Source organism: Pseudomonas sp. QE6, from assembly GCF_041379005.1.
GTDB lineage: Bacteria > Pseudomonadota > Gammaproteobacteria > Pseudomonadales > Pseudomonadaceae > Pseudomonas.
In genome coordinates this window covers 3,112,443-3,226,100 of sequence record NZ_CP166873.1, presented here as the reverse complement: position 1 = coordinate 3,226,100, position 113,658 = coordinate 3,112,443, and the positions used below count along the sequence as shown (strand labels likewise).

Below are 113,658 nucleotides of genomic sequence, written 5' to 3'. Positions count from 1 at the left end.
GTGCGACTCCAGTTGCTGGATCAGCTGGGTCACGCTGGCGCGCGGCAGCTGCAGGCTGTCCGCCGCCTTGCCAAAGGCCTTGAGTTCGACGATGCGGATGAAGACCTGCATGGCCTGCAAGCGGTCCATGGCGACGCTCCGATTATTCATTCAAGCCAAATAGTTAAACCGTAATCAGCCGGTTTATCCATGCAATCCAAACAACAAGAATGAATCCACTTCCCCACCTCCCGGAGAACTGAGCATGAAAACCCGCCGCCTCGGCCCGCAGGGCCCCAGCGTTTCCGCCATCGGCCTCGGCTGCATGGGCATGTCCGACTTCTACACCACAGGCATCGACGAGAAGGAGTCCATCGCCACCCTGCACCGCGCCCTGGAACTGGGCGTCAGCCTGTTCGACACCGCCGACGTCTATGGCCCGCACACCAACGAGGAACTGCTCGGCCGCGCGCTGAAAGGCAAGCGCGAGCAGATTTTCCTCGCCACCAAGTTCGGCCTGGTGCGCAACCCCGACCAACCCGCGAGCCGGGGCGCCAATGGTCGTCCGGAGTATGTGCGGCAAGCCGTGGAAGGCAGCCTCAAGCGCCTGGGCACCGACCATATCGACCTCTACTACCAGCACCGCGTCGACCCCGAGGTGCCCATCGAAGAAACCGTCGGCGCCATGGCCGAGCTGGTGCGCGCCGGCAAGGTGCTCTATCTGGGCCTGAGCGAAGCCTCGGCCGAGACCCTGGAGCGCGCCCACAAGGTCCACCCGATCACCGCCCTGCAAAGCGAATACTCCCTGTGGACCCGCGATCCGGAGGAAAACGGCGTGCTGGAAACCTGCCGCCGCCTGGGCGTCGGCTTCGTTCCCTACAGCCCGCTGGGACGCGGCTTCCTCACCGGCGCGCTGCGAAGCCCCGACGACTTCGCCGAGGATGACTATCGCCGCTTCAGCCCGCGCTTCAGCGGGGAAAACTTCGCGAAGAACCTGCAACTGGTGGAAAAAATCGGTGAACTGGCCGCAGCCCGTGGCGTGAAACCCTCGCAACTGGCGCTGGCCTGGGTGCTGGCGCAGGGCGAACACCTGGTGCCGATCCCGGGCACCAAGCAGCGCAAGTACCTGGAAGAGAACGTCGCCGCCGTGACGCTGGAACTCAGCGCGGCGGAGCTGGCCGAGATCGACGCCATCTTCCCCGTTGGCGCCGCCGCGGGCGGACGCTACAGCGCAGAGGTGATGAGCCTGATCCAGTAAGCGGGCGCCCCGCGAGCGAACACCAGCGGTTATGCTGGCGTTCGCTTGACGGAGGCCCCATGCGACGGATTTCCACCTTGCTGTTGATGACCCTGGCCTGCACCGCCGTGGCGCAGGAAGAGTGTCGGGTCACCGCCGTTCACAGCGGTGACCGGCTCAGTTGTCAGACTCGCGATGGCACATCCCTGAGCATTCGCCTGCGAGGCATCGACGCCCCCGTGTCCGATCAACCCTTCGGCGAGCGCGCTCGGGAAGCCCTGCAACGACTCACGCTGGGCAGGACCGCCTGCCTGCGCGCCACGCAGCCCGAGGCGGACGGATCACTGCGTGCAGCGGTCTGGGTGGAGCCGGCCGACTGCCCCGACTGCGGCCAGACGCTGGACGCCGGCCGCGCGCTGTTGAGCGTCGGCCTGGCGCGCTGGCGACAGACAGATGAGCAGACGGCCGAAGAGAAAGGCCAATACGAATTCGAAGAACAGGAAGCACGGGCGCGCCGGATCGGCCTGTGGCGCACCCCTTGAGAGCCTGTTCAGTGTCTGCCTGCGCTCGGCGAGCGCCTTGAACGAACGCTGAGGGCTCAGCGCTCCGCACGGAAGCGCAGGTACTCGACCACCTCGGCCTGGGTGCCGCGGAACTCGATGCGCGACTCCTTGCTCTCGCGCTGGAAGGCGTACATCGGGTCGTAGTACTCGCTCAGCAGCCCTTCGATCCAGCCCCGGTGCAGGTCCACCGCGCCGCTGCGCTTCTGCTCGTCCAGCGCCGCGTCCATGATCGCGGCCAGGCGCTGGTAGCGCTCGCCGCCCAGGCGCTTGACGATGCCCGACAGGCTCTTGCGCAGGTAGGCCGCGAAGGCGTCGAAGCCGCCCTCCTCGCCCACCACCCGGACATGGTCGGCGCACAGGTCGGTCACGTAGTCCTTGAGGATGCGTTCCACGCGCTGCTCGAAGCTGTCGTCCAGCCACACCAGCGGAAAATGCTGCATGCCCTGGTACAGCTCCAGCGGCACCGAGCAGCTGCCGACGATGCGCCCTTCGTCTTCCAGCACGAACTGCTCCATGCCGGCGTGGCGCTTCTTCAGGATGTCGATGGCCAGGCGGTTCTCGAAGTCGATCTGCGCCGGCTGCGGCGTGGCGCGGCGACCGAAGGCGGAGCCCCGGTGGTTGGCGTGGCCTTCCAGATCCAGGCTATTGGCCAGTTGCGCGACCACTTCGGTCTTGCCGGTGCCGGTCAGGCCGCCGACCAGCACGAACTGGCACTCTTCGGCCGCCGCCTGGGTGGTGTCGAAGAGGAAGGCGCGCATCGCCTTGTAGCCACCGACCACGCGGGGGTAATCGATGCCGGCCTCGCTCTTGAGCCACTGCTGGGTGATCTGCGAGCGCAGGCCGCCACGGAAGCAGTACAGGTAGCCGTCGGGATTGGCCCTGGCGAAGGCGGCCCAGGCCTCGATGCGCTCGGCCTTGAGCTTGCCGTTGACCAACTCGTGGCCCAGGGCGATGGCCGCCTGCTGGCCGTTCTGCTTGTAGCAGGTGCCGACCTTCTGCCGCTCGATATCGTTCATCAGCGGCAGATTCACGGTGTGCGGGAAGGCGCCCTTGCTGAACTCGACCGGGGCGCGCACGTCCATCATCTTCACGTCGCCGAGGAACAGCTCGCGGTAGTGGCGGGTGTTGTCGCGCATCACACCACCTCGACCGCGTGACGCTGTCGGCCGACCAGTTCGCCGATGGGCGCCAGGTCCAGGCCGAGTTCCTTCGCCGTGGCGAGGAACTGCGCCTCGCCCTCCGGCTCCACCGCCACCAGCAGGCCGCCGCTGGTCTGCGGGTCGCACAGCAGCAGCTTGTGCAGCTCCGGCAGCGGCGCGATGCGCTCGCCGTAGCTGTCGAAGTTGCGCAGGGTGCCGCCGGGCACGCAGCCGGCTTCCAGGTAGTACTCGACGCTGGAAAGGCGCGGCACGGCGTCATAGCGGATGCGCGCGGTCAGGCCGCTGCCGTCGGCCATTTCCACCAGGTGGCCGAGCAGGCCGAAGCCGGTGACGTCGGTCATCGCCTTCACGCCGTCCAGCTTGCCGAAGCGCGCGCCGGGCTTGTTCAGGGTGCACATCCAGTCGCGGGCGACGCCGACGTCCTCGGCGCGCAGCTTGGCTTTCTTCTCGGCGGTGGTGAGGATGCCGATGCCCAGCGGCTTGGTCAGGTACAGCTTGCAGCCTTCGCTGGCGGTGTCATTGCGCTTCATGAAGCGCTTCTCGACCATGCCGGTTACCGCCAGGCCGAAGATCGGCTCCGGCGCGTCGATGGAGTGGCCGCCGGCCAGCGGGATGCCGGCGTCGTCGCAGACCTTGCGCCCGCCGGCGATCACCTCGCGGGCGACTTCCGGAGCCAGCACGTTCACCGGCCAGCCGAGGATGGCGATCGCCATCAGCGGGTCGCCGCCCATCGCATAGATGTCGCTGATGGCGTTGGTGGCGGCAATGCGGCCGAAGTCGAAGGGATCGTCGACGATCGGCATGAAGAAGTCGGTGGTGGACACCACACCACGCTCGGCGTCGATAGCATAGACAGCGGCGTCATCGCGCGAGGCGTTGCCGACCCAAAGGTTCGGGTCGAGGTTCTGCGCGCCGCTGCCGGCGAGGATGACCTCCAGGACCTTGGGGGAAATCTTGCAACCACAGCCGGCACCATGGCTGTACTGGGTCAGGCGGATCGGTTCGCTCATCGCGGACTCCGGCGAAAGAAAAACAGACGACGATTTTAGGGGCTGTTCACGTTGCGTCGCTACCGCGGCAAACCTCGTTTTGCGCGGAGGACGATGCGACAGCCACTCAACGGCATGAAATGGATACGACGAACGGCCCAATTCCGCGCAAAACAAGGTTCGCCCCTTCGGGTTACGCGGCAAATCACGCCATGCGTCGTTGCGGGACTTGCCAAGGGAATGACCATTGCCTGCGTCCCGCGCCTAGCCTGGCGCGATTTGGCGCAGCAACGCGGTCTGCGCCGCAACGCGAACAGCCCCTCGCAAAGCCGACCTTGGCGGCGCTTGCCCCCGGGCGTATCGTCGAAAGGTTTCGCAAGGGGGAATACCCGATGTCCAAACAGATTGCGCTGGTGCTCGGTTCCGGTGGCGCGCGCGGCTACGCGCATATCGGCGTGATCGAGGAGATCGAACGGCGCGGCTACGAGATCGTCTGCATCGCCGGCTGCTCCATGGGCTCGGTGATCGGCGGCATATACGCCGCCGGCAAGCTGGAAGAGTACCGCGAGTGGGTGGAAAGCCTGGATTACCTGGATGTGCTGCGCCTGCTCGACGTGAGCTTCCGCCTCGGCGCCATCCGGGGTGAGCGGGTGTTCGGCAAGATCCATGAAATGCTCGGCGAGATCGACATCGAAGACCTGCCGATCCCCTACACCGCCGTGGCCACCGACCTGACCAACCAGCAGGAAATCTGGTTCCAGGAAGGCTGCCTGCACCAGGCCATGCGCGCGTCGGCGGCGATCCCCAGCCTGTTCACCCCGGTGATGCAGGGCAGCCGCATGCTGGTGGACGGCGGCCTGCTCAACCCGCTGCCGATCGTCCCGGTGGTCTCGACCCATGCCGACCTGATCGTCGCGGTCAACCTCAACGCCACCAACCAGCGCCAGTATTCGCTGCCGGTGATCGAGCGCCCGGCCGCCATCATGGGCCGCTTCGACGCGGTGATTTCCGGCCTGTCCAACAAGCTGAGCTTCTTCCGCCGTGGCGACAGCGAGGCACCGCCGGAACTGCTGCCCGACGCCCTGCTCAACCCGATACCGGCCACCGCCGAGGAACCCGCCGAACCGGAGATGCAACAGCCCGCCGCCGCCCCACGTGGCAAGGGCTCGCCGCGCTCGGCCACCGGCAGCCGGGTGATCGAGAGCAGCAGCCCGGCGTCCCTGCTGGAACTGGTGAACCAGAGCTTCGAAGTGATGCAGACGTCGCTGGCGCAGTACAAGATCGCCGGCTACCCGCCGGACATCCTGATCAACGTGCCCAAGCGCGTGTGCCGCTTCTTCGAGTTCTACAAGGCCCCGGAACTGATCGCCCTCGGCCGGCAGATCGCCAGCGATACGCTGGATCGGTATGAGGAGGAGAATTCGTACTAGCCGCCGATTTCGGGTGCCAGAGGCTCGCAAGCAGGAGTTGGGCGTTCTGCTCGATCCTGCAGTGAGCGCAATCCACCGGAACTCCCTTCAGGATCGGATTCCGCCGCACCGGATTTCGCGGACAAGGTCCGCTCCTACGGGAGCTAGCCCGGCGCACCGCTCTCGCCCTAGCTCTTAAGAGACTTCCAGAGAAACACCCGAGCACTCCGAACGGCCCCTTTCAGGAGGCCTCGTTGGATCGGAGTTTCAGGGGTTGAGCGACATGGATGTCGCGAGAGCTGCGATGGGCCAGGGACGGCCCTTCGCAGCGTGCCCCTGAAACTCCGGTTCAACGAGGGCATTTTTCGCCCCAAGCGAAAAACCGGATGGAGGGGCAAGACCTTTGCCCACTTTGGGTCGTTTGCCAAAGTGGGTCGCCCGAGGGGGCGAAACCCAATACAGCCGAACACGCCGAAGCGGCGCAGAAATACCCAGAACAAGAAGCATCGCGGACAAAGTCCGCTCCTACAAAATCAGCTCTCGCGCAAGCGATAGCCGACCCCTGCCTCGGTGACGATAAAGCGCGGGCTGGTCGGATCGTCCGCGAGCTTCTGCCTCAGGTGGCCAACCACCACACGCAGGTAATGGGTGTCCTCGGTATGGGTCGGCCCCCAGATATCCTTGAGCAGCTGCTGCTGGGTGACCACCCGGCCGACATGTCGCGCCAAGGTCGAGAGCACGGCGTACTCCTTGCGCGTCAGCGCCACTTCGGCGCCATCGAGCAACACGCGGCGGTAGGAGAAATCCACGCTCAGCGGCCCCACCGCGACCAGCGCCTCCTGGGTCTCGCCGCTGCCGCCCTGGCGCAGCAGGACGCGGATGCGCGCCAGGAACTCCTGGATGCCGAAGGGCTTGGTCACGTAATCGTTGGCGCCGCCGTCCAGCGCCAGCACCTTTTCGCTCTCGCTGGCGCGCACCGAGAGCACCAGCACCGGCACCTGCGACCACTCGCGCAGTTCACGCAGCACGTCCTGACCGTCCTTGTCCGGCAGGCCGAGGTCGAGCACCACCAGGTCCGGGCGGCCCAGCGCGGCCTGGGCCAGACCTTCCTCGCCGGTACCGGCCTCCAGCACCTTGTAGCCACCAGCGCTGAGGCTGATGCGGAGGAACTTGCGGATCTGCGGTTCGTCGTCGACGACCAGGATGGTGGCGGCGCTGGCGTTCATCGGGGAACTGGACTGGCTGGCGGGGCCGTCCAGCTTGAGCCTTTCAGACAGCGGCATCAAGCTGCTCGAGGTCCGGCTGCTGCTGCAACGGCAGGTGCAGCACGAGGGTAGTGCCGCGCCCGTCGATGCCATCCTCGACGGTGATCCGCCCGCCGTGGGCGCCGACCATACCCTGGCAGATCGCCAGGCCCAGCCCGGTGCCCTGCCCACCCCGATCGCCACGAGCGGCGGTGTAGAACATGTCGAAAATCTTCTCCCGCTCGGCTTGCGGAATACCCGGCCCTTCGTCGCTGACCAGGAAGCGCAGCTCCTCTTCACCCTGCTCCACCGCCACGCGCAGGCGACCTTGCGGCGGCGAGAAACGTGCGGCGTTCTCCAGCACGTTGACCAGCGCCTGCTCGATCAGCGCGGCGTGTACGTAAAGCAGCGGCAGCTCAGTTGGCACGCGGGTTTCCACACGGTACGGGGCGACCACCGCGCGCAGGCGGTTGAGCGCGCTGCCGACGATGTCGCCGGGCGAGACCCAGTCACGCGACAGCTTCAGGCCGCCGTGGCCCAGGCGGGTCATGTCCAGCAGGTTCTGGATATAGCGGTCCAAGCGCTCGGCCTCGTCGCGGGTGCTTTCCAGCAGCTCGCGGCGATCGTCGGGAGGAATGGCGTCACCGAGGGCCAGCAGGCTGTCGATGGCGCCGCGCATGGAGGTCAGCGGCGTGCGCAAATCGTGGCTGACCGAGGCCAGCAGCGCACTGCGCAGTTGTTCGGTTTCGCCGTGCAGGCGCGCGGCTTCCAGGTCCTCGGCCAGACGCGCGCGAGCCAGCGCCTGGCCCAGCGGCTGGCCGAGGGCGGCGAGCAGGCGGCGACGCGAACCCGGCAATGGCTGGCCATCGCGCGGGCTGACGCCCAGCAGCGCCAGCGGGCCGTCCTCGCCGGATAGCGGCCACCACCACCAGCGCCCGCCCGGCAAGGTGCCGGTGCCCAGGCCGGCCGGCTGGTCGTGCTGCCAGGCCCAATCGGCGGCGGCGCGCTCCTGATCGTCGAAGGGACGGTTCAGGCCGCCTTCGACCTTCCACTCGCGGTTCCGCTGGCCGAGCAGGCAGATATCCAGCCCCTCCCAGCCGCCCAGCTGCTGCGCGGCGGCGGCCATCACCGCCTGGCGGTCGGTGGCGGCGGTGAGCTTGCGCGACAGGTCGAGCATCTGGCTGGTTTCCTCCTGGGTGTCGCTCAGGGCCTGCAATTGCCGGCGCTGACGCGCGGCGAGGTTACCGGTGAGGCCGGCCATGAGCAGGAAGAACAGCAGAGTCAGCACGTCCTCTTCGCGCTGGATGGCGAAGGAGAAATGCGGCGGAATGAACAGGAAGTCGTAGGCCAGGAACGACAGCACCGCGCAGGCCAGCGCCGGCCCCAGGCTGCTGCGTACCGCGACCAGCAATACGGCGGCGAGGAACACCAGGGAGATGTTGGGCAGCTCCAGCACGCTGGCGACCCCCCAGGCCACGGCGCTGGCCACTGCCGCCGCGACGGCCGACAGCAGGTAGTCGCCCCAGGGCCAGGAGGTTTGCGGACGACTCTTCGGCGGCGCCAGGTCGGCCTCGCTGTCGAGTACGCTGATCTCCAGCCCTTCGCCCAGGCGCAACAGGCGCGCCGCCAGGCCGCCGCCGAACAGCCGGCGATACCAGCGCTGCCGCGAGCGGCCCACCAGCACGAGGCTGGCGCGGCGCTCCTTGGCGTGCTCGATCAGGGTCAGCGCCACTTCACCGCCGCGCAGCTCGACCACGTCGCCGCCCAGGCGCTCGGCCAGTTGCTGGGCGCTCTGCAGTTGCATGCGCGACTCTTCGCTGCGCGGCTCCGCCGTATCGACGTGCACCAGGCTCCAGGGCAGATGACGGCGCTCGGCCACGCGGCTGGCGTGGCGCACCAGGCGTTCGGCGTTCTGCTCGCCGTCCACCCCGACCACCAGGCGCCCGCGCAGCGCCGGCGCTTCGCTGCCCTGTTGCCGGTGGCGATGGGCCAGGTCGGCGTCGACCCGCGCCGCTGCCGTCTGCATGGCCAGCTCGCGCAGGGCGGTCAGGTTGGTCTGGCTGAAGAAAGCGTCGATGGCGGCCCGCGCCTGCTCGGGCACATAGACCTTGCCTTCGCGCAGGCGCTCCAGCAGTTCGCGCGGCGGCAGGTCCACCAGCAGCAGTTCATAGGCTTCCTGCAGCACCCAGTCGGGCACGGTTTCGCGCACCTGCACGCCGGTGATGTCGCGCACCTGGTCATTGAGGCTTTCCAGATGCTGCACGTTGACCGTGGTGTAGACGTCGATGCCGGCGGAGAGCAGTTCCTCGATGTCCTGCCAGCGCTTGGCGTGGCGGCTGCCGGGGGCGTTGCTGTGGGCCAGCTCATCCACCAGGGCGAGCTTCGGCGGGTCGGCCAGCAGGCCGTCGAGATCCATTTCCACCAGCTTGATGCCGCGATATTCGGTGCGCTTGAGCGCCTGCTGCGGCAGGCCCGCGAGCAGCGCTTCGGTTTCGGCGCGGCCGTGAGTCTCGACGATGCCCACGCGCAGGTTCACGCCCTGGCGCAGCTGGCTCTGCGCGGCCAGCAGCATGGCGTAGGTCTTGCCGACCCCCGGCGCGGCACCGAGGAAGACTTTCAGTCGGCCACGGCCCATGCTCGGCAGATCGGCAAGCAGGGCGTCGGCGCGGGTGGGGTCGGTCATGGGGCTATCCTCGGGGCGCGTTGGGCGCTCGTTTCAATGAGGGAGCGAGTTCAGAGAACCCTCTCCCCAGCCCTCTCCCTGAAGGGAGAGGGAGCCGTCCTCTGCCCATGGACGGCCCTGCGTTGTTCCTCATACCGCGGCAGGTTCGGTATTGGCGCTGGAGTCTAGCGAGGCAGGCTGGCCAGGGCCATGTTCAGGGCCAGCACGTTGACCACGGCGGGGCCGATCAGCGGGCGCTCGGTGTTGGCCTCCACCAGGCGTTCCAGGCTGGCGGCCGGCACACCACGCTCCAGGGCGATGCGCGGCACCTGGTACAGCGCGGCGGCCGGCGGCAGTTGCGGGTCGAGGCCGCTGCCGGAGGTGGTGACCAGCGCCAGCGGCACCGGCTGGCCGCCAACCTGCTGGGCGGCGGCGTCCTTGGCGATGCGTTCGACCAGCGCCGGGTTGCCGGGCGCGAGGTTGCTGGCACTGCTGGAAACGGTGGCGAAGTCGCCGGCCGAAGGGCGCGACTGGAACCACTGGGCGCCATCGAATTTCTGCGCGATCAGGGCGGAGCCGCGCACGACACCCTGATCGTCGCGCACCAGGCTGCCGTTGGCCTGGTCGTGGAAAGCCACCTGGGCGACGGCGGTGACGGCCAGCGGATAGGCAACGCCGGTGACAACGCTGAGCAGGGCCAGCGAGGCGATGGCGGGACGGAGTTGGTTGAGCATGTTCGTGTTCCTCTGTTGGGTTAGGAGCGGGGCTGTCTACCCTCTCCCCCGCCCTCTCCCTGAAGGGAGAGGGAGTTGTTCGGAGCATCCGGCGAGCTCCACATTTCCCGATACCACCGGACGGTCCCCTCTCCCTTCAGGGAGAGGGTTAGGGAGAGGGCGCACGGCACCAACGCCTCCCGTCAGTCGATCAAAGAAGCCCGTCAAGCCAGGCCCACGGCGACCAAAACCATATCGATCACCTTGATTCCCACGAACGGCGCGACCAGCCCGCCCACGCCGTAGATCAGCAGGTTGCGCCGCAGCAGTTGCGAGGCGTCGCTGGCCTGCACGCGCACGCCGCGCAGGGCCAGGGGAATCAGCGCGACGATGATCAGCGCGTTGAACACGATGGCCGAGAGGATGGCGCTCTGCGGGCTGGCCAGCTTCATTACGTTGAGCACGCCCAGCTGCGGGTAGATGCCGGCGAACAGCGCGGGGAGGATGGCGAAGTACTTGGCCACGTCGTTGGCCACCGAGAAGGTGGTCAGCGCGCCGCGGGTCACCAGCAGCTCCTTGCCCACCTGCACCACGTCCAGCAGCTTGGTCGGGTCGCTGTCCAGGTCCACCAGGTTGGCGGCTTCGCGGGCGGCCTGGGTACCGTCGTTCATGGCCATGCCGACATCCGCCTGGGCCAGCGCCGGCGCGTCGTTGGCGCCATCGCCGCACATGGCGACCATCCGCCCTTCGCCCTGCTCCTGGCGGATGCGCGCCAGCTTCTTCTCCGGCGTGGCTTCGGCGATCACGTCGTCCACCCCCGCCTCGGCGGCGATGGCGGCGGCGGTCAGCGGGTTGTCGCCGGTCACCATCACGGTACGGATGCCCATGCGGCGCAGTTCGGCGAAGCGATCGCGGATGCCGGGCTTGACCACGTCCTTCAGGTGGATCGCCCCCAGCAGCTTGCCGTCGGCCACCACCAGCAGCGGCGTGCCGCCGCTCTGGGCGATGCGCTCGATTTCCTTGGCCAGGCTTTCCGGCATCTGTGTGCGTTCCAGGCCGACGAAGGCCAGCGCGGCATCCACGGCGCCCTTGCGGTAGACGTGGCCGTCGATATTGATGCCCGACAGGCGCGTCTCGGCGCTGAAGGCCACCGGGGTCAGGCGATTGCGGTCCGGCTCCGGCAGCATGATCTGCGCGCGGAGGAACTCGATGATGGATTTGCCCTCGGGCGTGTCATCGGCCAGGGAGGCGAGGAAGGCGCCCTCGGCCAGCTCCAGCGGCTGCACGCCGGGGGCGGTGTACAGGGCGCTGCAGCGACGGTTGCCGAAGGTGATGGTGCCGGTCTTGTCGAGCATCAGCACATGCACGTCCCCCGCCGCTTCCACGGCGCGGCCGGACTTGGCGATGACGTTCAGGCGCACCAGGCGGTCCATGCCGGCGATGCCGATGGCCGAGAGCAGACCGCCGATGGTGGTGGGGATCAGCGTCACCAGCAGCGCCACCAGGAACACCAGCGGCAGGTTGCCGCCGGCGAACAGGGCGAAGGGTTTCAGGGTCACGACCACCAGCAGGAAGATCAGGGTCAGGCCGATCAGCAGGATGTCCAGCGCCACTTCGTTGGGGGTCTTCTGGCGCTTGGCGCCTTCCACCAGGGCGATCATGCGGTCGAGGGTGGATTCGCCGGGGTTGGCGGTGATCTTCACCAGCAGCCAGTCGGACACCAGGCGGGTGTTGCCGGTCACCGCCGAGCGGTCGCTGCCGGATTCGCGGATCACCGGCGCGGATTCGCCGGTAATGGCAGCCTCGTTCACCGCCGCCACGCCTTCGATCACCTCGCCGTCGCCGGGGATCAGCTCGCCGGCTTCGACGCGTACCACGTCGCCCTTGCGCAGGCTGCTGGCGGCGACTTTCTCGAAGTGGCCAACGGCGGTCCGGCGCATGGCCTGCAAGCCCTGGGTGCCGGCCTTGAGGCTGTCGGCGCGGGCCTTGCCACGGCCCTCGGCGAGGGCTTCCGCGAAGTTGGCGAAGAGCACGGTGAACCACAGCCATACGGCAATCTGCACGGCCACGAAGGTCGGCACCGCCTCGCCGCCGACCACGCAGAGCACTGTGGTCAGCACGGCGGTCAACGCCACCACCAGCATCACCGGCGAGCGTTGCAGCTGGCGCGGGTCGAGCTTGAGGAAGGACTGCACCAGCGCCGGCTTCCACAGCGCGGCGAAGGTGGTGGTCGGGCGTTTGTCAGCGGCTCTCGACGAGTTCTTCAGGGCGAGATCCTGGGTTTGCGCATTCATTGCGAAAGCTCCTCAGAAACCGAGCGTCAGGTGATCGGCCACCGGGCCAAGCACCAGGGTCGGCAGGAAGTTCAGGCCGCCGACCAGCAGGATGGTCGCGGTCAGCAGGCTGACGAACAGCAGGCCGTGGGTCGGGAAGCTGTTGGGACCGACCGGGGTGGCCTTCTTCGCCGCCAGGCTGCCGGCGATCGCCAGCACCGGCAGGATGTAGCCGAAGCGGCCAATCAGCATGGCCAGGGCGATCATCAGGTTGTGGAACGGCGTATTGGCGCCGAAGCCGGCGAAGGCCGAACCGTTGTTCGCGGTGCCCGAGGTGTAGGCGTATAGCAGCTGGCTGAAACCATGCGGCCCGGGATTGGTCACTGCGGATGCCGGAACCGGCAGGCTGGCGGCGATGGCGCCGAGCACCAGCACGCCCACCGGCATCACCAGCAGGGTTGCCACCAGCAGGCGGACTTCGCGGGCTTCGAGCTTCTTGCCCAGGTATTCCGGCGTGCGGCCGACCATCAGCCCGGCAAGGAACACCGCGATCAGGACGAACAGCAGCATGCCGTAGAGTCCCGCGCCGACACCGCCGAAGATCACCTCGCCGAGCATCATGTTGATCATCGCCATCATGCCCGACAGCGGGTTGAGGCTGTCATGCATGGCGTTCACCGAGCCGTTCGAGGCCGAGGTGGTGGTGACCGCCCAGAGCACACTGGCGGTAGTGCCGAAGCGGCTTTCCTTGCCTTCCAGCGGCGCGGCCTGCTCCACCGGTAGCGTGCTGAGCGCCGGATTGGGCTGGTATTCGGCCCATAGCGACACCCCCAGGCCCAGGGTGAACAGCACCAGCATGCAGGCGAGGATGGCGCGGCTCTGACGCAGGTCCTTCACGTAGTGGCCGAAGGTGAACACCAGCGCCGCCGGGATCAGGATGATCGAGGCGACCTCGAACAGGTTGCTCCAGATGGTCGGGTTCTCGAACGGGTGCGCCGAGTTCACGCCGAAGAAGCCGCCGCCGTTGGTGCCCAGCTGCTTGATGGCGATCTGGCTGGCTGCCGGGCCCAACGGGATGGTCTGGTCGGTCCCCTGCACGGTCAGCGCGTGGGCATAGTCGAGGAAGGTCTGCGGCACGCCCTGCCAGACCAGCAGCAGCGCCAGCAGCAGGCACAGCGGAATCAGCCCGTAGAGGGTGGCGCGGGTCAGGTCGACCCAGAAGTTGCCCAGATTGTTCGTCGACTTGCGCGCGATGCCACGGGCCAGCGCCACCAGCACGGCCAGGCCGACGGCGGCGCTGACGAAGTTCTGCACGCTCAGGCCGAGCATCTGACTCAGGTAGCTGAGCGACGCCTCGCCGCTGTAGGCCTGCCAGTTGGTGTTGGTAACGAAGCTCACCGCGGTGTTGAACGCCAGGGTCCATTCCAGGCCCGGCAGGTGCTGCGGATTGAGCGGCAGCGCGCCCTGCAGCATGAGGATGGCGAACAGCAACACAAGGCCAGCGAGGTTGAATGCCAGCAGCGCGACGGTGTAGCTCTTCCAGTCCTGTTCGTCCTCGGGGTGGATGCCGCAGACGCGATAAATCACCCGCTCCACCGGAAGGAATATCGGACTGAGGAAAGTACGCTGCCCTTCCATCACCTTGTAGTAGAAACGCCCGAGGAAGGGTGCCGGCACCAGCACCAGCGCCAGGAAGGCGACAATCAGCAGAATGTCATGACTGTTCATGACGTCTCCTAGGAACGGTCGGCGCGCAGCAGCGCCACCAGCAGATAAATGAACAGTGCCGTGGCCAGGACCAGGGACACACCGTCGAGCACGCTCATGATTTCTCTCTCCTCACGCGGGCGACTCCATCGCTTTGCGCGGCTTTTGCCGCTTGATGGAAATTTTCCGTACGGAAGGCGTAAAGGAGCGATTCGCGAGGTGCCGGCGGGGCATAAAGAAAACGTAAAAAACCGCTGGAGAGGCCCTTTTGGGTGAACCTCGCCGCCTGATCCGCGCGGCAAAATCGGCCGTCGGGGCACACATCCCGGCGGCCTCCCCGGTTTGCAACCCGCCCCGGTCATGCCCTAGGCTTGCCTCTTACAAATTCATCCGATGATTGGATGTTTCCATGCCCAGCCCCATTCAGAAGCGCTCGCTGGTGGATATCGCCCTCGAGCAGATCCGCCTGCGTATCGACGACGGCACCTGGCCCCTGGGCCAGCGCCTGCCGCCGGAACCCGAACTGGCCGAATCCCTCGGCATCAGCCGCAACACCGTGCGCGAAGCGGTGCGGGTGCTGACCTTCTCCGGCGTGCTGGAAGTGCGCCAGGGCGACGGCACCTACGTGCGTGCCTGCGCCAATCCGCTGGACACCATGCTGGTGCTGGCACGCAGCTCGGTGGAACAGGCCCTGGAAGCGCGCGGCATCATCGAGGTGGAAGCCAGCCGGCTGGCCGCCGAGCGCCGCACCGAGACGGACATCCTGGCCCTGCGCGAGGCCCTGGAGGCCTCCGCCATTCGCCATGGCGGCGCCCTGGACGACTACATCGCCCATGACCTGATCTTCCACCAACGCGTGGTGGACAGCGCCCACAACCCGGTGCTCAGCGAGCTGTACCGCTACTTCTCGCAGGTGATCCGCGCCGGCCTCGAGCGCACCATCGGCGACCCCAGCCGACCGCAGCCGAGCTTCGAACTGCACCGCGAGCTGCTCGACGCCATCGAGCACGGCGATGCCGAGGCTGCCGCCCGCGCCAATCGCGCCCTGCTGATCTGACTTTTTTGTCTTTTGCCGGAATGCCCACCATGTCCCTGCCCCACGATCCACGTGACGCCGAACACAAGCGCTCTTGCCCGCCGGAGGAGCTGCTGCTCGACGCCGAAGCCAATGACGAACCGACGCCCCCGGCACACCCAGCACGCCCCTGGCTGCTGCTCCTGGGTCTGGTGCTGGTGGCGCTGAACCTGCGCCCGGCGCTGTCCAGCCTCGCCCCGCTGCTCAACACCGTCCGCGACGGCACCGGCCTGTCGGCGGCCTCCGCCGGCCTGCTGACCACCCTGCCGGTGCTCTGCCTGGGCCTGTTCGCGCCGCTGGCGCCGATGCTCGCCCGCCGCCTCGGCGCCGAGCGTACGGTGCTGCTGATCCTGCTCAGCCTGGCCGCCGGCATCGTGCTGCGCAGCCTGTTCCCGGTGGCCGGGCTGTTCCTCGGCAGCCTGGTGGCCGGCGCCAGCATCGGCATCATCGGCGTGCTGCTGCCGGGCATCGTCAAGCGCGACTTCCCGCACATCGCCGGGACCATGACCGGCGTCTACACCATGGCGCTGTGCCTGGGCGCCGCCACCGCCGCCGGCGCCACCGTGCCGCTGGCCGGGCTGATGGGCGACAGTTGGCAACTGGCGCTCGCCTTCTGGGCGTTGCCGGCGGTAGTCGCCGCGCTGGTCTGGCTGCCGCAGACCCGACAGAACCACCACGCCCACCGTGCGGTGTACAAGGTGAAAGGCCTGTGGCGCGATTCGCTGGCCTGGCAGGTCACCCTGTACATGGGGCTGCAGTCGTCACTGGCCTACATCGTCTTCGGCTGGGTGCCGTCGATCCTAATCGACCGCGGCCTGAGCCCCACCGAAGCCGGTCTGGTGCTGTCCGGCTCGGTGATGGTGCAGCTGTTCAGCGCGCTGGCCGGCCCCTGGCTGGCAACCCGCGGCAAGGACCAGCGCCTGGCGGTGGTGATCGTCATGAGCCTGACCCTGGCGGGCCTGCTCGGCCTGCTCTACGCGCCGCTGTCGGGCATCTGGGGCTGGGCGGTGGTGCTCGGCCTCGGCCAGGGCGCGACCTTCGCCATCGCCCTGGCGCTGATCGTGCTGCGCTCGCCGGACTCCCACGTCGCCTCCAGCCTCTCCGGCATGGCCCAGGGCGTGGGCTACACCCTGGCGGCCTGCGGGCCCTTCCTGGTCGGCGTGGTGCATGACATCACCGGCGGCTGGAGCGCATCCGGGGTGATCTTCGTGGTGGTCTCGGTCGGGGCGATCGGCTTCGGCCTGGGGGCCGGGCGGGACCGATTGGTGCGGGTGAAGAGCGAGCATGTCTGAGGTGGCTGGCGCTTCGCTCGTGAACCTTGGCTGATCGCGCCGGAGTCTGCTCCTGCGCACGGAGTTTCCCTGGAGGAGCGGACTTTGTCCGCTCCTACTAGGTAGCACTGCAAGACAGCGACCCGCACAGGGCGCCGCACCGCCTCTCAAACCGCCGGCGGCAATCGATTCGAACTGTCGATCCAGGCACTGATCAGGTTGTACATCACCGCCAGCAGCACCGGTCCCAGGAACAGGCCGATGAAGCCGAAGCTGAGCAACCCACCCAGCACCCCCAGCAGCACCACCACCAGCGGCAGGTTGCCGCCACGGCTGATCAGGTACGGCTTGAGGATGTTGTCCACGCCGCTGATGACGAAGAACCCCCAGATCGCCATGAACACCGCATAGCCGTAGCTCTCCTGGTAGAACAGCCAGATCGTCGCCGGCCCCCAGATCAGCGGCGGGACCATCAGCAGGCTGCAGACGAAGGTCAACAGCCCCAGCACGAAGGCCCCGGGCACGCCGGCGATAAGGAAGCCGATGGTAGCCAGCACCGCCTGCGCGGCGGCGGTGCCGATCACTCCGTTGACCACACGCTGCACGGTGCCGGCGATGATCTCCATGTACTGCGAAGCCGCATTGCCGATCAGGCGCTGCAGCATGGCGTGGGCGAAGGCCTGCAGGCGCAGGCCGTCGCGGTAGAAGAAGAAGATCAGCACCAGACTCAGCACCAGCTCGAAGATCCCCGTGCCGAGCTTGGCGCTGCGCGCCAGCACCCAGTTGCCGACCTCGCCCATGTACGGCTTGAGCGCGGAGAACATCGCCACGCCCTGCTGATCGGCCTGGTACCACCAGCCGATCAGGCGATCGCCGACCAGGGGAACGCGCGCCATCCAGGCCGGCGGTGGCGGCAGGCCGGAAACCTGCAGGTTCTTCACCAGTTCGACCCCCTCGCGCACCCGGTCAACCAGGCCGAAGCCCAGCCACACCAGCGGCAACGCCACCAGCACGATCCAGCAGAAGGTGAGCAGGCCGGCGGCGGCGGCTTCCCGGCCACGCAGCAACTGGGTGAGCAGACGCATCAGCGGCCAACTGGCGAAGGCCAGCACCGCCGCCCAGACCAGCGCCGACCAGAACGGCAGCAGCACCCATACGCTGGCGGCGAGCAGGACCAGGAGCAGCAGGCGCAGCAGCAGGCGATCATTGTCGAACATCGGGACTCCGGGATATCGGGAACGGTGAGACGCCCTTTCCAGAGCGTCAGACTTCAGCGTAGGCGAATCAGCGCAGCCAGGTCAGGTGCAGGCCGTCGCTGTCGTCCTTGCCCTGCTCCAGGCGCGCATCGAGCACGCCCTGGGCAGTCAGCGCGGTGCGCCAGTCGCCGGCGTGCCTGCCGGCCAGCTCGACGCGCACGCCGGTGTCCAGGCGCAGGGTGCGCACCAGCAGGTCGAGCCAGGCGCCGCCGGGTTGCTCGGGAACATGACTCAGGGTCAGCTCGCCGTTGGCCTTGAGCAGGCGCATCAGGGTGGACGGGCTGGGCAGCAGTTCGCCGAGGGCAGTGCCGCTGTCCAGCTGTTCGGCGTGCAGGTAGGCGCGGCGGTTGCCGCGGGTGATGGTATAGACGGCCAGCAGGCTGTTCTCGTGGGGCGCCGCGAGGCGCACCAGCAGGTAGGCCTGCTGGTCGTCCGGACCGAAGAGCTTGGAGTTGCCGAACACCGCATTGGCCAGCAGGTTGCTGGAGCCGCAGTCACGGCTTTCGCACCAGAACAGCGGCGTGGCATCGGCCTTGAGCAGGTCCTTGCGCGCGGCGGCGAAGGCGCTCTGGCTGGAATCCTCGTCGGGCAGGCGGTAGGTCACGGCAGTGAGGTTGCCGAGGGCGCGCACTTCCCCTTCCATGCGCAGGCGTCCGCTGATACGGCTGATCGAACCCTGCGGGTAGCTCCGCTCCTGGCTGGCCGCCTGGTTGAAATCGACGATTTCCGAGCGCGGGAAGCGCGGCAGGATTTCAAGGTCGTGGCTGTCAGGCAGGTCGGCGGCGAAACCGCCGGTGCTGGCGGCGAGCAGACCGCCAAACAACAGGGAGTGCAGCAGCCGTGGCATCCGGGTCCTCTGCGCGTCGGCCTGGAAAGTCCCTTTGCAGCACGGGCGCGCGGCGGTTTGGATGTCGAGCATGCACAATCTCCCTGAAGCGATCCGTGCAGACTCGCGGCAGGCCCCGGTTTAGTCAAGCCAAAGGGCGCTACCGGGTGTTTCCCTCAGCGTCTGCTCGATGTCTGCCTGCGCTGCGCTCGGCGGGACCTTGAACAGGCGCTTACCCCAGCAGGAAGGGCCGGAACAGGGCCGCCACCGCCTCGGCGCCGGCCTCGTCATCCAGGTGCAGGTGGTGCTGACCGGGCAGTGCGTGGACCTCGATGGGGCGATCCTTGAGCAACTCGTGGGTCGCCGGCTCCGCCATCAGCAGCCCCTGTTGCGCCAGCACCAGGCTGGTCGGGCACTGGATGGCCTGGACGAACTGCCGCGCGTGGGCGCGCGTCAGGCGCAGCGGTGATGGCAGGGTCAGGCGCGCATCGCTGCGCCAGGTGTAACCGCCGGGCACCGGCATCAGGCCACGGGAAGCCAGCAGTTCCGCCGCTTCGCGGCTGACCGCGCCAACCCCCTTCATGCGCGCTTCCACGGCACGGTCGATCGCCTCGTACACCGGCTTGCGCTTGTTCGACAGCGCGATTTGCGCGCGCAGTGCCTCGCCCAGTTTCTGCGGCGAGGTTTCCGCCTCGCCGGTGTAGGGCACCAGGCCGTCGATCAGCGCCAGACGCTCGATGCGCTCGGGCATGGCGCCGGCCAGCAGCACCGAGACGATGGCGCCCATGGAGTGCCCGAGCAGGGTGAAGCGCTCCCAACCCATCTGGTCGGCCACCATCAGCACGTCCAGGGCGTAGTCCCACAACAGATAGCTGGCACCCGGCGCTCGGTGCGCCGAGAGGCCGTGGCCGGCGAAGTCAAGGGCGAGGATGCGCAGGCCGGGCAGCTTCGGCGCCAGGCGGGCGAAGCTCATGGCGTTATCCAGCCAACCGTGCAGGGCGATCACCGGGCGGCCGTCTTCCGGGCCGAACAGGTGCGCCGCCAGTTCGATGTGCGGCAGGTTCAGGCGGATTTCCTGGACGTGGGCGGTCATGGCGATTCCTTATGGCTTTCGCGCTGTTGCCAGCGGGCGAATACGGTCTTGAGCAATGCGGCGGTGTCCTGCGGGCGCTCCAGCGGGAACATGTGCCCGCCCGGCAGCGACAGACTCTCCCCCTGCGGAATGTGGCTCACCAACCGCGCATGATGCGGCAGCACCACGCGGCTGTGGCGGCCGCGCACCAGGGTCAGCGGCACGGCCAGTTGCCTGGCCCGTCCCGGAGCGGTGTGCGGCACATTGCGGTAGATAGAGATTTCCGTGGCCGGGTCGAACTTGAGCCGCAGGCCCCGTGCGTCCGCCGGCGCCAGCCCGTGGCGCACGTAGGCCTCCAGGCAGTCACGGTCGAAGCGCTTGAACAGCGGCTTGCCAGCGAAGTATTCCAGCGCCTCGGCGAAGTCTTCAAAATCCTCGCGGCGACCGAGGGTACGGCCGGCGGGTGTCAGCCGATCGATGAAACCGAAACGCTTGGCGACGCGGATCACCAGTTGATCGGCGACGGTCAGCAAGGGCGAATCGAGCATCACCACGCCCCGGTACAGCTCCGGGCGGCGCAGCGCCGCATGGTAATGCAGCAGCTCCTCCACCAGGTTCTCCCAGTTGGCGTTCACCGGGAAGCGCGGGTCGTGGCCGTGCATGTCCAGCCGATGAACCCGGTAGTCCGGCTCCAGGGCGTCGAACAGTTTGCTGTAGGTGCCCGACGGAAAGCCGTTGGCGTGGGCAAAGAAGACCGATTGCGACATGTCGGCGAACTCTGGGGAATAACAGTCGGGATTTTCCGACAGCACAGAAAACGCGGCAATGACCCGCGCTGCCGGGAATGACGGCACTACGGCCAAAGTCCATGGCGCTCCGGCGGATTTGCCCTGCTCTGCGCTTCGAGCAGCACGACTTCGGCGGATAACCGTCAATGGTTATCCGCCCTACATGGAGCTTTTCGTAGGGCGCATAACGCGGAACGCATTATCCGCCGTTCCGCCTCAAACCCACTGCACCGCGTGATTGACCACGCGGAACAGAATCCCTCCCGCCACCAGCAGGAACACCAACGCGCAGGCGCCGTCGATCACCGGCACGGCGCGCAGCAGCCGTCGCTGCCACAGCGGGCGGGTCAGGATCACGCTGAGCAGGCTGAACCAGGCGAAACCGGTGCCGAACAGCATCACCGCCACCGCAACCTTGCCCGGTGCGGACATGTCCGCCGGGATCAGGCTGCTGAGCAGCGCGAGGAAGAACACCAGCGCCTTGGGGTTGAACAGGTTGGTGGCCAACCCGCGCAACCAGGGCCCGAGTTTCGAATCCGTCAGTTCACCATCGATCCGCCCTGCCCCGCCGGGCTGGCGCAAGGCGCGCAGCGCGCCGATGCCCAGCCAGCCGAGATAGGCCGCGCCCACCAGTTGCAGCGCACTGAACAGCAGTGGCGACCGGCTGAGCAGCAGCGACACGCCGGTCAACACCAGCGTGCCGTGAACCAGGATGCCGCAGGCCAGCCCCAGGGCGCTGAGCACCCCGGCGCGACGCCCCTGGTGCAGGGCGGTGCGCACCACCAGCGCGACGTCCGGCCCGGGGCTGACCAGGGCGACGGCGAACACGGCGGTGAGCATGAGCAAGACGTGAACCTCCTGCATGGCGGGATTCTCCAGTGGGAAAGGAAACGAGGTGAGGAATCGAGCGATCAGCGCTGGCGCAGTCGCGCGGGCGGCAATCCGTAGGTGCGGCGGAACAGGCGGCTGAAGTGGGCCTGGTCGTAGAAGCCGAGGCTCAGGGCGATTTCCGACAAGGGCTGGCCCTTGATCACCCGTGGCAAGGCGCGCTCAAGGCGCAGCTGGGTCAGCCACTGGTGCGGCGGTAGCCCGCACTGGTGGCGGAAGCGACGTAGCACCTGCCAGGGGCTGAGGTCGCAGAATTCGGCGATCTCCTCCAGCGTCGGCGGCGTCTCCAGGCGCGACTCCAGCCATTCGCGAATGCGCGCCCAGGTCAGGGCATCGAAGCCCTGTCCCGGCTCGCGAATGTGCAAACTGGAGGCACGCTCCAGCAGCGCGGCGAGCGCCTGCCAGAGCTGCCCTTCCTGCGCCAGCCGCTCGCCGCCCAGCATGAGGGCATGGGCGCGCAGCAATTCGGTCTGCAACGACGGGTCGCGCAACTGCGCGGCGGTCAGGCGCGGTGCGCCCTGGCGGCCGTCGCTGAAGGCGCGGCAGGCATCATCCAGCCATTGCGGGTCGATGGACAGCACGCGGATGCGGTAGCCCTCGTCACCCTCGCTGGCGCCGTCATGAATGCTCTCGGGAGTCATCAACAGGATGTCGCCGTTCCCGGCCAGCGAGCGCTCACCGCGATGGGTGTAGCGCTGGCGACCTTCCAGCATCAGCCCGACGTGATAGTCGAGATGAAAATGCCGAGGAAAGGCGAAGCGGCGGTACTCGGCGTCGATGAAGCGGACGCCGGGCAAGCCGCTGCTGTGATGTTCGATGCGTTCCATGGGCCTACTCTAGCGGCGCAGGAACGCTGGGTCTTGGACAAAATTGCGACGGGTGCCAAACGGCGCGGGACCTGTAGGAGCGAGCTTGCTCGCGAACAATGCCGGGCACCAAGGCATCAGGCGGTTCGCGAGCAAGCTCGCTCCTACAAAAAGCAAACCACTCAGCGCTCCAGCGGTACGATGGCCATGGTCAACCGCGAAATGCAGCTCGGCTTGCCGTCATCCCCATGCAGACGGATTTCCCAGACATGGGTGGAGCGACCTATGTGCACCGCCTTTGCCACCGCCGTCACCCGCCCGCTGCGCAGGCCGCGCAGATGGTTGGCGTTCACTTCCAGACCAACGCAGTAGTACTGGCTGGTATCCAGGCACTGGTAGCTGGCGGTGGAGCCGACGGTCTCCGCCAGTACCACCGAAGCACCGCCATGCAGCAGGCCATAGGGTTGATGGGTGCGCGAATCCACCACCATGCTGGCGGTGATCGAGTCGTCGTCGAAGGCCTCGAAACGGATGTCGAGCACTTCACCGATGGTGTTCTTCAGGTTCGCATTGAGCTTTTCCAGATTGGGCGTGTTACGCCAGATCATTGCTGTCCCCTTGTTCAGTCATGCCACTGCACCGCCTCGCGGCGCTCCGCCCACTCATTGAAGCGCTGGCCGTAGGTGCCTTCCACCACATTGCGCTTGATCTTCAGGGTCGGCGTGAGGAAGCCGTTGTCCACCGTCCAGACATCCTTGACCAGCACCAGCCCGGCCAGCCGCTCGTGCTTGTCCAGGGCGTCGTTCACCTCATCCAGCAGCGCCTTCAGACTCTGCTCCAGCTCGCCGCGGGCGCCGTTGGCCGCTTCCTGCCGGCCGATCTCCGACAACACGCAGAGCCCCAGCGGCGCGATCAGGCCATCGCCGACCACGCAGATCTGTTCGATGCACGAATGCACCGCCAGGCGGTTCTCGATGGGCGCCGGCGCCACGTACTTGCCCTTGGCGGTCTTGAAGATTTCCTTGATCCTCCCGGTCAGGCGCAGGTTGCCCTCCGCATCCTGCTCGCCCTTGTCGCCGGTGCGCAGGAACCCGTCGCGGGTGATCGCCTCGTCGGTGCGCTCCGGATCCTTGTAGTAACCGAGCATGGTCGCGCCGCTGCGCACCTGCACCTCGCCCTCGTCGCTGATACGGACCTCCACGCCGGGGCTTTTGCGGCCAATCCAGCCGGCTCTCTGCTCGCCGGGGCGGCAGACGTGGGAATAGCCGCAGTTCTCGGTCATGCCATAGACCTCCAGCACGTTCAGGCCAAGGCGCTTGTACCAGTCGAGCAGCGCCTCGGGCACCGGCGCGGCGCCGCACAGGGCGTAGCGCACGGCATCCAGGCCGAGGCCGGCGAGCACCTTGCGGCCGACCAGGCGCCCGACGATGGGCAGACGCAACAGGCGGTCGAGTTTCTGCGCCGGCATCTGCGCGAACACGCCCATCTGGAACTTGGTCCAGATGCGTGGCACACCGAAGAACACCGTGGGCCGTGCGCGGCGCATGTCGGCGACGAAGGTGTCCAGGCTCTCGGCGAAGAAGATCGTCTGCCCCGCATAGATCGATGCCATTTCCACGAACATGCGCTCGGCCACGTGGCACAGCGGCAGGTAGGACAGCAGGCGGTCCTCCTCCCCGACCCCGAACAGTTCGATGGCGTGGCTGGCGGCGAAGGCGAAGTTGCCGAAGGTGTGCATCACACCCTTGGGCGTGCCGGTGGTGCCGGAGGTGTAGATGAGGGTCGCCAGGGAGGCGGCATCCGGACACGAATCGTCGCGCAGCGGCGGCTGCTTCAGAAGGTCGGCCCACTGATGGTCGAAGCGCCCTTGCGGATGCAGCGGCAGCGCCACGGTCGGCACACCCGGCGGAATGCCATTGACCATCGCCGGCCAGTCGTCCAGCTTGCCGACGAAGGCCACCGCCGCCTCGGAATGAGTCATCACCTGGCGCACGGAATCGGCGGTGAGGTTGGGATACAGCGGCACGGACACGTGGCCGGCCATCCAGATGGCGATATCGGCGACGACCCAGTGCGCGCAGTTCTTGGAAATGATCGCCACCCGGCTCCCCGCGGGTAACTGCAGGCTGCGCAACCAGGCGGCGGCGCGGCGCGCCTGATCGCCCACTTCGCCCCAGGTGAGGGTTTCCACCTCGCCGCCGCCCAGCGGCTGGACGAGATAAGGCTTGTTCGGGTGACGGGTCTCGCGCTGATAGAACAGGTCGAGCGGTAATCGGACTGCTTTAACCACGTGCCCCTCCTTTGTTGTTCTTTTTCAGAGGTGTAGCTCAGAGGTATAGCGATAGATCAACCAAGCACTTGCTTGGTCGAATATTCCATGCACGAACACGTCAGACAAGACTGATCGTGTGAACTTTTGTAGGGAGCGCCCTTCAGACCGAATTCAGCCGCTCTACTACGAGGATCTTCAGCGAAACATCCGGCGACGATTTGCCCGGCGACAGTACCTGGCGAGCGAAGGCGCACTACCCTTTCGGGAACACCTCGACGGATATCCGCCATGCCGGAAGCCTTCCAGACACCGCCCGGTCAACTCGACCTGTTGCTGAACCTGCTGATCGCCACCGTCTGCGGCGGCCTGGTCGGCCTCAACCGCGAACTGCACAACCGCCCCGCCGGCCTGCGCACCCACGCCCTGACCGCCCTGGCCGCCGCGCTGGCGGTGGGCGTCATCCTGCAGCTGCACCCGACCAGCCCCGACGCCGCCAGCCGGGTGGTCCAGGGCGTGCTGACCGGCATCGGTTTCATCGGCGCCGGTGTCATCGTCCATCACGAACACCGCTACCGCGTGGAAGGCCTGACCACCGCCGCGACCATCTGGGTGTCGTCCATGATCGGCATCGCCTGCGGCAGTGGCCATGCCATCACCGCCGCGTTCGGCGTGATCCTGACGTTGCTGATCCTCAGCCTCGGCAGCTGGCTGGAACACCACATCGACGCCCGCTTCCGCAAACCGCCACCCGCGCTGACCGACGACGATGATCCGCTGAAATGAACAAGGCCCCTTCCGGGGGCCTTGTTCATGGAGCAAGCGGTGCGTTCAGTTGTGCCGTGGATGGCGCAGCGACACCAGCTCCATCAACCCCGCCACCGGGCATTCGCCCTCCAGCTCGGCCAGCGAGGCGGTGCTGAACGGCACCGCATCGTTGCGGCTGCCATGGACCAGCAGACCGGCCAGGGAACCAATCAACGGCTGGTGGCTGACCAGCAGCAGGTTGCGCTCGGCGCGGCCGTCGAGGAAACGCAGGACGTCCCTGGGGTCGTCGTCCGGGGTCAGCCAGGGCGCGGTACCGACGGAGCCGTCGAAGCCCAGGGCCTCGCGAATCAGCTCGGCGGTTTCCTGGGCCCGCGCGTAGGGGCTGGCAAGGATGCCATCGATCGGCTGGCCGGCGAGCTGCGCCGCGCTCTTGAGCACTTCCTTGCGGCCGTGGGCGGTCAGGCGTCGCTCCGAGTCGCGGCGGGCTTGCGGTTCGGCCTCACCGTGGCGCAGCAGCCAGAGCTTCACAGCTTGGGCTCTTCGTCGCGCGCCGGATGCTCGACCGGCGGCACACTATGCGGCTGCTCACCTTCGGGCGCGCGGGCGGCTGGCCAGTCGGCGAACGGCCAGGGCTTTTCCTCGGTCTGGAAGGTGCCGAAGCGGCCGATCTGCGCGAAGTACTGGCTCAGACTGTCGCCAAAAGCCATCAGGCTGCCGCTCGGGGCTCCGTAGATGATCCGGTAGATCAGCTGGACCACGACCACGACGCCGAGAAGGATCTCGGCGACGAACCAGACCAGGGCGAACACCAGCATCCAGACGACTCGCAGGATGAGGGACTCTTTTTCCATACGCTCAGCGGACATGGGGTTGCCTCTCTCAGAAACCGGTGGTGGGAATGAAGTCAACGTCGGTCTTCGGCTCGCCATTCATCAGCGCCTCGATGACCTGCGCCAGGGTGCGGCCCCCGAACAGGATGGCGTTCAGGCCGGCCACCAGCGGCATGTAGACCTGCAGCTCGTCGGCCTTGGCCTTGAGCACACGCAGCGTATTCACGCCCTCGGCGGTCTCGCCCATGCGCGCCACGGCGTCTTCCAGGCTGAGGCCTTCGCCCAGGGCGAAGCCCACCTGATAGTTACGGCTCTTGGGTGACGAACAGGTGACGATCAGGTCGCCCACCCCGGCGAGGCCGAGGAAGGTCATGGGGTTGGCGCCCAGCTTGACGGCGAAGCGGGTCATCTCTGCCAGGGCACGGGTGATCAGCATGCCCTTGGTGTTCTCGCCCATGCCCAGCGCGGCGGCCATGCCGGCGATGATGGCATAGACGTTCTTCAGCGCGCCGCCCAGTTCCACGCCGAAACGGTCGCTACTGGCGTAGACGCGGAAGGTGCGGCCATGCAGCGCTTCCTGTACGCGCTCACAGACCTCCTCGTCCTCGCTGGCGACCACGGTGGCGGTCAGCTCATGCTCGGCGATCTCGCGTGCCAGGTTCGGTCCGGAGATCACCGCGATGCGGGATTTCGGCGCAATCTCCTCGAGGATCTGGCTCATCAGCTTGAAAGTCTGCGCCTCGATGCCCTTGGTCAGGCTGACCAGCATCTTGCCCGCCAGCTCCTCGCTGCGCCCTTCCAGCACCTTGCGCAGCGCGCTGGACGGCACGGCGACGAAGATCATTTCGCACGCGGCCAGGGTCGCCGGCAGGTCGGTGGTGGGTTCGACACCCGCGTGAATCTTCACGCCCTTCAGATAACGGGGGTTCTCCCGCAGGGTGCGGATCGCTTCGGCCTGTTCCTCGTCGCGCATCCACTGGCGAACGCGCTGACCGTTCTCCGCCAGCAGATTGGCGAAGGCGGTACCGAAACTGCCACCGCCGAGGACGGCGATCGGTTGCTGCTCAGTCATGTCTTTTCCATCACGGGCCGCCTCGGGGCGGCGATTGAGGCATTATAAGGCCCTGTCGCCCTGCGGCCAGTCCGGATCGCAGGACTGGCAAACAACGGCGCCTCGTTTAACATCCGTCTATTGGACACCCTTCAAGAAGAAATCGAGAACAAGGTCGTTCCGTGCAGATTTCCCCCCGCGCTCCCCTGCCGCTGTCCCTGCTTGCCATCCTGCTGGCTGGCGAGGCAGTCGCAGGCGATCTCTTCGTCGACCGCGTGGAAGTGCCGGACGTGCTCACCGCCAGCCGGCTGAAGCAGTCGCCCGCCGAGGTGCCGGGCAGCATGACGGTGCTCGACCGCGACCTTATCCGCGCCTCCGGCGCCCGCGACATCCCCGAGCTGATGCGCCTGGTGCCGGGCATGATGGTCGGCTACCTGTCCGGCAACCAGGCCACGGTCAACTACCACGGCACCAACGTCACCGAAGCGCGCCGCCTGCAGGTGCTGGTGGATGGCCGTTCGGTGTACCGTCCGGGCCTGGCCACGGTGGACTGGAGCGACATACCGGTGGCCATCGAGGACATCGATCGCATCGAGGTCTTCCGCGGGCCGAACGCCGTGAGCTACGGCGCCAACGCGCTGATGGGCGTGATCAACATCCTCACCCGCCATCCCGCCGACAGCCAGGGCACGCGCCTGAAGTACACCGCCGGGCAGAACGGCATCCGCGACTGGTACGCCAGCCAGGGACTACGGGGCGAATCCAGCGACTATCGCCTGTCGCTCTCCGGCCAGGCGGACGATGGCTTCGACCACGACCAGTTCGGCCGCGACTACCGCGACGGCCGCCGCCTGTCCCGCTTCAACCTGGTGGCCAACCACAGCCTCGACCTGCGCAATACGCTGGATTGGCAGATCGCCGCGAAGGAAGGCAGCAACCAGCGGCCCTACAACTACCGCCCGGTGTTCGACGGCATCCCCGCCGGCGACAGCGACTCCGACCTGACCGCCCGCGACTACGCCGGGTCCATGCGCTGGACCTTCGACGCCAATCCGCAGCACAGCTTCTACGTCCAGGGCTATGCCGAACACTGGGAGCGCCTGCAGGACTTCCGCGCCTGCGAGGCGCAGATCGTGTTCAGCCCGCAGTTGGCGCAGCTGTGGGCACTCAACCCGAGGTATGTGAACAAGCTGGGCGATGCGTTGCCGCGTATCCCCGAGGGCACCGCCCAGGAACAGGCCCTGGCCAACCAGGTGCTGCAGCAGATCGTCGGCGGGGCCGGCGCACCGGCCTGCGGCTGGGTGAACCAGAACATCCGGGAGACCCGCTACGACCTGGAAATGCAGGACACCCTGAGCCTGACCGACGGCGTGCGGCTGCTCACCGGTATGAGCTACCGCCACGACCAGGCAACCTCCGAGACCTACTTCAACGGTACGGTGAACAACGAAATCTGGCGGCTGTTCAGCCAGCTGGAATGGCACCTGACACCCCACTGGCTGCTGCAGGGCGGCGCCATGCTGGAAGACGACCAGACGTCCGGCAGTTCCGTCAGCCCGCGTATCGCCCTGAACTACCTGATCACGCCACGCCACAGCCTGCGGGCGGTGTACTCCGAAGCCGTGCGTTCGCCGGACATGTACGAGAACGACGTGAACTGGAGCTATCGCGCACGCCACCTCAGCCCGGCGCCCTACGGTCAGAACACCGCCTACTATTTCGCCCGGGCCCATGGGCCCGGGGACCTGGACCAGGAGCGCATGCGCTCGCGGGAAGTAGGCTACAACGGGCAGTTCGACGAGATCGGCCTGGTGCTGGACGTGAAGGCGTACCACGACGAGATCCACGACCTGATCAGCGATCCGCTGAAGCTGACCGACTTCGAGCCCAGCAACGACAACGAAATCCGCTTCAGCGGCGCCGAGACCCAACTGGATTGGCGCGCCAGCCTCCGGGATCGCCTGCGCTTCACCTACGCCTACGTCGACTACGACGCCAGCAGCCGCTACGACCAGCGCCTCACCGCCCGCAACAGCGGCTCGGCGGGCTGGATGCGCGACTGGGGACGAGGCTGGTCGAGCGCGGTGTTCTACTACGGCGATGACGCGCTGAACGAACACCGCTTCGAACGCGTGGACCTGCGCGTGGCCAAGCGCATCCCCCTAGGCGCCGCCGCATTGGAGCTGGCGGGCGTGCTGCAGCAGCGCCTGGACGACGAGCCGCTGACCTGGCCGGAAAACCGCTACGACGACCGCCATCTGCTGTATTTCAGCGCCGAGGTGGATTTCTAGCATGGCGGCCCGCCGCTCAGGGATGAGTCTGGGACATCAGCTCAGGTCCTTGCTGCTCAGCCTGATCTGCCTGCTGGCGCTGCCAGCGCAGGCACGCGAGCTGCTGCTGGTCAGCAGTGAACAGGGCGCGGCCGTGCAGGCATTCAGCCAGGCGCTCGCCGAACGCCGTCCGGAAGACCAGGTCCGTCTGGAATCGCCCGAGCAACTGCCTCCCGCCTCGACGCTTTCCCCTGAAACCCATCTGTTGCTGCTGGGGACCGCCGCGCTGAACTGGCGCCTGGCCAGTGATCAGGGCCCTCCCGCACTGACGCTGCTGGTCAGCCGTGTCGAAGCGCAGCAGCTACTCGACGGCCGCCGTCACGAGGGCATCAGCCTGCTCTGGAGCGATCCACCGCCCGCCCGGCAACTGCAACTGGCCCTGCAACTGCGCCCCAGGCCACAACGCATCGGCGTACTCTTCAGCCCCGCGAGCCAGTTCCTGCTGAGCGAGTTGTCGGAACACGCCCAGCGGCTCGGCGTCGAGCTGGTCGCCCGGGAGCAGGACCGCAGCGACGATCCCCGCCCGCTGCGTGAATTGCTCGACAGCAGTGACCTGCTGCTCGGGCTGGACGACAAACTGCTTTACAACCCGCGTACCGTCAAAGGCATCCTGCTCAGCGCCTACGCCGAGAATCACGCCCTGATCGGCCCCACCGTGGCGTTCGTCAGGGCCGGCAGCCTGGCCAGCACTTACAGCGACCAGAGCGATTGGCTGGACACTCTCGACCCGCTGCTCGACCAACCGCCGTCGCAATGGCCGCAGAGCCTCTACCCTGAACGCTTCAAGGTGCAAAGCAACCGCCAGGTGGCGCGTTCGCTGGGCATCGATCTGCCGGACGACGCCTCGCTCGCGCATCGTCTTGCCGAAGGAGAATCCCCATGAGCGCCCGCAAGAGCTGGAATATCCAGACGCGCATGCTGGCCATCAGCCTCGGTCCGGCGTTATTGCTGACACTGCTGCTCACTGGCTATTTCACCTACTCGCGCCTGCAGGACCTGCGGCAGGAGTCCAACCACACCGGCCAGTTGATCGCCAACCAGCTGGCGCCGGCCGCCGAGTACGGCGTCATCTCCGGCAACCTGCCGGTGCTGCAAAGCCTGCTGCGAGCCACCCTGGGTACCGCCCACGTGCGCTTCATCGAAGTACGCGACCGCAGTGACAACATCCTGGTCTACGTCGAACACCCCGCCGATCCGGCACAAGCGAGCACCAAGGTGGAAATCTTCCACGCCGCGATCCAGCGCGAGAACATCCAGCTCAACGACGGCAATCTGGGCGTTGCCCTCAATAGCGCCGCAACCTCTGTCTCCAGCAACGACTACCTGGGCCGGGTGGTGGTCGGCATGGCCAGCGACGCCTTCAGCGAACGCCAGCAGGAAATCCTCTTCAAGGCCAGCCTGCTGGCGCTCTTCGCCCTGGCACTGACCTATCTTCTCGCCCGGCGCCTGGCGCAGCGACTGGCCGCACCGATCAGCACCATGGGCCGGGCAGTCCAGGCGATCCAGAGCGGCGACTACCACACCACCCTGCCGGTACCCGACGACGGCGAAGTCGGCGACCTCGCCCGGCATATCAACAACCTGGCCCGCGGCCTGCAGCAGGCCGCCCTGGAGCAGGAGCGCAGCATCGCCCAACTGGTGGCCGCGCGCGAGGAGGCCGAAGAGGCGAACCGCGCCAAATCCGACTTCCTGGCGATGATGAGCCACGAACTGCGTACGCCGATGAATGGTGTGCTGGGCATGCTCCAGCTGCTGGAAACCACCGAGTTGAATCAGGAGCAGGCGGAGTACAGCGCGCTGGCGACCGAATCCACCGAGCACCTGCTCAAGGTGATCAACGACATCCTCGACTTCTCCCGCATCGAGCGCGGCGCGCTGGAGCTGGAGCGTATCCCGTTCAACCTGCTGGAACTGATCCAGAGCTCCGTGCAGGTCTTCCAGCACAGCGCGCACCAGCGTGGCCTGACGATGGAACTGGCGGTGCAGGACGGTCTGAGTACGTTGGAAGTACAGGGAGACCCGACGCGTATCCGGCAAATCCTGGTGAATCTGCTGGGCAATGCCCTGAAGTTCACCGAAGAAGGCGGTGTGCGTCTGGAAGCCACCTGGCAGGCGCTCGACGATGAGGTCCTGTGGCTCAGCTGTTCGGTACAGGACAGCGGTATCGGCATCTCCCGCGAGCGCCTGGAGCACATGTTCGACGCCTTCCAGCAGGCCGACTCCTCCACCTCGCGCCGCTACGGCGGCACCGGCCTGGGCCTGACCATCGCCCGCACCCTGGCCGAACGCATGGGCGGCACCCTCAGTGCCAGCAGCGAGGAAGGCTGCGGCTCCACCTTCACCCTGGAAATCCCCCTGCCCTTCCGCGAGCGCCAGGCCACCTCGGAAGCAGGCGAAGCGGGTACCGATTTGCTTGCCGCTGGTCAGTCCGTCCTGCTCGTCGAGGACAACCCGGTGAATCAAACGGTCATAGAAGCTATGTTGCGCAGCCTGGGGTATCGCGTCACGCTGGTGGGTGACGGCGTCCAGGCGGTCCGCACCTCCGAGCGTGGCGAGTTCGCGGTCATCCTCATGGATTGCCGGCTCCCGGTGCTCAACGGCTACGAGGCCACCCGGCAGATCCGCTCAAGACCCGGCGGCGAACAGGTGCCGATCATCGCCCTGACCGCCAATGCCCTGCAGGGCGATCGGGAAACCTGCCTGGAGGCAGGGATGAACGACTACCTGGCCAAGCCGTTCAAGCGGGCCGAACTGCAGCGGATTCTGCAGCGCTGGGTTGCTCCAGGCCGTTGATCCGCGCGCTGGCATGCACCAAACTGCGGACCGGCCACGGGCATCTGCCCCTGACAAAAAACCGGCGCCGACGAAAAGTGAACAAGCGTTCGCCGGACGCTGTGACTTTCACCTAAAGGCAATAGTCTATGACTAGGCTGCCGCGTGAGTACCGTGACAATAACAACGGAACGCGGCGCCGCAGGCAGAAGCCAACACCGCCTGCCATCCAAGATTTTTGAGGAGCTCGCATGACCAAACAACACGCCTTCACCCGAGAAGACCTGCTGCGTTGCAGCCGCGGCGAGCTCTTCGGCCCGGGTAATGCGCAACTGCCCGCCCCCAACATGCTGATGATCGACCGCATCACTCACATCAGCGAAACCGGCGGCAAGTATGGCAAGGGCGAACTGGTCGCCGAGCTGGATATCAACCCCGACCTGTGGTTCTTCGCCTGCCACTTCGAAGGCGATCCGGTCATGCCCGGCTGCCTGGGCCTCGACGCCATGTGGCAGCTGGTCGGCTTCTACCTCGGCTGGCAGGGCAACCCCGGCCGTGGCCGTGCCCTGGGTTCGGGCGAAGTGAAGTTCTTCGGCCAGGTCCTGCCGACCGCCAAGAAAGTCACCTACAACATTCACATCAAGCGTACGATCAATCGATCGCTCGTTCTGGCCATCGCCGACGGCAGCGTCAGCGTCGATGGCCGCGAAATCTACAGCGCCGAAGGCCTCCGCGTCGGCCTGTTCACTTCCACTGACAGCTTCTAAGGGTATCCGCATGCGTCGCGTCGTGATCACCGGTCTGGGCATCGTTTCCTGCCTGGGCAATGACAAAGACACCGTCTCCGCCAACCTGCGTGCAGGCCGTGCTGGCATCCGCCACAACCCGAGCTACGCCGAGATGGGCCTGCGCAGCCACGTTTCCGGTTCGGTCAACCTGAACCTGGAAGAGCTGATCGACCGCAAGGTCTTCCGCTTCATGGGCGACGCCGCCGCCTACGCGTACCTCGCGATGGAACAGGCGATCAAGGACTCCGGCCTCACCCCCGAGCAGATCTCCAACCCGCGCACCGGCCTGATCGCCGGCTCCGGTGGCGCTTCCACCCTGAACCAGATGGAAGCCATCGACACCCTGCGCGAGAAGGGCGTCAAGCGCATCGGCCCATACCGCGTTACCCGCACCATGGGTAGCACCGTATCCGCGTGCCTGGCCACTCCCTTCCAGATCAAGGGCGTGAACTACTCCATCTCCTCGGCCTGCGCCACCAGCGCGCATTGCATCGGCCAGGCCATGGAGCAGATCCAGATGGGCAAGCAGGACGTCGTCTTCGCCGGTGGCGGTGAAGAAGAGCACTGGAGCCAGAGCTGCCTGTTCGACGCCATGGGCGCCCTCTCCACCCAGTACAACGAGACCCCGGAAAAGGCCTCCCGCGCCTACGACGCCAAGCGTGACGGTTTCGTCATCGCCGGCGGCGGCGGCATGGTCGTTGTCGAAGAGCTGGAGCACGCCCTGAAGCGCGGCGCCAAGATCTACGCCGAAATCGTCGGCTACGGCGCCACCTCCGATGGCTACGACATGGTCGCCCCGAGCGGCGAAGGCGCCATCCGCTGCATGCAGCAGGCCCTGTCGACCGTGGACACCCCGATCGACTACCTGAACACCCACGGCACCTCCACCCCGGTCGGCGACGTTGCTGAAATCCGGGGTATCCGTGAAGTGTTCGGCACCAACGCCCCGGCCATCAGCTCCACCAAGAGCCTGTCCGGCCACTCCCTGGGCGCCGCCGGCGTTCACGAGGCCATCTACTGCCTGCTGATGATGGAAGGCAACTTCATCGCCGGCTCGGCCAACATCGACGAGCTGGACCCGGAAGTCGCCGACATGCCGATCCTGCGCGAGACCCGCGAGAACGCGAAGCTCGACACCGTCATGAGCAACAGCTTCGGCTTCGGCGGCACCAACGCCACCCTGGTCCTGAAACGCCACAACGGCTGATCGGTGATCCAAACAAAAAAGGCGCCCCAGGGCGCCTTTTTTGTTGCCTGCAATTCCGCTCTACCCTTGCGCTACGATCACGTCACGATGAGCGGGTGATAACAGGGAGTGCATCGATGGGATTGACGATCAGACAAGCCTGCAGCGATGACGCCAAAGCCATCAGCCAGGTGATCGTGGCGGCAGTCAGGGAAAGCAACGGCCAGGATTACCCGGCGAGTGTCATCGAATCGGTGGTGGCGCACTTCATGCCTGAGCGGGTGATCGAGCTACTGGAGCAACGTCTGGTCTTCGTCGCCTTGCTGGACGACAAGATCGTTGGCACTGGCGCCCTGGATGGCGATGCCGTGCGCAGCCTTTTCGTAGCGCCGCAGCAACAGCGCAAGGGCATCGGCCAGGCCCTGATGGACCGAGTCGAGAAAGCCGCCCTAGAGCGCGGTATAGAGGCCCTGCTGGTCCCCTCCTCCCTCACCGCCCAAGCCTTCTACGCCCGCCTGGGCTACGGCGTCGTACGCGAACAGCTCCACGGAGAGGAACGCACGATCATCATGACCAAGTCACTCATGCTCTTGTAGGAGCGAGCTTGCTCGCGAACCGCATCGCTCCGCCATGACCGCTTACAGCTCTCGTAGGAGCGGACCTTGTCCGCGAGAGCCTTGCACACGGCGCACGCCAGGATATCCGGTTACCACCAATGCCCGTGCAGCAGCTTTTTTGCTCCCCAAAAACAAAACCCCCGACCAGCTCTCGCTGATCAGGGGCTTTGGAATTAGAAGCTTGACGATGACCTACTCTCACATGGGGAAACCCCACACTACCATCGGCGATGCATCGTTTCACTGCTGAGTTCGGGATGGGATCAGGTGGTTCCAATGCTCTATGGTCGTCAAGCAATTCGGCTGGATGCTCGCCGTGGCGCTCATCCGAAATCGGGTTGCTTACACTAATAAGCAAAGCCCCCGGCCAGCTTTCGCTAACCAGGGGCTTTGGGATAGGTGCTTGACGATGACCTACTCTCACATGGGGAAACCCCACACTACCATCGGCGATGCGTCGTTTCACTGCTGAGTTCGGGATGGGATCAGGTGGTTCCAACGCTCTATGGTCGTCAAGCAATTCTTTGGGACGCTCGTGGCACTTGCACACGCTCATCCGAATTCGGGTATGTGACAGTCATTTGCGGTTCACACGAACTTTCGGTTCGTCGACTTCACCATCGAACACACAAATTGTTTGGGTGTTATATGGTCAAGCCTCACGGGCAATTAGTATCGGTTAGCTCAACGCCTCACAGCGCTTACACACCCGACCTATCAACGTCGTAGTCTTCGACGGCCCTTCAGGGGAATCAAGTTCCCAGTGAGATCTCATCTTGAGGCTAGTTTCCCGCTTAGATGCTTTCAGCGGTTATCTATTCCGAACATAGCTACCCGGCAATGCCACTGGCGTGACAACCGGAACACCAGAGGTTCGTCCACTCCGGTCCTCTCGTACTAGGAGCAGCCCCTCTCAAATCTCAAACGTCCACGGCAGATAGGGACCGAACTGTCTCACGACGTTCTAAACCCAGCTCGCGTACCACTTTAAATGGCGAACAGCCATACCCTTGGGACCGGCTTCAGCCCCAGGATGTGATGAGCCGACATCGAGGTGCCAAACACCGCCGTCGATATGAACTCTTGGGCGGTATCAGCCTGTTATCCCCGGAGTACCTTTTATCCGTTGAGCGATGGCCCTTCCATACAGAACCACCGGATCACTAAGACCTACTTTCGTACCTGCTCGACGTGTCTGTCTCGCAGTCAAGCGCGCTTTTGCCTTTATACTCTGCGACCGATTTCCGACCGGTCTGAGCGCACCTTCGTACTCCTCCGTTACTCTTTAGGAGGAGACCGCCCCAGTCAAACTGCCCACCATACACTGTCCTCGATCCGGATGACGGACCAGAGTTAGAACCTCAAGCATGCCAGGGTGGTATTTCAAGGATGGCTCCACGCGAACTGGCGTCCACGCTTCAAAGCCTCCCACCTATCCTACACAAGCAGGCTCAAAGTCCAGTGCAAAGCTACAGTAAAGGTTCACGGGGTCTTTCCGTCTAGCCGCGGATACACTGCATCTTCACAGCGATTTCAATTTCACTGAGTCTCGGGTGGAGACAGCGCCGCCATCGTTACGCCATTCGTGCAGGTCGGAACTTACCCGACAAGGAATTTCGCTACCTTAGGACCGTTATAGTTACGGCCGCCGTTTACCGGGGCTTCGATCAAGAGCTTCGCTTTCGCTAACCCCATCAATTAACCTTCCGGCACCGGGCAGGCGTCACACCCTATACGTCCACTTTCGTGTTTGCAGAGTGCTGTGTTTTTAATAAACAGTCGCAGCGGCCTGGTATCTTCGACCGACATGGGCTTACGCAGTAAATGCTTCACCCTCATCGGCGCACCTTCTCCCGAAGTTACGGTGCCATTTTGCCTAGTTCCTTCACCCGAGTTCTCTCAAGCGCCTTGGTATTCTCTACCCGACCACCTGTGTCGGTTTGGGGTACGGTTCCTAGTTACCTGAAGCTTAGAAGCTTTTCCTGGAAGCATGGCATCAACCACTTCATCATCTAAAAGACGACTCGTCATCAGCTCTCGGCCTTGAACACCCGGATTTGCCTAAGTGTTCGGCCTACCACCTTAAACTTGGACAACCAACGCCAAGCTGGCCTAGCCTTCTCCGTCCCTCCATCGCAGTAACTAGAAGTACAGGAATATTAACCTGTTTCCCATCGACTACGCTCTTCAGCCTCGCCTTAGGGACCGACTAACCCTGCGTCGATTAACGTTGCGCAGGAACCCTTGGTCTTTCGGCGTGGATGTTTTTCACACCCATTGTCGTTACTCATGTCAGCATTCGCACTTCTGATACCTCCAGCAAGCTTCTCAACTCACCTTCACAGGCTTACAGAACGCTCCTCTACCGCGCATCTTACGATGCACCCGTAGCTTCGGTGTGTGGTTTGAGCCCCGTTACATCTTCCGCGCAGGCCGACTCGACTAGTGAGCTATTACGCTTTCTTTAAAGGGTGGCTGCTTCTAAGCCAACCTCCTAGCTGTCTAAGCCTTCCCACATCGTTTACCACTTAACCACAACTTTGGGACCTTAGCTGACGGTCTGGGTTGTTTCCCTTTTCACGACGGACGTTAGCACCCGCCGTGTGTCTCCCACGCTGACACTTCCAGGTATTCGGAGTTTGCATCGGTTTGGTAAGTCGGGATGACCCCCTAGCCGAAACAGTGCTCTACCCCCTGGAGTGATACGTGAGGCGCTACCTAAATAGCTTTCGAGGAGAACCAGCTATCTCCGAGCTTGATTAGCCTTTCACTCCGATCCACAAGTCATCCCCTACCTTTTCAACGGGAGTGGGTTCGGTCCTCCAGTCAGTGTTACCTAACCTTCAACCTGCTCATGGATAGATCGCCCGGTTTCGGGTCTATACCCAGCGACTAAATCGCCCTATTAAGACTCGCTTTCGCTACGCCTTCCCTATACGGTTAAGCTCGCCACTGAATATAAGTCGCTGACCCATTATACAAAAGGTACGCAGTCACCTAACAAGTAGGCTCCCACTGCTTGTACGCATACGGTTTCAGGTTCTATTTCACTCCCCTCTCCGGGGTTCTTTTCGCCTTTCCCTCACGGTACTGGTTCACTATCGGTCAGTCAGTAGTATTTAGCCTTGGAGGATGGTCCCCCCATATTCAGACAAAGTTTCTCGTGCTCCGTCCTACTCGATTTCACTTCAAAGAACCTTTCACATACGGGGCTATCACCCACTATGGCCGCACTTTCCAGAGCGTTCTGTTAGATTCAAAGAAGCTTAAGGGCTAGTCCCCGTTCGCTCGCCACTACTAAGGGAATCTCGGTTGATTTCTTTTCCTCAGGGTACTTAGATGTTTCAGTTCCCCTGGTTCGCCTCTTGCACCTATGGATTCAGTACAAGATACCTAGGTTATCCTAGGTGGGTTCCCCCATTCAGAGATCTCCGGATCAAAGTCTGTTTGCCGACTCCCCGAAGCTTATCGCAGGCTACCACGTCTTTCATCGCCTCTGACTGCCAAGGCATCCACCGTATGCGCTTCTTCACTTGACCATATAACCCCAAGCAATCTGGTTACTGTCTCGAACGTGAAGACGACATTCGCCGAAAATTCGCGCTTGAACTCGCAAATTTTACCTTGACTTGAATGATCACCAGTGAAAGAGATCATTCAGTCTACTTCTATCACATACCCAAATTTTTAAAGAACAGTTCTGGCACAAAGACCAGACAGCAAGGTTCGTTACACCGAACATTCCTGTCTGAGCTTTCGACGATTTAGAGATGGTGGAGCCAAGGAGGATCGAACTCCTGACCTCCTGCGTGCAAAGCAGGCGCTCTCCCAGCTGAGCTATGGCCCCATCGGATCAGCAGCACACCACAACAATTGGTGGGTCTGGGCAGATTCGAACTGCCGACCTCACCCTTATCAGGGGTGCGCTCTAACCAACTGAGCTACAGACCCAATCGTCTAACCAGTGAATCAAGCAATTCGTGTGGGAGCTTATGAAGAAGCTGCGATCTTCGATTAAGGAGGTGATCCAGCCGCAGGTTCCCCTACGGCTACCTTGTTACGACTTCACCCCAGTCATGAATCACTCCGTGGTAACCGTCCCCCTTGCGGTTAGACTAGCTACTTCTGGAGCAACCCACTCCCATGGTGTGACGGGCGGTGTGTACAAGGCCCGGGAACGTATTCACCGTGACATTCTGATTCACGATTACTAGCGATTCCGACTTCACGCAGTCGAGTTGCAGACTGCGATCCGGACTACGATCGGTTTTGTGGGATTAGCTCCACCTCGCGGCTTGGCAACCCTCTGTACCGACCATTGTAGCACGTGTGTAGCCCTGGCCGTAAGGGCCATGATGACTTGACGTCATCCCCACCTTCCTCCGGTTTGTCACCGGCAGTCTCCTTAGAGTGCCCACCCGAGGTGCTGGTAACTAAGGACAAGGGTTGCGCTCGTTACGGGACTTAACCCAACATCTCACGACACGAGCTGACGACAGCCATGCAGCACCTGTGTTCCGATTCCCGAAGGCACCCTCGCATCTCTGCAAGGTTCCGGACATGTCAAGGCCAGGTAAGGTTCTTCGCGTTGCTTCGAATTAAACCACATGCTCCACCGCTTGTGCGGGCCCCCGTCAATTCATTTGAGTTTTAACCTTGCGGCCGTACTCCCCAGGCGGTCGACTTATCGCGTTAGCTGCGCCACTAAAATCTCAAGGATTCCAACGGCTAGTCGACATCGTTTACGGCGTGGACTACCAGGGTATCTAATCCTGTTTGCTCCCCACGCTTTCGCACCTCAGTGTCAGTATCAGTCCAGGTGGTCGCCTTCGCCACTGGTGTTCCTTCCTATATCTACGCATTTCACCGCTACACAGGAAATTCCACCACCCTCTACCGTACTCTAGTCAGGCAGTTATGGATGCAGTTCCCAGGTTGAGCCCGGGGATTTCACATCCATCTTACCAAACCACCTACGCGCGCTTTACGCCCAGTAATTCCGATTAACGCTTGCACCCTTCGTATTACCGCGGCTGCTGGCACGAAGTTAGCCGGTGCTTATTCTGTTGGTAACGTCAAAACAGCAAGGTATTAACTTACTGCCCTTCCTCCCAACTTAAAGTGCTTTACAATCCGAAGACCTTCTTCACACACGCGGCATGGCTGGATCAGGCTTTCGCCCATTGTCCAATATTCCCCACTGCTGCCTCCCGTAGGAGTCTGGACCGTGTCTCAGTTCCAGTGTGACTGATCATCCTCTCAGACCAGTTACGGATCGTCGCCTTGGTAGGCCTTTACCCCACCAACTAGCTAATCCGACCTAGGCTCATCTGATAGCGCAAGGCCCGAAGGTCCCCTGCTTTCTCCCGTAGGACGTATGCGGTATTAGCGTTCCTTTCGAAACGTTGTCCCCCACTACCAGGCAGATTCCTAGGCATTACTCACCCGTCCGCCGCTGAATCATGGAGCAAGCTCCACTCATCCGCTCGACTTGCATGTGTTAGGCCTGCCGCCAGCGTTCAATCTGAGCCATGATCAAACTCTTCAGTTCAATACTGCTTGGGTTTTGCGAAAACCCTAAACTTGGCTCAGCAATCGCATGCTCTATTTAAAGAGCTAAAACTCTCGAATTCACGAGTGTTACTTGCGCTGCTGATAATCAGTCGATCATCAGTCTTACATCACAAGCACCCACACGAATTGCTTGATTCGACTTGTTAAAGAGCAGTTGGTCAAGGCTTTCGTCTTAACCGAGGCGCGCATTCTACAGCAGCGTCTCATCTTGTCAAGCGTTGTTTTCGAAAATTTTCTTTTCTACTCAACCGCTTGCGCCTCAGTGAAGGAAACCTTCTCATCAGCGGGAGGCGCATTCTACAGCGATCAAACTCACTGTCAAGCACCTCGGCGATCTTCTTTTCGACTCACTGCCGAAGCAGTCAATGGAAAGCAGCAAGTGACTCACCTGCCGGACCACCACTCTCAACTTCGAATCATTGTAAGTGCTTGATTTTCAAGCTCTTTCAGCGCTTCGTCGCTGGGAGTGGTGCGCATTATAGGGACTTGAAAATGCCCGTCAACGACTTTTTTTCAGAAAGATGACAAAAAGTGCTCCTTCTATAAGAAGCGGACCTTCCCCACCGTTTCAAAGGCGATATATGGTTTTGCCGGCGGTCCGTTGCGCCGCTCCTGGCTGGCCGCTTCGGATGAAGGCGCTGGCTCGCCCTGTCCACAATAGGGACGGCGGAGTCAGGCAGTTCTTTCATCAGCCCGCCGTAGTAACAGGCGACACCGCCCGCCTCCGGCGCAACACGACGTACACTCCTGCCGACATCAAGAACGTCAATGGCGCAGAGAAGGCTTGCAAGCTACCGCCCGCCTCCATCAGCACGAACCCCAGCAGCGAACCGCAGAACCAGGCGGCAAGCCCCACCCCGTTCAGCCGCGCCGGCTCGCCGACCGGCAGCGGCGCTTTGCCCAGAATGTGCGCCAAGGCCACGCCAACCCAGGCCACGACGAACACGCCCTGCCAGGCCAGTGCCTTGAGCAGCCAGGCGAACACGTCGGCCAGCATCAGCGCATAGACTGCCGCCCCGACCACCACGGCCCAGACCAGGCTGGACGCGCGCAGGCGGAACACCTCGACGAAGAACGCCTGCATGTTCACCGTCGCCAGGTAGTAGTTGGCGGTGTTGATCCGCGTCTGCGTTACCCAGACAAACAGCAGCCCCCACAGGCCCATCAGCTTGAGGATCGCCAGCACCACGGTGACTTCGCTGAGCGCGCCGTCCTGCGGAATGCTGCTGGCCAGGTAGATGCCGGCCATGCCGTTGAGCAGGAAGGTCACCAGGTAGAACGGCATGCCGAAGTTCCAGCGCCCATGCCAGGCAGCGTCTTCCGGCTTGCCGAAGCGAGCGTAGTCGAAGGTGAACATCATCAGCACCCAGACACCCATGTAGGCGCTGAAGCAGTCCCACCAGCCTCCGGCCGGCGGGTGCGCCGGGCCGAAGTCCAGCCACTGCGGCTGGTAGCCATACTCGCCGATGGACAACGCCACCGCGGCCAGCAGGCCGAACAGGTAGAACGGCAGCAGCACGCCGTTGAAGCGATCCAGCCAATACTGCACGCCGCCGAAGATCAGCGGCACGCTGTACAGCACCACCAGCAACGCTGCCAGAGAGTAGGAGACCTCCGGATACAGGTGGTTGAGCGCCACGGCGATCACCGAGCCCTCGAACACCGCGTAGTAGATGGCCGTGGAGAAGAAGATCAGGGTCGCCAGCGAGGCGCCCAGCGAGCCGAACAGCACCCGCGAGAACAGCGCCACGGAAAGTCCGGTGCGCATCGCGTAGCGGCTGATCACCGCGTTGATCAGCCCGTAACAGAGCACCGACAGCAACATGCCGAAGATGGCGTTGCGGGCGCCGTAGGCCAACGCCAGCGAAGCGCCGACGACGATGTAGAACATGGCGCTGCACACGGCCCACCAGGCCATGCTCAAGGAAAGCCGGCCCATCCGGGCATGGCTGGGAACACTGGAAACGGAAGAATCGACCTCGGGATGCTGCGACAGACTTGCCATCTTGGTTTCTCCGCAAGATGAGGGCTTGGCGAGCGGCAGCAGGAGGCCGCGGCGGCGCCCTCAGGAGGAGCCACCGGGTATCGCGCCGCCGCGGCGTTGTTATTGGCTAGGCAAGAAAGAAGCGGTTCAGGTTTTCGAGTTGCTGGTTGTAGCGACGGCGCACCGCCAGGGCCTCCTCCAGGGTGATGGCGACGAAACGGGCCTTCTGGTTGGGTTGCATCTGGGCCATTCGATTGAGGTCCGGGCTGATCACCGTACCGATGGTGGCGTAACCGCCGCCGGACACCGCATCGCGGTGCAGGATGATCGGCTCCAGCCCGCCAGGAACCTGGATCGAGCCGATCGGGTAGCAGGCGTCGACGATGTTCGACGGATCGGAGCCGGCGCCGAACGGTTGCTCGCGCGGCTCGAATGCCAGCGGCGCGCCGCCCTTGAAGCGGTAGCCGGTGCGATCCGCCTCGGAGCCGACGGTCCAGGTGTCGGCGAAGAACTGCTCGGCGGCCTGCACCGTCAAGCGATGGTGATAGAGGCCGGGCACCACCCGCAGACTGACCTCGCCACCCACCTCGATCTGCAGCGAGCGTGGCAACGCCAAGCCTTCCTGCCCGCGTCCGGATGGCTCGCCCAGCGGCAGCTCGTCGCCGGCCTGCAGGCGCCGACCGTTGTACCCGCCAATGGCGCCCAGGCCATAGGTGGAGCGACTGTCCAGCACTTCCGGCACCGCGATGCCGCCATCAATGGCGATGTAGCCGCGGGCACCGGCCTTGATGAAGTCGAAGCCCAGCACCTGCCCGGCGCGCACACGGAAGGCGGTGTCCAGCGGCATCTCCGCCCCATCCAGGCGCGGTGTCATGGCCGCGCCACAGATGGCCACCAGCGCATCGCGCCGGAATTCCAGCTGCGGGCCGAGCAGCGTGCATTCGAGCACCGCTGCCGTGGCCGGATTGCCCACCAGCAGGTTGGCCGCGCGCAACGCGTACTGATCGAGCGCCCCGGACGGCGGAATGCCCAGGTGGTAGTAACCTTCACGGCCCGCATCCTGCACCGAGGTGGCGAGGCCGGGCTTGAGCACCTTAAGCGACATGGAGCACCTCCTGCAGGCGCTGCTTGCAGCCTTGCGGATCGTTGAGGAAAGCGTCGAGATCGAACTCCACCGGACGGATGCGCAGGTCGAAACTACCGGCCTCCACAGCGGCGATCGCCTGGTCGTACTCTGCACGCTCGATGGGCTTGAACTGCACGATGTCGCCGGCGCGGAAGAACACCATGGAGTCCTTCAAGTAGCCCAGGCTCTGTTGCGGGTCGTAGATCGGCGCGGGGGTGACGCCGAACATCTGGTAGCCGCCGGCGCCCCGTACCGAGTAGATGCAGCCGAAGCAGCCGCCGTGGCCGAGGGTCAGTTTCGGCGTGTCGGTGCGTGGCCGCAGGTACTTGGGCACCTGCAACTGCCGCTCGCGCTCGACCATCTGGTACATGAACGGCAGGCCGGCGACGAAGCCGACCATGGAGACGAACCACGGCGTGCCGCTGTGCGCCTCGATGAACGCCTGGGCGTCCTGGTAGCCGTTGATCCGCGCGGCGTACTCCAGGTCGGTGGAGTCCGGGTCCTGGTGGCGGTCGCGGAAGCGCATCAGCGTTTCGTGGGTCCAGGGGTCGTTGTACAGCACAGGGATCTCGATGATCCGCGTCTGGATGCGACGCTCGGTGGTGGCCAGCGATTCCAGCTCGCGCACACGGTCGAGCAGCGCCTGCGGAGCGATCAGGTCGGGATTGAAACGCACCTGGAACGAGGCGTTGGCCAGGCAGACGTCGAGCACGCCGGGAATCGCCTGCTGCTCGATGGCGCGGGTAACGGCCATGCCACGGAAGAACGCATCCAGCGACATGGATTCGGCAACCTCGGCGAACAGGTGCTCGTCGCCGCCGAAGCTGTAGCGGATCTGCTCGTGCATCTCACACCTCCGCCGTGGCCGAACGCTCGGCCAGCCAGGTTTCCAGGGTACCGGTATCGAACTGCGCAGCCTGCACGCGCGCATCGGCCAGCAGCCAGCGGTGCAGCGACAGGGTGGTCGCCATGCCGGTCAGCTCGGTGTTCTCCAAGGCTTGCCGGGCACGGGCGAACGCTTCCGCGCGGTCCCTGCCGTGGACGATGATCTTCGCCAGCAGCGAGTCGTAGTAAGGCGGCACGCGATAGCCGGGGTACAGATGGCTGTCCACTCGCACGCCCTCGCCCTGCGGCCAGACCAGGCTTTCCACCACGCCCGGACAGGGGAAGAAATTGCGCGCCGGGTCCTCCGCGTTGATGCGCATCTCCAGCGCCGCGCCCTGCAGGCGGATGTCGTCCTGGCGCAGCGCCAGTGGCTCACCGGCGGCGATGCGCAGCATCGCCTGGACCAGGTCGACGCCGGTGATCATCTCGCTGACCGGATGCTCGACCTGGATGCGGGTGTTCATCTCGATGAAGAAGAACTCGCCGCTGTGAGAATCGAACAGGTATTCCAGGGTACCGGCGCCGCGATAGCCCAGGCTCTGCGCCAGGCGTACCGCGCTCGCGCACAGGGCTTCGCGCTGGCGTTCATTCAGCGCGGCCGAGGGCGCCTCCTCGAAGACCTTCTGCCGGCGGCGCTGCAGCGAACACTCGCGCTCGAACAGGTGCACGGCACGCTCGCCGTCGCCCAGGATCTGCACTTCGATGTGCCGCGCCTGGCGGATGAAGCGTTCCAGGTACACCGCCCCGGAGCCGAACGCCGCCTGCGCCTCGCGCTGGGCGACGGGGAACTCGCGACGCAGCTCGTCGGCATCATGAGCGATGCGGATGCCGCGCCCGCCGCCACCGGCGGAAGCCTTGATCAGCAACGGATAGCCGACCTCCTGCGCACAGCGCAGCGCCGCCTCGATGTCCTCCAGCTCGCCCGGCGAGCCCGGTACAACCGGCACACCGGCGGCCATCGCGGTACGCCGCGCCTCGGCCTTGTCCCCCATGCGGCGGATGGTCTGCGCATCGGGGCCGACGAAGACCAGCCCGGCATCGACCACCGCCTGGGCGAAGGCCGCGTTCTCGGAGAGGAAACCGTAGCCGGGGTGGATCGAGTCCGCGCCGGTTTCCCGCGCCGCCTGTAACAGGGCTTCGGCATTCAGGTAGCTGCGGTCGGCGCGGGCCGGGCCGATGACCCGTACTTCGTCGGCCTGGCGCGCGGCCAGCGAATCGGCATCCGCCTCGCTGCACACCGCAACGGTGGGAATCCCCAGGGCGCGCGCCGCGCGGATGATGCGCACGGCAATTTCGCCACGGTTGGCGATCAGCAGTTTCTTCAACATGTTGCGGCCCTCACGCGTCGACGCTGATGGTCGCCAGTTCCTGTCCCGGCTCGATCGGCTCGCCGTCTTCCACCAGGAAGGCCTGCAAGGTGCCGGCACGTTCGGCGAGCACTTCGGAAAACTGCTTCATCACCTCGACCAGCCCGATCACGCTGCCCGGCTCGACCCGCTGGCCCACCTCGGCATAGACGGCGGCATCCGGCGTCGGCTTGCGGTAGAAGGTGCCCGGCAGGGGCGACTGCACGTTATGTTCGGCCATGACTGTTCCTCTATTGTTCGAATGTGTGGATGGCAGATGCAGTAAGGGTTTCCCGTCGTGCGGGACGGCGCTCAGCGCGGCGCCTCGATGGCGATGCCCGCATCCAGCAGAGCAGCGCGGGTGGCCTGGACCAGCGCCAGTGCACCGGGGGTGTCGCTGTGGATGCAGACCGAATCGAAGGCGATCTCGATGTCGTCGCCCTCGACCGTACGCACGCGGCCTTCCTGGCAGGCCCGCAGCACCTTGGCGGCGACTTCCTGCGGGTCGAGCGCCTTGACCCGGCGGATGAAGACGATGGAGCCGCTGTTGTCGTAGTCGCGGTCGGCGTAGAACTCGCGCACCGTCGGCTGCCCCAGTGCCCGGGCGGCGCGCCAGGTGGCCGAGTTGGGCATGCAGAACAGCAGCAGTTCGGGGTCGATGCGCTGCAGGGTCTCGACGAATTCGCGGGCGGCCTGCTCGTCGCGCGCCAGGTGCATGTACAGCGCGCCGTGGGGCTTGATGTGCTGCAGCTTGGCGCCGTGCAAACGGGTGAACTCACGCAGGGCGCCGAGCTGGTAGAGCATGTCGTTGATCAGCTCGGTGGCGGGCGCGTTGATGTGCCGGCGGCCGAAGCCGACCAGGTCGCGGAAACCGGGATGGGCGCCGATGCCGACGCCGTGTTCGAGCGCCAGCTCGACGGTGCGGCGCATGATGTTCGGGTCGCCGGCATGGAAACCGGTGGCGATGTTGGCGCTGCTGATCAGCGGCATGATCGCCTCATCCACGCCATCGCCGATGGTCCAGGGGCCGAAACCTTCACCCATGTCGGAATTGAGATCGACTGTTTTCATCGCCGCGTGGCCCCTGTATTTGAATTTGTAAGGTCAGTGCGGTGACGTTAAGTCGCAGCGGCGGTATTGGGTAGATTTATTATCCGATAGACTAGTTTCTGAAAAATCGATACCTGCCGGAGCAATCCCATGGCTTTCACCCTGCGCCAGGTGCGCTACTTCGTCGCCACCGCCGAGGTCGGACAGATTTCCCAGGCGGCGGTGAACCTGCACATCTCGCAATCGGCGGTGACCAGCGCGATCCAGGAACTGGAAAACCTGCTCGGCGCCGCGCTGTTCACTCGCACGGCCCAGGGCATGACGCTGACCGACAACGGCCGGCACTTCCTCAACCACGCCTATTCGATCCTGCGCAGCGTCGACGACGCGCTGAACAGCCCACTGCCAGACACCCAGTTCAACGGCAGCCTGAACGTCGCCGCCAGCTACACCGTGATGGGCTACTTTCTGCCGCACCACCTGCAACGCCTGGCGCAGTGGTACCCGGACCTGCAAATGCACCTGCACGAACAGGAGCGGGTGGATATCGAGAAGGGGCTGCTCGACGGCCGTTACGACATGGCCGTGGTGCTGACCGGCAACCTGACCGAGCCGCAGATAGCCTCGGAAACCCTGTTCAGCTCGACTCGCCGGCTCTGGTTGCCCGCGCGCCATCCGCTCGCCGAACAGCCGGCGGTAACCCTGGCCGATGTCGCCGATCAGCCCTACATCATGCTCACGGTCGACGAAGCCGGTGAGTCCTCGTTGCGTTACTGGCGGGCCAGCGGGCAGGAGCCCCAGGTGATCCTGCGCACCAGTTCAGTGGAAGCGGTTCGCAGCATGGTCGCCAACGGCTCCGGCGTCGCCATTCTGTCCGACCTGGTCTACCGCCCCTGGTCGTTGGAAGGCAAACGCATCGAGACGCTGAGCCTGATCGATCCGATCCCCTCGATGAGCGTGGGCCTGGCCTGGCACCGGGAGCGCGAGCTGACGCCGGCCATACGGGCCTTCCGCGAGTACTTCCGGCAGTCCTTCCTGACCCCGCAACTGACCAGTACCAGACGTTAGGGAGACTCCGGAAACAGTCCTGACTGATCTGCTGAGATAGTGGCGCGCCGCAAACCTGAGCCAAGCCGTATTCCCATACGAGGCGATCGCCAAGCAATACCAGGCATGGGACAAATGCGGCAGGCAGACTGAGATCGTCGATCGGCCTGTTCAGCGAAGTGCGGTCCATGAGCGGCAGCGATGGGGCCGCCAGCGGCAGCAATCGGCCAGATTGCAGTCATCTGCAACGGCCGGATATCGAGGTCCGGAGACACCTCCTGCTGCGGCAACCGCTCGATCCAGAGCACATCCCCCAGCAACAGCGGATTTGCGTCTCCCGCTGGGCGGCCGGCTTCACACCACCGGCAACTTACCACCCGCCACATCGAGGATGACGCCTTCGATGCCCAGCACTTCCCCTGTCTCGGCGTAGATTCCCACCCCCTTCTCCCAGACGTCCTTGATCGCCCCGTCGGCGCAGCGGATGCGATACACCAGCTCGTAGGGCTCGCGGCGCAGCAGCGCCTGCTGTACCCCGGACCAGACGTATTCGGTGTATTCCTCGAGGATCAACGTGCTGTAGCTGTGCTCGTAGGTGTCAGTGAGGTACGCGGCGGGGTAGCCCGTCAGTTGCAGGCAGCCGGCGCTGATGAACTCCATGGTCCACTGACGGTTGTTGCGCCCTCGGTAGATCAGCCCCGGCAAGCCATCGAGCAGGCTGAGCGCACCGCGCTGGCTGGCCTCGATACGGGCGTCGGCGCGACGTCGACTGGTGGCGTCGTTGAGCGCCAGGTAGAAGGCTCCCGGTCCGGCACTCACTTGCAGGTCGAACCAGCGCAGGCGGCCATTCGGATCGATGAAGCGCAGGCAGCAGCTGACCGAGTCGTTCCCTTCGGCGGCCTGGCGCATTGCCGCGCGCCAGGCCGTGGCGTCCTCGCGATGCAGTTGGGCAAGCAGCTCCCGGCTGCCGCCGGGCCGCCCCATCTGCCGCACCCAGGCTGCATTGGCATGGACGATTCGGCCCTGGCGGTCGAGCCGCAGCAAAGCGATCGGATAACGGTCAGTCAGATCGGCAACCTCTGTCGGATGCGGGTCCATGCTCCCTCCCCTCACGACTGGCGGCTGCCGCGATGGACGCACGCCGCCAGCTCCAGGCGCGAGTTCAGGTTGAACTTGCGCAGCAGATTCTTCACGTAGATCTTCACCGTGCCGTCGCTGATGCCCAGCTCACGGGCGATCAACTTGTTGCTCAGGCCGTCGGCGATCAGCGCCAGGGTCTGCCCTTCGCGCTCGGTCAGATCGTCCGCCCCCGGCACCGACAGCGTCGGCTCGGCCAGCAGCGCGATCAGGCTGTCGTCCAGCTGCACCTTGCCGCGGTTGCAGGCGCGGACATAGTCGAGCAGCGCCTCGGGCTCGGTGTCCTTGAGCAGGTAGCCCTCGGCACCCAGGCGCAGCGCGGCGACCAGCTCGGCCCGATCGGCCTGGGCGGTCAGCACGATCACCTGGCTTTCCAGTTCCAGCTGGCGCAGTTCGTCAAGCACCTGCAGGCCCCCCAGGCCGGGCATGTGCAGGTCGAGGAGGATCAGTTCCGGGCTCAGTTGGCAGGCCAGGCTGATGCCCTCGCGGCCGCTGGAGGCCTGGCCGACCACGGTGAAGCCGCCGCACTCGCCGAACAGCTCGGCCAGGCCGCGGCGGAACAGCGGGTGGTCATCGATCAGCAGCAAGGTGGCGCTGTGCATCGGCGTTGTCCTCCGGGGTGATGGTGAGGCCGCACAGACGCAGGGCGACCTGCGTTCCCCGCGGCGGGATGCTCTGCACACTCAGGCTGGCGCCAATGGTCAGGGCCCGTTCGCGCATGATCGAGAGACCGAAATGGCCATGCGCCGCGCCGCCCTGCAAGCCGATCCCGTCGTCCTCCACCACCACCTGCAACTCATCGCGCAGCTGGCGCAGATCGATACGTGCGGTGCGCGCATGGGAGTGACGAACGATATTGGCCAGCGCCTCGCGGACGATCTGCAACACCTGCAGGGCCTGCTCGTCATCGAGCAGCTCATCGGGCAGGCGGTTGTCCAGCTCGAAGACGATGTTACTGCGCCGGCCGAACTCCTCCACCGACTCCAGCAATGACTGGCGCAGGCTGCGGCCATCGAGGCTGAGCCGGGCATTGCCGATCAGCTCGCGGACCTGGCGCTGCAATCCCTGCAGGCCGTGGCGCAGTTCGTCGAGCAGCGGCTCGGCCTTTTGCGGCTGGCGCAACTGGCCCTGCAGGCGGTTCGCCTGGAACGCCAGGAAGCCCAACTGCTGTGCCACAGAGTCGTGCAGCTCGCGGGCCAGCAGGGTGTCCTGGCCGTGCTGTTGCAGTCGCTGCCGGGCACGCTGGCGGGCTACGCCATGAACGCAGACCTCCAGCAGCGGCAACCAGTCGGCCAGCCTCTGCGCGCCGCGCCCCCGAGCCACCAGGGTGGCCTGGCCGTCATTCTGCAACGGCCAGAAGCGGCGCCATTCACCGCGTTCCCGACACGGCCCGCACCTCCCGGCCCGCAGTGTTGAAAGCTGGCGCAGCGGGCAGTCCGTCCTGTCGCAGAAGTCAGTCGGACGCTGCAGTGGCGCCACCAGGCCGGCCTCGTCCAGCAGCAGGTAAGGCCGCGCGGCCGGGTGCTCCTGCGCCAGTTCGGCGAGCAGGCGCGCAAGCGGCGCCCAGCTGCCAGGCTCATCCACCAGCCCCTGCAACAGAGCGACTTCCGCCCGTCGCGGCGCTCCCCTCGCGGCGCCGGCTTGCCATCGTCGCCGCCAGCGCTCCAGCCAACCGCCCGCCATCGCCATGCACGTTCCTCATCTGCCTGACCTGCAGGCAGCAACTTTCATGCCCCAAGGCGTCCGTCACCGCAGCAGTTACCCCTTTGGAGATATCACCTCCTGCGGATTGAGCGGTTATTCGCATCAGGAAAATATCTTCCCCAAGACGAAACATGAAAGAACGCCGCGCTCCACCTGCCAACGCGCACCAACTCAAGGCTGCGCGCCTCAGGATCGGGCACACCGGCAACCCACCGCGAGGAAGCCATGACCGCGAACGTACTTCCCGACAGCGCACCGCCGGTGCCCAGCCTGCCCCGTTACGACCAGCCGCCGCGCCTGGCTGGCAGCCAGGTGGTGCTGTTGCAGCAAACGGACGACCCCGCCAGCGCCGCTGTCCTCGCCGAACGCCTGAGCCTTTCTGCAGACGCCTTGCAGGTACTGGTGGCCGACGCACCGCAGGCAGGCGCCGCGCTGCTGGAGTGCCTGGCCGGTGCCAGCGTCGGCCTGCAGCTCTTGCTCAGTGGCGACGAAGCCTACCTCTGGCCCCTGCATGCCCTGGCCCGCCAGGCTGGCCTGCGCCCCGAGGAAATCCACCTGCTGAACCAGGGCGAAGCACGCCGCACCATCTACTGCGTGCACTGCACCGCGCTGCAGAGCGGCGGCCCCGCCGAGCAGCACGACTGCCAGCAGTGCGGTGTGCGACTGGAAGTGCGTCGCCATTTTTCCCATCGCCTGGGGGCCTACCTGGGCGTCTGCGCCGATGCCGACCATCCCTACGCGGAGGGACGCCCATGAGCGCCTGGTTCGATGTGCGGGTGAGCGCCGTGCGCGCCATCACCCCGGTTATCCGTGAATTCACCTTCGAAGCCTTGGACGGCACGCTGCCGGGATTTTCCTCCGGCAGCCACGTCCAGCTGTGCCTGCCCAATGGCGTGCGCAACGCCTACTCGCTGCTCGGTGATCCCGCCGAGACCGGCTACTACCGCATCGCCGTGCGCCGCCAGGAGCAATCCCGTGGCGGCTCGCGCTACCTGCACGAGCAGCTGCAGGTCGACGAGCACCTGCGCCTGGGCGCCCCGGCCAACCTGTTCGCCCTGCACGGCGAGGCGCGCCGGCACATCCTGGTGGCCGGCGGCATCGGTATCACGCCCTTCCTCGCCCACTGCCGCGAGCTGCTGCGCCGGGGCGCGGACTTCGAGCTGCACTACGCCTACCGCGCCGGCATCAGCGACGCGTACCGCGGCGAACTGCGCGAATTGCTCGGTGAGCGCCTGCACGAATACGACAGCGCGCAGCGCCCCCTGGATCTCAACCAGATCCTGCGTCAACGCCCGCTGGGCAGCCACGTCTACGCCTGCGGTCCGCAGCGCCTGCTGCTGGCCCTGCGCGAGCAAGCCGCCGCACTGGGCTGGTGCGACTCGCGGGTGCACTGGGAAGCCTTCGCCGCGCCCGAGCCAGGCCTGCCGTTCCGCGTCGAACTGGCACGCAGCGGCCGGCAGTTGGAGGTCGCGGCCGAGCAGAGCCTGCTCGAAGCCCTGGAAGCGGCCGACGTCGACGTCCCCAACCTGTGCCGCGGCGGCGTCTGCGGCCAATGCCAGACACGCTACCTCAAGGGCGAGGTGGAACACCGCGACCACTTCCTCGACGCCGGCGAACGCGCCAGCAGCCTGATGCCCTGCGTCTCGCGCGGCTGCGGGCCGATCCTGCTCGACCTCTAGGAGATCCGACGCCATGCCCACGACCCTCAAGCCGGTGGAGCGTTACCGCGAAGCCTTCACCTTCGCCAACAGCCCGGAGGCCATTCGCCGCTTTCCGTTCCCATTCCCGGAAGACCGCTACCAGTACTCGGTGAATATCGAGCCGGCGAAGTCGCGCGATCCGGGCTCGGTGTTCGAGCACCTGTTCGACATCGACGAACACTACCGCTCCGAAGTGACCGAGCGCGGCCTGGTACTGGAGCGCGACCCTGCGCGCTGCCTGGTCATGCCGCACATGCAGCCGGCCGCCTGGGACGCCCTGGCGCTGCTGATGGAAACCCTTGCGGCTGACTATCCGCAGTACTTCCAGCTGCACCGCGACGGCGATCAGTGGGAATGGTGCAACCTGGTGCTGGGCATCCGCCAGCGCTTCACCTACGGCGACGCCGCCACCCTGCCCTGCGAGCCGCTGGAGTACATCACCCGCCAGGTGCAGGGCGACTTCGCCCTGCTCGACCAGCGCGACGGCGACCTGTACATGGACGCCGGCATGGTCACCGGGCCGGCCGACTGGTCGCTGGCCTTCGATGCCGGCATGAGCTTCAAGCAATGGCATTCGCCAGTGCCGATGGCGCACCAGATGGGCGTGTTCGACCGCGCGCTGAAGTTCCTGCTGAACCTACAGGTCGGCCAGCCGGTGCGCCGGCTGAACTGGACCATGACCATCAACCCACGCCTGGACACCTCGCCCGAGACCTACCACGAGTGGGGCGCCGATCGCGGCAAGGTCACTGCGCAGAACGCCGGCGAGCTGGTGCACCTGCGCGTAGAGCTGCAGACGATGGCGCGCCTGCCGCGCAGCCACGCCGTGATGTTCAGCATCCGCACCTACCTGATCAGCATGGACGAGCTGGCCACCCAGCCGCACTGGGCGCAACGCCTGCACCGCGTGCTGCGCGACCTGCCCGCCGCCATCGCCGACTACAAGGGCCTGACCCGCTACCGCCCTGCCCTGCTCGACTGGCTGCGGCCCTACGACTCCCAAGCCTGAATCGCCCCCAACAAGAGGATTCCCACATGGCCAACTCCTGGCGCACCAGCGCCCTGCGCGAGCGTCACCTGGCGCTCGGCTCGCAACTCGAAGACTGGAACGGCATGGGTACCGCCTGGACCTATGCCACCGACCTCGCCGACCACCACGAAGCGATCCGCACCCGCGCCGGGCTGATGGACGTCTCCGGCCTGAAGAAGGTGCACTACGTCGGCCCGCACGCCGAAAGCCTGCTGGACTGGGCCACTACCCGAGACATCTCCAAGCTCTATCCGGGCAAATCGGTGTACGCCTGCATGCTCGACGAAGACGGCAAGTTCGCCGACGACTGCATCGTCTACCGCACCGGCCCCAATGCCTTCATGGTGGTGCACGGTGCCGGCATCGGCCATGAGATGCTCATCCGCTCGGCCCAGGGCCGGCAGGTGGCGGTGCTGTTCGACGACGACCTGCACGACCTCTCGCTGCAGGGCCCGCGCGCAGTGGACTTCCTCGCCGAGCACGTGCCGGGCATCCGCGAGCTGCCGTACTTCCATCACCTGCAGGGCAAGCTGTTCGACCGCCCGGTAATGATCTCGCGCACCGGATACACCGGCGAGCGCGGTTACGAGATCTTCTGCAAGGCCGCCGACGCCCCGGCGATCTGGGACGGCATCCTGGCCAGGGGCGCGGACCTGGGCATCATCCCCTGCGCCTTCACCGCACTGGACTGGCTGCGGGTGGAGAGCTACCTGCTGTTCTATCCCTACGACAACTCGCAGATGTACCCCTTCGCCGACGAGAAGGCCGGCGATAGCCTCTGGGAGCTGGGCCTGGACTTCACCGTGTCGCCCGGCAAGCAGGACTTCCGCGGCGCCGGCGAGCACTACCGGCTCAAGGGCCAGGAGCGCTTCCGCATCTTCGGCGTGCTGCTCGACGGCGAACAGGCGGCCCAGGCCGGCGACACACTCTGGCACGCCGGCCAGGAGGTCGGCCTGATCACCTGCGCCATGTACTCACGCCTCACCGGCCGTTCCATGGCCATCGCCCGCATGACCACCGACTGCGCCGAACAGGGCATGCCGCTGCAGGTACGCGGCAGCCTGCAGGTGAACGCCATCGCCCACACCCTGCCCTTCGACGACCCCGAGAAGAAGAAGCGCACTGCCAAGGGCTGAGCCTTGCCCGCCCGGTGCGCCGGGCGGTTCCCCACACCGACGCGAGAACCCCCATGAGTCCCCACTACATCCTCACTATCGACTGCCCGGCGCGCTCCGGAATAGTCGCCGCCGTCAGCACCTACCTGGTCGGGCGGCAGTGCTACATCAGCGAACTGTCGCAGTTCGACGACGAGATCACCGGGCGCTTCTTCATGCGCGCCGTGTTCCGCTTCGACACCGGCGCGCAGGGCGACATCCAGGCCCTGAGCGACGGCTTCGAGGACATCGCCGTGCCCTTCGACATGCACTGGCAGCTGCACGACGGCAACCAGCCGATGCGCGTGCTGCTGATGGTGAGCAAGTTCGACCACTGCCTGTCCGACCTGCTCTACCGCCACGCCAAGGGCGAGCTGGACATGCGGATCACCGCCATCGTCTCCAACCACCTCGACCTGCGCCCGATGGCCGAACGCGAAGGCATCCGCTTCGTCTACCTGCCGGTGACCCGGGACACCAAGGCCGAGCAGGAAGCCGCACTGATGCGCATCGTCGACGAGACCGACACCGAGCTGGTGGTGCTCGCCCGCTACATGCAGATCCTCTCCGACGACCTCTGCAAGCAGCTCTCCGGCCGCGCGATCAACATCCACCACTCCTTCCTTCCCGGCTTCAAGGGCGCCAAGCCCTACCACCAGGCCTACGAGCGCGGCGTGAAGCTGATCGGCGCCACCGCCCACTACGTCACCTCCGACCTCGACGAGGGCCCGATCATCGAGCAGGAAGTGCAGCGCGTGGACCACGCCTACAGCCCAGAGGCGCTCGTCGCCATCGGCCGCGACACCGAGACCGTGGCCCTCTCGCGAGCCCTGAGACTCCACCTGGAACACCGCGTGTTCATCAATCGCGACAAGACCGTGATCTTCTCCTGACCCCCCCAAAAAAAATCCCGAACCTGGAGTACCGGACATGAAGCAACGAGTCGCCATCATCGGCGCCGGCCCCAGCGGCCTGGCCCAGCTGCGAGCCTTCCAGTCGGCGCGGGACAAAGGCGCCGACATCCCCGAACTGGTCTGCTTCGAGAAGCAGGCGGACTGGGGAGGCATGTGGAACTACACTTGGCGCACCGGCCTGGACGAGCATGGCGAACCGGTGCACGGCAGCATGTACCGCTACCTCTGGTCCAACGGACCGAAGGAATGCCTGGAGTTCGCCGACTACAGTTTCGACGAGCACTTCGGCCGGCCCATGGGCTCCTATCCCCCGCGCGAGGTGCTCTGGGACTACATCAAGGGCCGCGTGGTGAAGGCCGGCGTGCGCCCCTACATCCGCTTCAACACCACGGTGCGCGACGTCGCCTGGGATGCCGCCAGCAGCACCTTCGAGGTGACCGCCCACAGTTACGACGACGACCGCACCTACAGCGAGCGGTTCGACTACGTGGTGGTCGCCAGCGGCCACTTCTCCACCCCCAACGTGCCGCACTTCCCCGGCTTCGAGAGCTTCGCCGGGCGCGTGCTGCACGCCCACGACTTCCGCGATGCACTCGAATTCCGCGGCAAGGACGTGCTGATCGTCGGTGCCAGCTACTCGGCCGAGGACATCGGCTCGCAGTGCTACAAATACGGCGCGCGCTCCATCACCAGCTGCTACCGCAGTGCGCCGATGGGCTACCAGTGGCCGGAGAACTGGGAAGAGAAACCGCTGCTCACCCACGTCAAGGGCAGCACCGCGTTCTTCGCCGACGGCAGCAGCAAGCACATCGACGCGATCATCCTGTGCACCGGCTACAAGCACCACTTCCCCTTCCTCCCCGAAGAGCTGCGGCTCAAGACCGGCAACCGTCTGTGGCCGCTGAACCTCTACAAGGGCGTGTTCTGGGAGCGCAATCCGAAGCTCATGTACCTGGGCATGCAGGACCAGTGGTACAGCTTCAACATGTTCGACGCCCAGGCCTGGTACGCCCGCGACGTCATCCTCGGGCGCATCGCCCTGCCCGGACTTGCCGCCATGCAGGCTGAGGACCTGGCCTGGCGCCAGGAAGAAGAGACCCTGGAGAACGCCCGCGAGATGTTCGAGTTCCAGGGCGAGTACATCCGCCAGCTGATCGAAGCCACCGACTACCCGAGCTTCGACATCGCCGAGGTGAACCGCACCTTCCTGCAGTGGAAGCACGACAAGTACGAAAACATCATGGGGTACCGCGACAAGTGCCACCGTTCGCTCATCACCGGAACCCTGGCTACGCCACATCACACGCCGTGGCTGGATGCCCTGGACGACTCGCTGGAGGCCTACCTGGCCGATGCTCCGACGCCGGCACTGAGCAAGGCGCTTTGAGTCCGCCGCGGGGCGGCCAGCCGCCCCGCCATCCTGTCCGGTACGGAGTCACCGCATGAACCTGCCCATCGTCAGCCGGCCCCATGAGCCGGCGCTTTTCGCCCGCGCACCCGCATTGGAACGGCACCGGGTCGCGCCCGGCGGCCTGACGGTAATCAGCCTGGAGGCCGGTGACCGGCTCCAGGTGATCGACCTCGAAGGCGACCAACCGGCCGAGCTGCTGGCCTTTGCCGCTGGCGGCCGCCCCGCCCTGGCGGAACTCGGCCTGTCACCCAGCCCAGGAGCGGCGTTCATCCATCAGGTGCTCCACGACGGCAGTCGCGAGGCCGACCACGTCTGTGCAGGGCTGGCCCGGCGCGGCATAGATTGCCGCCATCTACCCAGCCCCGCTCGGCTCTGGCCGGCTGGAACCCCCGCCGGGTTCAGCCGTACCCTGGAAGGCGGCGCGGCGCTGCTGGTCCTGGTCGCGGCGCCCGGCGGGCGCACGCCGGTCGATGCCCAGACACGGGCCAGCGAACTGCGTCTGCTGGTGCATCGCGCCAACCCGCAGCACCTGCTCGCTCCGCCGCTGCCCGCGCCGCTGGGTGAGGTGGTGGACGAATTCACTATCCGTCCCGGCACGGCCAGCGCCTACACAGTCGCCGCCGGCCAGTTCATCCAGGTGCTGGATGTCGCCGGCCGGCAATGCTCGGACTTCGTCGCCTTCGACCGCCGTGGCCTGGACAGCGGCCGCGAGATCGACCTCGACCCCACCGTCACCCGCACCCTGAACGGCAACGCCTACCCGGGCCCCGGCCTGTTCAGCCGCTTTTATGATCGCCACCTGCAACCCATGCTCGAGGTGGTGCGCGACACCGTCGGCCGCCACGACACCTTCGCCCTCGCCTGCACCGCGCGCTACTACGAGGCGCATGGCTACTTCGGCCACGACAACTGCAGCGACAACCTCAGCCGCGTCCTTGCCGCCCATGGCGTGCAGGGCCGTGCAGGCTGGCCGGCGATCAACTTCTTCTTCAACACCGGGGTCGATGCGCACCAGCAGCTGACCCTCGACGAACCCTGGTCGCGTCCCGGCGACTACGTGCTGCTGCGCGCCCTCACCGACCTGGTCTGCGCCAGCAGCTCCTGCCCGGACGACATCGACCCGGCCAACGGCTGGCAGCCCACCGATATCCATATCCGCGTGTACAGCGAAAAGGAGCGTTTCAGCATCGCCATGGCCAATCGCAAGACTCCCGACGCCGACCCTCAACTGACCCGCGAGAGCGGCTTCCATCCGGGCACCGCCGCCCTCACCCGCCAGTTCGTCGACTACCGAGGCTTCTGGACGCCTACCCACTTCGACGGCTACGGCAGCATCGAGGAATACCACGGCTGCCGCGAGAAAGTGGCGGTGATGGACCTGTCCGCCCTGCGCAAGTTCGAAGTGCTCGGGCCGGACGCAGAAGCACTCCTGGACTACTGCCTGACCCGCGACGTGCGCAAGCTGGCGGTCGGCCAGGTGGTGTATTCGGCGATGTGCTACGAACACGGCGGCATGCTCGACGACGGCACCCTGTTGCGCCTGGGGGCGGACGCCTTCCGCTGGATCGGCGGCGAGGACTACGCGGGCGACTGGCTGCGCGAACAGGCGCAGAAGCTGGGCATGAAGGTGTGGATCAAGAGCGCCTCGGAGCAGATCCACAACATCGCCGTGCAGGGCCCGCTGGCCCGCGCGCTGCTCAAGGACATGGTCTGGACGCCGGGCACCCAGCCACGCCTGGAGGACCTGGGCTGGTTCCGTTTCCTCACCGGTCGCCTCGACGACTACAACGGGCCGCCGCTGATGGTCTCGCGTACTGGCTACACCGGCGAGCTGGGCTACGAGGTCTGGTGCCATCCGGACGACGCCCTGCAAATCTGGAAGCGCCTCTGGCAACTGGGCGAGCCGCTGGGCCTGGTGCCACTCGGCCTGCATGCGCTGGATACCCTGCGCATAGAGGCCGGGCTGATCTTCGCCGGCTACGAGTTCGACGACCAGACCGATCCCTTCGAAGCCGGCATCGGCTTCTGCGTACCGCTCAAGAGCAAGCAGGCCGACTTCATCGGCAGGGATGCACTGCTACGGCGCAGTACCAACCCGCAGCGCCGCCTGGTAGGCCTGGAACTGGAAGGCAACGAGATCGCCGCCCACGGTGATTGCGTGCATGTCGGCCGCGCCCAGGTCGGTGTGATCACCAGCGCCACACGCTCGCCGCTGCTGGGCCGCAACATCGCCCTGTGCCGGCTGGACGTGGGCTACTGCGAGCCCGGCACCCTGGTGGAAGTCGGCAAGCTCGACGGCCAGCAGAAGCGCATTCGCGCGCGGGTCGCCGCCGGCACCGTGGCCTACGACCCGGACAAATCCCGCGTGCGAGGCTGACGCGCTTCTGGAGAGGGTTTTGCAAGGGCCCTCGTGCACCGGCTCGCCGCGCGCGGGCCCTCCGCCTCACCCTTCCAGGAGATTGGGCCGATGTGGTTCAGCAAGGATTCTCGCAACCTGGCCGACGACCTCGGCCAGTGGCTCGACCAGCTTTCCAGCAACTCCGATGCAACGCTGCCGCAGCGCTGCGACCCGCAACTGCTCGCCCGCCTGGAACGCCTGCAACGCGACTGGCGCGACCTGGTGGACTTCCGCCGACACACCGCACTGCAGGCGCCGCCACCCTGCACCGCCGAGGAACACGCCGCTCTCACACGGCGCCTCGGCGATGCCCAGGACGAGGGCCGCCGGCTGCGCGAGGAGCTCGAAGAACAGCAGCGCCAGTTGCTGGAGCTGGAAGCCGAACGCCGCCAGTGGCGGGAGGACCGCGATGTCTGGGCGCTGACCCAGCGCACCCTCACCGAGGGCTGCTGGGCGATGAACGTGGTCAACGGCGACCCCGACCATCCGCAGAACCTGATCCGCTGGTCCGAGCAGTTCCGCGAACTGATCGGCTACCGTCGCGAGGAGTTCCCCGATGGCTGGGACAGCTATTTCGGCGTGGTCGACGCAGAAGACCTCAAGGGAGTGATGCAGGCGTTCGGCGCTGCAATGGCGGACAAGGACGGAGACGGCTCCTACGTGGTGGAGTACCGCATGCGCCACAGAACCCGGGGCCCGCTATGGTTCCGCGAACGCGGTCGTTGCCTGCGCGACGAGCGCGGTCGCCTGCTGTACGTCACCGGTGCGGTGCGCGAAATCAGCGACGAGAAGGCCGCCGCCAGCCTGCACGAGCGTGAACAGCAGAACATCCAGACCACCTACGGGCAGATCGCCCAGGTCGCCGGGGTCATCCGCGCCATCGCCGAGCAGACCAACCTGCTGGCACTCAACGCCGCCATCGAGGCCGCACGCGCCGGCGACCAGGGACGCGGCTTCGCGGTGGTGGCCGACGAAGTGCGCAATCTCGCGCGGCGAACCCAGGAATCGGTGCAGCAGATCCAGTCGATGCTCAAGCAGCAGGGTTGAAACCCAGAGGCCGGGGTGACCCGGCCTGCCCCTGCCCGACGCACTAAGCCGCCTGCATGCTCCCCACCATCTTCAACCCCACGATACCGCCGACGATCATCACCAGGCACAACGCCTTCAGCGCACCCAGCGGCTCGCCAAGGAACAGCGTGCCGTAAGCCACCGTTCCCAGAGTGCCGATACCGACCCACACGGCGTACGCCAGCCCCAGCGGCAGGTCGCGCACTGACAGGCTCAGCAGGTAGATGCTCAGGGCCAGGAACACCCCGCAGTAGAGGCTCGGCCAGAGCCGGGTGAAGCCCTCGGTGCGCGGAATGATCGAGGCGTACAGCACCTCGCAGAGCCCCGCCAGGATCAGGTAACCCCATCCGTTCAACCACACCATCGGCACGCCCTCCTCGGCAAGAAAAGGAACGCCGACGCAAGCGTCGGCGCGGGGTATGAGGCAAAGGCTCAGACGGCGTCTTCGCCCAGTTCGCCGGTACGAATGCGCACGACGCTTTCCAGGTCCTGGACGAACACCTTGCCGTCACCGATCTTGCCGGTGTGCGCCGCCTTCAGAATGGTGTCGATGGCGGTCTGGCAGTGGGCGTCGCCAATGACGATTTCCAGCTTCACCTTGGGCAGCAACTCCACCACGTATTCGGCGCCACGGTAGATTTCCGAATGGCCCTTCTGCCGGCCATAGCCCTTGACCTCGGTGGCAGTCACGCCGCTGACCCCGGCCTCGGTGAGTGCCTGGCGCACATCGTCGAGCAGGAAGGGTTTGATGATCGCGGTAATCAGTTTCATCACAGCGATCCTCAGTTGGAGTACTTGTAGCCGACTTCGCCGTGGGCGGAGAGATCCAGCCCGTCGACTTCCGCTTCTTCATCCACGCGCAGGCCGCCGCACAGCGCCGCCGCCACCTTGAAGGCGATGAGGCTGGTGATGCCGGAGAACACCACGCTGAAGAGGATCGCGCCGCCGTTGACCAGCAGTTGGCCGAACAGGTCGCGGCCTTCGGCAAAACCCTGGCCGCCGATGGCCACGAGAGCGAACACCGGGGTCAGCAGGCCACCGAGGATGCCGGCGACGCCATGCACGCCGAACACGTCGAAGGCATCGTCCAGGCCGATCATCGGTTTGAGCTTGTCCACCGACCATACGCACACCGGGCCGGCGATCAGACCCAGCAGGATGGCGCCCATGGGGCCGACATAGCCACAGGCGGGCGTGATCGCCACCAACCCGGCGATAGCGCCGGAGACCGCGCCGAACAGGCTCGGCCGGCCACGATGCTGCCACTCGACGAGCATCCAGGCCAGCGCGCCGGCACAGCTGGCGAGCATGGTGTTGACCATCACCAGCATGGCGAAGCCGTTGGCCGCCAGGGCGCAGCCGCCGCAGAAGCCCAGCCAGCCGACCCACAGCAGCGACCCGCCGGTGAGGGTCATGGTCATGTTGTGCGGGGCCAGGGTCGGGGTGCCGAAGCCGCGACGGCGGCCCAGCAGCCAGGCGCCCACCAGCGCAGCGATGCCGACGTTGAGGTGCACCACGTTGCCGCCGGCGAAGTCCTGCACGCCGAGGTTGAACACCCAGCCGCCGCCCCAGGCCATGTGCGCCATGGGGATGTAGTTGATGGTCAGCCAGACCGCCATGAACACCATGACCGCGGCGAACTTCATGCGTTCGGCGAAGGCGCCGACGATGATCGCCGGGGTGATCGCGGCGAACAGCAGCATGAACAGGAAGTACAGGTACTCGGGAATGGTGCCCACCACCGAATCCTTGGTGATGCCGAGTAGGAACAGCTTCTCCAGGCCACCGATCACCGACTGCAGCGAACCGCCGTCGGTGAATGCCAGGCTGTAGCCATAAACGGCGAACAGCACCGACATCAGCGAAGCGGTGCAGAACACCTGCATGAGGATCGACAGCACGTTCTTGGTTCGTGCCATGCCGCCATAGAACAGCGCCAGGCCCGGCAGGGTCATCAGCAGCACCACCAGCGAACAGAGCGCGACGAAGGCGGTGTCGCCGCTGTTGATCGCCGGGGGAGCCTCGTCCGCCATGGCGGCGACGCTACCGAACAGCAGGGAAAGGCCCAACATACTGCGGCTCATAGGTGAAAACCGGATCATTGCCTGTTGCCTCCAACCGACGGGGACGGTTCCGGACCGCTGTCGGTGGGCGGGCCGGTGTTCGGTGCCTTCGGGATGCGCTGCTCCGCCTTCCTGTGGGGCAATTTAATTTCCCCATAGGCATAGCAATTGGCCTGCCAAGGTCGCTGGAGCGCTCGGATATTTCAGCTATCCCATTGAGTGGAAATGAATTATTTCCCTGACCGGGGTGAAGGCGGGAGTCGGGCGGGATGAGGACACGCATTTTCTTGGTGCGAATTTGAATTTCCTGCCAGTCAATATGGCGGCGCACTGCGACGGCGCTGGTTGGTTCGGCGCTGCACGGCCTCTGGAGGACGAAGTCGGCGTCTGCATACCGCCACAGGACTGATCGCCAGCGTGGGCATTCCCCCTGAAGCAGAGGCGTGCGAATCGCGGGCATGGCCCGCACCTGCAAGGGATACCTGGGCGAAAAAAAGGAAGGCCGGCGATCGCTCGCCGGCCTTCTGCACTGACGTGAAAGAAGATCAGTACTGCACTTGCCCCGGCACCCAGCTGGTGCCCGCCAGCGGCACGCGGGCCATGGCGGCGGCTTCCACGGTGAGCGCCACCAGGTCCTCGGGGTCGAGGTTGTGCAGGTGCGACTTGCCGCAGGCGCGGGCCATGGTCTGCGCCTCCAGCACCAGCACGCGCAGGTAGTTGGCCAGACGGCGGCCGGCTTCCACCGGGTCCAGGCGCCTGGACAGCTCCGGGTCCTGGGTGGTGATGCCGGCCGGGTCGCGGCCGTTCTGCCAGTCGTCGTAGTAGCCGGCGGCGGAACCGATCTTCTTCAGTTCGTCGTCCAGGCGCGGATGGTTATCGCCCAGCGCCACCAGCGCTGCGGTGCCGATGGCCACCGCATCGGCACCCAGCGCCATGGCCTTGGCAACGTCGGCGCCGTTGCGGATGCCACCGGAGACAATCAGCTGCACCTGGCGGTGCATGCCCATTTCCTGCAGGGCCTGCACGGCCTGCGGAATGGCCGGCAGGATCGGGATGCCGACATGCTCGATGAAGACTTCCTGGGTGGCCGCGGTGCCACCCTGCATGCCGTCGAGGACGATGACGTCGGCACCGGCCTTTACCGCCAGCTTGACGTCGTAGTACGGGCGGCTGGCGCCGATCTTCACGTAGATGGGCTTCTCCCAGTCGGTGATCTCGCGCAGCTCGGCGATCTTGATCGCCAGGTCATCCGGGCCGGTCCAGTCCGGGTGGCGGCAGGCGCTGCGCTGGTCGACGCCGATCGGCAGGGTACGCATGCCGGCGACGCGTTCGGTGACCTTCATGCCCAGCAGCATGCCGCCGCCGCCCGGCTTGGCGCCCTGCCCCAGGACGATCTCGATGGCATCGGCCTTGCGCAGGTCGTCCGGGTTCATGCCATAGCGCGACGGCAGGTACTGGTAGACCAGGTGTTGCGACTGGCCGCGTTCTTCCGGGGTCATGCCGCCGTCGCCGGTGGTGGTGCTGGTGCCGGCGATGGTCGCGCCACGGCCCAGGGCTTCCTTGGCATTGGCCGACAGTGCGCCGAAGCTCATGCCGGCGATGGTCACCGGGATCTTCAGGTGGATCGGCTTCTTGGCGAAGCGGGTGCCGAGCACCACGTCGGTGCCGCACTTCTCGCGGTAGCCTTCCAGCGGATAGCGCGACACGCTGGCACCGAGCAGCAGCAGGTCATCGAAGTGCGGCAGCTTGCGCTTGGTGCCGCCGCCGCGGATGTCGTAGATGCCGGTCTCGGCGGCACGCTGGATTTCCTGGATGGTCAGGCGGTCGAAGGTGGCGGACTCGCGCAGCACCGGGGTGTTTTTCTCGCTCATGGGAATTCCTCGCTGCGGGTCAGTACGCGGATGCGTTGTCGACTTTGAAGTTGTAAAGCTGGCGGGCCGAGCCGTAGCGCTTGAAGCTGGCCGGGTTCTCGTCGAAGCCGGCGCGATTGAGCAGCTCCTGCAACTCTTCCAGGTGCTCGGCGCGCATCTCCTTCTCGATGCAGTCCGAACCCAGCGACTTCACTTCGCCCTTGACGTAGATGCGCACCTCGTAGAGCGAGTCGCCCAGCGCATCGCCGGCGTCGCCGCAGACCACCAGGCGTCCGGCCTGGCCCATGAAGCAGCTCATGTGGCCGATGCTGCCGCGGACCACGATGTCCACGCCCTTCATCGAGATACCGCAACGCGCGCCGGCATCGCCCTCGATCACCAACAGCCCGCCGTGGGCGGTAGCGCCGGCGGCCTGGGAGGCGCTGCCCTTCACCCGCACGCTGCCGGACATCATGTTCTCCGCGACGCCCACACCGACGTTGCCGTGCACGGTGACGCTGGCCTTCTGGTTCATGCCCGCGCAGTAGTAGCCGGCGTGGCCCTGGATATCCACGGACACCGCCTGGTTGATGCCCACGGCGAGGTTGTGCTTGCCGTCCGGGTGGCTGACCAGCCACTCGCGGTCCTCCACTTCGCCGTGCAGGGACTGGTTCAGTTCGCGCACCGAGGCGCTGGAAAGGTCGATGGTTTTCATAAGGGTCTCCAGAATGTTCTGCTCGGTGCGGATCAGGCGCTCTCGCGCTCCCAGACATACAGGGTGGCCGGCTCCGGCTCCCAGACGCGCGCCTTGTCGATGCCCGGCAGGCTGGCCAGGGCCTGGTACTCCGAGGCCATGGCCACGTAGTCGTCGGTCTCGGCCAGCACCGCCGGTTTGCAGGCGATCGGGTCGCGGATCACGGCGAAACCGTTGCGGGTGCCGATGGCGAAGGTGAAGAAGCCGTCCAGATCGTTCAGCGCGCCGTCCAGGGCCTGGGCCAGGCTGTCGCCCTGGCGCAGGCGCCAGGTCAGGTAGCCGGCGGCCACTTCGCTGTCGTTGTCGGTCTCGAAGGTGATGCCTTCGCGCTTGAGCTCCTGGCGCAGGCGGAAGTGGTTGGAGAGCGAACCGTTGTGCACCAGGCAGAGGTCGGCGCCGGTGGAGAACGGGTGGCTGCCCTCCATGGTCACCGCGCTCTCGGTGGCCATGCGGGTGTGGCCGATGATGTGGCTGCCCTTCATGCCGGCGAGGCCGAAGCGCTGGGAGATTTCCTCCGGCAGGCCCATGCCCTTGAGGATTTCGATGCTCTGCCCGGCGCTCATGATGCGCACCGCCGGAGCCAGTTCGGCCAGGGCATCACGCACGGCGGACTCGTCGCAGTGGATTTTCAGCACGGCAGCGCTGGCGTTCTGGAACCAGTCCAGCGAGCAGCCCAGGCGGGCTTCCAGGGCGCCCATCAGCTCGGCCCAGGGATAGTCGGCATCGGTCGCCTGCAGCGTCAGCTTGACCCAGCCGTCGGCCACTTCGTCACCGTAGATGGCGAAGCCGGCACTGTCCGGCCCACGGTCGGTCATGGCCTGCAGCATGGGTTCGAAGAGCTTGCCCAGCTGGGCTTCGAGCTCGGGTTTCTTCAGATAGAGGCCTACGATTCCGCACATGGTTCGTCTCCTTCGAGGCAGCAGGCGACCGCCGCTTGTGTTCACGGTCGCCCAGAGGGGTAAAAGGGGGTGCGCCCGGCGGGCGCGGCGATCAGAAGAATTCGGTGTAGCGCTGGATCTCCCAGTCGGAGACGTGGCGGCTGTACTCCACCCACTCCATGCGCTTGAGCTTGATGAACTCGTCGACGATCTCGGCGCCGAGCACCTCGCGGAACAGCGGGTCGGCCTCCAGCGCGTCGGCGGCCTCCTTCAGTGACTGCGGCAGGGTATTGATGCCGCGCGCGGCGATCTCTTCCAGGCTGAGGTTGTAGAGGTTCTCGTTGCACATCGGGCCCGGGTCCAGCTGGCGGTCGATGCCGTCGAGGCCGGCGGCGATGATCGCAGCGGTGACCAGGTAGGGATTGCAGCCTGCATCCGGCAGGCGGAACTCCAGGCGGCCGTAGGGGATGCGCACCATCGCCGAGCGGTTGTTCGCGCCGTAGGCGATGAAGGCCGGGGCCCAGGTGGCGCCGGACAGCGAGCGGCCAACCACCAGGCGCTTGTAGGAGTTCACCGTGGGCGCGGCGAAGGCGCACAGTGCGGGGCCATGGGCCAGCAGGCCGGCAGCGAAGTGATAAGCCAGCTTCGAAAGCCCCATGCCGCTGGGATCGGAAGGGTCATGGAAGAGGTTCTTGTTGGTGGCGCTGGCGATCGACAGGTGGAAGTGCATGCCGTTGCCGGCGCGCTTCGGGTCGGGCTTGGGCATGAAGGAACAGATTATGCCCAGGTCGTTGGCGATCTCGCCGGCGGCCATGCGGAAGAAGGTGAAGCGGTCGGCCGACTCCATGGCGTCGCTGTAGGTGTAGTTGATCTCGAACTGGCCGTTCGCGTCTTCGTGGTCGATCTGGTAGATGTCGAAGCCCACCGGCTGCAGGGCCTCGGTCAGGCGCTCGAGGAACTCGCGGGAACGCGACAGCCCCTTGTAGTCGTAGCAGGGTTTGTCGAGGTTGTCGGAAGCGTCTACCAGTTGCAGGCGGCCTTCGCCATCGCGGCGGAACAGGCTGAATTCCGGCTCCAGACCGGTATTGAGCACCCAGCCCTTGTCCGCCAGGCGTTGCACCTGCTGCTGCAGGACGAAGCGACTGTCGTAGGGGTGCGGCTTGCCGTCGACATGGCCGATGCAGACCACCCGGCCGTAGCCCGGCTGCCAGGGCACCGGGATCAGCGTGGAGAGGTCGCCGCGCGCCATGAAGTCCGGGCCGTGCGGCTCCATGCCCATGCCGCAGATGGCGAACCCGGCGAACCCGGCTCCCTCCTCGGCCACGGCCTTGAGGCCGGTCACCGGCACCGACTTGGTCTTCGCCGCGCCATGTATATCGACGAACTGCGCCAGCACGTACTTGATGCCGTGCTGGTCGATGGTGCGCTGGGTTTCGCTTGGCAACATGGGTGATCACTCCGGGTAGAGGGCAAGGCGTTATCGGTGGCCCTGTTGGGTTCGAAACCGGCGGGATGCTGCTGGCGCCGGTCAGGAATTCCGCTCAGGAAACTTACTTTCCCATTAGGAATGCAATCCCAGTGCCAAGTCGGGTGCGGCCCCGTGATCCGTAACCACGGGGGCAAATCTTCTGTATATATGGGAAACTTGCTTTCACTATGGGAAAGTAAAGATGCCGGCCGGGCCGCCTCGCACTTTCTCAGTGCGAAAATAAAATTCTTGAACTTAAACTGTGCAGGAACCCTGAATGTCCACCGAATCCCAACCGCGCCTCCGCCTGGAGCAATACCTGGGCATGCAGATCAAGCGCCAGCGCCAGGCGCAGGAGCTCAAGCTGGCTGACGTGGCACGCATCGCCGGCATCAGCCAGGGGATGCTGAGCAAGATCGAGAACGCCCAGGTGTCCACCAGCCTCGACACCCTGAGCCGCCTGTGCGACGTGCTCGGCATGCCGATGTCCAAGCTGTTCAGCCAGTACGACCAGCCCGATGGCAACGCCCTGCTGGTGAAGGCCGGTGACGGCCTGGAAGTAGTGCGTCGCGGCACCGAGAAGGGTCACACCTACCAGTTGCTGAACCACACCCGCGGGCCGAAGAAGAACTTCGAGGCCTACATGGTCAGCATGGACGACGCCAGCGAGGAGTTCCCGACCTTCTCCCACCCCGGCACCGAGTTCCTCCACCTGCTCGAAGGCGAACTGATCTACCGCCACGGCAACCAGCTCTACCACCTGCAGGCCGGCGACAGCCTGACCTTCGACGGCGAAACGCCCCACGGCCCGGAGAAGCTGGTACAGGTGCCGATCCGCCTGCTGTCGATCATGAACTACGGCAACGACTGACCCCGCGCCCTCCCGCCCCGGGCGCATAACCGCACACGGTCATGCGCCCCACCTTTCGCCTCCCTGCCTCCAACGCCCCATCCCCGGCCTGTACCGCCTCGCCCGTTCGGCCGAAAACTTTCCTGACAGGATAAAAATTTTCCCAACGGTATGGACCCCAGGATTCGATTCGCCTATAAAAGCGCAAAAGGAAATTAATATTCCCGACAGTAAATAAATCTTCACCGGCGAAATTCCGTCTCACCCCTGAATCTTCGCCGTAGACCTTTCGCCCTTGCGCGCCGAGCTGCCTCCCCACTCCTACCGAGGACCCGACATGCAACACGCCCCCAGCCACTTCATCATCCGCATCAGTTGCCCGGCCGTGTCCGGGATCGTCGCGGCGGTGACCACCTACCTGGCCGAGCAGGGTTGCTACATCAGCGAGATGGCGCAGTTCGACGACGAGGGCAACGGCCGCTTCTTCATGCGCGCCGTGTTCCGCTTCAACGACGGTCTGGCCGGCGACGTCGGCGAGATCGAAGCCGGCTTCGCCGATGTGGCCAGCCGCTTCGACATGGACTGGAGCCTGCACAGCAGCGCCCGGCCGATGCGCGTGCTGCTGATGGTGAGCAAGTTCGACCACTGCCTGTCCGACCTGCTCTACCGCCACGCCAAGGGCGAACTGGACATGGAGATCACCGCCATCGTCTCCAACCACCTCGACCTGCGCCCGATGGCCGAACGCGAAGGCATCCGCTTCGTCTACCTGCCGGTGACCCGGGACACCAAGGCTCAGCAGGAAGCCGCACTGATGCGCATCGTCGACGAGACCGGCACCGAGCTGGTGGTGCTCGCCCGCTACATGCAGATCCTCTCCGACGACCTCTGCAAGCAGCTCTCCGGCCGCGCGATCAACATCCACCACTCCTTCCTTCCCGGCTTCAAGGGCGCCAAGCCCTACCACCAGGCCTACGAGCGCGGCGTGAAGCTGATCGGCGCCACCGCCCACTACGTCACCTCCGACCTCGACGAGGGACCGATCATCGAACAGGAAGTGCAGCGCGTGGACCACGCGTACGCCCCCGACGACCTGGTCGCTATCGGCCGCGACACCGAGACCATCGCGCTGTCCCGTGCGGTGAAGTACCACCTCGAACACCGCGTTTTCCTCAACCACGACCGCACGGTGATCTTCAAATGAATGCCATTCCCAGCGTCAAACTCATCGACGGCAAGGCCACTTCGGCGCGGGTGCTCGCCGAGGTCCGCGAGGAAGTCCAGGCGCTGCGCCAGGACGGCATCCAGCCGGCCCTGGCCGTGGTGCTGGTGGGCAGCGACCCGGCCAGCCAGGTCTACGTGCGCAACAAGGTGCTGCGTGCGGAGGAAGTCGGCATTCGCTCGCTGGAACACAAGCTGCCGGCGGACACCGCCGAACGCATCCTGCTCGACCTGATCGCGGAGTTGAACGACGACCCGACGGTGAACGGGATCCTCGTGCAGCTGCCCCTGCCCGGGCACATCGACGAGAACCGCGTGCTGCAGGCCATCGATCCGCTCAAGGATGTCGACGGCTTCCACAGCGAGAACGTCGGCGGCCTCAGCCAGGGCCGCGACGTGCTCACGCCCTGCACCCCGGCCGGCTGCATGCGCCTGCTGCACGATACCTGCGGCGATCTCGCCGGCAAGCACGCAGTGGTGATCGGCCGCTCCAACATCGTCGGCAAGCCCATGGCCGCCCTGCTGCTCAAGGCGCATTGCACGGTGACCGTGGTGCATTCGCGCAGCGCCAACCTGCGCGAGCTGTGTCGCCAGGCCGACATCGTCGTCGCCGCCGTCGGCAAGCCGCGGCTGGTCGACGCCAGTTGGCTGAAACCCGGCGCCGTGGTGATCGACGTGGGCATCAACCGCATCGACGAAGACGGCCGCAGCAAGCTGGTCGGCGACGTCGATTTCGACAGCGCCCTGTCCCAGGCCGCGGCCATCACCCCGGTGCCCGGCGGCGTCGGCCCGATGACCATCGCCTACCTGATGAAGAACACCCTGGTTGCCGCGCGCCTGCAGCGCGCCAGCGCCACTGTGGAGTAAGCAGCATGCCTTTCGCCCTCCTGAAATACGGCCTGAGCGCCGACTACCCGGTGGAAGTCGACCTGCCGCCGCCCTGCGAACTCAAGCCGCGCTATGACGTGGTGATCATCGGCGGCGGCGGCCACGGCCTGGCCACTGCCTATTACCTCGCCAAGTACCACGGCGTGACCAACGTCGCGGTGCTGGAGAAGGCCTACCTGGGAGGCGGCAACACCGCGCGCAACACGGCGGTGATCCGCTCGAACTACCTCACCAGCGAAGGCGTGAAGTTCTACGCCGAGTCGGTGCGGATGTTCCAGGGTCTGTCCAACGAGTTCGACTTCAACATCATGTACTCCGAGCGTGGCCAGCTGACCCTGGCGCACACCGACGCCACGGTGCGCGCTTTCCGCCAGCGCGCCGAGGTGAACAAGCACTTCGGCGGGCGCACCGAGATGATCGACCGCCAGCAGATCCGCGAACTGGTGCCGAGCCTCAACCTCGACCCCGGCCACCTGCCGGTGATCGCCGGGCTCTGGCACATCGACGGCGCCACTGCACGCCACGATGCCGTGGCCTGGGGCTATGCCAAGCAGGCCGCCAAGCGCGGCGTGGAAATCCACCAGCTCACCGAAGTGCAGGACCTGGTGGTGCGCGACGGTCGCATCGAAGCGGTGAAGACCAACCGCGGCACCGTGCAGTGCGGCGGCGTGGTCCAGGCCATCGCCGGGGCCAGCTCGCTGCTGATGGCCAAGGCCGGCATCCGCGCGCCGATCCACACCTACCCGCTGCAGGCCATGGTCACCCAGCCGTTCAAGCCGTTCCTCGATCCGCTGGTGAGCTCCTCGGCGCTGCACTGCTACGTGCAGCAGACCAGCCGTGGCGAGATCGTCTTCGGCGGCGGCTCCGACCCCTACCCGCTGTACAACACCCGCTCGACCCTGGACCTGAAGGAAAGCCTGCTGGCCCACGCCATCGAGATGTTCCCCTTCATGGCCAACGCCAAGCTGATGCGCCAGTGGGCCGGGATCACCGACATGACGCCGGACTACAGCCCGATCATGGGCCTGTCGCCGGTGGAGAACTACTACCTCGACGCCGGCTGGGGCACCTGGGGCTTCAAGGCCACGCCCATCTGCGGCAAGACCATGGCGGAACTCGTGGCCAGCGGTGGCAAGGTGCCGGAACTGATCGCGCCCTTCGCGCTGGAGCGCTTCAGCCGCTTCCAGCAGGTCAACGAGATGGGCGCCACCGCGGCCAGCCACTGAGGAACCAGCCATGAAGATCCTGACCTGCCCGCTCAACGGGCCGCGCAACATCAGCGAGTTCACCTACGGCGGCGAGTTCAAGCAGATGCCCGATCCCGCCACCTGCAGCGACATCGAATGGGCCGACTACGTGTTCAACAGTGACAACGCCGCCGGCATCGTTCTCGAATGGTGGCTGCACAACGCCTCCAGCTATTGGTTTCTGGCCGAGCGCCACACGGTCACCGACCAGGTGATCCGCACCTTCGACCCCAGGGAAATCTTCGACCGGCGCATCGACTTCGCCGTCGCTCAACCAGCCACAGCTCAGGAGTCAGCCCAATGAGCGCCCTCACCCGTCTCCCCGCTCCCATGGGCCTGCTGATCGACCGCGAGAAGCCGCTGCGCTTCTCCTTCGACGGCAGCGATTACCAGGGCTACGAGGGCGACAGCATCGCCAGCGCCCTGCTCGGCAACGACCGCTGGCTGCTCTCGCGCTCGTTCAAGTACCACCGCCCGCGCGGCCCGCTGACCCTCGCCGGGCAGGACGCCAACACCCTGGTGCAACTGCCCGACGAGCCCAACGTGCTGGCCGACATGCACCCTGCCCGCGACGGCCTGGCGGTGCAAGGCCAGAACTACGCCGGCAGCCTCGACCACGACCGCGACGCCTACCTGGGCAAGTTCTCGCGCTTCATGCCGGTGGGTTTCTACTACCGTTCGTTCTACAAGCCCAAGGGCATGTGGAAGGTCTGGGAACCGCTGATCCGCAAGAAGGCCGGGCTCGGCGTGCTCGACCTCGACTTCCGGCCGCAGTACTACGACAAGGCCTATCTGTTCGTTGACCTCGCCATCATCGGCGCCGGCCCGGCTGGCCTGCGCGCCGCACTGGACGCCGCCAATGCCGGCGCCAGGGTCCTGCTGGTGGAACAGCTGCCGGTGCTCGGCGGCTCGCTCAACTACGCCCGCTTCGACCTCTCCGGCAAGCGCGCCGCCGAGGTGCGCGACGTGCTGGTCGGCTCCGTGCAGGATCACCCCAACATCCAGGTGCTGACCCAGGCCACCTGCAACGCCTGGTTCGCCGACAACTACCTGCCGGTCATCCAGCACAAACGGATGTACAAGGTCCGCGCGACCCGCTGCCTGGTGGCTGCCGGGTCCTTCGACCAACCGGTGGTGTTCCGCAACAACGACCTGCCCGGCGTGCTGCTGACCAGTGCCGCCCAGCGTCTGATGAAGCTGTACGCGGTGAAGCCGGGCAACCGCGCCGTGGTGCTGACCGGCAACGACGACGGCTACCTGGCCGCCCTCGACCTGCAGGAACAGGGGGTCGGCGTGGCCGCCGTGGTGGACATGCGCGCCGCCCCCGCCGACGCCCGCCTCGCCGATGAACTGAAGTACCGCAAGATCCCGCTGCACAAAGCCAGCACCGTCTACGAAGCCCTGCACGAACCCGGCCTGCGCCACGTAAGCGGCGTGGACATCCGCCGCATCACCGGCCAGGGGCAAGTCGCCGAGCATGGCGAGCACCTGGACTGCGATCTGCTGTGCATGTCCGCCGGCTACATGCCGGTCTACCAACTGCTCTGCCAGGCCGGCGGCAAGCTGGCCTACGAAGAGGATCGCGCTGAATTCGCCATCAGCGGCCTGCCGGCCGGACTGGATATCGCCGGCTCGGTCAATGGTCACCACAGCCTGGTCAACACCCTGGCCGACGGCGCCCGCGCAGCCAGCGCCGCCCTCGAAGCGCTGGGCCTGGAAGCGCCGGCGCCGCGCATCTATGTCGACGAGCCGCGGGTCAACTTCGACTGGCCGATCTTCCCCCACCCCAAGGGCAAGGACTTCGTCGATTTCGACGAGGACCTGCAGGTGCGCGACATCATCAACGCCACCCGCAGCGGCTACCGCGACGTGCAACTGGTCAAGCGCTTCTCCACCGTCGGCATGGGCCCGTCCCAGGGCCGTCATTCGGCGTTGCCCACCGCGCGCCTGGTGGCCCAGTCCACCGGTCGCAGCATCAGTGAAACCGGCGTGACCACCGCGCGTCCGCCGTTCGAGGCGGAGAAGCTCGCCCACGTCGCCGGCCGCGCCTTCGACCCGTACCGGCAGACGCCCATGCATCGCCGCCACCTCGAAGCCGGCGCGAAGATGATGCCCGCCGGCATCTGGCAGCGCCCGGCGTACTACGGCAAGGCGCAGGATCGCGAGCGCTGCATGCAGGAAGAGGCACGCCATGTGCGCGAGAAGGTCGGCATGATCGACGTCTCCACCCTCGGCGGCCTCGACGTGCGCGGCCCGGACGCAGCGGAACTGCTGGAGCGCCTGTACACCTTCGGCTTCGCCAAGCTGCCCATCGGCCGCACCCGCTACGCGCTGATGACCAATGAGCACGGCGTGGTGATCGACGACGGCGTCTGCGCGCGGCTGGGCGAGCGGCATTTCTACGTCACCGCAACCACCAGCGGCGTGGACCGCATCTACCAGCAGATGCTCAAGTGGAACGCCCAGTGGCGGCTCAACGTCGACATCACCAACGTCACCGCCGCCCTCGCCGCGGTGAACCTCGCCGGCCCCCTGTCGCGCCTGGTGCTGGCGAAGGTCTGCGAAGACATCGAGCTGTCCGCCGAGGCCTTCCCCTATCTGGGCGTGCGCACCGGCAAGGTCGCCGGCATCCCGGCCCGCGTTTTGCGCGTGGGCTTCGTCGGCGAACTGGGCTACGAGATCCACGTACCGGCGCGTTTCGCCGAACGCCTGTGGGACGTACTGATGGAAGCCGGCGCCGAGCACGGCATCCGTCCCTTCGGCGTGGAGACCCAGCGCCTGCTGCGCCTGGAAAAAGGTCACGTGATCATCAGCCAGGACACCGACGGCATGACCCATCCGGCGGAAATCGACATGCAGTGGGCCATCGGCCGCAACAAGCCGTTCTTCGTCGGCAAGCGCTCCATCGAAATCCTCGAGGCGCAACCGCTCAAGCGCAAGCTCGTGGGCTTCACCCTGCCCCGTGGCAGCGCCCAGCCGCTGGAGGGCCACCTGGTGCTCGACGGTGCCGACATCAGCGGCAACGTCACCTCCTGCGAGTACTCGCAGACCCTGGGCCTGATCGTCGGCCTGGCCTATGCCGGCGCCCACCAGGCGATGCCGGGCATGCAGATCCCGATCCGCGTCGAAGGCGGCCAGGTGGTGCGCGCCAACGTCGTCCAGTTGCCCTTCTACGATCCGCAGAACCTGCGCCAGGAGCTCTGAATCATGTCCAGCCTGAAAGCCGAAGACTTCATCGAACGCAGCCCGCTCTACCCGCTGCACCACGGCGCCCGACTGGCCGCGCTGGGCAGCAGCGCCATCGTCGCCCGCTACGGCGAGCAGGAAGAACACGCACAGCTGCGGAGCTGCGCGCTGATCGACCTGAGCAACCTGCCTCGCGCGGGCTTCCGGGGCCTCGACGCCGCTGCCTACCTCCAGGCGCGCGGTTATGTGCTGCCGGGCGCGCCCAACCAGGCGCTGCGCCAGGACGACGGCACACTGGTCGCGCGTCTGTCGCAGACCGAGTACCTGCTGCTCGGCAGCCTGCACGACATGGGCGCGCGCATCGCTGCCGAGGAAGCGACCTGGCAACTCGATGACAGTGCCAACTACCTGCTGCCGCGCCAGGACAGCCACGCCTGGCTGCAGCTCAGCGGCACGCACTACGCCCAAGTGATGGCCAAGCTCTGCGGCGTCGACCTGCGCCCTCAGGCCTTCGGCCCCGGCACGGTGGCGCAGACCTCGGCGGCGCGGATCAACGTCATCGTCATCAACTCCGGCAGTGCCGAGCTACCCAGTCTGCAGATCCTCTGCGACCGCGCCTCGGTGGAGTATTTCTGGACGGCAATGCTGGACGCCATGGACGAGTTCGACGGCCGCCCGGTGGGCATCGACGCCCTGATCGACTGAGCAGCCGGCGGCGCCCTTCGCCTGGCGCCGCCCAGGGAGACAGCATGAGTGAAAGCGAATACCGCGTACCGGCGCTCGAACGCGGCCTCAACCTGCTCGGCCTGTTCAACGCTCGCGAGCGCAGCCTGGGCATGAATGAGATGGCCGAGCGCCTGGGAGTCAGCCCCTCGGCGCTCTACCGCATCGTCCAGACACTGCAGGACATGGGCTACCTGAAACGGCTTGAGCGCAACCAGTACGAACTGGGCGCCCGAGTGATCTCCGACGGCTTCGCCTACCTGTGCAGCCGGGACATCGTCGAAATCGCCTTGCCACACCTCAACGCCCTGCGCGACAGGACCTCGCTGTCCTGCCACCTGAGCATCCGCGAGCAGACCGAGAGCCTCTATATCTACCGCGCCTTCGCCCCGCAGCGACTGACGGTGAACATCCCGGTGGGCACCCGCCTGCCCTGCCACGTGACCGCCCTGGGCCGCGTGCTGCTCACCGAACTGGACGCCGACGGCCTCGCTCAGCTCTACCAGCAGGTGCGCCTGGACGACTACCCCGCACCGGCGCCCCGCACCCTGCTGGAACTGCAGCACACCGTCGCCGAGGACCGCGAGCGCGGCTGGGTACTGCACCGCTCGGACTACTCGACGGCGATTGCCACCAGCATCCGCGACCGCGCCGGGAAAGTCGTAGCGGCCATCAACCTGTCCGGCCCCGAGGCGGTCCTCGCCACCAGCGGCGCCGAGCAACGCTACCTGGAGCTGCTGCTGAACACCGCCGACGGCATTTCAGGCGAACTGGTGACCTGACTGGGCACGGCAAGACTGCCATCTACAAACCTGGCCAATGCCCTCCCTTGCCATCCTGCTGTCGGAGTCATAGCCAGGGCAGTCCATCAGGCGTTTCATCCAAGGCGAGCACCGTTGCTGCCTGAGAGCCTGGATGATTACGTCACGGACACCCACCCGGTTCGAGTAGTCGATGTGTTCGTCGATGAACTCGATCTCGGCCGGTTGGGCCGGCCCATGCTCGCGCAGACCCAGCCAGACGGTGATGCTGTGGTCGGCGACTGCCGCCCGATCAGACGTGTTTCCGTCTGGCTCCTTCAGGCAACAGCTAAGGCGGTTATCGGTCAGAAGCGGACGTTTAGAGTAAAGAAATCAAGTCTGTCCCCTTTTCCTCTCTCTTTTCTCCTTTTGCTCCCAAGCAGACACACCACGCCTTGGCAGCTAGCGGAAAGGGGCGGCCCGCAATTGCGGGCCACTCGCCGTCAGACCTGGGCCATCCCGCCATCGACGAACAGCTCGACGCCATTGATGAAGCTGGCCGACTCCGAGGCCAGGAAGGCCACCGCCTTGCCGATTTCCCGCGGCTCGCCCAAGCGGCCCAGCGGCACCTGGCTGGCCAGAGCGTCGAACAGGCCCTGGCGTGCTTCTTCGGGCACAAGGTCGCCGAGGCCGGGGGTGCGGACCGGGCCGGGGCTGACGACATTGACGCGGATGCCACGGTCCTTCAGGTCCAGCGCCCAGGATCGGGCGAAATTGCGCACGGCGGCCTTGCTCGCGCTGTAGACGCTGAAGTTGGCGGTGCCCTGGATCGAGGTAGTGGACGAGGTCAGTATCACCGAAGCGCCATCGGTCAGCAGCGGCAGCGCCTTCTGCACGGTGAACAGCACGCCGCGCACGTTGGTGCCGAAGATGCGATCGAAGTGTTCCTCGGTGATCGCTCCCAACGGCTGCATGTCGCCGCCGCCAGCATTGGCGAAGAGGATATCCAGTCGGCCGGCGGTTTTCGCGATCTGCGCATAGACCGCATCGAGGTCGGCGAGCACCGAGGCGTCGGCGCGGATCGCCGTGGCGGCCGGACCGATGGCTTCCACAGCGGAGTCTAATTCGGCTTGGCGGCGACCGGTGATGAATACCCGCGCGCCTTGCGCGGCAAGTTCCTGCGCGGCACCGAGGCCGATGCCGCTGCTACCGCCGGTGACCAGTGCAACTTTTCCAGTGAAGGGCTTGTTCATGATGAGCTCCCAGAGATCAAGAATTGAGTTTCAGGTTTGACGATTCTGCCTCTCTGGCCGGCGTCTGGCGCCGCTTTCAGGTGAGGCATGGCGCTACTTTAGGAGCCGTTGATTAGGGGAAAAAGCGCGCACAATGGAATGACTATCCATACTCATGGATAATCCAGTGACAACTCTACAGAGGCTTTTCCATGGATCAGCTCCAGGCCATTCGCGCCTTCGCCCGCGTGGTGGAAGCCGGCAACTTCACCCGCGCCGCCGACTCGCTGGACATGCCCAACGCTACGCTTAGCAAGTTGGTGCAGGAGCTCGAAGCGCACCTGGGCGTACGCCTGCTGCAGCGCACCACGCGGCGCGTCACGGTGACACCGGAGGGCCAGGACTATTATGCGAAGGCCACCCGCGTACTGCGTGACCTGGAAGACATCGACTCGTCCTTCAACATCGCCCGCAGCAAGCCGCGCGGCCACCTGCGTATCGACGTCGGCGGATCGACCGCGCGGGACGTGCTGGTGCCGCTACTGCCTGACTTTCTGGCGCGGTATCCGGATATCCGTATCGACCTGGGGGTGTCCGACCGTTCGGTGGACCTGATCGGCGACAACGTCGATTGCGTGATTCGCGGCGGCGCGATGGACGCCTCGTCGCTGGTGGCGCGTAGCATCGGCCAGGCGACCATGGTCACCTGCGCCTCTGCCGAGTACCTGCGCCACAACGGAGTTCCCGCCTACCCGGAAGAACTGCGCAACGGCCATCGGCTGGTCAGCTACCTGTCGCCGCAGAACGGCCGCGCGGTGCCCTTCCGCTTCGAGCGCGACGGCGAACGCAGCGAGCTCAAAATCGAGCATCGCATCGGCGTTAACGAAAGCAACGCGCACCTGGCCGCCTGTATCGCGGGATTGGGCATCATCCAGACTTTCACCTACGCTGCGGGCGCCGCCCTGCGTGACGGCACGCTGGTGGAAATTCTCGAAGACTGGCGCCCCGCGCCCTATCCGTTCCACGTCGTTTACCCGCAGAACCGATACGTCACCCACCGCCTGCGGGTGTTCATCGATTGGCTCGTCGAGTGCATTCCGAGCAAAGTCGCCGGCTGAGCGCACTACAGTGCTTATGTACTCCTTCGGAGGCCGTGTTAACTCCCCGTGCAATCATCGCTCGCACGTCCATCGCTTCTCGCAGGTTGGGACCGGCTGTTTTGGGTCGTTCTCTAACGGTCATAGCCATGCAGCGTGCTGGTCAGTTCCGATGCAAATGCTTCCTCAACTCACCATCAAAAAAGGGAGACAGCACTGAAAATTTCGGGCGGGGCAAAACTCGGAGGCGCTACAAAAGCAACAGACATAAAAAAATCCAGTCACCGCTAAGTGACTGGATTTTCTAGGGATTTTTGGTCGGGACGGAGTGATTCGAACACTCGACCCCTTGCACCCCATGCAAGTGCGCTACCAGGCTGCGCTACGCCCCGACGTTGCTACCAGGTTGCCCTGGAAGCGGATCGCACTATACCCCAAGCGTTTGCTTCGGAGAAGTACTTTTTTCATTTTTTTCAGTTACTTGCGCAGGACGTGCAGCACGTCCTCCAATTCGGCGATCATCTGCCGAATCAGTTGCTTGTACTGGGTGGCGTCCTCGCGTGCTTCGTCGCCGGTAAGGCGCTGGCGAGCGCCGCCGATGGTGAAGCCCTGGTCATAGAGCAGCGCACGGATCTGGCGAATCATGAGCACATCCTGACGCTGGTAGTAGCGCCGGTTGCCTCGTCGCTTGACCGGGTTGAGTTGCGGGAACTCCTGTTCCCAGTACCGCAGCACGTGCGGCTTCACCGCGCAAAGATCGCTTACTTCACCGATGGTGAAGTAGCGCTTGCCCGGAATGGGGGGCAGCTCGTCGTTATGACTTGGTTCCAGCATAAGCCTCAACCCTGGCCTTCAGTTTCTGCCCTGGACGAAAGGTGACGACGCGCCGGGCTGTGATCGGGATTTCCTCTCCCGTCTTCGGGTTGCGTCCGGGACGCTGGCGCTTGTCGCGCAGGTCGAAGTTGCCGAAACCCGACAACTTCACCTGTTCGTTATGCTCCAGCGCCTGGCGGATCTCTTCGAAGAAGAGCTCCACCAGTTCCTTGGCTTCCCGCTTATTCAGGCCCAGCTCTTCGTACAGACGTTCAGCAATTTCAGCTTTCGTCAGAGCCCCCATACGCTACTTCCTTAACGTGGCGTTGAACCTTTGTTCCAGCGAGGCGACGATATTCTGCGTAGTCGCGTTCACCTCGTCATCGTTAAGAGTGCGTGATGGATGCTGCCAGGTCAAGCCAACGGCCAAGCTTTTTCTAAGCGGATCAATGCCTTTACCGTGGTAGACGTCAAAAAGCCTGAGGTCCGTCAGCCATTCCCCCGCCGTTTCACGGATATTTGCCAGGACGAATTCGGCCGGGGTATCCAGATCGACGATCAGGGCCAGGTCACGGCGCACTTCGGGGAAGCGCGACAGTTCACTGAATTTCGGCAGGCGGCCCTTGGCGACTTCGGCCAGTACCAGCTCGAACACATAGACCGGGCGATCCAGGTCCAGTGCCTTGGCCAGTTCCGGGTGCAGGGCGCCGAGGTAGCCGACCAGCACGCCGTCGCGCTCGATCTTGGCGGTCTGGCCCGGATGCAGCGCCGGGTGTTCCGCCGGCGAGAAGGTGAAGGCATCGATGGCGCCGGCGTTACCCAGCAGCGCTTCGACGTCGGCTTTCACGTCGAAGAAGTCGACGTTCTCGCGGCCATTGGCCCAGCCTTCCGGCTGACGGGCGCCGCAGACGACGCCGGCGAGCATGTTTTCCTGCACCAGCCCTTCCAGCTGACCGACGAAGCGCAGGCCGCTTTCGAACAGGCGCACGCGGGTCTGCTGGCGGTTGAGGTTGTGCTGCAGGGACTTCACCAGACCCGGCCAGAGCGAGGCGCGCATGGCGGCCATGTCGGCGGAGATCGGATTGGCCAGCATCAGCGGCTCGACACCGGGGTGGAACAGCTGGAACAGCTTGGGATCGATGAAGCTGTAGGTGATGGCTTCCTGGTAGTCGCGGGCGACCAGCAGGCGGCGCAGCGCCGGCAGTTCGGCCTGGGACTCGGACTTGGTGTTCGGCGCCAGACGGGCCTGCGGGTAGCGAACCGGCAGACGGTTGTAGCCGTAGAGGCGGCCCAGTTCTTCGATCAGATCGACTTCGATGGAGACGTCGAAGCGATGACTGGGCACGCCAACGGTCCAGGCGTCGGCACCGGCTTTCTGGACGTCGAATTCCAGGGCGGTGAGCAAACGCTCGATCTCGGCGTTTTCCAGGGTCATGCCCAGCATCTGGGTGGCGCGCTCGGCGCGCAGGGTGACCGGCGCAACCTTGGGCAGATCGGCTTCGCTGACGGCTTCCACGATCGGCCCGGCTTCGCCGCCGACGATCTGCAGCAGCAGTTCGGTGGCGCGCTCCATGGCGCGACGGGCCAGCTGCGAGTCCACGCCGCGCTCGAAGCGGTGCGAAGCATCGGTGTGCAGGCCATAGGAACGGGCCTTGCCGGCAACGGCGATATTGTCGAAGAAGGCGCTTTCGAGGAACAGGTCGCGGGTCTTGGCGCTGACGCCGCTGTGCTCACCGCCCATCACGCCAGCGATGGCCAGGGCGCGTTCGTGGTCGGCGATCACCAGGGTATCGGCACGCAGGGTGACTTCCTGGCCGTCGAGCAGGACGAGCTTCTCGCCCTCCTCCGCCATGCGCACACGCACGCCGCCCTTGATCTCGTCGAGGTCGAAGGCGTGCATCGGCTGCCCCAGTTCGATCATCACGTAGTTGGTGATGTCGACGGCGGCGTCGATGCTGCGGATGTCGGAACGGCGCAGGCGCTCGACCATCCACAGGGGAGTCGGCTTGCTCAGGTCGACGTTGCGAACGACGCGACCGAGGTAGCGCGGGCAGGACTTGGGCGCCAGCAGCTCAACGCTGCGCACTTCGTCGATCTGCGGAGCGACGACGTTGACCAGCACCGGCTTGACCTCGGCGCTGTACAGCGCGCCGACTTCGCGAGCGAGGCCGGTCAGGGACAGGCAGTCACCACGGTTGGGGGTCAGGCCGATCTCGATGGAGGCATCGTCCAGTTCGAGATATTCACGGATGTTGGCGCCCACCGGCGCATCCGCGGCGAGCTCCATCAGGCCGGCGTTCTCTTCGCTGATTTCCAGCTCTTTGGCCGAGCAGAGCATGCCGTTGGATTCAACGCCGCGCAGCTTGGCCTTCTTGATCTTGAAGTCGCCCGGCAGTTCGGCGCCGATCATGGCGAAGGGGATCTTCAGGCCCGGGCGCACGTTGGGCGCGCCGCAGACGACCTGGAAGGTCTCCGAACCATTGCTGACCTGGCAGACGCGCAGCTTGTCGGCGTCCGGGTGCTGTTCGGTCGACAGCACTTCGCCCACGACCACGCCACTGAACTGGCCGGCAACCGGGATCACGGCATCGACCTCGAGGCCCGCCATGGACAGACGAGCCACCAGCTCGTCACGGGATACCTGCGGATTTACCCAGCTCCGCAGCCACTGTTCACTGAATTTCATCCTGCTCTCCTAAATGCGTTGACGGTCGTGCGGGCTAGCGGAACTGGCCGAGGAACCGCAGATCGTTGTCGAAGAACAGGCGCAAGTCGTTCACGCCATAGCGCAGCATGGCCAGACGCTCGATACCCATGCCGAAGGCGAAGCCCTGGTACTTCTCGGGGTCGATGCCGGACATGCGCAGCACGTCGGGGTGGACCATGCCGCAACCCATGACTTCCAGCCAGCCGGTCTGCTTGCAGACGCGGCAACCCTTGCCGCTGCAGAGCACGCACTGGATGTCGACTTCCGCCGAAGGCTCGGTGAAGGGGAAGAAGGACGGACGGAAGCGGACGGAGAATTCCTTCTCGAAGAAGGCGCGGAGGAATTCCTCGATGGTGCCCTTGAGGTCGGCGAAGCTGACGTCTTCGTCGACCAGCAGACCTTCGACCTGGTGGAACATGGGCGAGTGGGTCAGGTCGGAGTCGCAGCGGTACACGCGGCCCGGGCAGACAATGCGAATCGGCGGCTTCTGGCTTTCCATGGTGCGGACCTGTACCGGCGAGGTATGGGTGCGCAGCAGCATGTTCGCATTGAAGTAGAAGGTGTCGTGCATGGCACGAGCCGGGTGGTGGCCCGGAATGTTGAGCGCTTCGAAGTTGTGGTAGTCGTCTTCGACTTCCGGCCCCTCGGCCACTTCATAGCCGATGCGGGTGAAGCACTGCTCGATGCGTTCCTTGGTGCGGGTGACCGGATGCAGGCCGCCGGAGGACTGGCCACGGCCTGGCAGGGTCACGTCGATGCGCTCGGCTGCCAGCTTGGCGGCGAGGGCGGCGCCCTCCAGCTCGGCCTTGCGGGCATTCAGCTCATCCTGAACCTTTTCCTTGGCGACGTTGATCAGCGCGCCGACCTTGGGGCGCTCTTCGGCCGGCAGGTCGCCCAGGGTCTTCATGACCTGGGTCAGCTCGCCTTTCTTGCCGAGGTAGTGAACCCGGATCTGCTCCAGGGCGTTGACGTCTTCGGTGTTTCGCACGGCGTCCAGGGCCTGCGAAACCAGCGCGTCCAGGTTTTCCATGTACCAACTCCAGATACAAAATAGGGGAAGAGCGGTAAGGCTCTTCCCCTATCGGTGACGTTACGTCCGGACCGAGATCCGGTAACTGTCGTAGGGCTTAAGCCAGGCTGGCCTTCGCTTTCTCGACAATCGCGGTAAACGCCGCTTTTTCGTTCACAGCCAGATCGGCCAGTACCTTACGGTCGATCTCGATGGCCGCCTTCTTCAGGCCAGCGATCAGACGGCTGTAGGACAGACCGTTCTGACGAGCACCAGCGTTGATACGGGCGATCCACAGGGCGCGGAACTGACGCTTGCGCTGACGACGGTCACGGTAGGCGTATTGGCCAGCCTTGATTACCGCCTGCTTGGCAACGCGGAACACGCGCGAACGCGCACCGTAGTAGCCTTTTGCGAGCTTCAGGATCTTCTTGTGACGACGACGGGCAATCACGCCACGCTTAACACGAGCCATTTATCTATCCTCTACCAGAAATCAACGCAGACGCAGGGAGCGTTCTACACGGCGAACGTCGGAAGCAGCGAGCAGCGAGGTGCCGCGCAGCTGACGCTTACGCTTGGTGGTCATTTTGGTCAGGATGTGGCTCTTGAAAGCGTGCTTGTGCTTGATGCCACCAGCAGTCACTTTGAAGCGCTTCTTGGCGCCACTCTTGGTTTTCATCTTTGGCATGTTTAGTACTCCGCATTCGTTAACAACTGATAACCATCAGGCCTGCCAGTGCCCGGGAGGTTATTTACGCTTCTTGGGAGCGATGACCATCATCAGCTGGCGTCCTTCCAGCTTGGGATGCTGTTCCACGGTGCCGAATTCGGCGAGGTCGTTTTCGACCCGCTTCAACAGCTCCATGCCCAGCTCCTGGTGGGCCATCTCACGACCACGGAATCGAAGCGATACCTTGGCCTTGTCCCCTTCATTAAGGAAACGTACCAGGTTGCGTAGTTTTACCTGGTAATCCCCTTCTTCCGTCCCTGGACGAAACTTGATTTCTTTAATCTGCTGCTGGTGCTGGTTCTTCTTCGCAGCGGCGGCCTGCTTCTTCTTCTCGAAGAGGTGCTTGCCGTAGTCCATGATGCGGCAGACAGGGGGCACCGCATCAGCAGAAATTTCTACCAGGTCCAGCTTGGCTTCATCCGCTTGACGGAGGGCCTCATCGAGGGAGACCACACCAATCTGCTGACCGTCAGCACCAATCAGACGAACCTCACGGGCGGTGATGTTCTCGTTGATCGGCGGTTTCGGGAGAGCCCGCTTATCCTGTCTCATTTCACGCTTAATAATGATTACTCCGAGTCTTGGCGACCACGCCGGGAAACCGCCTGAGCCAGCAGCTCAGCGAACTGGGCGATCGGCATCGAGCCGAGGTCTGCCCCTTCGCGCGTACGTACGGCGACGGCCTGCGATTCAACTTCCCTATCACCGATAACCAACAGATAGGGAACCTTGAGCAAAGTATGCTCGCGGATTTTAAAGCCAATTTTCTCGTTTCTCAAGTCAGACTTGGCACGGAATCCGCTTTGCTCGAGCTGACGCACCACTTCTTCAGCCCATTCGGCCTGCTTGTCAGTGATATTCATCACCACGGCCTGGGTCGGCGCGAGCCAGGCCGGGAACAGGCCGGCGTAATGCTCGATCAGCATGCCGATGAAGCGCTCGAAGGAGCCGAGGATCGCGCGGTGCAGCATGACCGGACGGGTACGGCTGTTATCTTCGGCGATATAGCTGGCATCCAGACGCTCCGGGAGGTTCGGATCGTACTGCAGGGTGCCGCACTGCCAGTTACGGCCGAGGCAGTCCTTGAGGGTGAACTCGATCTTCGGACCGTAGAAGGCGCCCTCACCCGGCTGGTATTCCCACTCAAGACCGGACTCGTTCAGAGCATCGGCCAGCGCACCTTCGGCGCGATCCCACAGCTCTTCGGAACCGACGCGCTTGGCCGGACGAGTGGACAGCTTCATGGAGACATCGCTGAAGCCGAAGTCCGAATAGACCTGCAGGGTCAGCTTGATGAAGTCGGCCGCCTCCTTCTTCACCTGTTCTTCGGTGCAGAAGATGTGGGCGTCGTCCTGGGTGAAGCCACGCACGCGCATGATGCCGTGCAGCGCGCCGGACGGCTCGTTGCGGTGGCAAGCACCGAACTCGGCGAGGCGCAGCGGCAGGTCGCGGTAGGACTTCAGACCCTGGTTGAAGATCTGCACGTGGCACGGGCAGTTCATCGGCTTGACCGCGAAATCGCGACTTTCCGACGAGGTGGTGAACATGTTCTCGGCGTAGTTGGTCCAGTGGCCCGAACGCTCCCAGAGGATGCGGTCGACGACCTGCGGGGTACGCACTTCCACATAGCCGTGGTCACGCTGCACCTTGCGCATGTACTGCTCGAGCACCTGGTAGACGGTCCAGCCGTTCGGGTGCCAGAAGACCATGCCCGGCGCCTCTTCCTGGAGGTGGAAGAGATCGAGCTGCTTGCCGATGCGACGGTGGTCGCGCTTCTCGGCTTCCTCGATGCGCTGGACGTAGGCCGCCAGCTGTTTCTTGTCCGCCCAGGCGGTGCCATAGACGCGCTGCAGCTGCTCGTTCTTCGAGTCGCCGCGCCAATAGGCGCCGGAAATCTTGGTCAGCTTGAAGGCCTTCAGGAAACGAGTGTTCGGAACGTGCGGGCCGCGACACATGTCCACGTACTCCTCGTGGAAGTACAGGCCCATAGCCTTCTCGTCCGGCATGTCGTCGATGAGGCGCAGCTTGTACTCCTCACCACGAGCCTTGAAGGTCTCGATCACTTCGGCACGCGGAGTCATCTTCTTGACGACGTCGTAGTCCTTGTCGATCAGCTCGGCCATGCGCTTTTCGATGGCCGCCATGTCTTCGGGGGTGAAGGGGCGCTCGAACGCAATGTCGTAATAGAAGCCTTCGTCGATCACCGGACCGATGACCATCTTGGCAGTCGGGTACAACTGCTTGACCGCATGGCCCACCAGGTGAGCGCAGGAGTGGCGAATGATTTCCAGCCCGTCCTCGTCCTTCGGGGTAATGATCTGCAGGGTCGCGTCGCTGTCGATGATGTCGCAGGCATCGACCAGGCGGCCGTTGACCTTGCCGGCCAGGGTGGCTTTCGCCAGGCCTGCGCCAATTGATTGCGCCACCTCGGTCACACTGACCGGATGATCGAAGGAACGCTGACTACCGTCGGGAAGAGTAATGATGGGCATGGCGCCTCCTCTCCTAGTGGTGACCCCTACGAAAGGCCACATGGGTTGGGATGTGCCAGTAAGCGTCGCCCGCCGGGTCTGCCTGCCTCACAGTGGCAGGCGCCTTGTCGGCACCCTGCGCTTTCGCGCGCGGACGGAGATCACTGGAAGAAATCGGATAAAACCCGCCCGCGAACGATAGCGGGCAAGGCGTGCGATGTTACTGCAACTTTGGCTAACTGACGAGCGACAGCCCTGACTTCGCTCAGTATTGCTCGACAAATTCCAGCACAGTCCGATTGAAGGACGCCGGACGGATCACATTCATGCCATGGGATGCACCAGGGATCATCGAAGTTCGCACATCCGCCAAGGCTGCCTGAAGTGCCTGGATAATGCGCGGAAAAGGCTCCGGGCTCTTCGCCCCGCCGATTAACAGAACCGGTAAATGCAACTGCTCGAGTTGAGCATGAGAAATCGGCCGCGGATGATCCGCCACCTGCCCCACCAATGTCATGGCATTGGCCGTGGCCATTTCGCGAAATTGTCGGGAAGAACGCTCCCACACGCCCGCGCCGCTCACAGTATCGACGAAGAGTTGCAACCCCTCACCGATCCGGCCCGCACGAATCATGGTCAGCGCCTGCTGGCGAAACTGATTGCGTTCATCCGGGGATATTGGCGAGACCAACCCCGCCATACGGAATACGTCTTCCGCATAATCCCCACCAGGATCGGCCAGCGTCAGCGAACGCAACTTCTGCGGCACGGCCAATGCCACTCGCAGACAGAGATTGCCACCGCGCGAATGCCCGAGCAGATGCGCAGGACCAGGCAATTGATCCAGCAATGCAAGCAGGTCGCTCACATGTTGCTCAGTCGTGAACCCCGCACCCTCACCATCCCATCGCTCAGGAAAATAGTGGCGCAGACTGGGCGCCACCACATGATAGCGAGCCGACAAGGCGGCGAACTGCCCCTGCCAATAGCGATAATCGCAGAGCGATCCGTGAACCAATACAAGCGGCACCCCCTGCCCCGCCACCTGGCACGCAAGCTCATAACCATTGACCCGATACTGCACAATCTCGTTATTCATCCAGCACTCGCACTCAACGCACCACAATAAAGCACACAATATTCAGAGGGACTTGGCAGGAACCCACCCCTTTAGCCCGCGCATTATCCCTCAAGAAACAACTAATCTGCGCACTCGGATAACCGCCCAGGGGTTTTAAGCTGTACTTTCCAAATCGCAACAATTCATATCCATAGTTGACGCCGCTAACGACAAGAACAGAAAATCGCCCCCACAATTCACCCTGCCGACGGGAGCATATGATGTCCAAACTTGCGGAGTTCCGCGAAGCCGAACGCCAGCTCAAAGAACAACTCGCCCTGCTGGAAAAACTCAAGAATGACAGCAGTCTGAAAAAGGAACTGGAGTTCAAGGACCAACTGCAAGCCCTGATGGACCAGTACGGCATGAACCTGCGGAATGTGATCAACATTCTCGACCCACAGACCACCGGCGAACCGGCACCGACCCAGCAGCGCCGCAGCCGCCAGCTGAAAGTCTACAAAAACCCCAACTCCGGCGAAGTCATCGAGACCAAGGGCGGCAATCACAAGACCCTGAAAGCGTGGAAGCAACAGTTCGGCGCTGAAACCGTCGAATCCTGGCTGCAGAAGTAAGACGAAAAAGCCGCAGCGCGCTCCCGCCCTGCGGCTTTTTTCTTTACCCATTCGCAATGATTCTGACCAACGGCCTTACATCAACTGGCTATTGCCGACAGAAATCCATATAATTCCGAACGCGAGTACCAAACCCAAGGTCGCCCCTCCCAGCACTCCCCTACCATGATCCAGGGTTGAAGCTGGGCGCTACAGGGCCACGGCCAGCGCCTCCTCCGCATCGATTCCAGAGCACGTCAAGCCGCGCCAGGAAAGCTTGCCCGAGCGATAGCGCCTACGTCAGTTCAACTGCCTTTACCCAACACCGCAGACTGACGCGAACCGACCCTCAAGTTTCCATTCGCTGCCATATTCCGGTCACACGCTTTCTGCATCCTCAGATTGCACCCGGAGCTTTTTACGATTTCAACGGTCATAGGACCGTTACCTATTTGGAAAGACAAGACAATGAAAACCTCCCCGCATATCCAGGAGGCGATTCGCACCCTTTCGGTAGCCTTCGCTCCTCTGAACTGCGTCATTCAGGCCAAGCGCAAGCACGGCTTCAGCTTCACGCTGGTGAACGAGCATGGCATCGCCAAGCACACCGAGCGCCTGTACCCCCAGCAGTATCAGGCAGAAGCGCCACTGCAAGCGGTCATCGAGCGCGTGCAAGCCACCCTCGCCGCCTGAGCCTGAAAATGAAAAGCCCCGCCAAAGCGGGGCTTTTTGCTTTCTGCCACCCATATAAAGGCAGCAACCTGCATGAACGTCAGCGCAGACTGATCCCCGCCTTGACCGATTCGATTTCCCCCGCCAGCGCCGCATAGCGCTCCGCCTGCGCCGCGTAGGTCAGCGAGTAGGCAGCACCATCACCCAGAGCCACTTGCAGGGTCTGCTTCAGCACTTCAGTGCCGTTCCGACTGATGCCGCAACGCACCTCCAACCCCTCCAGACCACCCAGCCTCACCGCCCGAGGCTTGCTACAGGCAGCCTGGAAGCCCTGGCGGAGAAAGTCCTTCTGCAGCGCCTTGCGCATCTCGAGGATGACGTTCTCCACATTAATGGAGGCATCGGCACCCAAACGACTGCGCGTCACCTCCATGATCAATTCCTGGGAACCATCCTCGGCCAGGCGCACACCACGCTGACGAATCAGTGGCGCATCGGCCACCGCCTCGTCCGGCGAGCGCGAGACGCTCCAGCCCTCCGGCCAGACCACCTGCATATCCGCCAACGCCGGCACTGGCGTCAGCAGCATGCCGAGCACCAACCAGGATCGTAGACCGCTCATTACCACCTCCGACCACACCCCAGAAGACACCATAACAGGCGTACCGACTTTTCTGCGGACAAACAAAAAGGGCGACCCTTTCGGATCGCCCTCTTTGAAACCGCCGGAGCGGCTATGTTTGGTAGGCACAATTGGACTCGAACCAACGACCCCCACCATGTCAAGGTGGTGCTCTAACCAACTGAGCTATGTGCCTGTCGTGTGGGGCGCATTCTACGCGATGGTTTTGGAGCGTCAAGCACTTTTTTCGCTAACTCACTGAAAAAGTGAATTTTTTTATGTTCGACCGTCCGTAAATTATTTTGCACGGGCACTAGCCGGCCAGATTCGACTCAGGTAGCATCCACCCATCTCGTAAAAAATAACAAACACAGGTGCATTATGCCGCACACTCCCTACCCCTCTTCCTATTACGCAGCCTCGGCCAACCCGGTTCCGGCCCGCCCTGAACTGCAGGGCGAGGTGGAAACCGACGTCTGCGTGATCGGTGCAGGCTATACCGGCCTGTCCACCGCGCTGTTCCTGCTGGAAAACGGCTTCAAGGTCACCGTACTGGAAGCCGCCAAGGTCGGTTTCGGCGCGTCGGGCCGTAACGGCGGCCAGATCGTCAACAGCTATAGCCGCGACATCGACGTCATCGAACGCACCGTTGGTGCCAAGCAGGCTCAACTGCTGGGCCAGATGGCATTCGAAGGCGGCCGCATCATTCGCGAGCGCATCGCCAAGTACAACATCCAGTGCGACCTGAAGGACGGCGGCGTGTTCGCAGCCCTCAGCGCCAAGCAGATGGGCCACCTGGAATCCCAGAAGAAGCTGTGGGAGCGCTTCGGCCACACCCAGCTGGAGCTGATGGACGCCAAGCGCATCCGTGAAGTCGTGGCGACCGACAGCTACGTCGGCGGCATGCTCGACATGAGCGGCGGACACATCCACCCGCTGAACCTCGCCCTGGGCGAAGCCGCGGCCGTGGAATCCCTGGGCGGCGTGATTCACGAGCAGTCCCCTGCAGTGAAGATCGACCGTGGCGCCAACCCGGTCGTGCACACCCCGAAAGGCCGCGTGAAGGCCAAGTTCATCGTGGTTGCCGGTAACGCCTACCTGGGCGGCCTGGTGCCGGAACTGGCGTCCAAGTCGATGCCGTGCGGCACCCAGGTGATCACCACCGAGCCGCTGAGCGCCGAGATGGCCAAGACCCTGCTGCCGCAGGACTACTGCGTCGAGGACTGCAACTACCTGCTCGACTACTACCGCCTGACCAGCGACAACCGCCTGATCTTCGGTGGCGGCGTGGTCTACGGTGCGCGCGATCCGTCGAACATCGAAGCGATCATCCGTCCGAAGATGCTGAAGGTGTTCCCGCAGCTGAAGAACGTGAAGATCGACTTCGCCTGGACCGGCAACTTCCTGCTGACCCTGTCGCGTCTGCCGCAGGTTGGCCGTATCGGCGACAACATCTACTACTCGCAGGGTTGCTCCGGCCACGGCGTGACCTACACCCACCTCGCCGGCAAGGTGCTGGCCGAGGCGCTGCGTGGTCAGGCCGAGCGTTTCGACGCCTTCGCCGACCTGCCGCACTACCCGTTCCCGGGCGGTCGCATGTTCCAGGTTCCGTTCTCCGCGATCGGCGCCTGGTACTACAACCTGCGCGACAAGCTGGGCGTCTGACGCTCCGCTCCGCACGAAGAAAAACGGCGCCGTGAGGCGCCGTTTTCTTTTCCGGGATAGCCAGTCAACTCCCCGGGCAAGCCGGCAGAGCTTCACAGCGCGCCGCGGGATTCGCAGCGCCCGCGGGCACCACCGAGAAGCGCGAGTCCGCCGGCGCCAGCCGGGCCGCACAGCTCCCCGCCTCACGCGCCTGTTGCGGGCAGCCGCGCTCACCCAGCACAGTGCCCAGGTTGAACCAGCCCGCGGCAAAATCGGGGCGTGCGCCCACGCTGCGCCGCAAGGCCGACTCCGCCTCGAGCAGATGACCACCCGCGTACTGCGCATTGGCCAGGGCAAACCAGCCCAGCGCATCCTGCGGCCAGACCTGCGTCGCCTTGAGATACGCCTGCTGCCCCAGGGCCGGCTGGCCGGTTTCCTCCAGATCATGTGCAGCGCGCAGCCAGGCCGTGGGTTCCGCCGTGGCCGGCAGGCGATCCGCCGGCACCGTCACGACCGCCCAGCGCTTGCTGCGAGCCCAGGTGACATCGAAGGCGGTGAAGTCGATCACCAGCCGCTCGGTGATCCCCGAACGCAGGATCAGCTCGTGGCGTTGCCGATCGAAGCCCACCACCACCGCGAAATGCCACATCGGCAGCCAGTCCAATCCCTGGTTCTGCAGGATCAGCACCGGGTTGCCCGCCGCCACCTCGCTCAACACATCTTCCAGACGCGGCTTGAGCGGATAGACCAGCATGCCCTTCTCCCGCGCCGCCGCCACCAGCTCCACCTGCAAGCTGCCCTGGCGCTGCGGAAGGAACACACGATCCTTCAGTTGCCGCGGAGTGACCCGCACGCCGCGCTGGTTGAGCATGGTTGCCAGGGCGGCAGGGCCGCACTGGAACTCCTGTTGCGGGAAAAACTGCACATCGCTCAACTCCACCCGCTCGGGCAGCGCCTCGACAGTGGACGGCAACTTCGGCGCCTGAGCACAGCCGCCGAGCGCCAACGCCATGGCCACCGCCAATGCGGCGGCCATGGCCCGGCGACTCAACGCTGGCACCTGACGAAGGTGAAGATGTGGGTGATGCAGAGCATGTCAGTGATGACGAAGATCAGCAGGAACAGCAGGATGATGCCGATGATGCCACCGGCGGGAGCCTGGTCCAGCTGCTGGTTGAACTGCGCCAACTCCTCATTGGAGAGGCTCTTGATGCGTTGCTCGACCTTGCTGCGCTCGACGCCCATGGACTGCAGCTTTTTCTGCACACCCTGGTCATCGAGCATCTTCAGCAATTGCTCACGGTCGACCTGTTGTTGCTGCGCCTGCAGCACCTCACCGGTGGCAACCATGCTCGCCTGCGCGAGCGGCACCTCCGCCACCACGCCCAACTGCGCCAGCACCAGCATGGCTGCCAGGCTCTTCACCCGCTTTGTTATGGTCATTCTGGGTTTCCTCATCTCTGACTACTTGCACGAAGGCACGACGTGCTGCCGCCCGGCGCAAAAGCCGGCAAGCCGCAACGTTCCCGCCATGTCGGCGCCAACCGCTGGGCCGCTAACTATTAAGATGCTAGGTCAGGAAAAGAGTTCGAAGCGTAATGTGCGCCAGTCGACGTTTAGATGCCCCAGATAGACGCAAGCGTGGCCACCGGGAAAGAGAATGTGCTCCGGCCCGAAGCCGCCACCTTCCACCCGCAGCAGCCGCCCCCAGGGGTGATGACTGATGCGCCCGCGCACATCGGCGACCACACCGCCGCGCCACCAGTGGATCGCACCCTCGGCATCGTCGACACCCCCGGGTTGCTCGATGCGCACCGGCTCGTCGCGCCAGTTGATCACCCGCAGCGGATCGAAGCCGGCCTGCCGCTTCAGTGACAGGGGCGTGACCCACCAGGCGCCGTCGCGCTCCTCCAGCTCGACTGCCAGATCGCACCACTGTGGCTGTTCCAGCGCCCAGAGCAGGTCGCCGTCGATGGCCAACGAAGGTTCGGGCTGTGCCTGAATGCGAAAGCCCGGACAGACCAGCACGCCCTCGCGCAGCGGAATGCGGATCTCGCTCATGCCTCCTCCCGCTGCAGGAAGGGACCGATCCTGTGTCGAGGCAGGCACACCCCCTCTCGTCCATTGGCAAAGGCGGTTTCAGCGGTGGGACTGCGCAAGCGGTTGCGACTGCAGATGAACAAAGCGCGGCGCACTTCATCCTCCCTACGGCTGGCGCGCGAACGGCAGCGGCGATTCTAGGGAAGAACGGCGCTCAGGGCGAGGCCGCCGCTTTCTGCTTGGCCTTTTGCCGTTCGAGGAAGTCCACCTTCCACTGCTCGACGCCCAGGTGCTCGGAGTCCAGGCTCGCCTCGACCCCGTACTTCGCCTTGAGCGCGGCGACCTCCTTGGCATGGTCAACAAGGAAGCGGTCGAAGCGGTCGATCAGATCACCGTGCTTCACCGTGGAGAGATGGAAGGTGCTGCGCGTGTGCGGCAGCGAGGGATCGAACACCAGGGCGCCGGGGCGGGCGCGGATATTGTCCAGGTAGTAGGTGGCGACCACCACGTTGAAGTAGGCGCCGTCGGCCTGCTTCTTCAGCGCGGTATGGATCATCTGGCGCAGATCGGCACTGGGCGTGATGCTGACCTGCCCGGACTGCACCTGTTGCTCGTAACCGCGCGGGGTCCAGCCCTCCACCAGCGCCAGGCGCTTCAACGCGCCCACGCCCTGCCCGAGGCGATCCGGCGCCACCAGCACACCGTCGACGTACTGGGTCACCGGCTGGCTGTAGCGCAGAGACTTGGCGGCCTTCTGTTCCGGCGCCCAATTGGAATTGTCCGGGTACTTGAGATCGACCTCGCCGTTGAGCAGCGCCGGCAGCAGCGCATCCACCGGCAGCGGTCGGTATTCCAGGGTGATGCCACTGGAGGTGGCGAAGAGGTCGAGCAGGTCGCGGGCGAACCCCTGGTAGCGCCCCTGCGCGTCGGTAACGTAGTGCGGTGCGAACGGCAGGTTCTCGACGCCGACCACATAGGTCTGCGCCATGGCCCCGGTGGAAACGATGCTGGCGAGCGCCCAGCAGAAAGCCTTGAGCTTCAAAGTACCCTCCTGGTGACATTGTTGTTCTGTCGGGCGAGCCGGGCAGCCCGCCGTGGCGGACTCAGCCGCCGGTCATGCTCATGAAGCGCAGCACCTGCACCTGCTGATCGGCTTCGAAGTGGTGACGCTCGGGCTTCAGGCGCAGTGCTTCCATCAGCGCGGCGCGCAGGCGCGCGACGTCGCCGGGGTGTTCGCGCAGCAAGCGGCGCAGGTCCAGGGCGCCTTCATGCCCCAGGCACAGCACCAGCTTGCCTTCGGCGGTCACCCGCACGCGATTGCAGTCGCCGCAGAAATTGTTGCTGTGCGGGGAGATGAAGCCGATGCGGCTGTCGTAGCCATCGATGCGGTAATAGCGCGACGGTCCGCCGCTGCGCTCGGGCGTCGGCAACAGCTGCCAGCGTTCGGCCAGGAGCGCGCGCACCTCGTCGCTGCTGCACAGCGTGAGTTTGCGTTCGTGGCTGCTGACGGTGCCCAGCGGCATCTCTTCGATGAAGCTGATGTCGATGCCCTTGCCCAGGGCGAAGGCCACCAGGTCGCAGACTTCATCGTCGTTGCGCCCCTTCTGCACCACGGTGTTCAGCTTGATCCGCTCGAAGCCGGCCTCGCGGGCGGCCTCGATGCCGTCGAGCACCTGCTCCAGCTTGTCGGCGCGGGTGAAGGCGGCGAAGCGCTCGCGGCGCAGGGAGTCGAGGCTGATGTTCAGGCGGCGTACGCCCGCGGCGCGCAACTCGGCAGCGCGCTCGCGCAGTTGGGAACCATTGGTGGTAATCGCCAGGTCGTCCAGTTCCTGACGCGCGCCCAACCTGGCCAACAGGCCGGTCAGCCCCTTGCGCACCAGCGGCTCGCCGCCGGTGATGCGGATACGGCGCACGCCCAAACTGATGAAGGCATCCGCCACCGCTTCCAGCTCTTCCAGGCTCAGCACCTGATCGCGCGGCAGGAACTGCATGTCTTCACTCATGCAGTAGGTGCAGCGGAAGTCGCAGCGATCAGTGACCGACAGGCGCAGGTAGGTGATGCGTCGGCCGAAGGGGTCGACCAGTTGGGAGTCAGGCATGGGCAGTCAGGTTTCCGGTTGGCAAGTTGGCCAGACGAAAGTGCGCTAGGAATACAGTAGTTGTGAGCCGATGTATACATGAATTCGACCCACAAGTCAGGAAATCGCCTCAAACCCTCGCCTTGAGAGGGTTGCAAGGCCGGTGCTACCATGCCCGGCTAAGTTGGGCAACAACAGCAGCACAAGAAGACCAGCATCCATGACCAGCATTCGCGAGCGTAACCGGCGCCTCATCCTGCGCGCAGCCAGTGAGGAATTTGCCGAAAAGGGATTCGCGGCGACCAAGACCAGCGACATCGCCGCTCGCGCCGGCCTGCCAAAGCCTAACGTCTACTACTACTTCCAGACCAAGGAAAACCTCTACCGCTGCGTTCTGGAAAGCATCGTCGAGCCCCTCCTCCAGGCCTCCGCGCCATTCCGCGAGGACGACGAGCCGGGCGAGGCGCTCAAGGCCTACATCCGCTCCAAGGTCAGGATTTCCCAGGAGCTGCCCCATGCCTCCAAGGTGTTCGCCAGCGAACTGATGCACGGCGCACCGCACCTGCCCAGGGAATACCTGGACGAGCTGAACGCCCAGGCCCAGCGCAACATCGCCTGCCTGCAGAGCTGGATCGACCGCGGCCTGCTCGCCCCGGTGGACCCGCATCATCTGCTGTTCAGCATCTGGGCGGCGACCCAGACCTACGCCGATTTCGACTGGCAGATCTCCATGGTCACCGGCAAGACCAGCCTCAGCGATGCCGACTTCGAGGCCGCCACCGAGACCATCACCCGCCTGGTGCTGCGCGGCACCGCACCGGACAACGAGAACGAGCACAAGCCCCAGGGGCGCTTGCGGCCGTTGTCGATCTGAGCGTACCGCTTCGTACGAACGCCATAACGTCCAGGTAAAGCATCCGGCGTGCGGAGTGCCGCGCCCTTGCGCCTGTCACAACGCTTCGTCCGCGCCGTCCTGCGAGAACGCATACCTCACAAACGCGTAGGAGCGAGCTTGCTCGCGAACCCGCTTCACGCCTGACACTTCCGGCGTAATCGAAGGATCGCGAGCAAGCTCGCTCCTACAGGTAAAACGTCTGGCGCGCGACGAGCGCGCGCCCTTCCCGTCGATCAGCCCGCGTCGGCGACCAGGCCCAGTGCCTGCACGCCACGGATCGCGCACTGCTCGTCGATGTCCGAGGCGTCGCCGCTGATGCCGATGGCGCCGATCACTTCATTGGCCGAGTTGCGGATCAGCACGCCGCCCGGCGCGGGCACCACATTGCCTTGCGCCAGGGTGTTCACCGCCGCGATGAAGGACGGGCGCTGCTGCGCGTCCGCCGCCAGCACGCGTGACGACTTGCCCAGCGCCACGGCGCCCCAGGCCTTGCCGATGGCGATCTGTGGGCGAAGCATGCTCGCGCCGTCTTCGCGCTGCAGGGTCACCAGGTGTCCGCCGGCATCCAGTACGGCAATGGTCAGCGGCGCGGTGGACAGCTCGCGGCTGGCGACCAGGGCCTGGCGGGTGATGTCCAGCGCGGTTTCCAGACTGATGGTGCTCATGAGGTTTTCCTCTTCAAGGTTGACAAGTCAGCGGGCACGGACGGCATTGGCAATTCGCCTGCACACATCCGCATCAGAAATCTGTACGCAATCTAGTAGCCGAACGCCCCGATCAAAGCAACACAAAAGGACAATGAGCACCTATTTTTGTATACATTTTTTCAAACGATAGTTTGACCTGCTGATCAGCTTTTAATGCAAATACATGATTTACATGTATTTTTATAAAAAATGACCCGCCAGTCCGACGTATACAACCCGTCTTGACCTTCTCACCAGAGCCTGCATAGAATCGCCTCAACTTTTGTACACAATCAGTATAAGAACCGAGGAACAAATTATGGCCAGAATGAGAGCAATCGAGGCTGCCGTACTGGTAATGCGTCGCGAAGGCGTCGATACCGCCTTCGGCGTGCCGGGCGCCGCCATCAACCCCATGTATGCGGCCATGAAGAAACTCGGCGGCATCGATCACGTCCTGGCTCGCCACGTCGAAGGCGCGTCGCACATGGCCGAGGGTTACACCCGCACCACCGCCGGCAACATCGGCGTGTGTATCGGCACCTCCGGCCCTGCCGGCACCGACATGGTCACCGGCCTGTACTCGGCCTCCGCCGACTCCATCCCGATTCTCTGCATCACCGGCCAGGCGCCTCGTGCTCGCATGCACAAGGAAGACTTCCAGGCCGTGGACATCACCAGCATCGTCAAGCCGGTCACCAAGTGGGCCACCACCGTTCTGGAGCCGGGCCAGGTGCCCTACGCCTTCCAGAAGGCCTTCTATGAAATGCGCAGCGGCCGTCCGGGCCCCGTGCTGATCGACCTGCCGTTCGACGTGCAGATGGCCGAAATCGAATTCGACATCGACGCCTACGAGCCGCTGCCGGTACAGAAGCCGAAAGCCACCCGCGCCCAGGCCGAAAAAGCCCTGGCCCTGCTCAACGACGCCGAGCGTCCGCTGATCTGCGCCGGCGGCGGCATCATCAACGCCGATGCCTCCGACAAGCTGGTCGAGTTCGCCGAGCTGACCGGCGTACCGGTAGTCCCGACCCTGATGGGCTGGGGCACCATCCCGGACGATCACCCGCTGATGGCCGGCATGTGCGGTCTGCAGACCTCGCACCGCTACGGCAACGCCACCGTGCTGGAATCGGACATGGTGTTCGGCATCGGCAACCGCTGGGCCAACCGCCACACCGGTTCGGTCGACGTCTACACCGCGGGCCGCAAGTTCGTCCACGTGGACATCGAACCGACCCAGATCGGCCGCGTCTTCACCCCGGACCTGGGCATCGTTTCCGACGCCGGCTCCGCGCTGGAAGTCTTCCTGGAAGTCGCCCGCGAGTGGAAAGCCGCCGGCAAGCTGAAGGACCGCAGCGCCTGGGTGGAATCCTGCCGCGAGCGCAAGCGCACCATGCAGCGCAAGACCCACTTCGACAACGTGCCGGTCAAGCCGCAGCGCGTCTACGAAGAGATGAACGAGTTCTTCGGCAAGGAAACCTGCTACGTCAGCACCATCGGTCTGTCGCAGATCGCCGGCGCCCAGTTCCTGCACGTGTACAAGCCGCGTCACTGGATCAACTGCGGCCAGGCCGGCCCGCTGGGCTGGACCATTCCGGCTGCCCTGGGTGTGGTCAAGGCAGACCCGAGCCGTCAGGTCGTCGCACTGTCGGGCGACTATGACTTCCAGTTCATGATCGAAGAACTGGCGGCCGGTGCGCAGTTCAACCTGCCGTACATCCACGTGCTGGTGAACAACTCCTACCTGGGTCTGATCCGTCAGGCGCAGCGCGGCTTCGAGATCGACTACTGCGTGCAGCTGGCGTTCGACAACGTCAACGCACCGGAACTCAACGGCTACGGCGTGGATCACGTTGCGGTGGTTGAAGGCCTGGGCTGTAAAGCCATCCGCGTCTTCGACCCGGAGCAGATCGGCGCTGCCTTCGCCCAGGCCCGCGAGCTGATGCAGAAGCACCGTGTACCGGTTGTCGTGGAAGTCATCCTGGAGCGCGTCACCAACATCTCCATGGGTACCGAGATCAACGCGGTGAACGAGTTCGAGGAACTGGCGCTCAAGGGTGCCGACGCCCCGACCGCCATCTCGCTGCTGGATTGATCCCCCTGTGGGAGAGGCGCCGCAAGGCCCTCTCCCCTGACCCTCTCCTTGCCGAGAGGGGGCTGTTCGAGCAACACGCCATCAAGGAGTCACACAATGCCCCGTTTCTGCGCCAACCTGTCCATGCTGTTCACCGAGGTGGACTTCCTCGACCGCTTCGACGCCGCCGCCAAGGCCGGCTTTACCGGTGTCGAGTACCTCTTCCCCTATGACGTCGAGGCCGAGGTGATCAAGGCCCGCCTGGACGCCAACAAGCTGGAACAAGTGCTGTTCAACCTGCCCGCCGGCGACTGGGCCAAGGGCGAGCGCGGCATCGCCTGCCATCCGGATCGCGTCGAGGAATTCCGCGCCGGTGTGGACAAGGCCATCGCCTACGCCAAGGTGCTGGGCAACAAGCAGGTCAACTGCCTGGCCGGCATCCGCCCGCAGGGCTATGACTGCGCCACCATCGAGAACACCTTCCTGAACAACCTGGAGTACGCGGCGGACAAGCTCGAAGCCGCGGGCATCAAGCTGGTCATGGAAATGATCAACACGATCGACATTCCCGGCTTCTACCTGAAGAACACCCAGCAGGCCCTGGAGCTTCGCGAGAAGGTCGGCAGCGCCAACCTGTTCCTGCAGTACGACATCTACCACATGCAGATCATGGAAGGTGACCTGGCCCGCACCATGGAGAAGAACCTCCCGGCCATCAACCACATCCAGCTGGCCGACAACCCCGGCCGCAACGAACCGGGCACCGGCGAGATCAACTACCGCTTCCTGTTCGAGCACCTGGACCGCATCGGCTACCGCGGCTGGATCGGTTGCGAATACAAGCCCAGGACCACCACCGAAGCCGGCCTGGGCTGGCTGAAGAGCCACAACGTCATCTGATGTTTTTTGCCGGGTTCCCGCCTTGGCGGGAATGACGGGGAACCCCGTCACCCTCGCCAGCGCGGGGGCCCGATAACCCAACAAGAGAAACCAGGAGAACACCTCATGGCCAAAATCGGATTCATCGGCACCGGCATCATGGGCCTGCCCATGGCTCAGAACCTGCAGAAAGCCGGTCACCAGATCTTCGTTTCCACCCATCACGATGCAGCCCCGGCCTCCCTGGTAGAAGCCGGCGCCGTCGCCCTGGCCACCCCCAAGGAAGTCGCCCAGGAAGCCGAATTCATCATCGTGATGGTTCCGGACACCCCGCAGGTCGACGACGTTCTGTTCCGCAAGGATGGTATCGCCGAAGGCGTGGGCCCGAACAAGGTGGTGATCGACATGAGCTCGATTTCCCCCACCGCCACCAAGACCTTCGCCGAGAAGATCAAGGCCACCGGCGCCCAGTACCTGGACGCCCCGGTATCCGGCGGTGAAGTCGGCGCCAAGGCTGCCACCCTGAGCATCATGGTCGGCGGCTGCCCGAACACCTTCGAACGCGCCCTGCCGCTGTTCCAGGCCATGGGCAAGAACATCACCCGCGTCGGCGGCAACGGTGACGGCCAGACCGCCAAGGTCGCCAACCAGATCATCGTCGCCCTGAACATCCAGGCCGTCGCCGAAGCCCTGCTGTTCGCCGCCAAGAACGGCGCTGACCCGGCCAAGGTACGTGAAGCGCTGATGGGCGGCTTCGCCTCCTCGCGCATCCTCGAAGTGCACGGTGAGCGCATGGTCAAGGGCACCTTCGATCCGGGCTTCCGCATCAGCCTGCACCAGAAGGACCTCAACCTGGCCCTGGCCGGCGCTCGCGAACTGGGCCTGAACCTGCCCAACACCGCCAACGCCCAGCAGGTGTTCAGCACCTGCGCAGCCATCGGCGGCAGCAACTGGGACCACTCCGGCCTGATCAAGGGTCTGGAGCACATGGCCAACTTCTCGATCCGCAAGGACTGAGAAGTGCGTTCGTAGGTTGGCGTGGAGCGAAGCGATACCCATCCTACGAAAAGCAAGGCGTAGGGCGCATAACGCCAACGGCGTTATCCGCCAGCAAGAGCAAGGTGCCGGGCGAGGTTATGGGAGTGACGTCGCCCGTCACGCTGCAGAGCGATTCGAACACCCGGCCGTAGGGAATCACGGCCTCGCCGGCCGGGGCGTTCGATTCCATCGCTGAGTCTTCTGCAAGCAGAAGCCTGAGCCATGGAACACCACAACAAGAATCACGGGAGCCTGTCATGAGCCTGGACCCACGCGCCTTCCTGCGCGAGCTGTTCGACACCGCCATCGCCGCCGCGCATCCGGCCCAGGTACTGGCGCAGCACCTGCCCACCGACAAGGGCGGCCGCACCATCGTCATCGGCGCCGGCAAAGCCGCCGGAGCCATGGCAGAAGTCGCCGAGAAACACTGGAACGGCCAGGTCCAGGGCCTGGTCGTGGCGCCCTACGGCTACGGCGCCGAGTGCCGCAGCATCGAAGTGGTGGAAGCCTCGCATCCGGTGCCGGACGACGCCGGTGAGCGCGTTGCGCGTCGCGTGCTGGAACTGATCAGCGGGCTGACCGAGAACGACCGGGTGATCTTCCTGCTCTCCGGCGGCGGCTCCGCCCTGCTCGCCCTGCCGGCCGAGGGCATCAGCCTCGACGACAAGCGCAGCGTGAACAAGGCGCTGCTGAAATCGGGCGCAGCGATCAGCGAAATGAACTGCGTGCGCAAGCACCTCTCCGCGATCAAGGGCGGCCGTCTGGCCCGCGCCTGCTGGCCGGCCAGCGTGTACACCTACGCAATCTCCGACGTGCCCGGCGACGAGGCCACGGTGATCGCCTCCGGCCCCACCGTGGGCGACCCGACCACCTCCGCCGACGCCCTGGCCATCCTCAAGCGCTATGGCATCGAAGTCCCAGCCAATGTGCGGGCCTGGCTGGAAGACCCGCGCTCGGAAACCGTCAAACCCGGTGACGAGTGCCTGTCGCGCAGCCACTTCAAGCTGATCGCCACGCCCCAGCACGCCCTCGATGCGGTGGCCGCCAAAGCCGAAGCCGCCGGCATCCCGACCTTGATCCTGGGCGACCTGGAAGGCGAGTCCCGCGAGGTGGCCAAGGTCCACGCCGGCATTGCCCGGCAGATTCGCAAGCATGGCCAGCCCATGAAGGCGCCGTGCCTGATCCTCTCCGGTGGCGAGACCACCGTGACCGTACGCGGCAGCGGCCGTGGCGGACGCAACGCAGAGTTTCTCCTCAGCCTCACCGCCGACCTCAAGGGTGAACCGAACATCTGGGCCCTGGCGGGGGACACCGACGGCATCGACGGCATGGAAAGCAACGCCGGTGCCCTGATGACTCCGTGCAGCTACAAGCGCGCCGCCAAGGCCGGCCTCAACCCGCTGCACGAGCTCGACGACAACAACGGCTACGGCTTCTTCGCCGAACTGGGCGACCTGGTGATCACCAAGCCGACCCGTACCAACGTCAACGACTTCCGCGCCATCCTGGTCCTCGAGAACGACAAATGACTCCAGACAAGAAAGTAAAGATCCTCGCGACCCTGGGCCCGGCGATCAAAAGCCGCGACGACATCCGCGCCCTGGTGGAAGCCGGCGCCAACCTGTTCCGCCTGAACTTCAGCCACGGCGAGTACAGCGACCACGCCCAGCGTTTCGCCTGGGTCCGCGAAGTGGAAGCCGAGCTGGACTACCCCATCGGCATCCTCATGGACCTGCAGGGCCCGAAACTGCGCGTCGGCCGCTTCGCCAACGGCACGGTGCAGCTGGAAAAGGGCCAGAGCTTCACCCTGGACCTCAGCGACGTGCCGGGCGACGAGAAGCGCGTCAACCTGCCCCACCCGGAGATCATCCAGGCGCTGGAGCCGGGCATGAGCCTGCTGCTGGACGACGGCAAGATTCGTCTGCAGGTGGTCAACGCCCACTCTGACGCCATCGAGACCCGGGTGATGAACAGCGGCGAGCTGTCCGACCGCAAGGGCGTCAACGTGCCCGAAGCCGTGCTCAAGCTCAGCCCGCTGACCGCCAAGGACCGCCGTGACCTGGACTTCGGTCTGGAGCTGGGCGTGGACTGGGTCGCGCTGTCCTTCGTGCAGCGTCCCGAAGACATCGAGGAAGCCCGTTCGCTGATCGGCGACAAGGCCTTCCTCATGGCCAAGATCGAGAAGCCTTCGGCGGTGCAGTCCATCGAAGCCATCGCCCGCCTGTCCGACGCGATCATGGTCGCCCGTGGCGACCTGGGCGTGGAGATGCCGGCGGAAAGCGTGCCGGGCATCCAGAAGCGCATCATCCAGGTCTGCCGCCAGCTCGGCCGGCCGGTGGTGGTGGCGACCCAGATGCTGGAGTCCATGCGCTTCTCCCCGGCGCCGACCCGCGCCGAGGTGACCGACGTGGCCAACGCCGTGAGCGAAGGCGCGGACTGCGTGATGCTCAGCGCCGAGAGCGCCTCGGGCCAGTACCCGCGTGAATCGGTGGAAATGATGGCGAAGATCATCCGCCAGGTGGAAGCCGAGCCGGACTACCAGGCCCAGCTCGAACTCAACCGCCCGGAACCGGACGCCACCGTCTCCGACGCCATCAGCTGCGCCATCCGCCGGATCAGCCGCATCCTGCCGGTAGCGGTGCTGGTGAACTACACCGAATCCGGCGCCTCGACCCTGCGCGCCTCCCGCGAGCGTCCCAAGGCACCGATCCTGAGCCTGACGCCGCAGCTGAAGTCCGCCCGCCGCCTGACCGTGGCCTGGGGCGTGCACTCGGTGGTCAACGCGCAGCTCGCCCATGTCGACGAGATCTGCTCCACCGCCCTGGACATCGCCCTGGCCCAGCGCATGGCGCGCCGTGGCGACACCGTGGTGGTCACCGCCGGCGTGCCCTTCGGCCAGCCGGGCAGCACCAACATGCTGCGCATCGAGACGATCGCGCCGGCACTGGAAGGTTAAGCGTCAGAAGAGCGCCCTCCCCCCAGCCCTCTCCCTCCGGGAGACGGCTTGGGTGAAGGATACGAAGAGTCACAGGAAACACCGAGTTCAGGAGCCACGCCCCATGGCGTGCCTCCGCACCGAGTCACTCCCGGACGGACGGGGCCGGGAATACGGGGCCGCGTCCCCGTCCGTCCGGGTTTGACCTTGACCGAATGCTTGTCGGTCCATGGCCCCCCACGAGCAACTCCCATGCTGGCCATGGAATTTCGAGGTTGTTGGCGGTGATCCCGCCGACAGCCTCTTTTCTTTTTCCAACCCCGTGGCGCGGCTCCGTATGGCGGCGTCACACAATGCTCACGCAGCGCCCGCCGATGGAGCCTTGAAGCTCTACACCCCACGAGGCGCTGCGGAATCACTTTCCACTGCCCAGAGCCCCAATGCCCCTCAATCAGTTGCTCCGCACCCGCCTGGTCGGCTTCGGCCAGATCTACCTGCAGGCCGACGCCCGCTTCGGCCTGATCCTGCTGCTGACCATCGCCTGGTCCGCGCCGCAGCTGCTGCCCGGCGCGTTGCTGGGCGCCCTGCTCGGCCCGCTCACCGCGCGCTTCGTCCGCGAGCCGCAGGCGGATATCGACGCCGGCCTGCACGACTACAACCCGATCCTCATCGGCCTGCTGCTGCCCTTCCAGTTCCAGTGGTCGCTGGGCCTGGTGATGCTGACCGTCGCCGCCATCCTCACCAGCGTCGCGGTACAGGCCGTACTGCTGCGCCAGTCGCGCCGGCGCCTGGGCCTGCCGGCCTACACCTCGGCCTTCGTGCTGCTGGGCTGGATCTCGGTGGCGCTGGGCAAGGCGCTCGGCTTGGCCCCGGCGGGCGCTCTCGCCTGCCTGTCCTGCGGCACGCTGAACCCGCTGCTGGACTCGACGGCGCTGGGCTTTGGCGAAGTGATATTCCTCGGCGAGCCGCTGGCCGGCCTGACCATCGCCCTCGGCCTGTTGCTGGCCGACCGCCGCGCCGCCTTCTGGGCCCTGGCCGGCGCCGCCGGCGCGCTGGTCATCGCGCCGCTGTTCGGCCTGCCGGCCTCCTCGGCACAAGCCGGCCTGCTCGGGCTGAACGGCGCCCTGGCCGGCATTGCCCTGTCGCTGCGCTACCGCAGCGCGCTGGCGCCGCTGTGCGGCATCCTGCTCGCCGTCCTGCTGCAGCCGCGCTTTGCGCTGATCGGCCTGCCGGCATTCACGGCGCCGTTCATCTTCGCCTGCTGGCTGGTGATCCTGGGTCAGCGCCTGCTGTCGACGCTGCTGCGCAACCTGCATTCGGAAAGCGCCGGTCCCCGTGTATAGTCGAGGACTTCGTTCAGCGACGGATCGCGGCCATGCACTTCGTGAAATACCAGGCTCTGGGCAACGACTACCTGGTCCATGCGGGCGACGCGCCGTTCGCCCTGACGGCGGCGCAGATCGGCCGCGTCTGTGACCGCCACTTCGGCATAGGCTCCGACGGCATCCTGCTGGCGCAGCACACCGACAGCGCCTTCGGCCTGCGCATTCTCAACCCGGACGGCTCCGAGGCGGAGAAGAGCGGCAACGGTCTGCGCATCTTCTCCCGCTACCTGTGGGACTGCGGGTTGGTCGCCGACCAGCCGTTCGACATCGTCACCGCCGGCGGCACCGTCACCAGCCAGGTGTTCGACGAAGGGCGCACCGTAGAGGTTTCCATGGGCCGCGCCGAGTTCGCCAGCGCGGCCATACCGGTGCTGATCGATGCGCCGGAGGCCCTGGGCTACCCGCTGGAAATCGATGGCGAAGCGCTGAAGATCAATGCGGTGTCCATGGGCAACCCGCATTGCGTGGTGTTCGTCGAGCGGACCAGCCGCGAACTGGCCTGCCGCCTCGGCCCGCTGCTGGAACGTCATCCGCTGTTCCCGCGACGCACCAACGTGCAGTTCGTCGAGTGGCTGGGCTGCAACGCCCTGCGCGTGGAAATCTGGGAGCGCGGCGCCGGCTACACCCTGTCCTCCGGCACCAGCAGCTGCGCGGCCGCCGCCGTGGCACGGCGCCTGGGCCTGTGCGAGGAGCACATCGACCTGCACCTGGCCGGCGGACTGCTGAATATCCGTGTCGCGGACGACTTCCGGGTGACCATGCGTGGCGCGGTGCAACGGGTCGCAAGTATCGACCTCGACCCGGAATCGTTCAGCGACCTCAGCTGACCACTGCCGCTAATCCCGTTGTAACCGTCGTGGATCAATGCCGGTCAGCGCCCCCTCATTCAGACTGCCATCCGGCATGTAGCAGAGCGGAACCTGGCGCTCAATCGACGGGTAACCGCGCAATTCCCCGACGCAGACGGCATAATCCGCCCCCTTCCGCGCCCGGCACCGGGTGCGTTCCCATTCCAACGCAGCGAAAGATGTCATGACTCTTCCAGCCCCCACCTTCCTGCAGCGACTCAAGCGCACCAGCCTGGTCATGCGGATTTTCATCGGCATGCTCCTGGGCATCGCCCTGGCCCTGGTCTGGCCCGATGCGGCACGCGCGGTCAGCCTGCTCGGCAACCTGTTCATTTCCGCCCTGAAGGCCGTCGCGCCGGTACTCGTCCTGGTATTGGTGATGTCCTCCATCGCCAACCACAAGCAGGGCCAGCGCACCCATATCCGGCCGATCCTGCTGCTGTACCTCCTGGGGACCTTCGCCGCCGCCCTGGTGGCGGTGGCCGCCAGCTTCGCCTTCCCCTCCACCCTGGTTCTCAAGGCTGCGGCAGCAGCGGACTCCACACCGCCCGGCGGCATTGGCGAGGTGCTCAACACCCTGCTGTTCAGCATCGCCACCAACCCGGTGAAAGCCCTGCTGGAAGCCAACTTCATCGGCATCCTCGGCTGGGCAGTCGGCCTGGGCATCGCCCTGCGCTATGCGCGCCAGACCACCCGCGACCTGGTGGATGACCTGGCCAACGGCGTAACGCTGATCGTGCGCGTCGTCATCGCCTTCGCCCCGCTGGGCATCTTCGGCCTGGTCGCCAGTACCCTCGCCGAATCCGGCTTCGACGCGCTGCTGGGCTACCTGCGCCTGCTGACGGTGCTGCTGGGTTGCATGCTGTTCGTCGCGCTGGTGGTCAACCCACTGATCGTCTTCCTCAAGTTGCGCCGCAATCCTTACCCCCTGGTATTCACCTGCCTGCGCGAAAGCGGCGTTACCGCTTTCTTTACCCGCAGCTCGGCGGCCAACATCCCGGTCAATCTGCAGCTCTGCGAGCGCCTGGGCCTGCATGAGGACACCTACTCGGTCTCCATTCCGCTGGGCGCCACCATCAACATGGCCGGTGCCGCCATTACCATCAGCGTGCTCAGCCTGGCGGCGGCCAATACCCTGGGCATCGTCGTCGACCTGCCCAGCGCCCTGCTGCTCTGCGTGGTGGCCTCGCTCTGCGCCTGTGGCGCTTCCGGCGTGGCCGGCGGCTCGCTGCTGCTGATCCCGCTGGCCTGCGGCCTGTTCGGCATCTCCAGCGAAGTCGCCATGCAAGTGGTGGCCGTCGGCTTCGTCATCAGCATCCTCCAGGATTCGGCGGAAACCGCGCTGAACTCCTCCACCGACGTGCTGTTCACCGCCGCGGCCTGCCTGGCCGAGGGCGATGTCGACAGCGCCGAGGCCGGCGAACGCGCCTGACCCCGGCCGGGACGGCGCTCCCCGCCGTCCCGCGACCTCTTCCCGCCCCGTCTTTCTTCATACCCCCTCAGCGGCTGGTCACGCTGCGCTTTCCGGCTGCCCGCGGGCACGCGGTGAATAAGCAAATAGCCTTTAAGTATTTAAAGGGCATATAACCCGACGGCATAATCCCCCCAACAACACTGCCAAAAGGATCGGATCGTGAAACGACTGTTCAGCGCCTCGCTGCTGGCCGCGGGCCTCGCCCTGGCCACCGCCGCCCAGGCTGCCCAGCCCCTGCTCAACGTCTCGTACGACGTGATGCGCGACTTCTACAAGGACTACAACGCCGCCTTCCAGAAGCACTGGCAGGCCGAGAAAGGCCAGAACATCGTCATCCAGATGTCCCACGGCGGCTCCAGCAAGCAGGCCCGCGCCGTGATCGACGGCCTGCCGGCCGACGTCATCACCATGAACCAGGCCACCGACATCGACGCCCTGGCCGACAACGGCGGCCTGGTGCCCAGGGACTGGGCCGCGCGCCTGCCCAACAACAGCGCGCCCTTCACCTCCGCCACCGTGTTCATCGTGCGCAAGGGCAACCCGAAGGGCCTGAAGGACTGGCCGGATCTGCTCAAGGATGGCGTGCAGGTTGTGGTGCCGAACCCCAAGACCTCGGGCAACGGCCGCTACACCTATCTCTCCGCCTGGGGCTACACCCTGAAGAACGGTGGCGATGAAGCCAAGGCCAAGGAATTCGTCGGCCAGCTGTTCAAGCACGTGCCGGTGCTGGATACCGGCGGCCGCGCGGCGACCACCACCTTCATGCAGAACCAGATCGGCGACGTACTGGTGACCTTCGAGAACGAAGCCGAGATGATTGCCCGCGAGTTCGGCCGTGGCGGCTTCGAAGTGGTCTACCCGAGCGTCTCCGCCGAAGCCGAGCCGCCGGTGGCCGTGGTCGACAAGGTGGTCGACAAGAAAGGTACCCGCGCCGAGGCCGAGGCCTACCTGAAGTACCTGTGGTCCGACGAAGGCCAGACCATCGCCGCGAACAACTACCTGCGCCCGCGCAACCCGGAAATCCTCGCCAAGTTCTCCGACCGCTTCCCGAAAGTGGACTTCTTCTCCGTGGAGAAGACCTTCGGCGACTGGCGCACCGTGCAGAAGACCCACTTCGTCGACGGTGGCGTGTTCGACCAGATCTACACCCCGAACTGATTGGGGATATCTGCTGCCAACAACGAAGCCGGAGCTGCCCAGCAGCTCCGGCTTTTTTTCATGGCACGAAAGTGCTTTTCGTAGGAGCGAGCTTGCTCGCGAACCCACCCAACTCCGCTGCCACCGGGAAATTCGTTCGCGAGCAAGCTCGCTCCTACAGGTTTTGTCAGCCCACCGAGCGCTCGACAGGGCCTCAGCCGCGCCAGCCGGCTTCGCGCAAGGCCGCCAGCAACCGCTCGCCGCTCAACCCCGGCACCAGCACCCCGTCGTCGGTACGCATGTCGCACCCGGCCAGCAGCGCATTGACGATGGCCTCCTCCACCGCTTCGGCGGCGGCGGCGAACAACGGCGAGATATGGTCGTTGTTGACCATCTCCAGCGCCGTAGCGAAGGGCAGCTCCTTGCGCCCGTAATCCGCCGGCGGCAGGTCGCGGTTGCCGGTGGCGAAGGCGAGGAAGATATCGCCACTGGAATCATCCGTACCGCCACCCGTGCGGGCGATGCCCAGCGAGGCGCGCTGGGCCAGGCGCTGGCACTGGTGCGGCAGCAGCGGCGCATCGGTGGCAAGGATCACCACGATGGAGCCCATCCCCGGCGTGCCCTGTTCGGCGAAGGGCGAAGGCAGGTCAGCCAAGTGGCGGCCGACCGGGTAGCCATCCACCCGCAGCTCGCGACGCTGGCCGTGGTTGGCCTGCACCAGCGCGCCGACGGTCCAGCCGCCCTGCTCCGCCGGCAGCCGACGCGAGGCCGTGCCGATGCCGCCCTTGAACTCATGGCAGATCATCCCCGTACCACCGCCCACCGGGCCTTCCCGTACCGGGCCGGACTCGGCGGCGGCCAGGGCCTCACGCACCTGGTCCGGACCGACATGCTGCCCCCAGATGTCGTTCAGCAGGCCGTCGAAGGTCTCCATCACCACCGGCATGCACCAGTAGATGGACGGGTCCGCCAGTTCGGCATGCTCGGCGGCGATCAGCGCGTCGCGCACCGCGCCCACGCTGTGGGTGTTGGTGATGGCGATCGGCGTAGTCAGCAGCCCCGCCTCGCGAATCCATTCCAGGCCGGTGGCGTCGCCGTTGCCGTTGAGCACATGGCAGCCGGCGAAGCAGGGTTGCCGCCGTGCCGCGCCGTCGCGCGGCTGGACCACCGTGACCCCGGTGCGCACGGCGCGGCCGTCACGCTCGCCGATCAGGGTGCTGTGGCCGACCCGGATGCCGGGGACGTCGGTGATGGCATTGAACGGGCCGGGGGTGCCCAGGCCCAGGGTGATGCCGAGTTGACGAGCGCGCATGCTGTCTCCTTCGATTCAGAGCTTCTGGAAGGCCGGGCTGAGCTTGCCGTAGGTGCCGTAGAGAATCACCGACACGGCCAGTATCCCGACAATGATCATGACGTCCCGCGAGGAAGCGTCCAGTAGCAGGTTGAGCAACAGGTAGCCGGAGCCGATCACCGCCAGCATCGCCGGCAGCGGCCACAGCGGCATGCGGTAGGGGTGCTCGCGGTCGCGGCGCAGCACGCGGCTGAACAGCGCGCAGAGCGCCACCACCAGGTAGACCATGACCAGCAGCAGCACGGTGAAGGAGGTCAGCTCCTCCAGGTTCGAACTGAAGCTCAGGGCCGCCGACGGGATGCCGAGGAACAGCGTGGCCAGCCAGGGCGATTCCCAGCGTGGATGGATGCGGGTGAAGGCGCGGTTCATCAGCGGCGTCCACAGCTCGTCGCGACCGCTGCTGAAGATCACCCGGCCGACCTGGATCACGATGGCGACGATGGCGTTGAATACCGAGAGGAAGATGCCGGCGCTGACCAGCCGCGACAGCGTTTCGTTGCCGTGGGCGGTGAGCAGGTAACCGACCGGGTCGGGGCTGGCGATCATCTCCTGCAGCGAAGGTGCGCCCAGCAGCAGGGCGATCAGCGGCACGATCTCGATGCCCACCACCAGCGCCAGCGACCAGATCACCGCGCGGTGCACGTTGCGCCCGCCGCACTTCATGTCCTCGGCCAGCAGCACCGCGCCGCCAAAGCCGTTGTAGGAGAACAGCGCGGTACCCACGGCGCCGATCACCAGCGCCCAGGGCGCGGCGGCCAGTATCCCGCCGTCGATGTGCTGCGGCTGCAGCAGCACGCTGACCGGCTGGCTGACGTGGCCGAAGCCGAGCACCACGATCACCAGCAACGCAGCCACTTCGCAGAGCAGGAAGACACCGGTGATCCAGGCGTTGACACGGATATTGAGGATGCCCAGCACATAGCTGGCGGCGACTATCGCCAGGGCGACGGTCTGGGTGTCGAAGTTCGTGCCCAGCGCGCTGTTGAGGTAGGTCGCGGCGCCGGTGGCCAGCACCGGCGGAATGAACAGCAGCGAGACCAGCACGGTGAGGAAGGTGGCGTAGCCGGCAAGGCCGCCGAACACGCGCTTGGCGTAGACGTACTCGCCGCCGGCGGAACTGTGGGCGCGGCCCAGTTCGGCATAGCACCAGGCGAACATCAGGGCCAGGAATCCGGCGATGACGAAGGCCAGGAAGGCACCGCTGCCGGCCTGCTGGATGGCGAAGGGCGCGATGACGAACACGGAGCTGGCGGGGGTGACCGCCGAGACGGTGATGGCGACTACATCGAGCACGCCCAGGCTGGGCTTGAGCGCGCTCTGTGGCGCAGGGGAAGCGCTCATATCGTTGTTTCCTCGTGTTGTTATTGGTGGTTGAGGCAGGAACGAAGACCTTGTCGCGCCCTCTCTCCGGGGCGCTGCGTGGGGTGCAGTCTGGGCACGGCGGCAGTGGCGGCCAATCACCATTTGGGGTTACGCCCCCTTGACGGCGGGCAGGTAAAAGGAGGAAACCGTGGGCCGAATCCACGGGGAGCCAACGCATGCACAGCCTGTTCCGCGAGGTCGGCATGCACGCCAACCTCGGCCGCACCGTCGAGCAGATCGGCCAGCCGCGCTTCTGGAAGCAACTGGTCCTGCTGCTGCACCAATGGCTGCCGTTCGATAACGCCCTGGCGATGTTCTACCCCGTCAACGGCACGCCGGTGGCGCTGGAGGAGTACGACGCCGAGCCCACGGCCGGGCCCGCGGCGATGGCCATCTACCTCGACGGCCTGTACCAGCTCGACCCCTTCTATCAGGCCTGCCGCGAGGGCGTACCCAGCGGGCTTTATCGACTGGAGGAAATCTCCCCGGACCAGTTCCGTCAGAGCGAATACTTCCTCAGCTACTTCCACGACAACGTGCTGGAGGATGAGGTGCAGTTCATCCTGCAACTGCCCGGCCAGGGCGCGCTGTCGCTGTCACTGGGCATGCGCCGGCTGTACGACGCCGAACAGACCGGCCTGCTGGCGATGCTCTGCCCCTGGGTACTGGCGCTGATGCAGCAGCACTGGCAACAGCGCAGCCAGCGCCTGCTGCCGGCGACCAGCGACGGCGTGGCGACCCAGGTGCGCGACGCGCTGAGCCACTTCGGCGCCGGCGTGCTCTCCGAACGCGAGCTGGAGATCGCCCGGCTGATCCTGCGGGGTTACTCCTCCAAGGCGATGGCCGAGCGCCTGGCGATCTCCCCGGAGACCGTCAAGGTTCACCGCCGCCACCTGTACAACAAGCTCGACATCTCCTCCCAGCCGGAGCTGTTCTCGCTGTTCCTGCAGTCGCTGGGGCATGACCCGGAGAATCCCTGAGGCTCCATCGGCGCGGCTGATGCCGCGCCATTCGCGCCCGGCGGGACACCACGCTGGCGCTGCACGGACACTACCGCCAACGTCTTGCGCTTCTAGACTGGAGCCGTCCCCCTCCAACAATCACAAGAGCACAGCCCGATGAACGCACGCGCCCGCTTCACCCACATGGAAGACGGCAGCGCCGAGGACTGGGCGATCATCGCCAAGGACTTCGCCCAGTACGCCGCCCTGCTGCCCGACCGCATCCTCACCCACCTGCGCCTGCTCGACGGCGACTTCGGAGGCTTCCCGGTGGACCGCCTGACCCACTCGCTGCAGACCGCCACCCTGGCCCACCGCGACGGCCGCGACGAGGAGTACGTGGTCTGCGCCCTGCTTCACGACATCGGCGACACCCTGGGCTCGTTCAACCACGCCGACATCGCCGCGGCCATCCTCAAGCCCTTCGTCAGCGAGGAGAACCTGTGGATGATCGAGAAGCACGCGATCTTCCAAGGCTACTACTTCTTCCATCACCTGGGCCTGGACCGGCACCTGCGCGAGCAGTTCAAGGACCACCCGCAGTACGCCCGGACCATCGAGTTCTGCGCCCGCTACGACGCCGCCGCCTTCGATCCGGATGGCGAAGTGCTGCCGCTGGAGTTCTTCGAACCCATGCTGCGCCGGGTTTTCGCCCAGCCACGCCGCTCGATCTACCAGAAACCCGACGGCAGCATGGTCTGATACGGCAGCGGCGCGCGACGAGCCGTCGCGTGCCGCCGCTGGCCCAGCGGGCTGCGCATGGAATAAGATTCCTACACCCGCAATCGCGCGGGAGGCGCCAATGTGGATTGCGCCGACACTAACCAGGGACTTTTCCTGCGCATGAAGCCTATCGTCACCGAGCGCCCTGCCGGTCCGCTCTCCTCCGCCCCCCTGCGCGAATACCACTCCCGCGTGCTGGCCTATGTCGCGACGGCGGCGACCATCACCGCCGGCACCTTCAGCCAGTACTTCGGCTACGACATCCTCTGGATGGTCCCCTACGCCCTGCTCTACCCGCATCTCGCCCAGCAGCTGAGCCGGCGCTTCAAGCACGACCACCCGCAGCGCACGCGCCTGGTGCTGATGTTCGTCGACGCCCTACACGCCGGCGCCGCCACGGCGCTGATGGGCTTCTCGGAAGTGCCGAGCCTGATGCTGGTGCTGGTGCTGGCCTTCTCCTCGCTGATCATCGGCGGCCTGCGCTCCCTGGGCCTCGGCCTGCTGGTCATGCTCAGCGCCTCGGTCTTCACCGCGGCGCTGCTCACTCCGGCCTACAAGGGCGCCACCCCGACCCTCGTGGCACTGGTCAGCGTGCTGTTCTCCACGCTGTACATCTGCATCACCGCCTTCTTCGTTCACCAGCAGGGCCTGCGCCTGGCCGTGGCCCGCGCGGAAATCACCCGGGAACAGGAGAAAGCCGCGCGGCTGGCCAGCAACCTGGCCAAGTACCTGTCGCCACAGGTGTGGGAATCGATCTTCAGCGGCAAGAAGAGCGTGCGCCTGGAAACCCAGCGCAAGAAGCTCACCGTGTTCTTCTCCGACATCAAGGGCTTCACCGAGCTGTCCGAGGAGCTGGAAGCCGAAGCCCTCACCGACATGCTCAACAACTACCTCAACGAAATGTCGAAGATCGCCCTCAAGTACGGCGGCACCATCGACAAGTTCGTCGGCGACTGCGTGATGGTGTTCTTCGGCGACCCGTCCACCCAGGGCGCGCGCAAGGACGCCGCGGCAGCGGTGTCCATGGCGGTCGCCATGCGCAAGCACATGAAGGTCATGCGCCAGCAGTGGCGCGCCCAGGGCATCACCAAGCCGCTGGAAGTGCGCATGGGCCTGAATACCGGCTACTGCACCGTGGGCAACTTCGGTGCCG

100 protein-coding genes, 4 tRNA genes, 4 rRNA genes and 3 pseudogenes (2 of these 111 running past the window's edge) are annotated in these 113,658 nt (G+C 65.1%); 48 read left to right on the top strand and 63 right to left on the bottom strand.

All coding sequences use genetic code 11. The features are described from left to right. Positions 1-129, bottom strand: partial view of a LysR substrate-binding domain-containing protein gene (locus tag ACAW63_RS15005; protein WP_371226392.1) — the beginning only. It extends 771 nt beyond the left edge of the window; only the first 129 of its 900 coding nucleotides appear in the window; it begins with the start codon at positions 127-129; its stop codon lies off the left edge, out of view. A gap of 115 nt (positions 130-244) precedes the next feature. Between ACAW63_RS15005 and ACAW63_RS15000 the strand changes: the two genes are divergently transcribed. Further along, the gene (locus ACAW63_RS15000) at positions 245-1,237 is read left to right on the top strand and encodes an aldo/keto reductase (protein WP_371226390.1); all 993 of its coding nucleotides are present in this window, start codon (positions 245-247) and stop codon (positions 1,235-1,237) included. A gap of 59 nt (positions 1,238-1,296) precedes the next feature. Next, complete coding sequence (locus tag ACAW63_RS14995; RefSeq protein WP_371226388.1) at positions 1,297-1,758, top strand: thermonuclease family protein; 462 nt, start codon at positions 1,297-1,299, stop codon at positions 1,756-1,758. A 56-nt stretch (positions 1,759-1,814) separates the two neighbouring features. On the opposite strand, the gene mnmH is transcribed toward ACAW63_RS14995, so the two are convergent. Next, a complete protein-coding gene (mnmH, locus tag ACAW63_RS14990) occupies positions 1,815-2,915 on the bottom strand; it encodes a tRNA 2-selenouridine(34) synthase MnmH (RefSeq protein WP_371226386.1) in 1,101 nt (366 codons plus the stop codon). After that, a complete protein-coding gene (selD, locus tag ACAW63_RS14985; RefSeq protein WP_371226384.1) occupies positions 2,915-3,949 on the bottom strand; it encodes a selenide, water dikinase SelD in 1,035 nt (344 codons plus the stop codon). Before selD ends, mnmH begins: the two co-directional genes overlap by 1 nt. Before the next feature lie 371 nt (positions 3,950-4,320). Between selD and ACAW63_RS14980 the strand changes: the two genes are divergently transcribed. Further along, positions 4,321-5,358, top strand: a complete 1,038-nt coding sequence (locus ACAW63_RS14980; protein WP_370601246.1) for a patatin-like phospholipase family protein — start codon at positions 4,321-4,323, stop codon at positions 5,356-5,358. 512 nt (positions 5,359-5,870) lie between these two features. On the opposite strand, the gene ACAW63_RS14975 is transcribed toward ACAW63_RS14980, so the two are convergent. From ACAW63_RS14975 to kdpF, 6 genes are all read right to left on the bottom strand, one after another. Then, on the bottom strand, positions 5,871-6,563 hold the full coding sequence (locus tag ACAW63_RS14975) for a response regulator (protein ID WP_371234681.1): 693 nt from the start codon (positions 6,561-6,563) through the stop codon (positions 5,871-5,873). 43 nt (positions 6,564-6,606) lie between these two features. Then, positions 6,607-9,264, bottom strand: coding sequence for an ATP-binding protein (locus ACAW63_RS14970; protein ID WP_371226382.1), 2,658 nt, complete (start codon positions 9,262-9,264; stop codon positions 6,607-6,609). A 164-nt stretch (positions 9,265-9,428) separates the two neighbouring features. Continuing rightward, a complete protein-coding gene (kdpC, locus tag ACAW63_RS14965) occupies positions 9,429-9,977 on the bottom strand; it encodes a potassium-transporting ATPase subunit KdpC (protein ID WP_371226381.1) in 549 nt (182 codons plus the stop codon). A gap of 203 nt (positions 9,978-10,180) precedes the next feature. Next, a complete protein-coding gene (kdpB, locus tag ACAW63_RS14960) occupies positions 10,181-12,250 on the bottom strand; it encodes a potassium-transporting ATPase subunit KdpB (RefSeq protein ID WP_371226380.1) in 2,070 nt (689 codons plus the stop codon). A gap of 12 nt (positions 12,251-12,262) precedes the next feature. Continuing rightward, positions 12,263-13,957 carry a potassium-transporting ATPase subunit KdpA gene (gene kdpA, locus ACAW63_RS14955; protein ID WP_371226379.1) on the bottom strand — a complete coding sequence of 565 codons (1,695 nt, stop codon included), beginning with the start codon at positions 13,955-13,957 and terminating at the stop codon, positions 12,263-12,265. An 8-nt stretch (positions 13,958-13,965) separates the two neighbouring features. Continuing rightward, positions 13,966-14,055 (bottom strand): K(+)-transporting ATPase subunit F, encoded by a 90-nt coding sequence (gene kdpF / locus ACAW63_RS14950; RefSeq protein ID WP_090262021.1) that lies wholly within the window; start codon positions 14,053-14,055, stop codon positions 13,966-13,968. 290 nt (positions 14,056-14,345) lie between these two features. Between kdpF and ACAW63_RS14945 the strand changes: the two genes are divergently transcribed. Both ACAW63_RS14945 and ACAW63_RS14940 read left to right on the top strand, forming a co-directional pair. Next, positions 14,346-14,993 carry a FadR/GntR family transcriptional regulator gene (locus tag ACAW63_RS14945; RefSeq protein WP_371226378.1) on the top strand — a complete coding sequence of 216 codons (648 nt, stop codon included), beginning with the start codon at positions 14,346-14,348 and terminating at the stop codon, positions 14,991-14,993. A gap of 29 nt (positions 14,994-15,022) precedes the next feature. Beyond that, complete coding sequence (locus ACAW63_RS14940) at positions 15,023-16,303, top strand: CynX/NimT family MFS transporter (protein ID WP_371226376.1); 1,281 nt, start codon at positions 15,023-15,025, stop codon at positions 16,301-16,303. A 146-nt stretch (positions 16,304-16,449) separates the two neighbouring features. On the opposite strand, the gene ACAW63_RS14935 is transcribed toward ACAW63_RS14940, so the two are convergent. The 8 genes from ACAW63_RS14935 to ACAW63_RS14900 form a co-directional block, all read right to left on the bottom strand. Further along, positions 16,450-17,499 carry an AI-2E family transporter gene (locus tag ACAW63_RS14935; RefSeq protein WP_371226374.1) on the bottom strand — a complete coding sequence of 350 codons (1,050 nt, stop codon included), beginning with the start codon at positions 17,497-17,499 and terminating at the stop codon, positions 16,450-16,452. Positions 17,500-17,566: 67 nt separating this feature from the next. Beyond that, a complete protein-coding gene (locus ACAW63_RS14930) occupies positions 17,567-18,385 on the bottom strand; it encodes a DUF4892 domain-containing protein (protein WP_371234679.1) in 819 nt (272 codons plus the stop codon). 211 nt (positions 18,386-18,596) lie between these two features. Next, positions 18,597-19,457, bottom strand: coding sequence for an alpha/beta fold hydrolase (locus tag ACAW63_RS14925; protein ID WP_275607820.1), 861 nt, complete (start codon positions 19,455-19,457; stop codon positions 18,597-18,599). Beyond that, positions 19,454-20,203, bottom strand: coding sequence for an alpha/beta fold hydrolase (locus tag ACAW63_RS14920; protein WP_371226372.1), 750 nt, complete (start codon positions 20,201-20,203; stop codon positions 19,454-19,456). The genes ACAW63_RS14925 and ACAW63_RS14920 overlap by 4 nt, the downstream gene beginning before the upstream one ends. Positions 20,204-20,440: 237 nt before the next feature. Next, the gene (locus tag ACAW63_RS14915; protein ID WP_371226370.1) at positions 20,441-21,088 is read right to left on the bottom strand and encodes a LysE family translocator; all 648 of its coding nucleotides are present in this window, start codon (positions 21,086-21,088) and stop codon (positions 20,441-20,443) included. A gap of 47 nt (positions 21,089-21,135) precedes the next feature. Beyond that, the gene (locus tag ACAW63_RS14910) at positions 21,136-21,939 is read right to left on the bottom strand and encodes an AraC family ligand binding domain-containing protein (RefSeq protein ID WP_371226368.1); all 804 of its coding nucleotides are present in this window, start codon (positions 21,937-21,939) and stop codon (positions 21,136-21,138) included. A 161-nt stretch (positions 21,940-22,100) separates the two neighbouring features. Beyond that, positions 22,101-22,526, bottom strand: a complete 426-nt coding sequence (locus ACAW63_RS14905) for a hotdog fold thioesterase (protein WP_275607824.1) — start codon at positions 22,524-22,526, stop codon at positions 22,101-22,103. A 14-nt stretch (positions 22,527-22,540) separates the two neighbouring features. Continuing rightward, on the bottom strand, positions 22,541-24,208 hold the full coding sequence (locus ACAW63_RS14900; protein ID WP_371226365.1) for an AMP-binding protein: 1,668 nt from the start codon (positions 24,206-24,208) through the stop codon (positions 22,541-22,543). 270 nt (positions 24,209-24,478) lie between these two features. On the opposite strand from ACAW63_RS14900, the gene ACAW63_RS14895 reads away from it, so the two are divergent. Continuing rightward, a complete protein-coding gene (locus tag ACAW63_RS14895; protein ID WP_371226363.1) occupies positions 24,479-24,973 on the top strand; it encodes an MgtC/SapB family protein in 495 nt (164 codons plus the stop codon). A 45-nt stretch (positions 24,974-25,018) separates the two neighbouring features. Here ACAW63_RS14895 and sixA read toward each other — a convergent pair whose 3' ends face one another. From sixA to ACAW63_RS14880, 3 genes are read right to left on the bottom strand one after another with little or no spacing between them, the layout of a single operon-like run. After that, positions 25,019-25,483: a phosphohistidine phosphatase SixA gene (sixA, locus tag ACAW63_RS14890; protein WP_371226361.1), complete on the bottom strand. Its 465-nt coding sequence runs from the start codon at positions 25,481-25,483 to the stop codon at positions 25,019-25,021. Beyond that, on the bottom strand, positions 25,480-25,821 hold the full coding sequence (locus ACAW63_RS14885; protein WP_371226359.1) for a DUF4389 domain-containing protein: 342 nt from the start codon (positions 25,819-25,821) through the stop codon (positions 25,480-25,482). The genes sixA and ACAW63_RS14885 overlap by 4 nt, the downstream gene beginning before the upstream one ends. A gap of 13 nt (positions 25,822-25,834) precedes the next feature. Next, the gene (locus ACAW63_RS14880; protein ID WP_275607829.1) at positions 25,835-26,857 is read right to left on the bottom strand and encodes an NAD(P)H-dependent glycerol-3-phosphate dehydrogenase; all 1,023 of its coding nucleotides are present in this window, start codon (positions 26,855-26,857) and stop codon (positions 25,835-25,837) included. A 161-nt stretch (positions 26,858-27,018) separates the two neighbouring features. On the opposite strand from ACAW63_RS14880, the gene ACAW63_RS14875 reads away from it, so the two are divergent. The 6 genes from ACAW63_RS14875 to ACAW63_RS14850 all read left to right on the top strand — a co-directional run bounded on the left by ACAW63_RS14875 (position 27,019) and on the right by ACAW63_RS14850 (position 34,508). Beyond that, a complete protein-coding gene (locus tag ACAW63_RS14875; RefSeq protein WP_371226357.1) occupies positions 27,019-29,127 on the top strand; it encodes a TonB-dependent receptor plug domain-containing protein in 2,109 nt (702 codons plus the stop codon). A gap of 22 nt (positions 29,128-29,149) precedes the next feature. Beyond that, positions 29,150-30,049: an ABC transporter substrate-binding protein gene (locus ACAW63_RS14870; protein ID WP_371226355.1), complete on the top strand. Its 900-nt coding sequence runs from the start codon at positions 29,150-29,152 to the stop codon at positions 30,047-30,049. Next, entirely contained in the window at positions 30,046-31,959 is a 1,914-nt protein-coding gene (locus tag ACAW63_RS14865; protein ID WP_371226353.1) for an ATP-binding protein, read from the top strand. The genes ACAW63_RS14870 and ACAW63_RS14865 overlap by 4 nt, the downstream gene beginning before the upstream one ends. Positions 31,960-32,189: 230 nt before the next feature. Then, positions 32,190-32,705 carry a 3-hydroxyacyl-[acyl-carrier-protein] dehydratase FabA gene (gene fabA, locus ACAW63_RS14860; protein ID WP_207888227.1) on the top strand — a complete coding sequence of 172 codons (516 nt, stop codon included), beginning with the start codon at positions 32,190-32,192 and terminating at the stop codon, positions 32,703-32,705. Between the two features lie 10 nt (positions 32,706-32,715). Then, positions 32,716-33,933: a beta-ketoacyl-ACP synthase I gene (fabB, locus tag ACAW63_RS14855; RefSeq protein WP_371226351.1), complete on the top strand. Its 1,218-nt coding sequence runs from the start codon at positions 32,716-32,718 to the stop codon at positions 33,931-33,933. 116 nt (positions 33,934-34,049) lie between these two features. Continuing rightward, the gene (locus ACAW63_RS14850) at positions 34,050-34,508 is read left to right on the top strand and encodes a GNAT family N-acetyltransferase (protein WP_371226349.1); all 459 of its coding nucleotides are present in this window, start codon (positions 34,050-34,052) and stop codon (positions 34,506-34,508) included. A gap of 200 nt (positions 34,509-34,708) precedes the next feature. Here ACAW63_RS14850 and rrf (ACAW63_RS14845) read toward each other — a convergent pair. From rrf (ACAW63_RS14845) to ACAW63_RS14790, 12 genes are all read right to left on the bottom strand, one after another. Next, positions 34,709-34,824, bottom strand: a 5S ribosomal RNA gene (rrf, locus tag ACAW63_RS14845). A 106-nt stretch (positions 34,825-34,930) separates the two neighbouring features. After that, positions 34,931-35,046 (bottom strand): 5S ribosomal RNA (gene rrf, locus ACAW63_RS14840). Between the two features lie 131 nt (positions 35,047-35,177). Then, positions 35,178-38,068, bottom strand: a 23S ribosomal RNA gene (locus ACAW63_RS14835). Positions 38,069-38,300: 232 nt separating this feature from the next. Next, positions 38,301-38,376, bottom strand: a tRNA-Ala gene (locus ACAW63_RS14830). A 27-nt stretch (positions 38,377-38,403) separates the two neighbouring features. Then, positions 38,404-38,480 (bottom strand) — tRNA-Ile (locus ACAW63_RS14825). 64 nt (positions 38,481-38,544) lie between these two features. After that, positions 38,545-40,080: ribosomal RNA gene (locus ACAW63_RS14820) — 16S ribosomal RNA — on the bottom strand. Together the 16S, 23S and 5S rRNA genes with 2 tRNA genes alongside form the textbook arrangement of a ribosomal RNA operon. 711 nt (positions 40,081-40,791) lie before the next feature. Continuing rightward, positions 40,792-42,108, bottom strand: coding sequence for a cytosine permease (locus tag ACAW63_RS14815; RefSeq protein ID WP_371226347.1), 1,317 nt, complete (start codon positions 42,106-42,108; stop codon positions 40,792-40,794). A 106-nt stretch (positions 42,109-42,214) separates the two neighbouring features. After that, positions 42,215-43,192, bottom strand: a complete 978-nt coding sequence (locus tag ACAW63_RS14810) for a biotin-dependent carboxyltransferase family protein (RefSeq protein ID WP_371226345.1) — start codon at positions 43,190-43,192, stop codon at positions 42,215-42,217. Continuing rightward, positions 43,182-44,060, bottom strand: a complete 879-nt coding sequence (locus tag ACAW63_RS14805) for an allophanate hydrolase subunit 1 (protein WP_371226343.1) — start codon at positions 44,058-44,060, stop codon at positions 43,182-43,184. The genes ACAW63_RS14810 and ACAW63_RS14805 overlap by 11 nt, the downstream gene beginning before the upstream one ends. Before the next feature lies 1 nt (position 44,061). Continuing rightward, entirely contained in the window at positions 44,062-45,426 is a 1,365-nt protein-coding gene (locus ACAW63_RS14800) for an acetyl-CoA carboxylase biotin carboxylase subunit (RefSeq protein WP_371226341.1), read from the bottom strand. A 10-nt stretch (positions 45,427-45,436) separates the two neighbouring features. After that, a complete protein-coding gene (locus ACAW63_RS14795) occupies positions 45,437-45,685 on the bottom strand; it encodes an acetyl-CoA carboxylase (RefSeq protein ID WP_371226339.1) in 249 nt (82 codons plus the stop codon). Between the two features lie 71 nt (positions 45,686-45,756). Continuing rightward, positions 45,757-46,515 (bottom strand): 5-oxoprolinase subunit PxpA, encoded by a 759-nt coding sequence (locus ACAW63_RS14790; protein WP_371226337.1) that lies wholly within the window; start codon positions 46,513-46,515, stop codon positions 45,757-45,759. 129 nt (positions 46,516-46,644) lie between these two features. Between ACAW63_RS14790 and ACAW63_RS14785 the strand changes: the two genes are divergently transcribed. After that, positions 46,645-47,562, top strand: coding sequence for a LysR family transcriptional regulator (locus ACAW63_RS14785; RefSeq protein WP_371226335.1), 918 nt, complete (start codon positions 46,645-46,647; stop codon positions 47,560-47,562). 333 nt (positions 47,563-47,895) lie between these two features. On the opposite strand, the gene ACAW63_RS14780 is transcribed toward ACAW63_RS14785, so the two are convergent. From ACAW63_RS14780 to ACAW63_RS14770, 3 genes are read right to left on the bottom strand one after another with little or no spacing between them, the layout of a single operon-like run. Further along, complete coding sequence (locus tag ACAW63_RS14780) at positions 47,896-48,639, bottom strand: PAS domain-containing protein (RefSeq protein WP_371226334.1); 744 nt, start codon at positions 48,637-48,639, stop codon at positions 47,896-47,898. 11 nt (positions 48,640-48,650) lie between these two features. Continuing rightward, positions 48,651-49,280 (bottom strand): response regulator, encoded by a 630-nt coding sequence (locus ACAW63_RS14775; protein WP_371226332.1) that lies wholly within the window; start codon positions 49,278-49,280, stop codon positions 48,651-48,653. After that, the gene (locus ACAW63_RS14770; RefSeq protein ID WP_371226330.1) at positions 49,249-50,367 is read right to left on the bottom strand and encodes a sensor histidine kinase; all 1,119 of its coding nucleotides are present in this window, start codon (positions 50,365-50,367) and stop codon (positions 49,249-49,251) included. Before ACAW63_RS14770 ends, ACAW63_RS14775 begins: the two co-directional genes overlap by 32 nt. A gap of 240 nt (positions 50,368-50,607) precedes the next feature. Between ACAW63_RS14770 and ACAW63_RS14765 the strand changes: the two genes are divergently transcribed. The 9 genes and pseudogenes from ACAW63_RS14765 to ACAW63_RS14725 all read left to right on the top strand — a co-directional run. Continuing rightward, positions 50,608-51,138, top strand: a complete 531-nt coding sequence (locus tag ACAW63_RS14765) for a dimethylamine monooxygenase subunit DmmA family protein (protein ID WP_371226328.1) — start codon at positions 50,608-50,610, stop codon at positions 51,136-51,138. Then, entirely contained in the window at positions 51,135-52,061 is a 927-nt protein-coding gene (locus tag ACAW63_RS14760; RefSeq protein WP_371226326.1) for a 2Fe-2S iron-sulfur cluster-binding protein, read from the top strand. The genes ACAW63_RS14765 and ACAW63_RS14760 overlap by 4 nt, the downstream gene beginning before the upstream one ends. 13 nt (positions 52,062-52,074) lie before the next feature. Beyond that, a complete protein-coding gene (locus tag ACAW63_RS14755) occupies positions 52,075-53,091 on the top strand; it encodes a DUF3445 domain-containing protein (protein ID WP_371226324.1) in 1,017 nt (338 codons plus the stop codon). Between the two features lie 26 nt (positions 53,092-53,117). Further along, positions 53,118-54,248, top strand: coding sequence for an aminomethyltransferase family protein (locus tag ACAW63_RS14750; protein ID WP_371226322.1), 1,131 nt, complete (start codon positions 53,118-53,120; stop codon positions 54,246-54,248). A 53-nt stretch (positions 54,249-54,301) separates the two neighbouring features. Continuing rightward, entirely contained in the window at positions 54,302-55,159 is an 858-nt protein-coding gene (gene purU / locus ACAW63_RS14745; protein ID WP_371226320.1) for a formyltetrahydrofolate deformylase, read from the top strand. Between the two features lie 37 nt (positions 55,160-55,196). Continuing rightward, positions 55,197-56,567 carry a flavin-containing monooxygenase gene (locus ACAW63_RS14740; protein WP_371226318.1) on the top strand — a complete coding sequence of 457 codons (1,371 nt, stop codon included), beginning with the start codon at positions 55,197-55,199 and terminating at the stop codon, positions 56,565-56,567. 55 nt (positions 56,568-56,622) lie between these two features. After that, the gene (locus tag ACAW63_RS14735; protein WP_371226316.1) at positions 56,623-58,968 is read left to right on the top strand and encodes a DUF1989 domain-containing protein; all 2,346 of its coding nucleotides are present in this window, start codon (positions 56,623-56,625) and stop codon (positions 58,966-58,968) included. 90 nt (positions 58,969-59,058) lie between these two features. Continuing rightward, positions 59,059-59,697 (top strand): annotated as a pseudogene (locus ACAW63_RS14730) (PAS domain-containing protein); the annotation flags it as partial. Positions 59,698-59,838: 141 nt separating this feature from the next. Beyond that, positions 59,839-60,033 (top strand): annotated as a pseudogene (locus ACAW63_RS14725) (methyl-accepting chemotaxis protein); the annotation flags it as partial. 46 nt (positions 60,034-60,079) lie between these two features. On the opposite strand, the gene ACAW63_RS14720 reads toward ACAW63_RS14725, so the two are convergent. From ACAW63_RS14720 to glnT, 7 genes are all read right to left on the bottom strand, one after another. Then, positions 60,080-60,421 (bottom strand): SMR family transporter, encoded by a 342-nt coding sequence (locus tag ACAW63_RS14720; RefSeq protein ID WP_217985780.1) that lies wholly within the window; start codon positions 60,419-60,421, stop codon positions 60,080-60,082. Between the two features lie 68 nt (positions 60,422-60,489). Next, the gene (locus ACAW63_RS14715) at positions 60,490-60,828 is read right to left on the bottom strand and encodes a P-II family nitrogen regulator (RefSeq protein ID WP_217985781.1); all 339 of its coding nucleotides are present in this window, start codon (positions 60,826-60,828) and stop codon (positions 60,490-60,492) included. A gap of 11 nt (positions 60,829-60,839) precedes the next feature. Continuing rightward, positions 60,840-62,159 carry an ammonium transporter gene (locus ACAW63_RS14710; protein ID WP_217985782.1) on the bottom strand — a complete coding sequence of 440 codons (1,320 nt, stop codon included), beginning with the start codon at positions 62,157-62,159 and terminating at the stop codon, positions 60,840-60,842. A 506-nt stretch (positions 62,160-62,665) separates the two neighbouring features. Then, positions 62,666-63,991 (bottom strand): FMN-binding glutamate synthase family protein, encoded by a 1,326-nt coding sequence (locus ACAW63_RS14705; RefSeq protein WP_371226313.1) that lies wholly within the window; start codon positions 63,989-63,991, stop codon positions 62,666-62,668. Between the two features lie 19 nt (positions 63,992-64,010). Next, positions 64,011-64,685 carry a protein glxC gene (locus ACAW63_RS14700; protein ID WP_371226311.1) on the bottom strand — a complete coding sequence of 225 codons (675 nt, stop codon included), beginning with the start codon at positions 64,683-64,685 and terminating at the stop codon, positions 64,011-64,013. Between the two features lie 32 nt (positions 64,686-64,717). Continuing rightward, positions 64,718-65,623: a class II glutamine amidotransferase gene (locus ACAW63_RS14695; protein ID WP_217985785.1), complete on the bottom strand. Its 906-nt coding sequence runs from the start codon at positions 65,621-65,623 to the stop codon at positions 64,718-64,720. A 91-nt stretch (positions 65,624-65,714) separates the two neighbouring features. Further along, the gene (glnT, locus tag ACAW63_RS14690; protein ID WP_371226309.1) at positions 65,715-67,049 is read right to left on the bottom strand and encodes a type III glutamate--ammonia ligase; all 1,335 of its coding nucleotides are present in this window, start codon (positions 67,047-67,049) and stop codon (positions 65,715-65,717) included. A gap of 298 nt (positions 67,050-67,347) precedes the next feature. On the opposite strand from glnT, the gene ACAW63_RS14685 reads away from it, so the two are divergent. The 9 genes and pseudogenes from ACAW63_RS14685 to ACAW63_RS14645 form a co-directional block, all read left to right on the top strand. Next, positions 67,348-67,941 carry a helix-turn-helix domain-containing protein gene (locus ACAW63_RS14685; protein ID WP_217985787.1) on the top strand — a complete coding sequence of 198 codons (594 nt, stop codon included), beginning with the start codon at positions 67,348-67,350 and terminating at the stop codon, positions 67,939-67,941. Positions 67,942-68,257: 316 nt separating this feature from the next. Beyond that, a complete protein-coding gene (gene purU / locus ACAW63_RS14680; protein WP_371226307.1) occupies positions 68,258-69,124 on the top strand; it encodes a formyltetrahydrofolate deformylase in 867 nt (288 codons plus the stop codon). Further along, positions 69,121-70,008 carry a bifunctional methylenetetrahydrofolate dehydrogenase/methenyltetrahydrofolate cyclohydrolase FolD gene (gene folD / locus ACAW63_RS14675; RefSeq protein ID WP_371226305.1) on the top strand — a complete coding sequence of 296 codons (888 nt, stop codon included), beginning with the start codon at positions 69,121-69,123 and terminating at the stop codon, positions 70,006-70,008. The genes purU (ACAW63_RS14680) and folD overlap by 4 nt, the downstream gene beginning before the upstream one ends. Positions 70,009-70,013: 5 nt before the next feature. Next, positions 70,014-71,255 carry an FAD-dependent oxidoreductase gene (locus ACAW63_RS14670; protein WP_371226303.1) on the top strand — a complete coding sequence of 414 codons (1,242 nt, stop codon included), beginning with the start codon at positions 70,014-70,016 and terminating at the stop codon, positions 71,253-71,255. Positions 71,256-71,265: 10 nt separating this feature from the next. After that, positions 71,266-71,580, top strand: coding sequence for a sarcosine oxidase subunit delta (locus tag ACAW63_RS14665; protein WP_371226301.1), 315 nt, complete (start codon positions 71,266-71,268; stop codon positions 71,578-71,580). Further along, positions 71,577-74,480, top strand: a complete 2,904-nt coding sequence (locus ACAW63_RS14660) for a 2Fe-2S iron-sulfur cluster-binding protein (protein WP_371226299.1) — start codon at positions 71,577-71,579, stop codon at positions 74,478-74,480. Before ACAW63_RS14665 ends, ACAW63_RS14660 begins: the two co-directional genes overlap by 4 nt. A 3-nt stretch (positions 74,481-74,483) precedes the next feature. Then, positions 74,484-75,167, top strand: a complete 684-nt coding sequence (locus ACAW63_RS14655; RefSeq protein ID WP_371226297.1) for a sarcosine oxidase subunit gamma — start codon at positions 74,484-74,486, stop codon at positions 75,165-75,167. 44 nt (positions 75,168-75,211) lie between these two features. Next, entirely contained in the window at positions 75,212-75,967 is a 756-nt protein-coding gene (locus ACAW63_RS14650) for an IclR family transcriptional regulator (protein WP_371226295.1), read from the top strand. An 85-nt stretch (positions 75,968-76,052) separates the two neighbouring features. Further along, a pseudogene (locus ACAW63_RS14645) lies at positions 76,053-76,177 on the top strand (hypothetical protein); the annotation flags it as partial. Positions 76,178-76,428: 251 nt separating this feature from the next. Here ACAW63_RS14645 and ACAW63_RS14640 read toward each other — a convergent pair. Then, complete coding sequence (locus tag ACAW63_RS14640; RefSeq protein WP_371226293.1) at positions 76,429-77,178, bottom strand: SDR family NAD(P)-dependent oxidoreductase; 750 nt, start codon at positions 77,176-77,178, stop codon at positions 76,429-76,431. A gap of 191 nt (positions 77,179-77,369) precedes the next feature. On the opposite strand from ACAW63_RS14640, the gene ACAW63_RS14635 reads away from it, so the two are divergent. Then, positions 77,370-78,275, top strand: a complete 906-nt coding sequence (locus ACAW63_RS14635) for a LysR family transcriptional regulator (protein ID WP_371226291.1) — start codon at positions 77,370-77,372, stop codon at positions 78,273-78,275. 294 nt (positions 78,276-78,569) lie between these two features. On the opposite strand, the gene ACAW63_RS14630 is transcribed toward ACAW63_RS14635, so the two are convergent. From ACAW63_RS14630 to ACAW63_RS14585, 10 genes are all read right to left on the bottom strand, one after another. Next, positions 78,570-78,646: transfer RNA gene (locus ACAW63_RS14630), tRNA-Pro, on the bottom strand. Positions 78,647-78,731: 85 nt separating this feature from the next. Further along, the gene (locus ACAW63_RS14625) at positions 78,732-79,088 is read right to left on the bottom strand and encodes a MerR family transcriptional regulator (RefSeq protein WP_015476661.1); all 357 of its coding nucleotides are present in this window, start codon (positions 79,086-79,088) and stop codon (positions 78,732-78,734) included. Next, positions 79,069-79,371, bottom strand: coding sequence for an integration host factor subunit alpha (ihfA, locus tag ACAW63_RS14620; RefSeq protein ID WP_003090661.1), 303 nt, complete (start codon positions 79,369-79,371; stop codon positions 79,069-79,071). Before ihfA ends, ACAW63_RS14625 begins: the two co-directional genes overlap by 20 nt. Before the next feature lie 3 nt (positions 79,372-79,374). Next, positions 79,375-81,753 (bottom strand): phenylalanine--tRNA ligase subunit beta, encoded by a 2,379-nt coding sequence (gene pheT / locus ACAW63_RS14615; protein ID WP_371226289.1) that lies wholly within the window; start codon positions 81,751-81,753, stop codon positions 79,375-79,377. A gap of 34 nt (positions 81,754-81,787) precedes the next feature. After that, positions 81,788-82,804, bottom strand: coding sequence for a phenylalanine--tRNA ligase subunit alpha (pheS, locus tag ACAW63_RS14610; RefSeq protein ID WP_371226287.1), 1,017 nt, complete (start codon positions 82,802-82,804; stop codon positions 81,788-81,790). Positions 82,805-82,901: 97 nt separating this feature from the next. Next, positions 82,902-83,258, bottom strand: a complete 357-nt coding sequence (rplT, locus tag ACAW63_RS14605; RefSeq protein WP_003099086.1) for a 50S ribosomal protein L20 — start codon at positions 83,256-83,258, stop codon at positions 82,902-82,904. A gap of 21 nt (positions 83,259-83,279) precedes the next feature. Further along, complete coding sequence (rpmI, locus tag ACAW63_RS14600) at positions 83,280-83,474, bottom strand: 50S ribosomal protein L35 (RefSeq protein WP_205334978.1); 195 nt, start codon at positions 83,472-83,474, stop codon at positions 83,280-83,282. A gap of 60 nt (positions 83,475-83,534) precedes the next feature. Further along, positions 83,535-84,086, bottom strand: coding sequence for a translation initiation factor IF-3 (gene infC / locus ACAW63_RS14595; protein WP_275611977.1), 552 nt, complete (start codon positions 84,084-84,086; stop codon positions 83,535-83,537). After that, on the bottom strand, positions 84,086-86,008 hold the full coding sequence (thrS, locus tag ACAW63_RS14590) for a threonine--tRNA ligase (RefSeq protein ID WP_371226285.1): 1,923 nt from the start codon (positions 86,006-86,008) through the stop codon (positions 84,086-84,088). Before thrS ends, infC begins: the two co-directional genes overlap by 1 nt. A 244-nt stretch (positions 86,009-86,252) precedes the next feature. Next, entirely contained in the window at positions 86,253-87,086 is an 834-nt protein-coding gene (locus ACAW63_RS14585; RefSeq protein WP_371226283.1) for an alpha/beta fold hydrolase, read from the bottom strand. Between the two features lie 242 nt (positions 87,087-87,328). Here ACAW63_RS14585 and ACAW63_RS14580 point away from each other — a divergent pair, with 242 nt between their 5' ends. Then, positions 87,329-87,682 carry a histone-like nucleoid-structuring protein, MvaT/MvaU family gene (locus tag ACAW63_RS14580; RefSeq protein ID WP_275607838.1) on the top strand — a complete coding sequence of 118 codons (354 nt, stop codon included), beginning with the start codon at positions 87,329-87,331 and terminating at the stop codon, positions 87,680-87,682. 447 nt (positions 87,683-88,129) lie between these two features. After that, a complete protein-coding gene (locus tag ACAW63_RS14575; protein WP_275607839.1) occupies positions 88,130-88,354 on the top strand; it encodes a hypothetical protein in 225 nt (74 codons plus the stop codon). 79 nt (positions 88,355-88,433) lie between these two features. On the opposite strand, the gene ACAW63_RS14570 is transcribed toward ACAW63_RS14575, so the two are convergent. Beyond that, positions 88,434-88,955, bottom strand: a complete 522-nt coding sequence (locus ACAW63_RS14570; RefSeq protein WP_371226280.1) for a DUF4946 domain-containing protein — start codon at positions 88,953-88,955, stop codon at positions 88,434-88,436. Between the two features lie 119 nt (positions 88,956-89,074). Continuing rightward, a tRNA-Val gene (locus tag ACAW63_RS14565) sits at positions 89,075-89,151 on the bottom strand. A 185-nt stretch (positions 89,152-89,336) separates the two neighbouring features. Here ACAW63_RS14565 and ACAW63_RS14560 point away from each other — a divergent pair. Next, positions 89,337-90,620, top strand: coding sequence for an FAD-binding oxidoreductase (locus ACAW63_RS14560; RefSeq protein ID WP_275607841.1), 1,284 nt, complete (start codon positions 89,337-89,339; stop codon positions 90,618-90,620). Positions 90,621-90,684: 64 nt separating this feature from the next. Here ACAW63_RS14560 and ACAW63_RS14555 read toward each other — a convergent pair whose 3' ends face one another. From ACAW63_RS14555 to moaA, 5 genes are all read right to left on the bottom strand, one after another. Next, positions 90,685-91,635 carry a PA2778 family cysteine peptidase gene (locus tag ACAW63_RS14555; protein ID WP_371226278.1) on the bottom strand — a complete coding sequence of 317 codons (951 nt, stop codon included), beginning with the start codon at positions 91,633-91,635 and terminating at the stop codon, positions 90,685-90,687. Positions 91,636-91,646: 11 nt separating this feature from the next. Further along, complete coding sequence (locus tag ACAW63_RS14550) at positions 91,647-92,006, bottom strand: PA2779 family protein (RefSeq protein ID WP_370601658.1); 360 nt, start codon at positions 92,004-92,006, stop codon at positions 91,647-91,649. Positions 92,007-92,174: 168 nt separating this feature from the next. After that, positions 92,175-92,660 carry a hypothetical protein gene (locus ACAW63_RS14545; protein ID WP_371226276.1) on the bottom strand — a complete coding sequence of 162 codons (486 nt, stop codon included), beginning with the start codon at positions 92,658-92,660 and terminating at the stop codon, positions 92,175-92,177. Positions 92,661-92,853: 193 nt separating this feature from the next. Beyond that, the gene (locus ACAW63_RS14540; protein ID WP_371226274.1) at positions 92,854-93,681 is read right to left on the bottom strand and encodes a substrate-binding periplasmic protein; all 828 of its coding nucleotides are present in this window, start codon (positions 93,679-93,681) and stop codon (positions 92,854-92,856) included. Between the two features lie 61 nt (positions 93,682-93,742). Next, positions 93,743-94,738: a GTP 3',8-cyclase MoaA gene (gene moaA / locus ACAW63_RS14535; RefSeq protein WP_371226272.1), complete on the bottom strand. Its 996-nt coding sequence runs from the start codon at positions 94,736-94,738 to the stop codon at positions 93,743-93,745. A gap of 199 nt (positions 94,739-94,937) precedes the next feature. Here moaA and ACAW63_RS14530 point away from each other — a divergent pair, with 199 nt between their 5' ends. Then, positions 94,938-95,591: a TetR/AcrR family transcriptional regulator gene (locus ACAW63_RS14530; protein ID WP_371226270.1), complete on the top strand. Its 654-nt coding sequence runs from the start codon at positions 94,938-94,940 to the stop codon at positions 95,589-95,591. Between the two features lie 254 nt (positions 95,592-95,845). On the opposite strand, the gene ACAW63_RS14525 is transcribed toward ACAW63_RS14530, so the two are convergent. After that, positions 95,846-96,277, bottom strand: a complete 432-nt coding sequence (locus ACAW63_RS14525) for a heme-binding protein (protein WP_275607847.1) — start codon at positions 96,275-96,277, stop codon at positions 95,846-95,848. 340 nt (positions 96,278-96,617) lie between these two features. Here ACAW63_RS14525 and gcl point away from each other — a divergent pair, with 340 nt between their 5' ends. From gcl to ACAW63_RS14480, 9 genes are all read left to right on the top strand, one after another. Then, complete coding sequence (gene gcl, locus ACAW63_RS14520; RefSeq protein ID WP_275607848.1) at positions 96,618-98,393, top strand: glyoxylate carboligase; 1,776 nt, start codon at positions 96,618-96,620, stop codon at positions 98,391-98,393. 96 nt (positions 98,394-98,489) lie between these two features. Continuing rightward, a complete protein-coding gene (gene hyi, locus ACAW63_RS14515) occupies positions 98,490-99,272 on the top strand; it encodes a hydroxypyruvate isomerase (protein ID WP_371226267.1) in 783 nt (260 codons plus the stop codon). 105 nt (positions 99,273-99,377) lie between these two features. Then, positions 99,378-100,268, top strand: a complete 891-nt coding sequence (locus ACAW63_RS14510) for a 2-hydroxy-3-oxopropionate reductase (RefSeq protein ID WP_275607850.1) — start codon at positions 99,378-99,380, stop codon at positions 100,266-100,268. 278 nt (positions 100,269-100,546) lie between these two features. After that, the gene (locus tag ACAW63_RS14505; RefSeq protein ID WP_371226265.1) at positions 100,547-101,818 is read left to right on the top strand and encodes a glycerate kinase; all 1,272 of its coding nucleotides are present in this window, start codon (positions 100,547-100,549) and stop codon (positions 101,816-101,818) included. Continuing rightward, positions 101,815-103,245: a pyruvate kinase gene (gene pyk, locus ACAW63_RS14500; protein WP_371226263.1), complete on the top strand. Its 1,431-nt coding sequence runs from the start codon at positions 101,815-101,817 to the stop codon at positions 103,243-103,245. The genes ACAW63_RS14505 and pyk overlap by 4 nt, the downstream gene beginning before the upstream one ends. Before the next feature lie 419 nt (positions 103,246-103,664). Then, positions 103,665-104,567 carry an urea transporter gene (locus ACAW63_RS14495; protein ID WP_371226261.1) on the top strand — a complete coding sequence of 301 codons (903 nt, stop codon included), beginning with the start codon at positions 103,665-103,667 and terminating at the stop codon, positions 104,565-104,567. Positions 104,568-104,599: 32 nt separating this feature from the next. Then, positions 104,600-105,436: a diaminopimelate epimerase gene (dapF, locus tag ACAW63_RS14490; protein WP_343577881.1), complete on the top strand. Its 837-nt coding sequence runs from the start codon at positions 104,600-104,602 to the stop codon at positions 105,434-105,436. Between the two features lie 205 nt (positions 105,437-105,641). Continuing rightward, entirely contained in the window at positions 105,642-106,889 is a 1,248-nt protein-coding gene (gene sstT, locus ACAW63_RS14485; RefSeq protein WP_371226259.1) for a serine/threonine transporter SstT, read from the top strand. A 201-nt stretch (positions 106,890-107,090) separates the two neighbouring features. Next, on the top strand, positions 107,091-108,089 hold the full coding sequence (locus ACAW63_RS14480) for a sulfate ABC transporter substrate-binding protein (RefSeq protein WP_371226257.1): 999 nt from the start codon (positions 107,091-107,093) through the stop codon (positions 108,087-108,089). A 193-nt stretch (positions 108,090-108,282) separates the two neighbouring features. On the opposite strand, the gene ACAW63_RS14475 is transcribed toward ACAW63_RS14480, so the two are convergent. Together ACAW63_RS14475 and ACAW63_RS14470 are read right to left on the bottom strand one after the other, a co-directional pair. Next, on the bottom strand, positions 108,283-109,380 hold the full coding sequence (locus ACAW63_RS14475; RefSeq protein WP_371226255.1) for a P1 family peptidase: 1,098 nt from the start codon (positions 109,378-109,380) through the stop codon (positions 108,283-108,285). A 15-nt stretch (positions 109,381-109,395) separates the two neighbouring features. Then, the gene (locus ACAW63_RS14470) at positions 109,396-110,760 is read right to left on the bottom strand and encodes an APC family permease (protein WP_371226253.1); all 1,365 of its coding nucleotides are present in this window, start codon (positions 110,758-110,760) and stop codon (positions 109,396-109,398) included. 197 nt (positions 110,761-110,957) lie between these two features. Between ACAW63_RS14470 and ACAW63_RS14465 the strand changes: the two genes are divergently transcribed. The 3 genes from ACAW63_RS14465 to ACAW63_RS14455 all read left to right on the top strand — a co-directional run. Continuing rightward, positions 110,958-111,761 carry a LuxR C-terminal-related transcriptional regulator gene (locus ACAW63_RS14465; protein WP_371226251.1) on the top strand — a complete coding sequence of 268 codons (804 nt, stop codon included), beginning with the start codon at positions 110,958-110,960 and terminating at the stop codon, positions 111,759-111,761. 138 nt (positions 111,762-111,899) lie between these two features. Then, positions 111,900-112,484, top strand: coding sequence for an HD domain-containing protein (locus ACAW63_RS14460; RefSeq protein WP_371226249.1), 585 nt, complete (start codon positions 111,900-111,902; stop codon positions 112,482-112,484). A 141-nt stretch (positions 112,485-112,625) separates the two neighbouring features. Then, positions 112,626-113,658 carry the 5' portion of an adenylate/guanylate cyclase domain-containing protein gene (locus tag ACAW63_RS14455; RefSeq protein WP_371226247.1) on the top strand. 359 nt of this gene lie beyond the right edge of the window, so the window shows 1,033 of its 1,392 coding nt (coding positions 1-1,033); it begins with the start codon at positions 112,626-112,628; the stop codon falls past the right edge of the window.

Excerpts from the sequence above, each read along its gene's own strand:
- ACAW63_RS15000 (WP_371226390.1), top strand. The coding sequence starts at position 245 with ATGAAAACCCGCCGCCTCGGCCCGCAGGGCCCCAGCGTTTCCGCCATC.
- ACAW63_RS14995 (WP_371226388.1), top strand. The coding sequence starts at position 1,297 with ATGCGACGGATTTCCACCTTGCTGTTGATGACCCTGGCCTGCACCGCC.
- mnmH (WP_371226386.1), bottom strand. The coding sequence starts at position 2,915 with ATGCGCGACAACACCCGCCACTACCGCGAGCTGTTCCTCGGCGACGTG.
- selD (WP_371226384.1), bottom strand. The coding sequence starts at position 3,949 with ATGAGCGAACCGATCCGCCTGACCCAGTACAGCCATGGTGCCGGCTGT.
- ACAW63_RS14980 (WP_370601246.1), top strand. The coding sequence starts at position 4,321 with ATGTCCAAACAGATTGCGCTGGTGCTCGGTTCCGGTGGCGCGCGCGGC.
- ACAW63_RS14975 (WP_371234681.1), bottom strand. The coding sequence starts at position 6,563 with ATGAACGCCAGCGCCGCCACCATCCTGGTCGTCGACGACGAACCGCAG.
- ACAW63_RS14970 (WP_371226382.1), bottom strand. The coding sequence starts at position 9,264 with ATGACCGACCCCACCCGCGCCGACGCCCTGCTTGCCGATCTGCCGAGC.
- kdpC (WP_371226381.1), bottom strand. The coding sequence starts at position 9,977 with ATGCTCAACCAACTCCGTCCCGCCATCGCCTCGCTGGCCCTGCTCAGC.
- kdpB (WP_371226380.1), bottom strand. The coding sequence starts at position 12,250 with ATGAATGCGCAAACCCAGGATCTCGCCCTGAAGAACTCGTCGAGAGCC.
- kdpA (WP_371226379.1), bottom strand. The coding sequence starts at position 13,957 with ATGAACAGTCATGACATTCTGCTGATTGTCGCCTTCCTGGCGCTGGTG.
- kdpF (WP_090262021.1), bottom strand. The coding sequence starts at position 14,055 with ATGAGCGTGCTCGACGGTGTGTCCCTGGTCCTGGCCACGGCACTGTTC.
- ACAW63_RS14945 (WP_371226378.1), top strand. The coding sequence starts at position 14,346 with ATGCCCAGCCCCATTCAGAAGCGCTCGCTGGTGGATATCGCCCTCGAG.
- ACAW63_RS14940 (WP_371226376.1), top strand. The coding sequence starts at position 15,023 with ATGTCCCTGCCCCACGATCCACGTGACGCCGAACACAAGCGCTCTTGC.
- ACAW63_RS14935 (WP_371226374.1), bottom strand. The coding sequence starts at position 17,499 with ATGTTCGACAATGATCGCCTGCTGCTGCGCCTGCTGCTCCTGGTCCTG.
- ACAW63_RS14930 (WP_371234679.1), bottom strand. The coding sequence starts at position 18,385 with ATGCCACGGCTGCTGCACTCCCTGTTGTTTGGCGGTCTGCTCGCCGCC.
- ACAW63_RS14925 (WP_275607820.1), bottom strand. The coding sequence starts at position 19,457 with ATGACCGCCCACGTCCAGGAAATCCGCCTGAACCTGCCGCACATCGAA.
- ACAW63_RS14920 (WP_371226372.1), bottom strand. The coding sequence starts at position 20,203 with ATGTCGCAATCGGTCTTCTTTGCCCACGCCAACGGCTTTCCGTCGGGC.
- ACAW63_RS14915 (WP_371226370.1), bottom strand. The coding sequence starts at position 21,088 with ATGCAGGAGGTTCACGTCTTGCTCATGCTCACCGCCGTGTTCGCCGTC.
- ACAW63_RS14910 (WP_371226368.1), bottom strand. The coding sequence starts at position 21,939 with ATGGAACGCATCGAACATCACAGCAGCGGCTTGCCCGGCGTCCGCTTC.
- ACAW63_RS14905 (WP_275607824.1), bottom strand. The coding sequence starts at position 22,526 with ATGATCTGGCGTAACACGCCCAATCTGGAAAAGCTCAATGCGAACCTG.
- ACAW63_RS14895 (WP_371226363.1), top strand. The coding sequence starts at position 24,479 with ATGCCGGAAGCCTTCCAGACACCGCCCGGTCAACTCGACCTGTTGCTG.
- ACAW63_RS14885 (WP_371226359.1), bottom strand. The coding sequence starts at position 25,821 with ATGTCCGCTGAGCGTATGGAAAAAGAGTCCCTCATCCTGCGAGTCGTC.
- ACAW63_RS14880 (WP_275607829.1), bottom strand. The coding sequence starts at position 26,857 with ATGACTGAGCAGCAACCGATCGCCGTCCTCGGCGGTGGCAGTTTCGGT.
- ACAW63_RS14870 (WP_371226355.1), top strand. The coding sequence starts at position 29,150 with ATGAGTCTGGGACATCAGCTCAGGTCCTTGCTGCTCAGCCTGATCTGC.
- ACAW63_RS14865 (WP_371226353.1), top strand. The coding sequence starts at position 30,046 with ATGAGCGCCCGCAAGAGCTGGAATATCCAGACGCGCATGCTGGCCATC.
- fabA (WP_207888227.1), top strand. The coding sequence starts at position 32,190 with ATGACCAAACAACACGCCTTCACCCGAGAAGACCTGCTGCGTTGCAGC.
- fabB (WP_371226351.1), top strand. The coding sequence starts at position 32,716 with ATGCGTCGCGTCGTGATCACCGGTCTGGGCATCGTTTCCTGCCTGGGC.
- ACAW63_RS14850 (WP_371226349.1), top strand. The coding sequence starts at position 34,050 with ATGGGATTGACGATCAGACAAGCCTGCAGCGATGACGCCAAAGCCATC.
- ACAW63_RS14815 (WP_371226347.1), bottom strand. The coding sequence starts at position 42,108 with ATGGCAAGTCTGTCGCAGCATCCCGAGGTCGATTCTTCCGTTTCCAGT.
- ACAW63_RS14810 (WP_371226345.1), bottom strand. The coding sequence starts at position 43,192 with ATGTCGCTTAAGGTGCTCAAGCCCGGCCTCGCCACCTCGGTGCAGGAT.
- ACAW63_RS14805 (WP_371226343.1), bottom strand. The coding sequence starts at position 44,060 with ATGCACGAGCAGATCCGCTACAGCTTCGGCGGCGACGAGCACCTGTTC.
- ACAW63_RS14800 (WP_371226341.1), bottom strand. The coding sequence starts at position 45,426 with ATGTTGAAGAAACTGCTGATCGCCAACCGTGGCGAAATTGCCGTGCGC.
- ACAW63_RS14795 (WP_371226339.1), bottom strand. The coding sequence starts at position 45,685 with ATGGCCGAACATAACGTGCAGTCGCCCCTGCCGGGCACCTTCTACCGC.
- ACAW63_RS14790 (WP_371226337.1), bottom strand. The coding sequence starts at position 46,515 with ATGAAAACAGTCGATCTCAATTCCGACATGGGTGAAGGTTTCGGCCCC.
- ACAW63_RS14785 (WP_371226335.1), top strand. The coding sequence starts at position 46,645 with ATGGCTTTCACCCTGCGCCAGGTGCGCTACTTCGTCGCCACCGCCGAG.
- ACAW63_RS14780 (WP_371226334.1), bottom strand. The coding sequence starts at position 48,639 with ATGGACCCGCATCCGACAGAGGTTGCCGATCTGACTGACCGTTATCCG.
- ACAW63_RS14775 (WP_371226332.1), bottom strand. The coding sequence starts at position 49,280 with ATGCACAGCGCCACCTTGCTGCTGATCGATGACCACCCGCTGTTCCGC.
- ACAW63_RS14770 (WP_371226330.1), bottom strand. The coding sequence starts at position 50,367 with ATGGCGATGGCGGGCGGTTGGCTGGAGCGCTGGCGGCGACGATGGCAA.
- ACAW63_RS14765 (WP_371226328.1), top strand. The coding sequence starts at position 50,608 with ATGACCGCGAACGTACTTCCCGACAGCGCACCGCCGGTGCCCAGCCTG.
- ACAW63_RS14760 (WP_371226326.1), top strand. The coding sequence starts at position 51,135 with ATGAGCGCCTGGTTCGATGTGCGGGTGAGCGCCGTGCGCGCCATCACC.
- ACAW63_RS14755 (WP_371226324.1), top strand. The coding sequence starts at position 52,075 with ATGCCCACGACCCTCAAGCCGGTGGAGCGTTACCGCGAAGCCTTCACC.
- ACAW63_RS14750 (WP_371226322.1), top strand. The coding sequence starts at position 53,118 with ATGGCCAACTCCTGGCGCACCAGCGCCCTGCGCGAGCGTCACCTGGCG.
- purU (WP_371226320.1), top strand. The coding sequence starts at position 54,302 with ATGAGTCCCCACTACATCCTCACTATCGACTGCCCGGCGCGCTCCGGA.
- ACAW63_RS14740 (WP_371226318.1), top strand. The coding sequence starts at position 55,197 with ATGAAGCAACGAGTCGCCATCATCGGCGCCGGCCCCAGCGGCCTGGCC.
- ACAW63_RS14735 (WP_371226316.1), top strand. The coding sequence starts at position 56,623 with ATGAACCTGCCCATCGTCAGCCGGCCCCATGAGCCGGCGCTTTTCGCC.
- ACAW63_RS14720 (WP_217985780.1), bottom strand. The coding sequence starts at position 60,421 with ATGGTGTGGTTGAACGGATGGGGTTACCTGATCCTGGCGGGGCTCTGC.
- ACAW63_RS14715 (WP_217985781.1), bottom strand. The coding sequence starts at position 60,828 with ATGAAACTGATTACCGCGATCATCAAACCCTTCCTGCTCGACGATGTG.
- ACAW63_RS14710 (WP_217985782.1), bottom strand. The coding sequence starts at position 62,159 with ATGATCCGGTTTTCACCTATGAGCCGCAGTATGTTGGGCCTTTCCCTG.
- ACAW63_RS14705 (WP_371226313.1), bottom strand. The coding sequence starts at position 63,991 with ATGAGCGAGAAAAACACCCCGGTGCTGCGCGAGTCCGCCACCTTCGAC.
- ACAW63_RS14700 (WP_371226311.1), bottom strand. The coding sequence starts at position 64,685 with ATGAAAACCATCGACCTTTCCAGCGCCTCGGTGCGCGAACTGAACCAG.
- ACAW63_RS14695 (WP_217985785.1), bottom strand. The coding sequence starts at position 65,623 with ATGTGCGGAATCGTAGGCCTCTATCTGAAGAAACCCGAGCTCGAAGCC.
- glnT (WP_371226309.1), bottom strand. The coding sequence starts at position 67,049 with ATGTTGCCAAGCGAAACCCAGCGCACCATCGACCAGCACGGCATCAAG.
- ACAW63_RS14685 (WP_217985787.1), top strand. The coding sequence starts at position 67,348 with ATGTCCACCGAATCCCAACCGCGCCTCCGCCTGGAGCAATACCTGGGC.
- purU (WP_371226307.1), top strand. The coding sequence starts at position 68,258 with ATGCAACACGCCCCCAGCCACTTCATCATCCGCATCAGTTGCCCGGCC.
- folD (WP_371226305.1), top strand. The coding sequence starts at position 69,121 with ATGAATGCCATTCCCAGCGTCAAACTCATCGACGGCAAGGCCACTTCG.
- ACAW63_RS14670 (WP_371226303.1), top strand. The coding sequence starts at position 70,014 with ATGCCTTTCGCCCTCCTGAAATACGGCCTGAGCGCCGACTACCCGGTG.
- ACAW63_RS14665 (WP_371226301.1), top strand. The coding sequence starts at position 71,266 with ATGAAGATCCTGACCTGCCCGCTCAACGGGCCGCGCAACATCAGCGAG.
- ACAW63_RS14660 (WP_371226299.1), top strand. The coding sequence starts at position 71,577 with ATGAGCGCCCTCACCCGTCTCCCCGCTCCCATGGGCCTGCTGATCGAC.
- ACAW63_RS14655 (WP_371226297.1), top strand. The coding sequence starts at position 74,484 with ATGTCCAGCCTGAAAGCCGAAGACTTCATCGAACGCAGCCCGCTCTAC.
- ACAW63_RS14650 (WP_371226295.1), top strand. The coding sequence starts at position 75,212 with ATGAGTGAAAGCGAATACCGCGTACCGGCGCTCGAACGCGGCCTCAAC.
- ACAW63_RS14640 (WP_371226293.1), bottom strand. The coding sequence starts at position 77,178 with ATGAACAAGCCCTTCACTGGAAAAGTTGCACTGGTCACCGGCGGTAGC.
- ACAW63_RS14635 (WP_371226291.1), top strand. The coding sequence starts at position 77,370 with ATGGATCAGCTCCAGGCCATTCGCGCCTTCGCCCGCGTGGTGGAAGCC.
- ACAW63_RS14625 (WP_015476661.1), bottom strand. The coding sequence starts at position 79,088 with ATGCTGGAACCAAGTCATAACGACGAGCTGCCCCCCATTCCGGGCAAG.
- ihfA (WP_003090661.1), bottom strand. The coding sequence starts at position 79,371 with ATGGGGGCTCTGACGAAAGCTGAAATTGCTGAACGTCTGTACGAAGAG.
- pheT (WP_371226289.1), bottom strand. The coding sequence starts at position 81,753 with ATGAAATTCAGTGAACAGTGGCTGCGGAGCTGGGTAAATCCGCAGGTA.
- pheS (WP_371226287.1), bottom strand. The coding sequence starts at position 82,804 with ATGGAAAACCTGGACGCGCTGGTTTCGCAGGCCCTGGACGCCGTGCGA.
- rplT (WP_003099086.1), bottom strand. The coding sequence starts at position 83,258 with ATGGCTCGTGTTAAGCGTGGCGTGATTGCCCGTCGTCGTCACAAGAAG.
- rpmI (WP_205334978.1), bottom strand. The coding sequence starts at position 83,474 with ATGCCAAAGATGAAAACCAAGAGTGGCGCCAAGAAGCGCTTCAAAGTG.
- thrS (WP_371226285.1), bottom strand. The coding sequence starts at position 86,008 with ATGCCCATCATTACTCTTCCCGACGGTAGTCAGCGTTCCTTCGATCAT.
- ACAW63_RS14585 (WP_371226283.1), bottom strand. The coding sequence starts at position 87,086 with ATGAATAACGAGATTGTGCAGTATCGGGTCAATGGTTATGAGCTTGCG.
- ACAW63_RS14580 (WP_275607838.1), top strand. The coding sequence starts at position 87,329 with ATGTCCAAACTTGCGGAGTTCCGCGAAGCCGAACGCCAGCTCAAAGAA.
- ACAW63_RS14575 (WP_275607839.1), top strand. The coding sequence starts at position 88,130 with ATGAAAACCTCCCCGCATATCCAGGAGGCGATTCGCACCCTTTCGGTA.
- ACAW63_RS14570 (WP_371226280.1), bottom strand. The coding sequence starts at position 88,955 with ATGAGCGGTCTACGATCCTGGTTGGTGCTCGGCATGCTGCTGACGCCA.
- ACAW63_RS14560 (WP_275607841.1), top strand. The coding sequence starts at position 89,337 with ATGCCGCACACTCCCTACCCCTCTTCCTATTACGCAGCCTCGGCCAAC.
- ACAW63_RS14555 (WP_371226278.1), bottom strand. The coding sequence starts at position 91,635 with ATGGCCGCCGCATTGGCGGTGGCCATGGCGTTGGCGCTCGGCGGCTGT.
- ACAW63_RS14550 (WP_370601658.1), bottom strand. The coding sequence starts at position 92,006 with ATGCTGGTGCTGGCGCAGTTGGGCGTGGTGGCGGAGGTGCCGCTCGCG.
- ACAW63_RS14545 (WP_371226276.1), bottom strand. The coding sequence starts at position 92,660 with ATGAGCGAGATCCGCATTCCGCTGCGCGAGGGCGTGCTGGTCTGTCCG.
- moaA (WP_371226272.1), bottom strand. The coding sequence starts at position 94,738 with ATGCCTGACTCCCAACTGGTCGACCCCTTCGGCCGACGCATCACCTAC.
- ACAW63_RS14530 (WP_371226270.1), top strand. The coding sequence starts at position 94,938 with ATGACCAGCATTCGCGAGCGTAACCGGCGCCTCATCCTGCGCGCAGCC.
- ACAW63_RS14525 (WP_275607847.1), bottom strand. The coding sequence starts at position 96,277 with ATGAGCACCATCAGTCTGGAAACCGCGCTGGACATCACCCGCCAGGCC.
- gcl (WP_275607848.1), top strand. The coding sequence starts at position 96,618 with ATGGCCAGAATGAGAGCAATCGAGGCTGCCGTACTGGTAATGCGTCGC.
- hyi (WP_371226267.1), top strand. The coding sequence starts at position 98,490 with ATGCCCCGTTTCTGCGCCAACCTGTCCATGCTGTTCACCGAGGTGGAC.
- ACAW63_RS14510 (WP_275607850.1), top strand. The coding sequence starts at position 99,378 with ATGGCCAAAATCGGATTCATCGGCACCGGCATCATGGGCCTGCCCATG.
- ACAW63_RS14505 (WP_371226265.1), top strand. The coding sequence starts at position 100,547 with ATGAGCCTGGACCCACGCGCCTTCCTGCGCGAGCTGTTCGACACCGCC.
- pyk (WP_371226263.1), top strand. The coding sequence starts at position 101,815 with ATGACTCCAGACAAGAAAGTAAAGATCCTCGCGACCCTGGGCCCGGCG.
- ACAW63_RS14495 (WP_371226261.1), top strand. The coding sequence starts at position 103,665 with ATGCCCCTCAATCAGTTGCTCCGCACCCGCCTGGTCGGCTTCGGCCAG.
- dapF (WP_343577881.1), top strand. The coding sequence starts at position 104,600 with ATGCACTTCGTGAAATACCAGGCTCTGGGCAACGACTACCTGGTCCAT.
- sstT (WP_371226259.1), top strand. The coding sequence starts at position 105,642 with ATGACTCTTCCAGCCCCCACCTTCCTGCAGCGACTCAAGCGCACCAGC.
- ACAW63_RS14475 (WP_371226255.1), bottom strand. The coding sequence starts at position 109,380 with ATGCGCGCTCGTCAACTCGGCATCACCCTGGGCCTGGGCACCCCCGGC.
- ACAW63_RS14470 (WP_371226253.1), bottom strand. The coding sequence starts at position 110,760 with ATGAGCGCTTCCCCTGCGCCACAGAGCGCGCTCAAGCCCAGCCTGGGC.
- ACAW63_RS14465 (WP_371226251.1), top strand. The coding sequence starts at position 110,958 with ATGCACAGCCTGTTCCGCGAGGTCGGCATGCACGCCAACCTCGGCCGC.
- ACAW63_RS14460 (WP_371226249.1), top strand. The coding sequence starts at position 111,900 with ATGAACGCACGCGCCCGCTTCACCCACATGGAAGACGGCAGCGCCGAG.